General features: G+C 73.1%; 100 protein-coding genes and 5 pseudogenes (1 of these 105 only partly in view). 51 read left to right on the top strand and 54 right to left on the bottom strand.

Annotated features, from left to right (window positions below):
- Window positions 1–89 precede the first annotated feature (89 nt).
- From BCL76_RS12090 to BCL76_RS12100, 3 genes are all read right to left on the bottom strand, one after another.
- Entirely contained in the window at window positions 90–272 is a 183-nt protein-coding gene (locus BCL76_RS12090; RefSeq protein ID WP_109779494.1) for a hypothetical protein, read from the bottom strand.
- A 116-nt stretch (window positions 273–388) separates the two neighbouring features.
- The gene (locus BCL76_RS12095) at window positions 389–1,747 is read right to left on the bottom strand and encodes an RNA polymerase sigma factor (protein ID WP_258309566.1); all 1,359 of its coding nucleotides are present in this window, start codon (window positions 1,745–1,747) and stop codon (window positions 389–391) included.
- Window positions 1,741–2,160: a YciI family protein gene (locus BCL76_RS12100; protein ID WP_109779495.1), complete on the bottom strand. Its 420-nt coding sequence runs from the start codon at window positions 2,158–2,160 to the stop codon at window positions 1,741–1,743. The genes BCL76_RS12095 and BCL76_RS12100 overlap by 7 nt, the downstream gene beginning before the upstream one ends.
- A 166-nt stretch (window positions 2,161–2,326) precedes the next feature.
- On the opposite strand from BCL76_RS12100, the gene BCL76_RS12105 reads away from it, so the two are divergent.
- The 4 genes from BCL76_RS12105 (at window position 2,327) to BCL76_RS12120 (ending at window position 5,005) form a co-directional block, all read left to right on the top strand.
- Entirely contained in the window at window positions 2,327–2,758 is a 432-nt protein-coding gene (locus tag BCL76_RS12105) for a GNAT family N-acetyltransferase (protein ID WP_109779496.1), read from the top strand.
- 45 nt (window positions 2,759–2,803) lie between these two features.
- On the top strand, window positions 2,804–3,157 hold the full coding sequence (locus BCL76_RS12110) for a VOC family protein (RefSeq protein WP_109779497.1): 354 nt from the start codon (window positions 2,804–2,806) through the stop codon (window positions 3,155–3,157).
- Between the two features lie 127 nt (window positions 3,158–3,284).
- Window positions 3,285–4,196, top strand: coding sequence for a PhzF family phenazine biosynthesis protein (locus BCL76_RS12115; RefSeq protein WP_109779498.1), 912 nt, complete (start codon window positions 3,285–3,287; stop codon window positions 4,194–4,196).
- A 344-nt stretch (window positions 4,197–4,540) separates the two neighbouring features.
- The gene (locus BCL76_RS12120; RefSeq protein WP_146228358.1) at window positions 4,541–5,005 is read left to right on the top strand and encodes a hypothetical protein; all 465 of its coding nucleotides are present in this window, start codon (window positions 4,541–4,543) and stop codon (window positions 5,003–5,005) included.
- Between the two features lie 22 nt (window positions 5,006–5,027).
- Here BCL76_RS12120 and BCL76_RS12125 read toward each other — a convergent pair whose 3' ends face one another.
- The gene (locus BCL76_RS12125) at window positions 5,028–5,267 is read right to left on the bottom strand and encodes a hypothetical protein (RefSeq protein ID WP_109779500.1); all 240 of its coding nucleotides are present in this window, start codon (window positions 5,265–5,267) and stop codon (window positions 5,028–5,030) included.
- 117 nt (window positions 5,268–5,384) lie between these two features.
- A complete protein-coding gene (locus BCL76_RS12130) occupies window positions 5,385–6,047 on the bottom strand; it encodes a lysophospholipid acyltransferase family protein (protein ID WP_109779501.1) in 663 nt (220 codons plus the stop codon).
- A 230-nt stretch (window positions 6,048–6,277) separates the two neighbouring features.
- On the opposite strand from BCL76_RS12130, the gene BCL76_RS39690 reads away from it, so the two are divergent.
- Window positions 6,278–9,535 carry a D-alanyl-D-alanine carboxypeptidase gene (locus tag BCL76_RS39690; protein WP_258309567.1) on the top strand — a complete coding sequence of 1,086 codons (3,258 nt, stop codon included), beginning with the start codon at window positions 6,278–6,280 and terminating at the stop codon, window positions 9,533–9,535.
- Window positions 9,536–9,618: 83 nt separating this feature from the next.
- Here the strand turns inward: BCL76_RS39690 and BCL76_RS12140 are convergent, their stop codons facing one another.
- Together BCL76_RS12140 and BCL76_RS12145 are read right to left on the bottom strand one after the other, a co-directional pair.
- Window positions 9,619–10,434 carry a hypothetical protein gene (locus BCL76_RS12140; protein ID WP_109779502.1) on the bottom strand — a complete coding sequence of 272 codons (816 nt, stop codon included), beginning with the start codon at window positions 10,432–10,434 and terminating at the stop codon, window positions 9,619–9,621.
- Window positions 10,434–11,711: a VWA domain-containing protein gene (locus tag BCL76_RS12145; RefSeq protein WP_109779503.1), complete on the bottom strand. Its 1,278-nt coding sequence runs from the start codon at window positions 11,709–11,711 to the stop codon at window positions 10,434–10,436. The genes BCL76_RS12140 and BCL76_RS12145 overlap by 1 nt, the downstream gene beginning before the upstream one ends.
- Before the next feature lie 173 nt (window positions 11,712–11,884).
- Here BCL76_RS12145 and BCL76_RS12150 point away from each other — a divergent pair, with 173 nt between their 5' ends.
- Window positions 11,885–12,262: a DUF6204 family protein gene (locus tag BCL76_RS12150; RefSeq protein ID WP_109779504.1), complete on the top strand. Its 378-nt coding sequence runs from the start codon at window positions 11,885–11,887 to the stop codon at window positions 12,260–12,262.
- 101 nt (window positions 12,263–12,363) lie between these two features.
- Here the strand turns inward: BCL76_RS12150 and BCL76_RS12155 are convergent, their stop codons facing one another.
- Both BCL76_RS12155 and BCL76_RS12160 read right to left on the bottom strand, forming a co-directional pair.
- Window positions 12,364–14,043 (bottom strand): FAD-dependent monooxygenase, encoded by a 1,680-nt coding sequence (locus BCL76_RS12155; RefSeq protein ID WP_109779505.1) that lies wholly within the window; start codon window positions 14,041–14,043, stop codon window positions 12,364–12,366.
- Between the two features lie 76 nt (window positions 14,044–14,119).
- A complete protein-coding gene (locus BCL76_RS12160) occupies window positions 14,120–14,530 on the bottom strand; it encodes an organic hydroperoxide resistance protein (RefSeq protein WP_109779506.1) in 411 nt (136 codons plus the stop codon).
- A 128-nt stretch (window positions 14,531–14,658) separates the two neighbouring features.
- Here BCL76_RS12160 and BCL76_RS12165 point away from each other — a divergent pair, with 128 nt between their 5' ends.
- The 5 genes from BCL76_RS12165 (at window position 14,659) to BCL76_RS12185 (ending at window position 19,049) form a co-directional block, all read left to right on the top strand.
- Window positions 14,659–15,153 (top strand): MarR family winged helix-turn-helix transcriptional regulator, encoded by a 495-nt coding sequence (locus tag BCL76_RS12165; protein WP_109779507.1) that lies wholly within the window; start codon window positions 14,659–14,661, stop codon window positions 15,151–15,153.
- A gap of 100 nt (window positions 15,154–15,253) precedes the next feature.
- Window positions 15,254–16,288, top strand: coding sequence for a PHP domain-containing protein (locus BCL76_RS12170; RefSeq protein ID WP_109779508.1), 1,035 nt, complete (start codon window positions 15,254–15,256; stop codon window positions 16,286–16,288).
- Window positions 16,289–16,441: 153 nt separating this feature from the next.
- Entirely contained in the window at window positions 16,442–17,167 is a 726-nt protein-coding gene (locus BCL76_RS12175; RefSeq protein WP_109779509.1) for a VanZ family protein, read from the top strand.
- A 114-nt stretch (window positions 17,168–17,281) separates the two neighbouring features.
- Window positions 17,282–17,977 (top strand): response regulator transcription factor, encoded by a 696-nt coding sequence (locus BCL76_RS12180; RefSeq protein ID WP_109779510.1) that lies wholly within the window; start codon window positions 17,282–17,284, stop codon window positions 17,975–17,977.
- Window positions 17,970–19,049: a sensor histidine kinase gene (locus BCL76_RS12185; RefSeq protein ID WP_109779511.1), complete on the top strand. Its 1,080-nt coding sequence runs from the start codon at window positions 17,970–17,972 to the stop codon at window positions 19,047–19,049. The genes BCL76_RS12180 and BCL76_RS12185 overlap by 8 nt, the downstream gene beginning before the upstream one ends.
- Before the next feature lie 12 nt (window positions 19,050–19,061).
- On the opposite strand, the gene BCL76_RS12190 is transcribed toward BCL76_RS12185, so the two are convergent.
- A complete protein-coding gene (locus BCL76_RS12190) occupies window positions 19,062–19,742 on the bottom strand; it encodes a response regulator (protein ID WP_109779512.1) in 681 nt (226 codons plus the stop codon).
- The gene (locus tag BCL76_RS12195) at window positions 19,739–21,064 is read right to left on the bottom strand and encodes a sensor histidine kinase (protein WP_109779513.1); all 1,326 of its coding nucleotides are present in this window, start codon (window positions 21,062–21,064) and stop codon (window positions 19,739–19,741) included. The genes BCL76_RS12190 and BCL76_RS12195 overlap by 4 nt, the downstream gene beginning before the upstream one ends.
- 213 nt (window positions 21,065–21,277) lie before the next feature.
- Between BCL76_RS12195 and BCL76_RS12200 the strand changes: the two genes are divergently transcribed.
- Together BCL76_RS12200 and BCL76_RS12205 are read left to right on the top strand one after the other, a co-directional pair.
- Window positions 21,278–21,970 carry an ABC transporter ATP-binding protein gene (locus BCL76_RS12200; protein ID WP_109779898.1) on the top strand — a complete coding sequence of 231 codons (693 nt, stop codon included), beginning with the start codon at window positions 21,278–21,280 and terminating at the stop codon, window positions 21,968–21,970.
- Window positions 21,967–24,342 (top strand): ABC transporter permease, encoded by a 2,376-nt coding sequence (locus tag BCL76_RS12205; protein ID WP_258309569.1) that lies wholly within the window; start codon window positions 21,967–21,969, stop codon window positions 24,340–24,342. The genes BCL76_RS12200 and BCL76_RS12205 overlap by 4 nt, the downstream gene beginning before the upstream one ends.
- A 16-nt stretch (window positions 24,343–24,358) precedes the next feature.
- Here BCL76_RS12205 and BCL76_RS12210 read toward each other — a convergent pair whose 3' ends face one another.
- Window positions 24,359–25,234, bottom strand: a complete 876-nt coding sequence (locus BCL76_RS12210; protein WP_258309570.1) for a UbiA family prenyltransferase — start codon at window positions 25,232–25,234, stop codon at window positions 24,359–24,361.
- Between the two features lie 76 nt (window positions 25,235–25,310).
- Here BCL76_RS12210 and BCL76_RS12215 point away from each other — a divergent pair, with 76 nt between their 5' ends.
- The 3 genes from BCL76_RS12215 to BCL76_RS12225 are packed head-to-tail and all read left to right on the top strand — an operon-like array spanning window position 25,311 to window position 28,014.
- Window positions 25,311–26,372 (top strand): type III polyketide synthase, encoded by a 1,062-nt coding sequence (locus tag BCL76_RS12215; RefSeq protein WP_109779515.1) that lies wholly within the window; start codon window positions 25,311–25,313, stop codon window positions 26,370–26,372.
- A gap of 38 nt (window positions 26,373–26,410) precedes the next feature.
- Window positions 26,411–26,992, top strand: coding sequence for an isoprenylcysteine carboxyl methyltransferase family protein (locus BCL76_RS12220; protein ID WP_109779900.1), 582 nt, complete (start codon window positions 26,411–26,413; stop codon window positions 26,990–26,992).
- Window positions 26,989–28,014, top strand: a complete 1,026-nt coding sequence (locus tag BCL76_RS12225; RefSeq protein ID WP_109779516.1) for an NAD(P)/FAD-dependent oxidoreductase — start codon at window positions 26,989–26,991, stop codon at window positions 28,012–28,014. Before BCL76_RS12220 ends, BCL76_RS12225 begins: the two co-directional genes overlap by 4 nt.
- A 151-nt stretch (window positions 28,015–28,165) precedes the next feature.
- On the opposite strand, the gene BCL76_RS12230 is transcribed toward BCL76_RS12225, so the two are convergent.
- Entirely contained in the window at window positions 28,166–29,155 is a 990-nt protein-coding gene (locus BCL76_RS12230) for a hypothetical protein (protein WP_109779517.1), read from the bottom strand.
- Window positions 29,156–29,339: 184 nt separating this feature from the next.
- Between BCL76_RS12230 and BCL76_RS12235 the strand changes: the two genes are divergently transcribed.
- Window positions 29,340–30,953, top strand: coding sequence for a carboxylesterase/lipase family protein (locus BCL76_RS12235; protein WP_258309572.1), 1,614 nt, complete (start codon window positions 29,340–29,342; stop codon window positions 30,951–30,953).
- Here BCL76_RS12235 and BCL76_RS12240 read toward each other — a convergent pair.
- Complete coding sequence (locus tag BCL76_RS12240) at window positions 30,937–31,572, bottom strand: hypothetical protein (protein WP_146228359.1); 636 nt, start codon at window positions 31,570–31,572, stop codon at window positions 30,937–30,939. The genes BCL76_RS12235 and BCL76_RS12240 overlap by 17 nt on opposite strands.
- A 92-nt stretch (window positions 31,573–31,664) precedes the next feature.
- Window positions 31,665–32,393, bottom strand: coding sequence for an MOSC domain-containing protein (locus BCL76_RS12245; protein WP_109779520.1), 729 nt, complete (start codon window positions 32,391–32,393; stop codon window positions 31,665–31,667).
- A 59-nt stretch (window positions 32,394–32,452) separates the two neighbouring features.
- On the opposite strand from BCL76_RS12245, the gene BCL76_RS12250 reads away from it, so the two are divergent.
- Window positions 32,453–32,965: an HAD domain-containing protein gene (locus tag BCL76_RS12250; protein WP_109779521.1), complete on the top strand. Its 513-nt coding sequence runs from the start codon at window positions 32,453–32,455 to the stop codon at window positions 32,963–32,965.
- Between the two features lie 51 nt (window positions 32,966–33,016).
- Here the strand turns inward: BCL76_RS12250 and BCL76_RS12255 are convergent, their stop codons facing one another.
- Window positions 33,017–33,874, bottom strand: coding sequence for an alpha/beta fold hydrolase (locus tag BCL76_RS12255; protein WP_109779522.1), 858 nt, complete (start codon window positions 33,872–33,874; stop codon window positions 33,017–33,019).
- Window positions 33,875–33,987: 113 nt separating this feature from the next.
- Between BCL76_RS12255 and BCL76_RS12260 the strand changes: the two genes are divergently transcribed.
- On the top strand, window positions 33,988–34,443 hold the full coding sequence (locus BCL76_RS12260; RefSeq protein ID WP_109779523.1) for a MarR family transcriptional regulator: 456 nt from the start codon (window positions 33,988–33,990) through the stop codon (window positions 34,441–34,443).
- Here BCL76_RS12260 and BCL76_RS12265 read toward each other — a convergent pair.
- The 5 genes from BCL76_RS12265 to BCL76_RS12290 form a co-directional block, all read right to left on the bottom strand.
- Complete coding sequence (locus tag BCL76_RS12265; protein ID WP_109779524.1) at window positions 34,430–36,325, bottom strand: SWIM zinc finger family protein; 1,896 nt, start codon at window positions 36,323–36,325, stop codon at window positions 34,430–34,432. The genes BCL76_RS12260 and BCL76_RS12265 overlap by 14 nt on opposite strands.
- Window positions 36,322–40,821 (bottom strand): DUF5682 family protein, encoded by a 4,500-nt coding sequence (locus tag BCL76_RS39395; RefSeq protein WP_219933942.1) that lies wholly within the window; start codon window positions 40,819–40,821, stop codon window positions 36,322–36,324. Before BCL76_RS39395 ends, BCL76_RS12265 begins: the two co-directional genes overlap by 4 nt.
- Window positions 40,818–41,975, bottom strand: a complete 1,158-nt coding sequence (locus tag BCL76_RS12280; RefSeq protein WP_109779525.1) for an ATP-binding protein — start codon at window positions 41,973–41,975, stop codon at window positions 40,818–40,820. The genes BCL76_RS39395 and BCL76_RS12280 overlap by 4 nt, the downstream gene beginning before the upstream one ends.
- Before the next feature lie 164 nt (window positions 41,976–42,139).
- Entirely contained in the window at window positions 42,140–47,086 is a 4,947-nt protein-coding gene (locus BCL76_RS12285) for a DNA-binding protein (RefSeq protein ID WP_441350746.1), read from the bottom strand.
- Window positions 47,083–47,949, bottom strand: coding sequence for a DUF4132 domain-containing protein (locus BCL76_RS12290; RefSeq protein WP_109779526.1), 867 nt, complete (start codon window positions 47,947–47,949; stop codon window positions 47,083–47,085). Before BCL76_RS12290 ends, BCL76_RS12285 begins: the two co-directional genes overlap by 4 nt.
- 202 nt (window positions 47,950–48,151) lie before the next feature.
- Between BCL76_RS12290 and BCL76_RS12295 the strand changes: the two genes are divergently transcribed.
- Entirely contained in the window at window positions 48,152–48,898 is a 747-nt protein-coding gene (locus BCL76_RS12295; RefSeq protein WP_258309573.1) for an HNH endonuclease family protein, read from the top strand.
- Complete coding sequence (locus tag BCL76_RS12300) at window positions 48,895–49,176, top strand: hypothetical protein (RefSeq protein ID WP_109779527.1); 282 nt, start codon at window positions 48,895–48,897, stop codon at window positions 49,174–49,176. Before BCL76_RS12295 ends, BCL76_RS12300 begins: the two co-directional genes overlap by 4 nt.
- Window positions 49,177–49,234: 58 nt before the next feature.
- Here the strand turns inward: BCL76_RS12300 and BCL76_RS12305 are convergent, their stop codons facing one another.
- Together BCL76_RS12305 and BCL76_RS12310 are read right to left on the bottom strand one after the other, a co-directional pair.
- A complete protein-coding gene (locus BCL76_RS12305; protein ID WP_258309574.1) occupies window positions 49,235–50,395 on the bottom strand; it encodes a YncE family protein in 1,161 nt (386 codons plus the stop codon).
- The gene (locus BCL76_RS12310; RefSeq protein ID WP_109779528.1) at window positions 50,392–51,015 is read right to left on the bottom strand and encodes an ankyrin repeat domain-containing protein; all 624 of its coding nucleotides are present in this window, start codon (window positions 51,013–51,015) and stop codon (window positions 50,392–50,394) included. The genes BCL76_RS12305 and BCL76_RS12310 overlap by 4 nt, the downstream gene beginning before the upstream one ends.
- Window positions 51,016–51,332: 317 nt before the next feature.
- Here BCL76_RS12310 and BCL76_RS12315 point away from each other — a divergent pair, with 317 nt between their 5' ends.
- On the top strand, window positions 51,333–51,977 hold the full coding sequence (locus tag BCL76_RS12315; protein ID WP_109779529.1) for an SRPBCC family protein: 645 nt from the start codon (window positions 51,333–51,335) through the stop codon (window positions 51,975–51,977).
- A 52-nt stretch (window positions 51,978–52,029) separates the two neighbouring features.
- Here BCL76_RS12315 and BCL76_RS12320 read toward each other — a convergent pair whose 3' ends face one another.
- Window positions 52,030–52,707 carry a hypothetical protein gene (locus BCL76_RS12320; RefSeq protein ID WP_146228360.1) on the bottom strand — a complete coding sequence of 226 codons (678 nt, stop codon included), beginning with the start codon at window positions 52,705–52,707 and terminating at the stop codon, window positions 52,030–52,032.
- A 331-nt stretch (window positions 52,708–53,038) separates the two neighbouring features.
- Here BCL76_RS12320 and BCL76_RS12325 point away from each other — a divergent pair, with 331 nt between their 5' ends.
- Both BCL76_RS12325 and BCL76_RS12330 read left to right on the top strand, forming a co-directional pair.
- Complete coding sequence (locus tag BCL76_RS12325; protein ID WP_109779531.1) at window positions 53,039–53,989, top strand: SDR family NAD(P)-dependent oxidoreductase; 951 nt, start codon at window positions 53,039–53,041, stop codon at window positions 53,987–53,989.
- 129 nt (window positions 53,990–54,118) lie between these two features.
- Entirely contained in the window at window positions 54,119–55,012 is an 894-nt protein-coding gene (locus BCL76_RS12330; protein WP_109779532.1) for a hypothetical protein, read from the top strand.
- Between the two features lie 93 nt (window positions 55,013–55,105).
- Here the strand turns inward: BCL76_RS12330 and BCL76_RS12335 are convergent, their stop codons facing one another.
- The 3 genes from BCL76_RS12335 to BCL76_RS12345 all read right to left on the bottom strand — a co-directional run bounded on the left by BCL76_RS12335 (window position 55,106) and on the right by BCL76_RS12345 (window position 58,085).
- Entirely contained in the window at window positions 55,106–55,639 is a 534-nt protein-coding gene (locus tag BCL76_RS12335) for a GNAT family N-acetyltransferase (RefSeq protein ID WP_109779533.1), read from the bottom strand.
- 125 nt (window positions 55,640–55,764) lie between these two features.
- On the bottom strand, window positions 55,765–57,018 hold the full coding sequence (locus BCL76_RS12340; protein WP_258309575.1) for an alpha/beta hydrolase family protein: 1,254 nt from the start codon (window positions 57,016–57,018) through the stop codon (window positions 55,765–55,767).
- Window positions 57,019–57,107: 89 nt separating this feature from the next.
- A complete protein-coding gene (locus BCL76_RS12345) occupies window positions 57,108–58,085 on the bottom strand; it encodes an isopenicillin N synthase family dioxygenase (RefSeq protein WP_109779535.1) in 978 nt (325 codons plus the stop codon).
- 248 nt (window positions 58,086–58,333) lie between these two features.
- On the opposite strand from BCL76_RS12345, the gene BCL76_RS12350 reads away from it, so the two are divergent.
- From BCL76_RS12350 to BCL76_RS12360, 3 genes are all read left to right on the top strand, one after another.
- Complete coding sequence (locus BCL76_RS12350) at window positions 58,334–59,080, top strand: VOC family protein (RefSeq protein ID WP_109779536.1); 747 nt, start codon at window positions 58,334–58,336, stop codon at window positions 59,078–59,080.
- A 123-nt stretch (window positions 59,081–59,203) separates the two neighbouring features.
- A complete protein-coding gene (locus BCL76_RS12355; RefSeq protein WP_030718106.1) occupies window positions 59,204–59,392 on the top strand; it encodes a DUF6381 family protein in 189 nt (62 codons plus the stop codon).
- A gap of 221 nt (window positions 59,393–59,613) precedes the next feature.
- The gene (locus tag BCL76_RS12360; RefSeq protein WP_109779904.1) at window positions 59,614–59,967 is read left to right on the top strand and encodes a hypothetical protein; all 354 of its coding nucleotides are present in this window, start codon (window positions 59,614–59,616) and stop codon (window positions 59,965–59,967) included.
- 87 nt (window positions 59,968–60,054) lie between these two features.
- Here BCL76_RS12360 and BCL76_RS40610 read toward each other — a convergent pair.
- Both BCL76_RS40610 and BCL76_RS12365 read right to left on the bottom strand, forming a co-directional pair.
- Window positions 60,055–60,194, bottom strand: a pseudogene (locus BCL76_RS40610) (IS630 family transposase); the annotation flags it as partial.
- A gap of 271 nt (window positions 60,195–60,465) precedes the next feature.
- Entirely contained in the window at window positions 60,466–61,113 is a 648-nt protein-coding gene (locus tag BCL76_RS12365; protein ID WP_109779537.1) for a TetR/AcrR family transcriptional regulator, read from the bottom strand.
- A gap of 115 nt (window positions 61,114–61,228) precedes the next feature.
- Here BCL76_RS12365 and BCL76_RS12370 point away from each other — a divergent pair, with 115 nt between their 5' ends.
- Window positions 61,229–61,837 (top strand): O-methyltransferase, encoded by a 609-nt coding sequence (locus tag BCL76_RS12370; protein WP_258309576.1) that lies wholly within the window; start codon window positions 61,229–61,231, stop codon window positions 61,835–61,837.
- Window positions 61,838–62,375: 538 nt separating this feature from the next.
- On the opposite strand, the gene BCL76_RS12375 is transcribed toward BCL76_RS12370, so the two are convergent.
- Entirely contained in the window at window positions 62,376–62,855 is a 480-nt protein-coding gene (locus BCL76_RS12375) for a MarR family winged helix-turn-helix transcriptional regulator (RefSeq protein WP_109779539.1), read from the bottom strand.
- Between the two features lie 93 nt (window positions 62,856–62,948).
- Between BCL76_RS12375 and BCL76_RS12380 the strand changes: the two genes are divergently transcribed.
- Entirely contained in the window at window positions 62,949–64,169 is a 1,221-nt protein-coding gene (locus BCL76_RS12380) for an amidohydrolase family protein (RefSeq protein WP_109779540.1), read from the top strand.
- Between the two features lie 219 nt (window positions 64,170–64,388).
- On the opposite strand, the gene BCL76_RS12385 is transcribed toward BCL76_RS12380, so the two are convergent.
- Window positions 64,389–65,282, bottom strand: coding sequence for an NADP-dependent oxidoreductase (locus BCL76_RS12385; protein ID WP_109779541.1), 894 nt, complete (start codon window positions 65,280–65,282; stop codon window positions 64,389–64,391).
- Window positions 65,283–65,352: 70 nt separating this feature from the next.
- Between BCL76_RS12385 and BCL76_RS12390 the strand changes: the two genes are divergently transcribed.
- A complete protein-coding gene (locus tag BCL76_RS12390; protein ID WP_109779542.1) occupies window positions 65,353–65,928 on the top strand; it encodes a TetR/AcrR family transcriptional regulator in 576 nt (191 codons plus the stop codon).
- 198 nt (window positions 65,929–66,126) lie between these two features.
- On the opposite strand, the pseudogene BCL76_RS12400 reads toward BCL76_RS12390, so the two are convergent.
- Window positions 66,127–66,585, bottom strand: a pseudogene (locus tag BCL76_RS12400) (zinc-binding dehydrogenase); the annotation flags it as partial.
- Window positions 66,586–66,817: 232 nt separating this feature from the next.
- Window positions 66,818–67,876 (bottom strand): vWA domain-containing protein, encoded by a 1,059-nt coding sequence (locus BCL76_RS12405; protein ID WP_109779543.1) that lies wholly within the window; start codon window positions 67,874–67,876, stop codon window positions 66,818–66,820.
- Window positions 67,877–68,048: 172 nt separating this feature from the next.
- On the opposite strand from BCL76_RS12405, the gene BCL76_RS12410 reads away from it, so the two are divergent.
- On the top strand, window positions 68,049–68,258 hold the full coding sequence (locus BCL76_RS12410) for a hypothetical protein (RefSeq protein WP_258309577.1): 210 nt from the start codon (window positions 68,049–68,051) through the stop codon (window positions 68,256–68,258).
- A gap of 157 nt (window positions 68,259–68,415) precedes the next feature.
- Entirely contained in the window at window positions 68,416–68,592 is a 177-nt protein-coding gene (locus tag BCL76_RS38915; RefSeq protein ID WP_181382528.1) for a hypothetical protein, read from the top strand.
- A gap of 441 nt (window positions 68,593–69,033) precedes the next feature.
- Here the strand turns inward: BCL76_RS38915 and BCL76_RS12415 are convergent, their stop codons facing one another.
- Complete coding sequence (locus tag BCL76_RS12415) at window positions 69,034–70,407, bottom strand: M64 family metallopeptidase (RefSeq protein WP_109779545.1); 1,374 nt, start codon at window positions 70,405–70,407, stop codon at window positions 69,034–69,036.
- Window positions 70,408–70,545: 138 nt separating this feature from the next.
- Between BCL76_RS12415 and BCL76_RS12420 the strand changes: the two genes are divergently transcribed.
- A complete protein-coding gene (locus BCL76_RS12420; protein ID WP_109779546.1) occupies window positions 70,546–71,925 on the top strand; it encodes a helix-turn-helix transcriptional regulator in 1,380 nt (459 codons plus the stop codon).
- Here BCL76_RS12420 and BCL76_RS12425 read toward each other — a convergent pair.
- Both BCL76_RS12425 and BCL76_RS12430 read right to left on the bottom strand, forming a co-directional pair.
- Window positions 71,888–73,411 carry an MFS transporter gene (locus tag BCL76_RS12425; protein ID WP_109779547.1) on the bottom strand — a complete coding sequence of 508 codons (1,524 nt, stop codon included), beginning with the start codon at window positions 73,409–73,411 and terminating at the stop codon, window positions 71,888–71,890. The genes BCL76_RS12420 and BCL76_RS12425 overlap by 38 nt on opposite strands.
- A 47-nt stretch (window positions 73,412–73,458) precedes the next feature.
- On the bottom strand, window positions 73,459–74,037 hold the full coding sequence (locus tag BCL76_RS12430; RefSeq protein WP_181382529.1) for a TetR/AcrR family transcriptional regulator: 579 nt from the start codon (window positions 74,035–74,037) through the stop codon (window positions 73,459–73,461).
- Between the two features lie 118 nt (window positions 74,038–74,155).
- Here BCL76_RS12430 and rpmG point away from each other — a divergent pair, with 118 nt between their 5' ends.
- The 3 genes from rpmG to BCL76_RS12445 are packed head-to-tail and all read left to right on the top strand — an operon-like array spanning window position 74,156 to window position 75,763.
- Window positions 74,156–74,320 carry a 50S ribosomal protein L33 gene (gene rpmG, locus BCL76_RS12435; protein ID WP_109779549.1) on the top strand — a complete coding sequence of 55 codons (165 nt, stop codon included), beginning with the start codon at window positions 74,156–74,158 and terminating at the stop codon, window positions 74,318–74,320.
- 31 nt (window positions 74,321–74,351) lie between these two features.
- On the top strand, window positions 74,352–74,600 hold the full coding sequence (locus tag BCL76_RS12440; protein WP_109779550.1) for a type B 50S ribosomal protein L31: 249 nt from the start codon (window positions 74,352–74,354) through the stop codon (window positions 74,598–74,600).
- Entirely contained in the window at window positions 74,597–75,763 is a 1,167-nt protein-coding gene (locus BCL76_RS12445; protein ID WP_109779551.1) for a CobW family GTP-binding protein, read from the top strand. The genes BCL76_RS12440 and BCL76_RS12445 overlap by 4 nt, the downstream gene beginning before the upstream one ends.
- Before the next feature lie 192 nt (window positions 75,764–75,955).
- Here BCL76_RS12445 and BCL76_RS12450 read toward each other — a convergent pair whose 3' ends face one another.
- The 3 genes from BCL76_RS12450 to BCL76_RS12460 all read right to left on the bottom strand — a co-directional run bounded on the left by BCL76_RS12450 (window position 75,956) and on the right by BCL76_RS12460 (window position 78,651).
- Window positions 75,956–76,198: a DUF6158 family protein gene (locus BCL76_RS12450; RefSeq protein ID WP_030718072.1), complete on the bottom strand. Its 243-nt coding sequence runs from the start codon at window positions 76,196–76,198 to the stop codon at window positions 75,956–75,958.
- A gap of 128 nt (window positions 76,199–76,326) precedes the next feature.
- The gene (locus tag BCL76_RS12455) at window positions 76,327–77,568 is read right to left on the bottom strand and encodes an NAD(P)/FAD-dependent oxidoreductase (protein WP_109779552.1); all 1,242 of its coding nucleotides are present in this window, start codon (window positions 77,566–77,568) and stop codon (window positions 76,327–76,329) included.
- 240 nt (window positions 77,569–77,808) lie between these two features.
- Window positions 77,809–78,651 (bottom strand): bestrophin-like domain, encoded by an 843-nt coding sequence (locus BCL76_RS12460; protein ID WP_258309580.1) that lies wholly within the window; start codon window positions 78,649–78,651, stop codon window positions 77,809–77,811.
- A 458-nt stretch (window positions 78,652–79,109) separates the two neighbouring features.
- Between BCL76_RS12460 and BCL76_RS12465 the strand changes: the two genes are divergently transcribed.
- Window positions 79,110–79,778: a HalD/BesD family halogenase gene (locus BCL76_RS12465; protein ID WP_109779553.1), complete on the top strand. Its 669-nt coding sequence runs from the start codon at window positions 79,110–79,112 to the stop codon at window positions 79,776–79,778.
- Window positions 79,779–79,868: 90 nt separating this feature from the next.
- Here the strand turns inward: BCL76_RS12465 and BCL76_RS40615 are convergent.
- Window positions 79,869–80,132 (bottom strand): annotated as a pseudogene (locus tag BCL76_RS40615) (hypothetical protein); the annotation flags it as partial.
- Here BCL76_RS40615 and BCL76_RS12475 point away from each other — a divergent pair.
- Window positions 80,116–80,754, top strand: coding sequence for a ClpP family protease (locus BCL76_RS12475; RefSeq protein WP_109779554.1), 639 nt, complete (start codon window positions 80,116–80,118; stop codon window positions 80,752–80,754). The pseudogene BCL76_RS40615 and the gene BCL76_RS12475 overlap by 17 nt on opposite strands.
- Window position 80,755: 1 nt before the next feature.
- Window positions 80,756–81,358 carry a ClpP family protease gene (locus BCL76_RS12480; RefSeq protein ID WP_109779555.1) on the top strand — a complete coding sequence of 201 codons (603 nt, stop codon included), beginning with the start codon at window positions 80,756–80,758 and terminating at the stop codon, window positions 81,356–81,358.
- Between the two features lie 90 nt (window positions 81,359–81,448).
- Here BCL76_RS12480 and BCL76_RS12485 read toward each other — a convergent pair whose 3' ends face one another.
- The 3 genes from BCL76_RS12485 to BCL76_RS12495 form a co-directional block, all read right to left on the bottom strand.
- The gene (locus tag BCL76_RS12485) at window positions 81,449–81,904 is read right to left on the bottom strand and encodes a helix-turn-helix domain-containing protein (protein WP_109779556.1); all 456 of its coding nucleotides are present in this window, start codon (window positions 81,902–81,904) and stop codon (window positions 81,449–81,451) included.
- 310 nt (window positions 81,905–82,214) lie between these two features.
- Window positions 82,215–85,736, bottom strand: coding sequence for an NB-ARC domain-containing protein (locus tag BCL76_RS12490; protein WP_109779557.1), 3,522 nt, complete (start codon window positions 85,734–85,736; stop codon window positions 82,215–82,217).
- A 435-nt stretch (window positions 85,737–86,171) separates the two neighbouring features.
- Window positions 86,172–87,131: an alpha/beta hydrolase family protein gene (locus BCL76_RS12495; protein ID WP_109779558.1), complete on the bottom strand. Its 960-nt coding sequence runs from the start codon at window positions 87,129–87,131 to the stop codon at window positions 86,172–86,174.
- A 159-nt stretch (window positions 87,132–87,290) separates the two neighbouring features.
- Between BCL76_RS12495 and BCL76_RS12500 the strand changes: the two genes are divergently transcribed.
- The 3 genes and pseudogenes from BCL76_RS12500 to BCL76_RS12510 all read left to right on the top strand — a co-directional run.
- Window positions 87,291–87,944 carry a TetR/AcrR family transcriptional regulator gene (locus BCL76_RS12500; protein WP_109779559.1) on the top strand — a complete coding sequence of 218 codons (654 nt, stop codon included), beginning with the start codon at window positions 87,291–87,293 and terminating at the stop codon, window positions 87,942–87,944.
- 80 nt (window positions 87,945–88,024) lie between these two features.
- Window positions 88,025–88,624 (top strand): TetR/AcrR family transcriptional regulator, encoded by a 600-nt coding sequence (locus tag BCL76_RS12505; RefSeq protein ID WP_109779560.1) that lies wholly within the window; start codon window positions 88,025–88,027, stop codon window positions 88,622–88,624.
- A pseudogene (locus tag BCL76_RS12510) lies at window positions 88,621–89,925 on the top strand (MFS transporter); the annotation flags it as partial. The gene BCL76_RS12505 and the pseudogene BCL76_RS12510, both read left to right, overlap by 4 nt.
- Here BCL76_RS12510 and BCL76_RS12515 read toward each other — a convergent pair.
- Window positions 89,887–90,795 carry a LysR family transcriptional regulator gene (locus BCL76_RS12515; RefSeq protein WP_109779906.1) on the bottom strand — a complete coding sequence of 303 codons (909 nt, stop codon included), beginning with the start codon at window positions 90,793–90,795 and terminating at the stop codon, window positions 89,887–89,889. The pseudogene BCL76_RS12510 and the gene BCL76_RS12515 overlap by 39 nt on opposite strands.
- Before the next feature lie 201 nt (window positions 90,796–90,996).
- Between BCL76_RS12515 and BCL76_RS12520 the strand changes: the two genes are divergently transcribed.
- Window positions 90,997–91,536, top strand: coding sequence for a DUF6817 domain-containing protein (locus BCL76_RS12520; protein ID WP_109779561.1), 540 nt, complete (start codon window positions 90,997–90,999; stop codon window positions 91,534–91,536).
- Between the two features lie 5 nt (window positions 91,537–91,541).
- On the opposite strand, the gene BCL76_RS12525 is transcribed toward BCL76_RS12520, so the two are convergent.
- The gene (locus tag BCL76_RS12525; protein WP_109779562.1) at window positions 91,542–94,436 is read right to left on the bottom strand and encodes a TIM-barrel domain-containing protein; all 2,895 of its coding nucleotides are present in this window, start codon (window positions 94,434–94,436) and stop codon (window positions 91,542–91,544) included.
- Window positions 94,437–94,640: 204 nt separating this feature from the next.
- Between BCL76_RS12525 and BCL76_RS12530 the strand changes: the two genes are divergently transcribed.
- A complete protein-coding gene (locus BCL76_RS12530) occupies window positions 94,641–94,964 on the top strand; it encodes a hypothetical protein (RefSeq protein ID WP_146228361.1) in 324 nt (107 codons plus the stop codon).
- Window positions 94,965–95,069: 105 nt separating this feature from the next.
- Here the strand turns inward: BCL76_RS12530 and BCL76_RS12535 are convergent, their stop codons facing one another.
- Entirely contained in the window at window positions 95,070–96,152 is a 1,083-nt protein-coding gene (locus tag BCL76_RS12535) for a helix-turn-helix transcriptional regulator (protein WP_109779564.1), read from the bottom strand.
- Between the two features lie 158 nt (window positions 96,153–96,310).
- On the opposite strand from BCL76_RS12535, the gene BCL76_RS39695 reads away from it, so the two are divergent.
- Together BCL76_RS39695 and BCL76_RS39700 are read left to right on the top strand one after the other, a co-directional pair.
- Window positions 96,311–97,117: an MFS transporter gene (locus tag BCL76_RS39695; protein WP_258309581.1), complete on the top strand. Its 807-nt coding sequence runs from the start codon at window positions 96,311–96,313 to the stop codon at window positions 97,115–97,117.
- Entirely contained in the window at window positions 97,075–97,968 is an 894-nt protein-coding gene (locus tag BCL76_RS39700; RefSeq protein ID WP_258309659.1) for an MFS transporter, read from the top strand. Before BCL76_RS39695 ends, BCL76_RS39700 begins: the two co-directional genes overlap by 43 nt.
- A gap of 77 nt (window positions 97,969–98,045) precedes the next feature.
- On the opposite strand, the gene BCL76_RS12545 is transcribed toward BCL76_RS39700, so the two are convergent.
- The 3 genes from BCL76_RS12545 to BCL76_RS12555 all read right to left on the bottom strand — a co-directional run bounded on the left by BCL76_RS12545 (window position 98,046) and on the right by BCL76_RS12555 (window position 100,341).
- The gene (locus BCL76_RS12545) at window positions 98,046–98,273 is read right to left on the bottom strand and encodes a hypothetical protein (RefSeq protein ID WP_109779565.1); all 228 of its coding nucleotides are present in this window, start codon (window positions 98,271–98,273) and stop codon (window positions 98,046–98,048) included.
- A gap of 143 nt (window positions 98,274–98,416) precedes the next feature.
- The gene (locus tag BCL76_RS12550; protein ID WP_109779566.1) at window positions 98,417–99,085 is read right to left on the bottom strand and encodes a response regulator; all 669 of its coding nucleotides are present in this window, start codon (window positions 99,083–99,085) and stop codon (window positions 98,417–98,419) included.
- The gene (locus tag BCL76_RS12555; protein ID WP_109779907.1) at window positions 99,082–100,341 is read right to left on the bottom strand and encodes a sensor histidine kinase; all 1,260 of its coding nucleotides are present in this window, start codon (window positions 100,339–100,341) and stop codon (window positions 99,082–99,084) included. The genes BCL76_RS12550 and BCL76_RS12555 overlap by 4 nt, the downstream gene beginning before the upstream one ends.
- A gap of 297 nt (window positions 100,342–100,638) precedes the next feature.
- Here BCL76_RS12555 and BCL76_RS12560 point away from each other — a divergent pair, with 297 nt between their 5' ends.
- Complete coding sequence (locus BCL76_RS12560) at window positions 100,639–102,843, top strand: MMPL family transporter (RefSeq protein ID WP_109779567.1); 2,205 nt, start codon at window positions 100,639–100,641, stop codon at window positions 102,841–102,843.
- A 143-nt stretch (window positions 102,844–102,986) separates the two neighbouring features.
- Here BCL76_RS12560 and BCL76_RS12565 read toward each other — a convergent pair whose 3' ends face one another.
- From BCL76_RS12565 to BCL76_RS12585, 5 genes and pseudogenes are all read right to left on the bottom strand, one after another.
- Window positions 102,987–104,780, bottom strand: a complete 1,794-nt coding sequence (locus tag BCL76_RS12565) for an ABC transporter permease/substrate binding protein (RefSeq protein WP_109779568.1) — start codon at window positions 104,778–104,780, stop codon at window positions 102,987–102,989.
- Complete coding sequence (locus BCL76_RS12570; protein ID WP_109779569.1) at window positions 104,780–105,841, bottom strand: quaternary amine ABC transporter ATP-binding protein; 1,062 nt, start codon at window positions 105,839–105,841, stop codon at window positions 104,780–104,782. The genes BCL76_RS12565 and BCL76_RS12570 overlap by 1 nt, the downstream gene beginning before the upstream one ends.
- A gap of 375 nt (window positions 105,842–106,216) precedes the next feature.
- Window positions 106,217–107,041 (bottom strand): GntR family transcriptional regulator, encoded by an 825-nt coding sequence (locus tag BCL76_RS12575; RefSeq protein WP_109779570.1) that lies wholly within the window; start codon window positions 107,039–107,041, stop codon window positions 106,217–106,219.
- Window positions 107,042–107,862: 821 nt separating this feature from the next.
- Window positions 107,863–108,459 (bottom strand): annotated as a pseudogene (locus BCL76_RS39705) (sigma-70 family RNA polymerase sigma factor); the annotation flags it as partial.
- Between the two features lie 160 nt (window positions 108,460–108,619).
- Complete coding sequence (locus BCL76_RS12585) at window positions 108,620–109,027, bottom strand: hypothetical protein (protein ID WP_146228362.1); 408 nt, start codon at window positions 109,025–109,027, stop codon at window positions 108,620–108,622.
- A 390-nt stretch (window positions 109,028–109,417) separates the two neighbouring features.
- Here BCL76_RS12585 and BCL76_RS39710 point away from each other — a divergent pair, with 390 nt between their 5' ends.
- From BCL76_RS39710 to BCL76_RS12605, 4 genes are all read left to right on the top strand, one after another.
- Complete coding sequence (locus tag BCL76_RS39710) at window positions 109,418–109,618, top strand: NUDIX domain-containing protein (RefSeq protein WP_258309583.1); 201 nt, start codon at window positions 109,418–109,420, stop codon at window positions 109,616–109,618.
- A 141-nt stretch (window positions 109,619–109,759) separates the two neighbouring features.
- Window positions 109,760–110,278, top strand: coding sequence for a MarR family winged helix-turn-helix transcriptional regulator (locus tag BCL76_RS12595; protein WP_109779908.1), 519 nt, complete (start codon window positions 109,760–109,762; stop codon window positions 110,276–110,278).
- A gap of 119 nt (window positions 110,279–110,397) precedes the next feature.
- Complete coding sequence (locus tag BCL76_RS12600) at window positions 110,398–110,874, top strand: hypothetical protein (protein WP_109779573.1); 477 nt, start codon at window positions 110,398–110,400, stop codon at window positions 110,872–110,874.
- Window positions 110,875–110,932: 58 nt separating this feature from the next.
- On the top strand, window positions 110,933–111,582 hold the 5' portion of the coding sequence (locus BCL76_RS12605) for an SDR family oxidoreductase (protein ID WP_109779574.1). The gene runs 217 nt beyond the window's last position; 650 of the gene's 867 nt are visible here — the first part of the coding sequence; its start codon is at window positions 110,933–110,935; the stop codon falls past the right edge of the window.

Raw genomic sequence — 111,582 nt, forward strand, 5'->3', positions numbered from 1 at the left:
CCGTGAACGTCTCCACCCACACCGGCTCAGCCCTCAACACCCCACCCATACAGGCAAAATGCCCAAAACTGAGCCTTCTGCAACAACCTTTAGGCGGCCGGGACCACCGAGGCGCGTATCGCGGAGGCCCACTCGCCCAGCAGGGTGGCGTGACGGATCCGCTCCGCGTCGGAGAGGCGACCGTCGGCACGCGCGAAGAGGCAGCGGATGTCGGCGTTGATGTCGGCGAGGGTTCGTTCGGGGGCGAGGTGATCGTCAGAGGTCGGGCTCACGTGATCAAGAGTAGGCGGCGCCTCTGACATCGGTGGACCATGTCCGTCATGCGGACGCCCCGGAAGGGGGGCACCTCTCTCCTCATGTCCCTCTCGTGCCCCTCTCATGACCCTTCTCATTCCGCGAGCCGGGCGGCCCGGAGGCGGAGGTATCGGCGCTCCGAAACGCTGAGCGTGAGGCCGGCGGCCTTGGCGTAGGCCGCCCTCGCCGCCGCCCGCTCGCCCGCCGCCTCCAGCAGGTGGGCCCGTACGGCTTCGAGCCGGTGGTGGCCCGCCAGGCGCTCGTCCTCGTCGAGGTCGGCGAGCAGCGCCAGGGCCTGCCGCGGCCCGTGCACCATGGCCACCGCGACCGCGTGGCCCAGGCGCTCCACGGGGCCCGGGACCAGACGGATCAGTACCTCGTACAGGGCCAGGATCTCCACCCAGTCGGTGTCCTCGTCGCTCACCGCCTCGTCGTGCACGGCAGCGATCGCGGCGCGCAACTGGTACGGGCCCAGCGGCGCGTGGGTGAGGGCGTCGCTGACCAGCGCGACCCCTTCGGTGATGGCGGCGCGGTCCCAGCGCGTGCGGTCCTGCTCGGCGAGGGGGACCAGATCGCCGTCGGGCGTGGTGCGGGCGGTCCGGCGGGCGTCGGTGAGCAGCATCAGGGCCAGCAGGCCGGCCACCTCGCCGTCGGCCGGGAGCCGCGCGTGGACGGTGCGGGTCAGGCGGATCGCCTCGGCGGCGAGATCGGCGCGCTGCAGATCGCGGCCCGAGGTGGCGGTGTAACCCTCGTTGAAGATCAGGTAGAGCACGTGGAGCACATCGGCGAGCCGTTGCGTCTGATTCTCGGCCGCCCCCGGATCGGGTCCGCCGATCCCCTCGCTGCCGCCGCTGCCGCCGCTGCCGCCGGTGCCATCCGGGCCGTCCGCGCCGCCCCGCCTGATGCCGAACGGGGCCCCGGAGGCCTTGATGCGCCGTTTCGCCCGGGTGATCCGCTGGGCCATCGTGGCCTCGGGCACCAGGAGAGCACGGGCGATCTCCGCGGTGGTGAGGCCGCCGACCGCGCGCAGGGTGAGGGCGATCCGGCCGGCGGGAGGCAGTTCGGCCTGGCAGCACAGGAAGAGCAGGGCGAGGGTGTCGTCCTCGTCGGGGGCCCGCCCCTCCCCCGGTGGCGGTGCCACGAACTCGTCGCGCGGGGTCAGCGCTGCGGCCGTCTCCTCGCGGCGCCGCCGCGCGTCCTCGCTGCGCAACTGGTCGGTGAGCCGTCGGGAGGCGACGCGGATCAGCCAGCCGCGGGGATTGGCCGGGCGGCCCTCCTGCGGCCATTGCCGGGCGGCGGCGAGCAGGGCCTCCTGTACGGCGTCCTCGGCCGCGTCGAAGTGCCCGTAGCGGCGCACGAGCGCCCCGAGGACCTGCGGCGCCAGCCGGCGCAGCAGGTCCTCGCTGGCGGGGGTGGGACCCGGGCCGGGGTCGGGGTCGGGATCGGTCAGCACATCTCGGTCCCCGAGCGGCTGTCGACGGGGTGGACGACGACCGGGTAGTTGGGTGCGCCCTCCGGCACCGGGCAGGCGTAGGAGCGAGCGGCGATCTCGGCGGCGCGGTCGAAGTCCGCGACGTCGACGATCCAGTACCCGGCGAGCACCTCCTTGGCCTCCCCGTACGGTCCGTCCGAGACCACGGGGCTGCCGTCGGCGGCCGCGGTGACCAGACGGGCGTGGCGGGGGTCGGCCAGACCCTGTCCGTCGACCCATTCGCCCGACTCGGCGAGGTCGTCGTTGAGGGCGCCCATGTACTCGAACATCGCCTTGAGGTCGGCCTCGGACCATCCGGGGCCGTCACTGTTCGCGGCGCCACCCATGGCGTCGTAGTCGGACCGCTTCCCGAGAACCATCAGCATGTACTTCATGGGGTGCCACTCCTTCTGTTCTGCGCGGCGGCTCCGGGACCAGGAACGGGATCGGGAGCCTTTCGTAGGGGACGTCGGAGCCGTCCTTCCCATTTCGACACGTCGGCGGCGGCCGCGCGACGGTTTCGGCCGGAGGCTGCCCCGTACGGCCCAGTAGGCTCATCGCATGAAGATCATCGACCTGGAGCCCGGAGACCCCCGGCTCACGACGGACCTCCTCCCCGTGCTGCTCGAACTGCGCCCCCACCTCACGGAGGAACTGTTCCTCAGGATCCTCACGGAGGCGCACGGCCAAGGGCTGCGCTTCACCGCCGCCTACGACGCGGACGGTGGGTGCGTGGGCGCGGCCGGCTGGCGGATCGTCGTCAACACCGCGTCGGTCCGCTCGCTCTACGTCGACGACCTGGTCACTGCCGCCGCCGCCCGTTCCACCGGCGTGGGCCACGAACTGCTCGCACACCTGGAGCAGCACGCCCTGGCCGCCGGCTGCACCGCGCTCACGCTGGAGTCCGGCACCCAGCGGACCGACGCGCACCGCTTCTACTTCCGCGAGCGGATGGCCGTGACCGCCTTCAGCTTCGAGAAGCCGCTCGGCTGACGCGTCCACCCGCCCGTCCGGCCACCGTCCTGGCACCATGGCGGTATGGAACGTGTGCTGGGAATCGGTGGGTACTTCATGCGGGCGGCCGACCCGGCGGCCCTCGGTGCCTGGTACCGCGACTGCCTGGGCCTGGGCACCGACGAACACGGCCTGTGGCAGCAGGGCGCCGGGCCGACGGTGTTCGCGCCGTTCGAGTCCGGGACCGACTACTTCGGCTCCCGCGCCCAGCAGACCATGCTCAACTTCCGCGTCCGCGACCTCGACGCGATGCTCGCCCAACTGCGCGCCGCGGGGGCGGATGTGGACGACGAGACACAGGACATGGAAGGTGTCGGTCGTTTCGGCTGGGTCACCGACCCGGAGGGCAACCGGGTCGAACTGTGGCAGCCCGCCTGACCGCTTCCGCCCCCGCCTCCGCCTACGCTGCCGTGCGTGGCCGGTCGCACCACCCGTACGGGGCCACAGGCCACTCTCCCGTAATTGGCCTTGCCCCGAGGCTGATCGGCCTCGATACGTTCGCGGCATGCGCATCCGGATCGTTGACGCCTTCACCAGCCGCCCCTTCACCGGAAACCCCGCCGGTGTCTGCCTGCTCCCGGCCGGCCCCTGGCCGGACGACGGGTGGCTGGGGCGGCTCGCCGCCGAGTTGAACCATCCCGAGACGGCCTTCGCGCTGCCGCTCCCGGCCGGGTCCGAGGCCGACTGGGAGATCCGCTGGTTCACCCCCCTCGTCGAGGCCAACCTGTGCGGCCATGCCACCTTGGCCACCGTGCACACGCTGCGCCGGGAGGGGCTGATGGCCGGCGGCACGGTGCGGTTCCTGAGCCGGTCCGCCGGTCTGCTCACCGCGTGGGCCGAGGGTGACGAGGCGGACGAGGGTGACGAGGGCGAGGAAGGGAAGATCACCCTGGACTTCCCGGCAGCCCCCGCGACCGAGGTGCCGATACCCACGGGACTCGCCGATGCCCTGGGGGTCCGGCCCGAGGCCACCTTCCGCACGGGCGCGCTGGGCGATCTGCTCACCGTACTGCCGGACGAAGCCGCGGTACGGGCGCTGCGGCCCGACCTCACGGCGATCGCGGCCCTGTCCCTGCGCGAGGAGTTGCGCGGGGTCATCGTCACCGCGGCGGCGGCCGCCGGGGCGGAGTCCGAGGCGGAGTCCGAGGCGGAGTCCGGGTACGACTTCGTCTCCCGATTCTTCGCTCCGGCGCGGGGCATCCCCGAGGACCCGGTCACCGGCAGCGCCCACACCGCACTGGCCCCCTACTGGGCTGCGCGGTTGGGCCGCTTCGACGGCCTCACCGGCCTGCAGGTCTCGGGGCGTCCCGGGCTGGTCGAGGTCGCGCTTCGCGGGGACCGGGTCCTCCTCACCGGGCGCGCGGTCACCGTTCTGGAGGCCACGCTCCTCGTCCGACCCGTCCTCGGGGGACCGTGACCGAACCGTCGCCGCCTCGAAGCGTGATCGACCTCGTCGGCAGGGGCACCGCCTTGCTAGCTTCCTGCCGAAGCCGACCCTGGAGGACCGATCCCATGCCAATATCCCGAGGCCCCCGCAGCGCGCTCGGCGCGGCGGCCGTGGCCGCACTCCTGGTGGTGGGCGCCACCGGATGTGGGGAGAAGACCGGCACATCCCCGGCGGCGGCCTCCGTTTCGGCTTCCGCGGAAGTGTCGCCGTCGGCGTCCGACGCGGTGTCGGCTCCCGCGTCGCCGACCGCCCCGGCCGCCTCGGGGCCCGTATCCTCCGCGCCGGCGTCCCCGACCCCGTCCGTGCCTCGTACCGTGGCGCCTCCCCCGGCTCCGACCCGGCTCACGGTCGCGGTCGACACCCGCGGCGGCCGGCTCGCCCTCGTACGCGGCGGCGTCCCGCAGGAGTTCACCGTCACCCTGCGGAACGGCAACACCGCCGCGTACCGGCACGTGCTGGTCGCCTTCCAGATGGAGATGCTGGTCGGCGAACCCGGCGCCGGGGCGGGCGGCGGGCCGGGTTTCCTGCTGGAACGCTTCGACACAGCCTCGGGCAGTTGGCGCCCGGCCGACTTCCGCATCGCCAACGACACCAAACCGGCGGCGCTGTTCTCGGGCGGCAGCCCGCTCGCCCGCGACGCCGTGCGCACCGAGCGCTACCGGCTGAGGGCCACGACAGGCGGCCCCACCGGCAGCAGCCCGGTCATGGTGTCCTTCATCGACACGGACGCCGACGGTGAAGTCGCGGCCCATGTGCTCCTCGGGCACAGCACCCGCTGAGCGCACCGCCCGCCGTCATCGGCTACGGGTGGAGGGTCCAGGTGAACTTGCCGCCGCTGAGCCAGTGGATCACGTCCGGGTCGTCGAGATCGTGGACGACGATCCCCGCCTCGGCGGCGATCAGGAGCACGTCCGTCATGGAGGTTGCCCGGCCGACGAACTCGCCGTCGACCTCCACGATGCGAAAGGGCGGGTGTCCGGGTTGCACCCCCCGCACGATGATCCGTGCCGGGGACATGTGAGGTGTCGAGCCTTCGGTCATGCGGAGACGGTCGCACGCCGCGGCCGGTGACGGGCTCGGCGACACGTTCCGAGGGGCCGATCGATTGCCTCTGCGCCACGTCCGCGGGTGCGCCGAGCGCCTCCGAAGGGCAGGTGGTCAGGCCGTCTCCTTGCCCGCCTCGCCGAGGGCGGAAGCCGCGGTTCGCCAGGCGGCGGTGACGGCCTGACGGGCCCGGTCGGTGGCCTCCGGCGACCGGTCGGGCAGGTGCAGGGGCGAGCCGATGTGGACGTGGAAGCAGGGGCGGCGCAGCGGGGCGGTGAAGACGCCGGCGAGCTGCTTGGCGCCGCTGCCGGAGCAGAGACGGCGGGCGCCCGCCTGGCCGACGGGCACGACCGGGGCGCCGGTCGCGGCGGCGAGCCGGGCCAGGCCGCTGCGGAAGGGGCCGGGGGCCGTCTCCCCCGTGTCACGGCGTACGGGGAGGCCGCCTTCGCCGTAGAGCAGCACGCTGCGGCCCGAGGCGAGGGCGACGGCCGCGGCGTCGAGGCAGTCGGCGGCGCGGGAGGTGCCGCGGTGGACGGCGATATGGCCTTCGCGGCGGAGCGCGGAGCCGAGCAGGGGTACCCGCCAGAGGCCGCTGGTGGCCAGGATGACCGGCTCGATGCCGTATCGACGCAGGGCGGCGACCACGACGGCCGGGTCGGCGAGGGAGGTGTGGTTGGCGACCAGGATGGCGCCGGGGGCGGGGCGGTCCCCCGGGTCGGCGGTGACGGTCAGGCGCCCGAAGGCGGGCACGAGGGCGGCGGCGATTCGGCTGAGCATGGACGACCCCGTTCGACTGGTGCGGTGGGTGGTGCGGTGCGTTGTCGCTCCATGGTCGGGCGGTGGGCGAGTGGGGTCATGAGTAGGCGTACTCAGCGAATATGACCGAACGGTCACAAGATCCAGCGCGTGGAACGGGCGGGGCACCGGGGGTATCTAGCAGTGCGGCGAGGCCCCGCGGGGCCTCGCCGGTCGTATCGGCACGATGTGAGCAGCAAGGCGGGGCTGGAATGAAGGCGGTAACGGTGGCGGGCGGTCCCTCGGACGACCCGAAGATCGAGGCGGAGACCACCGTTTCGGAGGGGGAGCCCGAGGCGACGGCCGATTCCGGCGCCGGTGTGGGCACCGCCGGTGCGGACCGGGCGGAGCCGGGTGCGACGGCGGACGCCGTTGCGGTGGAGCCGTCTGCTGACGCCGAGTCCCGGCCGGTGGCCGAGGGCGCGACCGACGCCGACCTCCCGAGCGAAGCCCGCCCCGAGGCGGAGGCGGAGCCCGACGCCGGAGCCGGGGCGGACGCGGACGAGCCCGAGGCGGACGCGGACGGCAAGCCCGAGGCGGAGGCTGCGGCTGACACCGGAACCGAGACCGGGGCCAAGGCCGGGGCCGAACCCGAGACCGGGGCCGAGGCCGGGCCCGACGCCAACGCCGGAGCCGACGCCGGGACCGGGACCGGGGCCGGAGCCGGGGCCGGGGCCGGAGCCGGGGCCGGGGCCGGAGCCGGGGCCGGGGCCGGGGCCGGAGCCGAAGTCGAGGCCGGGACCGGGGCCGGAGCCGGGGCCGGGGCCGAAGTCGAGGCCGAGGTCGAGGCCGGGACCGGGGCCGGAGCCGGGGCCGGGGCCGAGGTCGAGGCCGGGACCGGGGCCGGAGCCGGGGTTGAGGCCGACGCCGACGCCAACGCCGACGCCAACGCCAACGCCGGAGCCGAGGCCAGCTCCGGAGCCGGGGCCGGAGCTGAGGTTGAGGCCAAGGCCAAGGCTGAGCCCGGAGCTGAGGTTGAGGCCGACGCCGAGGCCGGGACCGGGACCGGGGCTGAGACCGGAGCTGAGACTGACGCCGACGCCGACGCCGGGACCGGGACCGGGGCTGAGACCGGAGCTGAGACTGACGCCGACGCCGGGACCGCGGCCGGAGCCGGAGCCGGGACCGCGGCCGGAGCTAAGGCCGGGGCCGGGGCCGTTCCGCAGGCTGCGGCCGACCTCGCCCGTGGAGCCGAACCCGAGCTCGCAGGCCGCCCTGAGAAGGCCGCCCAGCGCAAGGGCGAGGCCGTCCCGCAGGCCGCACCGGCGTCCGAGCCGGAGCCCGCACCCGCAGGCGAGGCGGAACCCCTTCCCCAAGCCTCGACAGGCCCCGCCGCTGAGGCCGAACCCGACGTCGCGGACCGCCCTGAGAAGGACGCCGAGCCGGAAGGCGAAGCCCTCCCGCAGGCCGCTCCGGCCCCTGACCCCGCGGGCGAGGCGGACGCGGAGGCCAACGCCGTGCCCGAAACCGCCGCCAAGGGCACGGCCCCCTCCCGGGGTGACGACGAGCCCGTTGCGGAGGCCCTGGCCGACGGTGAGCCGGAGGCCGCGGCGGAGACCCAGGACGAGGACGACGCCGAACTCGCTGGCGAAGCCGACTCCGAGGTCGGCACCGCACCCGAGCCGCAGGCTTCGGGCAGGGACGCGTCCGGAGCCGAGGCCGAGGCGGTGGTCGAGGCACCGTCCGACCAGACGATGCTCATCACCCCGCCCAAGCCCGACACGTCCCGCGCCGACCCCCGGACCGCAGCCGAAGCACCGTCCGACCAGACCATGCTCATCGCCCGGCCCCAGCCCGACACCCCGGGCGGGGACGAGCCCGACACCGAGACCGCGGCCGAAGCACCGTCCGACCAGACCATGGTCATCACCCCGCCCAAGCCCAAGCCCACCCAGCCCGACGCCGAGGCCGCGGGCGAAGCGCCGTCCGACCAGACGATGCTCATCGCCCGGCCCGAGGAGAAGGCCACCGAGCCCGACGCCCCGCGGAAGGCTCCGTCCTGGGCGCGGAAGGCGGAGCCCGCCGCCGACGCGGACCCCGAGCGGACGAGCCAGTTCGTCGCGCTCAAGGACGTCGACCTGCCCGCGCCCGTCGCGCCGCGGGCTCAGCCGCGGCCCTCCGAGGCCCGGGTGGCCGCGCCGGCCCCCGCCGCACCGCTGCCCCCGCTGGATCTGCTGGCCGACCTCACCAACACCCCTCCCCCGGCGGAGACCCCGCGCCGGACCGCGGTGCGCCGCGTCAAGATATGGACACCGATCCTGCTCCTCGTGGTGGGAGCCGGTGTCGGCGCCCAGCTGCTGCGCCCGCTGCCCACCCCGCAGCTCGTCGCGTCCAAGACCGACGGCGCCATCACCGGGGAGTTCTCGATCCCCTGGCCGGCCGAGGGCCAAGGCGCCGTCCGCGTCTCCGGCTCCGGCTCCGGTGACCTCGGCACCTTCGGTGAGCAGAAGCCCGTCCCGACGGCCAGTGTCGCCAAGGTGATGACGGCCTACGTGATCCTCAAGGGCCACCCGCTACGCAAGTCCGACCCGGGTCCGGACATCACGGTCGACGCGAAGGCCGTGGCGGACGGCGGCTCGGAACACGAGTCCCGTATCCGGAGCCTGACCGTCGGGCAGAAGTTCAGCCAGCAGGACATGCTCAAGATGCTCATGATCCCCTCGGGGAACAACATCGGCCGCCTGCTGGCGCGTTGGGACTCCGGCACCGACTCCGAGGCCGCGTTCGTGGCGAAGATGAACGCCGCCGCCAAGGAACTCGGCATGGACAACACCACGTACACCGACCCCAGCGGTCTGGACTCGGCGACCGTCAGCACCGCCGAGGATCAGCTCAAGCTCGCCGAAGCCGTCATGAAGGACGAGGTGTTCCGCACGATCGTCGCGCTGCCGAACGCCACCATCAAGGGGTTGCCCGAGCGGCTCGAGAACAACAACATCCTGCTCAACAGCCAGGGCCTCAGCATCCGGGGTATCAAGACCGGTTCGAGCACTCCCGCCGGCGGAACCCTGATGTGGGCGGCGTACAAGTCGATCGGTGATGAGACCCCGTTGGTCCTGGGCACGTTGATGGATCAGCATGCGGACGGGCCGGACGTGGACGGCGCCGACAGCCTGAAGCTGGTGCTGGCGAACAGCAAGAAGATCATCGAGGCCGTACGGAACGCTCTCGCCGCGGCTCCGGTGATCCGCAAGGGCGACGTCGTCGGGCACCTGGACGACGGGCTCGGCGGCCGTACACCGCTGATGGCCACCAAGGACCTGAACGTGATCGGCGTGCCCGGCCAGCGGCTGGAACTGTCCCTCACGGCCCCTGCGGGCGCCGGACCGCTGCCGCACACCGCGAAGGCCGGTACCGAGGTGGCCGTACTGACGGTCGGCGACGGGGAGAGCGCGAAGAAGGTGCCCGTCGCGGTCAAGGGGGCCCTGGCCGAGCCCGGCTTCGGCACGCGGCTGACCCGCGGTCGCTGAGCGGACGAGAAGAGCGGCGCGGCCCCGTCGGGCCGAGGCGTTGTGAGGAGGCCGCGCCCGACGGGCGCGGCCTCCTCCGGTTCTCAGGCGCCCGGCGGGATCCTGGACGGGCGGCCCCTGCCGCGCGTCAGGGAGTGGCCGAGGATGCCCGCGAGGGCGGCGAGCACGCCGCCCGCGGCGGTCCAGATCCAGCGGTCCGACCACCAGCCGCCGGACCAGCCGTCCTCCGGCTCGCGCAAGGTCGCCGTCACGGTGCCGGCGACCAGCGGGGTGGAGAGCGTGCCGTCCACCGCGCTGACGCCGCCCATTTCCTTGACCTCGGCCTCGACGGCCGCGCGTACCGGCAGGCCCAGGTCCTCGTCCGGCGCGGCGACGACGGTCAGGCGTACGTAGTAGCTGCCGGGCAGCGGATCGTTGGCCCACGGCTCGGCGCCCGCTCGTACGGTGCGCAGGGTGCAGGACAGTTCGACCGTGGTGGCTTCCTTCGCCGCGGCGGCCGTCTGCGTGCCGTAGGCGCACGCCTGCCGGCGGCGCAGCCCGTCGTACACGTCGAGCTGCCAGGTCGAGGCGCCGTGCCGGGCCTTCGACTCGGGCAGGGTGACGGCGGCCTTCACCGTGGCGCGCTGCTGCGCGTCGATCGGCACCACCCAGTAGAGGTAGTCGCCGCTGGACGCGCCGGCCGTGGCCTTCTGGCCCGGGCGGAACGCGGCGGCGGTACGGAAGCTGGTGCCGGCCTCGGTCGGAGCGGACGGGGCGGCCTTGTCCCCGCCCGGGCTCGCGGAGGCGGTGGCGCTCGGCGAGGGCGTGTCCGCGACGGCCGTGCCCACGGCCGTACCCGCCACCGTGAGGGCGGCTGCCGCGGCCAGCAGTGACGCGATCGGTGTGCCTACTCTACGCATCAGTTGGTCCTCCAGACGGAGATGCGCCAGCGGGAGATCCATCCCCACACCAGACCGGCGAGCAGTCCGGCGAGCGCCAGCACGGCCAGCAGCCACCAGCCCCGCCCGAGGCCGAAGGCGGCGACGTCGGAGGCCTCGTCGGGGCCGTCCACCAGGTCGATGGTCAGCTCGACGGGCATGCCCGGGGTCGTCTTGACCGAGGCGGGAGCGGAGAAGGAGTTGCTGACCTGGAGGCAGACGGTCTCGGGCACGGGCTTGTCGTCCGAGTCCGCGCCGTCGATCTCGGCCTTCGGGTAGCGCAGGCCGGTGGAGAGGACGTCGGTGCGCCCGTCACCCGCCTCGGCGCCGCGCACGATCTCGCGCCCGTGGACGGTGGTGGCGCGCAGCAGGACGCCGTAGTCGTTGTTGACGGCGCGGTCGGCGCCGATGCTGACCGAGGCGCGCAGTTCCTGGCCGGGCAGGACGTCGACCCGGTACCAGCGGTGTTCACCGAAGGTCTCGCGGTCGCTGTAGAGGCCTGCCTTCAGCTGCGGGGCATTCGCGCACTGCTTCGCGCCCTCGGTCGCCACGGGGTTGACGACCGGGTCCGCGGCCCGGTCGACGAGTTGTTTCACTCGGCTGGAGAGGTCCGCCTTGTGCTGCACCGAGGTGTAGGTGCCGCCGGTGGCCTCGGCGATGCAGGTCAGCTGGGCTCGCGTCTTGGCGTCCGGGACCAGACCGAGGGTGTCGATGACCAGGTGGATGCCCTTGGCGGCGATGTCGCGCGCCACTTCGCAGGGGTCGAGCGGGGCGCAGGTGTCCTCGCCGTCCGTGATGAGCACGATCCGCTTGGAGCCGTTGCCGCCCTCCAGGTCCTGGGCCGCGCCGAGCAGGGCCGGTCCGATCGGCGTCCAGCCGGTGGGGGCGAGGGTCGCCACCGCGGTCTTGGCCTCGGTCCGGTCGAGGGGGCCGACCGCGTAGAGCTGCTTGGTGTCCTTGCAGCCGGTGGCCCGGTCCTCTCCTGGGTAGTTGGCCCCCAGGGTCCGTATGCCGAGGCGTACCTCGGCGGGGACCGCGTCGATGACCTCGTTGAAGGCCTGCTTGGCCGCGGCCATGCGGGTCTGGCCGTCGATGTCGTCGGCTCGCATGGAGCCGCTCACGTCGAGGACGAGGTCGACCTTGGGGGGTTCCTTCGCCGTCGGTTCGTCGGCGGCGGTGGCGCTCGCCGGGAAGAGCCCGACGGCCAGGGCGGCGAGCAGGCCGCACGCCCCGACCGCAAGCCGTTTTCTTGTGATCATCGCCGGATCGTATTGAGGATCGTCCGGCAATCCAAAACGGGCTCCCGGCCGGGGCTTTCGGGGCGTCCGTGCGGTGAACGCGGCCTTGCGCCGACCGTCCGGGAGGTGGCGGGCGGGGCGGACCGGCGGATATCCGGGTGCATGGGACGGAGCGTCCGATCTAGGCTCCGAGGATGAGCGCTACCCGTATCTTCCGTATCACCGTCCGCGGCTCCTTCGACGGTCTGACCGACGACCAGAGCGCCGAGCTGCTCGCCGCCGCGCCCGAGCACGACATGCTGCGCGCGGAGTTCACCGCCGAGGGGCACCTGTCGTACGACCTCGCGGCGCGCCCCTTCTTCACCTTCCGCTTCCTGGATTCGGGTGAGGCCGAGGAGGACATCCTCGACGCGACGGCCCGGGCGGAGCTGGCGGCGGAGAGCTGGCTCACCGAGCGCGGGTACGGCTTCAAGCAGCTGAAGTCGCAGGCCCAGGACATGTCGCTGGCCCCGCTGGGCAAGCGACAGCGTCGGGAGGCCGCCAGGTCCGACGGCGGCGGCGCTCAGGCCTGACGGGTCGGTTCGGCCCACCGCTCACGGCCCGCGACCCCAGGCGCGCTGGGCCGCGGCCCCCGGCCCCGGCCTCGATGTACCGGTGGTGTGGCCCTGAAGGATCAGTTCGGGGGGCTCGCGGCGAAGACCTTCGCGAGGTGTGCGGCCAGCTGCTGCGGGTCGGGTGGGGAGAGCCGGGCGCCGAGGTATCCGTCCGGGCGGATCACGAAGGCCGTGGGCTCCCGGGCCGCGTACAGGCGGGCGAACTCGCCCCGACTGTCGGTGTAGACCGGCAGCGTCGTCCCGTCGGCCTCGATGATGGCATGCGCGTCGGCGTCCGCGTCCGCCGCGAGCACGAGGCAGACCTCCGTCCGGCCGCCGGAGGACTCCCGGGCCGTCCGTACGAGTTCGTCGAGGGCCGCCCCGGTTTCGGAGCCCGGGCCGAACCTGGATCCGTAGAGCAGCAGTACGTGGTCCCGCTCGCGCAGGGCGTCGTACAGGCGCATCGGGTAGCCGGTGATGGGCGCGGTGAGGCCCGTGCAGTCGGGCGCCCGGTCGCCGGGCCTGGGGCCCCTGCCCTCGCCGGCCGGGTCCACGGACGGGCTTCCCCGGTAGCCGACGAGGAGCTGGGCCTCGCGCATCATCAGTGTCGCCGAGTCGTCGGGGTCGTTCTCCATGCCCTCGACGGCGTGCCGGACGGTGCGGCCGACGACTTCCTCGCCGACGGGCCGGCGCTCGGCGTCGTAGCCGGCGAGCAGGTCGGGGTGGGCGGCGCCCGCGCAGGCCAGGGCGAGTTTCCAGGCCAGGTTCCAGGCGTCCTGGATGCCGGTGTTCATGCCCTGGGCGCCGGTGGGCGGGTGGATGTGGGCCGCGTCCCCGGCGACGAAGACCCGGCCGTCGCCGTAGCGGTCCACGATCCGGTGGCTGATGCGGAACACCGAGGTCCAGCGGATGTCGAAGGCGGTGGTGGGCTTCGGTGAGAGCCGGTCCAGGACGGCCTGGATGTCGGGCAACGCGGGGCCGCGCCCGCTCTGCAGGCCGTGCGTGATGCCGTCGGAGCCGGCCCCGGCCTGTCCCGCGGTGGAGAGTTCGGGCGGCACCATCATCGACATGCGGTACCGGCCCCGGCCGGGCAGGGGGATGCAGACCAGCACGTCGTCGACCGCCCCGTCCTCGCCCAGGTGCATGGCGCGCATGGCGTAGCCGGGTGGCAGGTCCCAGTCGACGCGTACGTCGGCGAGCATGTACTCCTCGGCGAAGGCCCCGCCCTCGAAGCTGAGGCCGAGTCCCTTGCGGACGATGCTGTGGGCGCCGTCGCAGCCCACCAGGAAGCGGGTGCGTACCTCTTCCTCCGCTCCGGAGGCGGCCCGCAGCCGGCAGGTCACGCCGTCGGCGTCCTGGCCGAACGACACCAGTTCGGTGCCGCGTTCGACCTCGGTGCCGAAGCGGCCCAGGTACTCGTCGAGGATGCGCTCGGTCTCGTACTGGGGCAGCGCCGCGAATCCGTACGGGACTTCGGGCGGCACGGAGAGATCGATACGGGGCTGCTCGGCACCGTTGACGTAGAGGAACTGGCCCCGCATCGGGACGGCCGCTTCCAGGGCGGTGCGGGCCAGCCCCATGTGGTCCCACACCTCGAAGGTGCGCGGCTGGATTCCCACGGCCTTCGCGAACGGAAGCCGGGCGGGCAGTCGGTCGACGATCCGGCAGGAGACGCCCCGTCGGCGCAGTTCCGCGGCGGCGGTCAACCCGACCGGGCCGGCGCCGGCGACCAGTACGTCCGTTGCATGGGTGTGCGCCACCGGCGCCTCCTGGCGTGCGGCCCCCAGAGGGATGGATGCCCCTCCATGGTGGCCGCCCGCCAGGTGTCCGGCATCTTTACTCGATCACGAGGTCCACGTCGATGTTGCCGCGGGTGGCGCGGGAGTAGGGGCAGACCTCGTGCGCCTGCTTGACCAGCAGGGCGCCCGTCTCGCCGGCGAGGGACTCGGGGAGCTCGACGCGCAGGGTGACGGCGAGGCCGAAGCCGGCGCCGTCCTTGCCGATGGAGACCTCCGCGGTGACCGAGACCTCGCTGGTGTCGGCCTTGGCCTGGCGGCCGACCAGGCCGAGCGCGCTGGCGAAGCAGGCCGCGTAGCCGGCCGCGAAGAGCTGCTCGGGGTTGGTGCCCTGCCCGTTGCCACCGAGCGCCGGGGGCATGGCGAGGGCGAGGTCGAGCTGACCGTCGGAGCTGACGGTGCGGCCCTCGCGGCCGTTGGCGGTGGCGACAGCGGTGTAGAGCGCGTCCATGAGAGGTCCTCTCGCAGAAATGAACCGTGGTGGCGGCCGGTGGTCGGCCGCGCTCCACTACTAGAGCACACAATTCAGTTGTGCACAATTCAATGCCCCACAAGTCCTTCCCAGGTACACTGGGCGTCATGACCGAGCAGCCCACCGCGACCCATGCGACCCACGCCGATCAGGACTTCCTGCGCCTCGACGGACAGATCTGCTTCGCGCTGAACGCGGCGAGCCGTGCCTTCGGCGGCCTCTACCGCGTCGTGCTCAAGGATCTGGGGCTCACCTACCCCCAGTACCTGGTGATGCTCGTGCTGTGGGAGCACGGTGAGATGCCGGTCAAGGAGATCGGGCAGCACCTGCGACTGGACTCCGGAACGCTGTCGCCGCTGCTCAAGCGGCTGGAGGCGGCCGGACTGGTGCGCCGCGAGCGCAGCACCGAGGACGAGCGGTCCGTGCACGCCCACCTGACCGAGGAGGGCGCCGCACTGCGCGCGCGGGCGGTGGAGGTGCCTCGGCGGATCGCCGCCGCGACCGGCTTCGAGCTCACCGAGGTCCTCGACCTCCAGGCCCGACTGAACCGCCTGACGGCCGCGCTCGACGCCGCCGTGCCCCGGGAGGCCGGGGAGGCGTAGCCGCCGCCCGCGCCGGACACTGGGTCCGGGAAGCGGGAGGGGAATCGGGGCGGCGGGAAACGGGGCTGCGGGATGCGGAGCGGCGGGCAGGAGGCACGCGATGGACCCGGTGGCGGCACTGGATCGGATCGCCTTCCTGCTGGAGCGTGCCCAGGCTCCCACCTACCGGGTACGGGCCTTTCGGTCCGCGGCGGCCGCCATCACCCGGATGGGCGAGAGCGAGGTGGCCGAGCGGGTCGCGGAAGGTTCCCTGGAGGCCGTGAAGGGCATCGGCCCCAAAACGGCCCAGGTCGTCCGGGAGGCGCTCGGTGGGACCGTGCCGGCCTACCTGGAGACGCTGGAGGACGAGATCGCCGCGCTCCCCGAGGGGCCGCCGGCCACACCTGCCGCCACCGCGCTCCGGGAGGCTCTTCGCGGCGATTGCCACGTGCACTCCGACTGGTCCGACGGCGGCAGTCCGATCGAGGCGATGGGGCGGGCGGCGGCCGCGCTGGGCCATGAATGGGCCGTACTGACCGACCACTCGCCGCGCCTGACCGTCGCACGGGGGCTCTCCCCGGAGCGGCTGCGCGAGCAGCTGCGGGTGGTGGCCGAGCTCAACGACACCTGGGCACCGTTCCGGCTGCTCACCGGCATCGAGTGCGACATCCTCGACGACGGGGCGCTGGACCAGGAACCGGAGCTGCTGGAACAGCTCGACCTGGTGGTCGGCTCGGTGCACTCGAAGCTGCGGATGGACGCACCCGCGATGACCCGGCGGCTGCTGGCGGCCGTAGGGAACCCGCTGATGGACGTCCTGGGCCACTGCACGGGACGGCTGGTCACCGGCCGGACCCGGCCGGAGTCGCAGTTCGACGCGGAGGCGGTCTTCGCGGCCTGCGCGGAAAGCGGTACCGCCGTGGAGATCAACAGCCGCCCCGAGCGGTTGGACCCGCCCCGGCGGCTGCTGCGGCTCGCCGTGACGGCCGGCACCTTCTTCGCGGTCGACACGGACGCGCACGCCCCCGGCCAGCTCGACTGGCAGATCGTCGGCTGCGAGCGGGCGGTGGAGTGCGAGGTCCCGACCGCCCGCGTCATCAACACCTGGCCGGCTGACGTTCTCCTGACCTGGACCCGCACCCGAGAGATGCCCTGAGGGGCGCGCCGATGCCGTTGCCGGCGCCGATGCCGTCGCCCTCGGCCTCGGCCTCGGACCGGGTGAATCGCATGTTCCGCGCGGCCACCTGTATCGCGGGCGTATCGAAAATCGGATACGCCACCGCAACGGACCTCCGCGTGGAATGTCGGCATGAACCATGACGCACCCCTGCCCGCACCGCCACCGCCCCGTCGTACGCGCGCGATCGTGCTCCTGGGCCTGACGGTCCTCGGCCTGGCGGGCGCCGCCTACGTCGTGCGGCGCCCGCTCATGATGTCCGCTCCGATGTGCGCGGCAGGACGGTGGCACGGCTGCTTCGACACGTTCAACGGTGTGGTGCTCATGACGTTGGCCACGCTTCCGGTGGCCCTGCTGGTGGCGTGGGCCCTGGCGCGCCGTAGGCGTGCCGCCGGCCTCCCGTCGGCGTGGCGGCTGTCGCTCGCCGAGGTGGGCATGGTCCACGGGACGGTGCCGTTCGTGTGGATGACCATGATGCCGGGCGGCGGGGCCGGCGTCGTCCCCGCCCGGGTGAGCCTCGTACCGCTGCGGGACCTGGTCACGATGGGGTCGCTCGGGATCGCCGTCAACCTGCTGGTCCTGGCGGCGCTGGGCTTCTTCGCCCCGATGCGGTTCGCGGCGCTCGCCTCCCCGTCGCGGATCCTGGCGCTCGGAGCAGGCTGCTCGATCCTGATCGAGACCGCCCAGTACGTCCTGCGGCTGGACCGGGTGTCCTCCGTGGACGACGTACTGGTCAACACCGCCGGCGCCCTGCTGGCCGCCCTCGCGTCGCGTCGCTGGTGGCGCGTCGCCACGGGGGCGCCGTCCGACCCGCCCCCTCCCACCCCGGCACCCGCGGCGGCGGGCCGGATCGCGTGAGCGGCGGCCGGCGGCGGGTGGCGGGCAGCGGGTAGCGGGTAGCGGGTAGCGGGTAGCTGTGGGTACGCGTCGTCGCATACGTCGGCGATATGGCGCGCTGCTTAAGCTTCGGACATGCGCGTACTGATCGTCGAGGACGAGCCCTATCTGGCCGAGGCCGTCCGTGACGGTCTACGGCTGGAGGCGATCGCCGCCGACATCGCCGGTGACGGCGCCTCCGCCCTGGAACTGCTCAGCGTCCACTCCTACGACCTGGCCGTCCTCGACCGCGACATCCCCGCTCCCTCCGGCGACGAGGTCGCCCGGCGCATCGTCGCCTCCGGCAGCGGCATCCCGATCCTCATGCTCACGGCGGCCGACCGGATCGACGACAAGGCTTCCGGGTTCGGGCTGGGTGCCGACGACTACCTCACCAAGCCGTTCGAGCTGCGCGAGCTCGTCCTGCGGCTGAGGGCCCTCGACCGCAGACGCGGACACACCCGGCCCCCGGTCCGCGAGATCGCGGGGCTGCGGCTCGACCCCTTCCGCCGGGAGGTGTTCCGCGACGGGCGCTACGTGGCGCTCACCCGCAAACAGTTCGCCGTGCTGGACGTCCTCGTCGCCGCCGAGGGTGGGGTCGTCAGCGCCGAGGAGCTGCTGGAACGGGCCTGGGACGAGAACGCCGACCCCCTCACCAACGCCGTGCGGATCACCGTCTCGGCGCTGCGCAAACGGCTCGGCGAACCGTGGATCATCGCCACCGTGCCCGGCGTCGGCTACCGGATCGACACCGGCACGGGCCCCACCGCTCCCGGTAGTACGCGTGGCTAGACGCCCCGGGCTCAGCGCCCGCCTCAAACTCACCCTCAGCTACGTCGGCTTCCTGGCTCTGGCTGGCGCCCTGCTGCTGGCCGTGGTGTGGGTGTTCCTGCTGCGCTACGTCCCCGACAACTCCCAGGGCCTGCTCGGGATCTCACCCAACCGCTACCTCCTGGTGCACACCTTCGCCCCCGCCGCGGCCGTGGCGATGGCCTTCCTGCTCGTCTTCGGTCTCGTCGGGGGATGGATCCTCGCCGGCCGGATGCTCGCTCCGCTCACCCGGATCAGGGACGCGGCTCGGCAGGCCGGGAACGGATCGCTGTCCCACCGGATCCGGATGCGGGGTCGAAGGGACGAATTCCGGGAGCTGTCCGACGCGTTCGACTCGATGCTCGAACAACTGGAGTCGCACGTCGCGGAGCAGCGGCGGTTCGCCGCGAACGCCTCCCACGAACTGCGCACCCCGCTGGCGATCTCGCGGACCCTCCTCGACGTCGCCCGCAAGGACCCGACCCGGGACCGGAGCGAGCTGATCGAGCGCCTGTACGTGGTCAACACGCGGGCGATCGACCTCACCGAGGCCTTTCTGCTGCTCAGCCGCGGCGACCGGGGGCAGTTCACGCGGGAAGGCGTCGACCTCTCCCTCCTCGCCGAGGAGGCCGCCGAAACACTGCTCCCCCTCGCCGAACGGCGCGGGGTCACGCTCGAGGTCACCGGCGGGCCGGCCCGGACCGACGGTTCCGCGGAGCTGCTCCTGCGGATGGTGACGAACCTCGTCCAGAACGCCGTCGTCCACAACCTGCCCGCCGGGGGCACCGTGACGGTCCGCACCGAGGAGTACGGCGCCACGAGCGTGCTGCGGGTCGAGAACTCGGGCCCTCGCCTCGCGTCCGACCTGGTACCGACCCTGACCGAACCCTTCCGGCGGGGAGCGGACCGCGTGCGCACCGACGAGCACGCCGGCGTCGGCCTCGGCCTGGCCATCGTGCACAGCGTCGTCCACGCCCACGACGGAACCCTGGACCTGGACCCGCGCCCCGCCGGCGGTCTCCTCGTCACGGTCCGGCTTCCGGGCGTTGCGTAGGTCTTCGGGTGGTCAGCGGGTGCCCGGGGTGATCAGGCCCGTCTCGTACGCGGCGATCACAGCCTGGGCCCGGTCACGCAGGCCGAGCTTCGACAGGACCCGGGCCACGTGCGTCTTGACCGTGGCCTCGCTGAGCCGGAAGCGGGCGGCGAGTTCGGCATTGCTGAGACCCCGGGCCAGGGCTTCGAGGATCTCCAGCTCGCGCGGGGTCAGGGTGCCGAGGTCGCGGTGCAGGGGCGTCGTGCGCTCCCCGGCCGTGGCGAACCGCTCCACCAGCCGCCGGGTGATCGTCGGGGCGAGCAGCGCGTCTCCGGAGCGGACCATGCGGACCGCGGCCGTCAGGTGTTCCGGGGTGACGTCCTTGAGCAGGAAGCCGCTCGCGCCCGCGCTCAGGGCCGCGTACACGTATCGGTCGAGGTCGTAGGTGGTGAGGATGACGATGCGGGGCGGGGTCCCCTCGTCGGCGAGGATGCGGCGGGTCGCCTCCAGTCCGTCGGTGCCCGGCATGCGGATGTCCATCAGGACGACGTCGGGCCGGGTGCGCCGCACCGCGGCCACCGCCTGCTCCCCGTCGGCCGCGTCCGCGACCACGTCGATGCCGTCCGCCGTGAGGATCATGCGAAATCCGGTGCGTACCAGGGCCTGGTCGTCGACGATCACCACGCGGGGCGCCACCGGGTCCGCCTCGGTCACGTCTCCTCCACAGGGATCACGGCGCGGAGCCGGTATCCGCCGCGGGGGCCTCGGCCCGCCCGCAGCGTACCGCCGTACATCGCGAGCCGTTCGCGCAGGCCCACCAGGCCCCGGCCGCCGCCCGGGGTCGCGGGGGTGCGCGGCACACCGCCGGTGTCGGCCACCTCGACCCGCAGTTCGCCGGGTGCGTACTCCACCGTCACCGACACGCGTGCTCCGGCCGCGTGCCGGATCGCGTTGGTCAGACCCTCCTGCACGACGCGGTACGCGGCGAGGTCCGCACCCGGGGCCAGGTCGGGCCGGCTGCCGCGGATCGCCAGGTGGACGGGGACACCGGACTCCCGTACGCGACCGGCCAGTTCTTCCAGCCGGTCCAGGCCGGGCTGCGGAGCCAGGTCCACGTCGCGCGCCGGGTCCGAGCCGCCGTCGCCGGTGCCTCCTTCGGACATCGTCAACAGTCCCATCACGTGGCGCAGTTCCGACATAGCCGTACGTCCCGCCGCCTCGACCGCCCGCATCGCCTCGCGGGCCTGGTCGGGCGAGGCGTCGAGCACCTTGCGTGCCGCGCCCGCCTGGATCGTCATCATGCTCACATGGTGGGTCACCACGTCGTGCAGTTCCCGGGCGATGCGGGCGCGTTCCTGCTCCACCGCCCGCCGCAGCTGCTCGCGTTGCCCCTCGCGCAGGATGCGCAGGCGTTCGCGCCAACGGTGGAGGCCGTGGGCGGCGAACCCGGCTGGCAGGAGCACGAGTACCGGTACCACTCCCCCGTCCACCTTCGGAATCAGGGGGAAGGCGGCGGTGAGCACCATCCCGGCGAGCACCGACAGCACGGCCGCGATCCGGTGCGGGCTGTGCATCGCCGCGCTGTACGCCGCGACGAGCCCGGAGGCGAACACGACCGTCGTGGCGTCCTGTGCCACCTGCCCCTGATGGAAGAGCACCGTCGCGCCCATGACCGCCCAGTAGACCGTCAGCGGAAACCGTCGGCGCAGCAGCAGGGGCGCCGCGGTGAGCACGGCCGCCAACAGCTCCCATGGCTCCACCGGCGGCAGGGTGTGCTGCAGGAACGGCACGAACTGCGCGGAGTTCGGTACTCCGGCCGAGCCTACGGGCGGCGGGGGCGGCGGCAGCGGTATCCCGGTGCCGCCGGGCGGCGGTTCCCCGATGTCCACGTACGAGCGGTTCAGGTCGCCGGCGACCGTGGCGACGGCCAGCGCGAGCGCGAGGAGCGCGTCGAACACCCAGGCCCAGCGCGACAGGCGCGGCCGGAGCCAGGCGGCTCGCGCGGCGCGGGCCCGGCGGACGGCTGCTTCGATCATCCGGCCAGTCTGCCAAGGGGCAGGTCTGCGCGGGTCCGTCCGGGGGCGGAGGGCCACCGCCGACAGGCGTACATCGCAAGGATGATCGGCCGCCTGGTCCTCCGGGCACGGTACGGACTTTCCGCACTGCGGCCGACGTGGCGATGCGGGTCGTCTCCATAGCGTCGAGGGGTACCCCACACCCCGTCAGACGGAGGAACCGTGACCGACGCGATCACCGACCCGCTCATCGAACTGCGCGAGGTGACCAAGAGCTATGACGAGGGGCCGCCCGCCCTCGCCGGAATCAGCCTGCGGGTGTGCCGCGGTGAGGCCCTGGCCGTCCTCGGTCCGTCGGGCAGCGGCAAGTCCACGCTGCTCAACCTGATCGCCGGTCTCGACCGGCCCACCACGGGAGGTGTCACCGTCGACGGGGTACGCGTCGACGCACTGGACGAGACCGCCTCCGCACTGCACCGGCGCGCCCGGATCGGCATGATCTTCCAGTTCTTCAACCTCCTCGACGACCTCACCGTCGCGGACAACGTGCTGCTCCCGGCCCAGTTGGCCGGGGTCCCCCGGGCGCGGGCGGCGGACCGCGCCGCCGAGCTCCTCGCGCGCCTGGGCATCGATCGGCACGCCCGCGCCTACCCGGGCCGGCTCTCCGGCGGCGAGCGGCAACGCGTGGCGGTGGCACGGGCGTTGATGAATCGGCCACCGCTGCTGCTCGCGGACGAGCCCACCGGCGCGTTGGACAGCGCCTCCGGCGCCGACGTACGGAACCTGATGCGCGATCTCAACGCGGACGGGCAGACGATCGTGCTGGTCACTCACGACCTGGCGCTCGCCGAGTCCTGCGCGACACGGACGATCGAGGTCGTCGACGGCCGGATCACGCGCGACGTCGACCGGGCGGTGACCCGATGAGCCCGGGTCGCGCCCCACGGCCGGGCGGGCTCGGGCGGGTGATCCGGGCCGGCCTCGGCCGGCGCCGCCTGCAGACCGGCGTGATGGCCCTGACCACACTGATCGCGGTGGCGGCCGCGACGTTGGCTCTCGGCTTGCTCGTCAGCTCGCGTGGGCCTTTCGACCGGGCCTTCGAAGGCCAGGACGGGGCGCACCTCACGGTCCGGTTCGCCGGGTCCCTGGGCGTCACGCAGCAGCAGTTCGGGGACACGGCCCGCGCGGCCGGGGTGGCCGACGCCGCAGGGCCGTACCCCCTCGTGTCGGTCCGTCTGTGGCCCCTGCGGGAGACCCCGCCGGGCTACACGCCGCCGCCCACGACGGTGGTGGGTCGCGCCACCCCCGACGGTGCCGTCGACCGGGTCGCCCTGGTCGAGGGCCGATGGGCCGCGGCCTCCGGTGAGATCGTGCTGGAGCGGGCGATGCTGCCCCCGGGCATTCGGCAGGGCGGACGCGTGCGGGCCGGGCAGGTGGATCTCACCGTCGTCGGGATCGCCTCGTCGGCGGGGCGGAGCGCCGATGCCTGGGTCGTACCGGAGCAGGTGGCCCTGCTGACGACGGCGCGGCCCGACGTCCAGATGCTCTACCGGCTCGCATCGTCCGACACCGCCGAGGAGGTACGCGCCGGGCAGGAGGCGATCACCGCGGCCGTACCGGGTGGCGCCCTCACGGGAGCCCGGTCGTACCTCGACGTGCGCCAGGTCGCCCAGCAGAACACCGCCGCGTTCATTCCCTTCCTGACCGTCTTCGCCTTCCTGGGCCTGGCCATGTCGGTCCTGGTGATCGGCACGGTGGTGAGCGGGGCCGTGGCCACCGGAACCCGGAGGATCGGGATCCTCAAGTCCCTCGGCTTCACCCCGATCCAGGTGGGCCGCGCGTACATGGCGCAGGCGCTGCTGCCGGCGTCGGCGGGGGCGCTGCTCGGCGTCCTCCTCGGCAATGCGCTCGCCGTCCCGGTGATGGCGCAGGTCGCCGAGGTCTACGGAACGGCCTCGGCACTGGTCCCCGCGTGGGTGGACGTGCTGGTGCCCGCCGTGGCACTGCTGGTGGTCGCGGCGACGGCGTTCGTACCGGCGCTGCGCGCGGCGCGGCTGCCGGCCGCCCTGGTGATCAGCCGCGGCGCGGGGGTCACCGGGGCTCGGCGAGGCCTGCGGGCCCGGCACGCCCTGGGCCGGCTGCCGCTGCCGCGGTCGGTGATCCTGGGGCTCGCGGGTCCGCTCGCCCGGCCGGCCCGGTCGGCGACGACGGCCTCGGCGGTGGCGTTCGGGGCTCTCGCGGTGACGCTCGCCGTCGGACTGGGCGGCACCTTGGTGGCCGTCCGGACCGAGGGCGACCCGGACCGTTCCGGCGCCGTCACGGTACGCACCGTCCTTCCGCCCCAGGGCGGTCCCGAGGCGTCCTTCGCCGCCCGCCCGGCGGACCCGGCCGCCGTCGCACGCGTTCTGGAGGGGCACGACGGCACCCGATCGTTGCGGCGGACGTCCCGTACCGAGGTGGACGTGGCGGGGTTGACGGGCGGCGCGCCGCTCGTGGCGTACGAGGGGGAGGATGGAGGCGCCGGTACGGCGATGATCTCGGGGCGCTGGTTCGCCGCGCAGGGCGAGGCCGTCGTCGCGGGCCGGTTCCTCAAGGCCACCGGGCTGCGCGTCGGTGACGGCCTCGTCGTCTCCGAGCAGGGGCGCTCGGCCCGGCTGACGATCGTCGGCGAGGTCTTCGACCTGGGCGACGACGGGATGACGCTGCGCACCTCGCTGGAGTCCGTCGCGGCACTGGAATCCCCCTATCTGCCCGCCGTGTTCGGCGTCGAGCTCACGTCGGGGACCGACCGGGACCGCTACCTCGCGGAGCTGAACCAGGTCCTGGAGCCGTTGGGCGCGCAGGCCGCGGCCACCGAGAGCCCGTCGTCGAGCGTCCTCGCCGCGATGCAGGGGCTGATCGCGATGCTCACCCTGATGCTCGTCGCCGTGGCCGGGCTCGGCGTCCTCAACACGGTCGTCCTGGACACCCGCGACCGGGTCCGCGACCAGGGGGTCCTCAAGGCGTTGGGGATGACTCCGCAGCAGACGGTCGTCCAGGTCCTGACGGGGGTGGCCGCGATCGGCCTGGTGGCGGGGGCGGTCGGGGCGCCGCTGGGCGCCGCCCTGCACCGTGCGGTGATGCCGGCGATGGGCCGGGCGGCGGGGTTCACGATCCCGCAGGCGTTCATCGACGTGCACGGTGGGCTGCTGCCCGTGCTGATGGCCCTCGCCGGTGTGCCGATCGCCGTGGCCGGCGCCCTGGCTCCCGCGTTCTGGGCGGCGCGCACCCGTACGGCGCGGGCCCTGCGCGCGGAGTGAGCCCGCCGGCGGCGGCTCACGGGCGGAGTTCGACGACCAGCAGGATCACATCGGCTCCGGCCACCGCCATCGTGACCAGGAACGGGAGCCTTCCCGCGGGCCGGCGAGCCGCGAGGAGGAGTACGGTCGCGGTCGCGGCGAGCAGCATCCAGCCGTACGTCGTCACCCGCCCCGGTGGTCCCACGACCAGGGTGGTGGTCGAGCCGAGGACGAGCAGCCCGGCCAGGGCGGCCGAGACCCGGCGACCGAGCCGTTGCGGCAGCCCCTGCACACCGGTGGCCAGGTCGTCCTCGATGTCGGGCAGCACATTGGCGAAGTGCGCGCCCGCGCCGAGGAGGGCGGCGGCGGTCGTGAGCCACGGGGGCGGCCAAGGGGCTCCGGGCAGGCCCAGGGTGACGAAGGCGGGCAGCAGGCCGAAGGCCAGGGCGTACGGGAGCCAGGAGGCGGCCGTGCCCTTCAGCCTGAGGTTGTAGGCCCAGGCGGCGGCCACGCCGACGAGGTGCGCCGCCCCGGCGAGCAGCCCGCAGGCCAGTGACAGCGGGACGCAGAGCAGCAGCGCCCCGGCCGCCGCCCAGGTCACGGCCGCGGCCGGCACCGTACCGGCGACGAGCGGTTTGTCCGCTCGGCCCGTGGCCAGGTCGCGCCGCAGGTCGGCCCGGTCGTTGCACCAGCCCACCGACAGCTGTCCGGCGGCCACCGCGCCCACGGTGAGCGCCGCCTGCGCCGGGCCGTGCCCCGCGGCGGCCGTCAGGGCCGCGGCGAAGAGGGTGACGGCGGCCGCGGGCAGCGGGTGGCAGGCGGCGGCCAGGCCACGTACGAGGGCGGGGCCGGACGCCGCGCTCGCGGTGGCTGCGGCGTTCTCGTGGGTCTGCGTGGTTCGCGTCGCGGGCACGGCGACACGGTATGCGGCGCCGCGCCCGGTTCGCCTGATTCATTACGATGTGTCAGTTGTTTTCTATGGTGAACGAATGACACGTGTTCTGGCAGTGCGCAGCGTGTTCCCGCCTCATCGCCACCCCCAGGCCGAGATCACGGAGGCGCTCGCCCGCTTCCTGCCTCCGGGCTCCGACACCGCCCTGCTGCGCCGCGTCCACGGCTCGGTGCGCGTGGACGGCCGACATCTCGCGCTGCCGCTGGAGCGGTACGGTCCGGGGAACGACTTCGGCGCGACGAACGCCCTCTTCATCGAGACGGCCCTGGAGCTCGGCGCCCGGGCCCTCGAACTCGCCCTCTCCGACGCCGGTCTGGCGGCCGGTGAGGTCGATCTGGTCATGTCGACCACGGTGACCGGGCTCGCGACGCCCTCGCTGGAGGCCCGTCTCGCCTCCCGCGCGGGTCTACGTCCCGACGTACGGCGGGTGCCGCTCTTCGGCCTCGGCTGCGCGGCCGGCGCCGCCGGAGTGGGCCATGTCCACGACCATCTGACGGGCCGTTCCGGCCACGCGGCCCTCCTGCTGTCCACCGAGCTGTGCTCGCTCACCCTCCAGTCCACCGACGCCTCGATGGCGAATCTCGTGGCCGGGGCCCTGTTCGGCGACGGCGCCGGCGCCCTGGTGGCGGTGGGCCGCGACCACCCCCTGCACACCACCGGCACCGGACCCGAGGTGGTGGCCGCCCGTAGCCACCTCTACCCGGGCACCGAGCACCTCCTCGGCTGGGACATCGGCCACTGGGGGATGCGCATGGTGCTGGGCCGCGAACTCCCGGATCTGGTCAGGCTGCACGTGGCCGAGGAGGTCGAGTCCTTCCTCGCCGCGCACGACCTCAAGCCCTCTGACGTCGACGCCTGGATCTGCCATCCCGGCGGCCCGAAGATCCTCGACACCCTGTCGGACGCCCTCGCGCTGCCGGAGTCGGCCTTCGCCGCCAGCCGGCGCTCGCTCGCGGCCGTGGGCAACCTCTCCTCCGCCTCGGTCCTGCACATCCTGGACGGCGTCCAGAGCGCGGGCCCGCCCCGGCCCGGATCGGTCGGGCTGATGCTCGCCTTCGGTCCCGGCTTCGCGTCCGAACTCGTCCTCCTGCGCTGGTGACCCCGATGATCTCGATCCCCGCCATGACCTCCTCCGCCATGACCCCCTCCGCCATCTCCCCCTCCCTGGCCCCATATCTGCTGCTCATCGGTCTGGTCGCCGCCGAGCGGCTCGCCGAGCTGATCACGGCCCGCCGTCACACCGCGTGGAGCCTGGCCCGCGGCGGCCGCGAGTACGGCCGCGGTCACTACCCGGCCATGGTCGCCCTGCACACCGCGCTGCTCGTGGGATGCGTGGTGGAACCCTGGGCGACCGGGCGGCCGTTCGTCCCCCTGCTCGGCTGGTCGGCCCTCGCCGTCGCCGTGGCCGCACAGGCCCTTCGCTGGTGGTGCATCGCCACCCTCGGCAAGCGCTGGAACACCCGGGTGCTCGTCGTTCCCGGGCTGCCCCTGGTGGCGGCGGGGCCGTACCGGCTGCTGCGCCACCCCAACTACGTCGCGGTGGTCGCGGAAGGCGTCGCGCTGCCGCTGGTGCACACCGCCTGGATGACGGCGCTCGGCTTCACCGTGCTCAACCTGCTCCTGCTGCGCGTACGGATCGGCTGCGAGGACGCGGCCCTCACCGACGGCGGTCGGCTGCGGGCGCCCGCCTCCGTCCCCTCGGCCGGCGCCGCCTCGTGATCGACCTGCTGATCGCGGGCGGCGGCCCCGCCGGTCTGGCCACCGCCATCCACGGCGCGCTCGCCGGCCTCGAGGTGGTGGTCGTCGAGCCGAGGCCCACCCCCATCGACAAGGCCTGCGGGGAGGGCCTGATGCCGGGGGGCGTACGCCACCTCCGGGAGCTGGGTGTCGCCGTGGCCGGGCAGCCGTTCCACGGCATCCGCTACGTCGACGGCGTGAGCGGCCGGCACGCCGAGGGGCTGTTCCGGTCCGGCCCGGGCCTCGGCGCCAGGCGCACGGAACTCCAGGCCGCGCTGGCCGAACGCGCCGCGCAACTCGGCGTACGGGTGCTCCCCGGGCGCGTGGACCAGGTACGCCAGGACGTGCACCAGGTCGACGCGGCCGGACTCACCGCCCGCTATCTGGTCGCGGCGGACGGCCTGCACTCGCCCGTCCGGCGCGGGCTCGGCCTGTCGGCGCCGCGCGCGCCGCGCAGCCCGGCACGCTACGGGCTGCGCCGCCACTACGCCGTCGAGCCGTGGAGCGACCTCGTCGAGGTGCACTGGTCACAACGGTGCGAGGCCTATGTCACCCCGCTGGGGCCCGACCGGATCGGCGTGGCCGTGCTGACCTCCGATCAGGCCCCGTTCGACGTACAGCTGGCCCGCTTCCCGGCACTGTCGAAGCGCTTGGCCGCGGCGGCGGGTACGCCGGTGCGCGGTGCCGGACCGCTGCGCCAGGGGGCCCGCGTACGGGTGGCGGGGCGCGTGCTGTTCGTGGGGGACGCGGCCGGATACGTGGACGCGCTGACCGGCGAGGGGCTCACCCTGGCCGTGACCGCCGCGGGCGAACTGGTGCGGTGTGTGCGGGCGGGGCGCCCGCAGGCCTACGAGCAGGCCTGGCGGGACCTCTCGCGCAGCTACCGGGCACTCACCGCCTCCCTGTTGTGGGCCCGTCACCGGCCACGGCTCGCGCCACGGATCGTCCCGACCGCCGCTCGGCTCCCGCGCGTGTTCACCCGGGCGGTGAACCTCCTCGCGTGACCGCGCCCGGCGACCGAGATCGCGCCCGCGCCCGGGCCCGGACCCGCCCGACTCCGCGAGTCCGAGAGACCGCGAACCGAACGGCACCCCGCGCACGGGGCGCGGGGTGCCGTTCCGGTGGAGCTGGGGCGGGGAGGGGCCCCGGGGCCGGTCAGGCCGAGGGCTCCTGGCGGTTCCTCAGGGCCAGGCCAGCGAGGACCGCGCCGACCGCCGCGCACAGCACGACGGCGACTCCGGCCCAGGCCAGGGTGCCGCCCACCGCGCCTGCCAGCGGGTCGTACCGCAGCGACCCGCCCAGCACGTGCAGCGCGACCACGCCGAGAGCGGCGGCCGCGCCCGCCCGCCACACCGCCGTGGTGTCCCGGAGCGCCACCAGCGCGCCGCTCACCATGCAGAGCACGCTGACGAGGAGGGGCAGGTAGTCGACGGCGGACGCGAACGGCAGGGCCGTCAGGTCGTTCGGCAGGTGCAGGGCGCCGCTGACCAGCAGGGTGATCGCGACGGGCCAGCGCAGGACGCGCCGCAGCGCCCGGTCGCGGGAGGCCGCGGGCGGCTCGGCGGGTGCGGGGCGCCGGGGCGACTGCTGGTACGGGGCGTCGTACAGCTCCGGGTTCCGCGGCTCGTGCGGTGCCTCGTGCCTCTCCTCCGCGGGCCGGGCGGTGGGTTCCGCGCGCGGGCCTGACGGTCCGGACGGTCCGGTCCGGCCGGCGTTCGGCGCGGCCTGATCGGCCGGCCCGGCACGTCCTCGGCGCTCCGTCTCGGCCGCGTCCTCCTTGCCGAGGATGGTCACCAGCAGGGCGACGTCCTCGATGGACCGTCCGACGGCGGCGGCGCGCAGGGTGAGGTCCGCCTCGGCGACCTCCTGCGGCGACTCGCCCAGCAGGGCGACCATCCGTCGTACGTCCTGCACCGGTCGGGTCACGGCGGCCGTGCGCAGCGCGTCGTGCCCGGCGTCGGGCAGCGGGCCGCCCTCCTTGAGGAGGCTCACGAGTGCGGTGACCTCCTCGACCGGACGGCAGGTGGCCGCCGTCTCCAGCAGGGTCCGCACGGTCGGCGTGGTCGGCTCGTCCGGTGCGATGGGGTCGGGGGTCCCGTGGCGGTCTTCGTGCTGTTTCGCCGCGAGGGTGATGGGGTCATTCATGGAAAGCTCCGTTCGCCGACGCGCGGGTCTACGCAATCGCGCGCCGGTCATCGTGCGTCATGGGAAGCGCACGCTTTGTTACATTGAGTGCCACTTCCGCTCACTGCGCCATTCGGGGCGGGCAAACGGGGGTCCTCGCCCGGGCACTCGGCCCCGGGCCCCGAGGGGGAAGGGGCGTCCGGCCGTGACCGACTTTCGCCGGTTCACCCGCCGGTGGGCCCTCCTGGTCCCCGTGGTGTTGCTGTTGCTGGGCGCCGCACCCGGTCCGGACCGGCCCGTCGTGGACACCGATCGGGGGCGGGTACGGGGACTGGGGCACGGCACGTACGACACGTTCGAGGGGATCCCCTTCGCCGCTCCCCCGACCGGACCACTGCGCTGGCGACCGCCGGAGCCGGTGTCGGACTGGGAGGGCGTACGTGATGCCGGGGCGCCCGGTTCGCGCTGCGTGCAGCTGCCGGCGGTCGGGCCGGGTGGGCCGACCGGCTCGGAGGACTGCCTGTATCTCAACGTCACCGCTCCGGCGGGCCGGGCCGCCGCCGGGGGCCCGGGGCGCCCGGTCATGGTCTGGTTCCACGGCGGCGGCTTCTTCAGCGGCGCGGGCGACGCGTACCGGCCCGAGCGGCTCGTCGGGCAGGGCGGCGCGGTGGTCGTGACGGTGAACTACCGGCTGGGCGTCTTCGGTCTGTTCGGTCATCCGGAGCTCGGCGGGGCGCCCGTTTTCGCCCTCGCGGACCAGCGGGCGGCGCTGCGCTGGGTACGGGCGAACGCGGCGCGCTTCGGCGGCGACCCGGGCAACGTCACCGTGTTCGGCGAATCGGCGGGTGCCCTCAGCGTCTGCGCGCACCTCACCTCCCCCGCGTCGGCAGGTCTGTTCCACCGGGCGATCGTGCAGAGCGGCTCGTGCTCGACCACGGCGCCGCCGCGGTCCTTGCTGCCCGGCCTCGGCACGTACGAGCCCTTCGTGCCGGAGCCGCGCACCGTCGCGGACGGCGCCCTGGCGGCGGCCCGGCTCGGCTGCGACCGACCCGGTGAGGTGCTGGACTGCCTGCGTCGGCTGGACACCGATGCGCTGGCGACGGCCGAACTGATGCAGCGCTTCTCGCTCGTCTCCTACGGCAACAGCGTGCTGCCGCTGGAGCCGCGGCGGGCGCTGGAGGCGGGCCGGTTCCACCGGGTGCCGGTGGTCCAGGGCTTCGACCAGGACGAGATGCGCCTCTTCCTCGCGCAGACCCTGGCCGGGTATCCGATCCCCGACGCGGCCGCCTACCGGGCCCGGATGGAGCGGTCCTTCGACCCGCCGACCGCCCGCGCCGTGGAGGCCACCTATCCGGTCTCCGCCTTCGCGACCCCGGCGGTCGCGTGGGCCACCGTGCTGACGGACGCGTCGTTCGCCTGCCCGACGCTGCGGGACGGCGCGGCGCTGGGCCGGCACGTGCCGGTGTACACGTACCGGTTCAGCGACCGGGACGCGCCCGACTTCACGGGGCTACCGGCGCGGCCGGACTTGCCGTTCGGCGCGACGCACGGCTCCGAACTGCCCTACCTGTTCGCGATCGCGCCGCTGACCGAACCGCAGCGGCAGCTCGCGGACCGGATGGCCGGCTACTGGACCGGCTTCGCCCGCACGGGTGTTCCGGCCGCGCCCGGAGAGCCGCCGTGGCCGCGTGATCGGGCTTCGGCCTCGGTGCTGTCGCTGGCGCCGGGGGCGGGCGGGATCCGCACGGTGGACGCGCGGGAGGAGCACCACTGCGCGCTCTGGGACGCGCGGTGGCCCGGGATCACCAGGACTCGGTGATGTTCAGCCGCGGGCCCGAGGAGGTGTGGAGGGTCACCGTACCCGTGTCCCCGTAAACCTCGTGCCGCCAGGCGGCGAACACCTTGGCGATGCTGCGGGCGGCGTCGCCTCGGCCCTTGCCCACTTCCTCGGTGGTGAAGGTGATCCGCGCCTCGCCGACCGTGCGGACCTTGCGGACGCGGACCTCCTTGATCGCGACCTCGTCCGCGTATCCGTCGTCGGCCTCGTGCTTGAGGTGGTAGGCGGTGAAGTCGCGGGTCATGTCGAACCAGTCCGCCGGACCGCAGGGGCCACCGCCGTTGGCCATCTCACCGTCCGTCGGTGGGCCCACGTAGGCGCCGGTCTCCTGATCGGTGGGCGGACCCGCGTACCCGCCCGTCTCCTGATCGGTCGGCGGACCTGCGTACCCGCCCGTCTCCTGATCGGTGGGTGGACCGGCGTACGCGCCCGTGTCCTCATCCGTCGGCACGTCGAGATCGCACTCGGCCGTGGCGAGCGTGGGTACACCGGCGGGCGCCGCGACCGATCCCGCCCGTGTGGTTCCGCACGCCGCCAGGGCGGCGCACAGCAGCCCCGCCACCACCAGCCGCCCGGTCACGGACACCGCTGTCTTCGTCATGACCATCCCCCCTCGGCCATCAAGAGGCGATCTGGGCGGCCCGGGTTCCACCCCGCGCACCTCGGCCTCCCGTCACCCGGCGAGAACCCCCGTCAGCCCTCTCGCTCGAACACCAGGCGGTCCCCGACGTGGACCGTTCCCGGAGTGACGATCCTGGCGAGCGCGTCGAGCCGGTTGTCGTGCATGCGGGCGATCGCCCGCAGGATCAGCGGCGAGTGCGGCAGGTCCTGCTGGGCCTGGTTGGTCATCACGCACCGCTCGCTGGAGCGCAGGAACTCGATGCGAAGGGTGGCTCCCACCGTGGCCTCGCGCCCGATCCACTCGTCCTCGACGAAGGGCGGGGTGCCGGGCGGGGTACGCACGAGGATGTTCGGGCGGAACCGGCGCTCGTCCACCGGTACGCCCGGCACCTCGCGGCGCATCCGGTCGAGGGTGGCGGTCGTGAGCACGCTCAGCGGCAGTTGGTCGAAGTGCGAGATCTCCCCCTCGCGGGCCAGCTCCACATCCTCACGGCCGAGGTGGTCGCGCAGGTACGCCGTGGGGTCGGCCACCACGTTCCCGTGCGGGTCGAGCAGCTCGGGCGGTCCCGGTTCCGGGGCGTTGTTCGGGTAGCGGGAGCCCAGGTGGAGCAGGCCGTCCATGCGCCGGAAGCGCCGGGTGTTCTTGCCCGAGCCGAACTTGCCTTCAGCGTCCCGTACGGCGAACAGCCGGTCGCCCACCATGCCCCGCTCGTCGACGGCCACGCTCCGCAGCCGTTCGCCACCCGTCGACTTGATCGGGTACCGCCACAACCGCTCTATCACGCCCACGTGCGCCGCCACCGCTCCGACCTCCGCCCATCAAGATCATCACCTATGCACGGGAGGACTACGGTGGCCTCATGACCGGTTCCGCCTCCACCACCCCCGTACTGCTCTACCTCGATGTCGACGGACCCCTCATCCCGTTCGGGGCCGGCCCGTACCCCGCGGGCGACGACGAGGGGAATCCCCTGCTCGCGCGGGTCGATCCGACGCTCGGACCCGGGTTGGCGGCGCTGCCGTGCGAGCTGGTGTGGGCCACGACCTGGATGGCGGAAGCCAACGAGTGCGTCGCGCCCCGGCTCGGCCTGCCGGAACTGCCCGTGGTGGTCTGGCCGGAGCCCTCCGACGAGGACGGGCGGGGCGGGATCCACTGGAAGACCCCCACGCTCATCGACCATGCCGCCGGGCGGTCCTTCATCTGGGTCGACGACGAGATCACCGGCGCCGACCGGACCTACGTGGCCGCCCGCCATCCCGGCCGGGCCCTCCTGCACCGGGTCGATCCGGGACAGGGCCTGACCGAGGCCGACCTCGGCGTGCTGCGGGCCTGGCTGCGGACCGGGCTGCGGACCGGGCTGCGCGCGGGGTAGCCGCCGGGACTCGGCCCACCGCGTCGAGCCGTGCCATGCCACGCCGTCGGGTCAGCGGCCGAGGAGGGCCTTCAGCGTGCGCGCCGTCGCGCGGGGGAACGCGGTGTTCCCGTTGTGGCCGCCGGGGAACTCGACCGGCTCCGTGTCCAGTCGCGCCGCCAGCGCCAGTGCGCAGCGGTAGGTGTGGACCGTCGGCCGGGTGGTCCGCCCCGTCGCCGCGATGATCCTCGTACCGGCTCGCGCGGCGGCCCGCACCGCCTCCGCCGGGTCCAGATCGTCCGTGGTGACGGCCGTGAACTCCGTACCGATGAAGAAGCCGAAGTTGGCCTGTCGGCGCGGGGTCAGCGGTTGGGGGGTGAGGTCGTCCTCGGTCGCGTCGTGCGCCGGGTCGATGCCGAGGTGTAGGGCGATCGCCGGGAACGCGGCGGTCAGGCCCCCGGTGCTGTGGGCGTTCTGGATGGCGGACAGTTCGGCCAGGTGTTCCGCGCGGTCCGCCTCGGCCAGCAGGTTCGGCATCACGGGTTCGTGGGCGATCAGCGTGCTCAGCAGGCCGGGGTGGCGGGCCACGACCTGCAGGCCGATCGCGGCTCCCATGCTGAACCCGGCCATCGACGCCGGCCCGTCGGTGACCTCGGCCAGCAGGCGGGCGACGTCGTCCGCGTGCTCGGCCATCGTGACGGGCCGGGCGGGGTCGTGGAGGGTGCTGCGTGACAGGCCGCGGCGGTCGTAGGTGACGACCGTGAAGGTGTCGGTCAGGTGCGGGACGAGGTCGACCGTGCGGTCCGCATCGCCCTCGCCGCTCTGGGAGAGGAGGAGGACGGGGCCTCGGCCCACCACCTGGAAGTGCAGGGTGGCGCCCGGGACGGCCAGGGCGTGGGTGGCGATGGCGGAGGTGTCGGTCACGGGCATGGCGGGTCCCCCTACGGATGTGTCGTCGGAATCTCCGACTGACGACACGACACTAATCCATCTCAATAGATGCATCAAGATAGATGTATCTATTGAGATGTACTCTGCTGCTCATGAACGGAGTCGAAGCGTTCCTCCTGGGCCGCACCCTCATGAAGATCGGCGAACAGGCGATGCCCCAGCCGAAGTCGGGCCCGCCGGGATCGGTCCGCGCGGTGGTCGTCGTCCTCGGCGACCTCGTGTCCCACCCCGGGACCACGGTCGGCGAGATCGCCGCACGGACGGGTCTGCCGCAGAGTCAGGTCTCCACGGCCGTAGCCCGGTTGGAACAGGCGGGCTCCGTCGACACGGAGCCCGACCCCGCCGACCGGCGCCGCCGGCTCATCCGTCCCGCCGCCGAACCCTCCGCACGGGTCGCCGAGGTACGCGCCACCACCATCGACGACGCTCTCACCGCGGCGCTGACCGGTCCCGACGGAACACCCCCCGACCCGGACACCGTCCGGGAGGTCACAGCGGCCCTGGACCTCCTGGCCCGCAGACTGACCCCGTCCGTCACCGCCCGCTGACCGGGACGGCGCTCGGGCTCGCCGCCCAGGAAGCGGCGATCAAACAGCGTTCCGCCGCCGCCAGATGGGTGGCCGCGGCGAGCCAGGCCCAGGCGTAGCCGTCCGGAGAGGGGTCGGCCAGCCGGCCGAAGACGTCGCGGGGCCGGCGGTCGGCCTCGGCGGCCAGCGCGGCGGCCAGGTCCGCCGCCGCGGTGAGCCCGGCCCGGCGCAGCGGGCCGTACGAGGCCCCGACCAGGGACTCCGTACCGCGGGCGGCCTCGGCGACGGCCCGGCGGCCACCGGCGACCCCGGTCTCCAGCAGGCGACGTACCCGCCACAGCGGGGAGTCGGCCAGCGGGTCCGGGCCCTCGGCCGCCGGGACGGGTACGGGGGCTACGGTCCCCTGCGGGAAGTGCGCGCCCTGCAGGCGGTCGTAGCCGAGGTCGGCCCGGCCCAGCCACTCCTCGGGCAGTCGCAGCGTGTGCTCCGCGCCCGGCACCGGGCCCACGGCCAGGGGCCGCAGCGTGGCGGTGCGGTCCAGGTCGGGGCGGCCCAGCACGCGTAGCTGCAGCCCTGGGTAGGAGGCGATGCGGCGCAGGTTCTCCGTGTGCGCCAGCTCCGGGTGCGGATGCGCCGGCAGCAGCCGCAACAGCGGCGCGTCCGGGCGCGACTCGCGGACGAGGAGGTGCTCGCCGACCGCGCCGACGACCGTGACATCGCAGCCGAGCAGCGCGGACTCGGCCCCCTCGGGATCGGCGAGCAGCTCGGCGACGGCATCGGCGGCCGGTCGGGCGAAGAGCCGCGACGCGGGCTGTTCGGTCCAGGCGAGGCCGGGCAGCGGGGTCGCTCTGACCCCGCGTCCGGCGCCGAGGCGGCCGTCCGGGGAGACGGTCGCGCCGACGATACGTAGGCCACCGCGGGCGAGGCCGGCATGGTCGAGGGTGGCGCCGCCGAGGGCGACGGAGGCGGAACCGGCGCCGCGGGCGCGAGCCAGGCCGCCGGGGCGGACGTCGGAGACCGAGTACGGGGTGCCGTCCGGGGCCAGCAGGTGGGTGACCACTCCGCCGTATCCGGTGGCGGAAAGCACGGGTTCCCGGCACAGGCCGTACACCTGGAGGCTGCCGCCCGACGCGTAGGCGCGGCGGGCGGTGCCGGTCAGTGCGGGGTCGGCGGCGCCGGAGGCAAGCAGTCCGGCGAGGTGGAGGAGCTCGCGGAAGGCTCCGGTGAGGTCGCCGAGCCGCTGGCCCGCGCGGTGTTCGCGGGCGGCGCGCAGGCCGCGTACGACCCGTAGGGCGGCCGCTTCGGCCCGGACCAGCCCGGCCAGGCGGGCGGTGTGGGCGGCGCGCAGCAGCTCGGCCTGGACCACCGCGCCCCCGGCGGTGACCCCGGCGGAGAGGGCTTCGGCGGCCACGTGCCAGAGGGCGCCGGCGGCGCGCAGCTGGGCCGCGGTGAGGGCCGGCGCGGGCCCGGTGGTCCCGACGGACGCGGCGGAGGCGGCGGTTTCCGTGGATCCGGTGGGAGCGGCGGCAGCGACGGAAGGGGCGGCGGGATCGTCCGGCCCGGTCGCCGTGGCCCGCGCCGGCTCAGGTTCGGCCGCCGGCTCGGGCGTGGAGTCCGCGAGTGGGGCCGCGCCCAGGGCGGCGGCCCGGTGCAGGCAGCGGGGTGCCAGCAGGCAGCTGCACGTGGCCTGGTCGGCCGTGGTGATCGTGCCCGCCGGACCGGGGCGCAGGGTGACGAGGGCGTCCTCGCCGAAGCGGAGGGTGACGGTCCCGTCGGCCTCGAGGACGGCGCCCGCCGCGCAGCCCTCGGTGGCGGCGTCCAGCTTCTTGCGCAGGCGGGCGGTGAGGTTCTCGACGGCTTCGGCGAGCACCTCGGGGGCGACGGGCGGCAGTTCGGTGCTCAACGGGACTCTCCACGGAGGCGGTCGCCCACCCAGCGGGCGAGGGCGAGGGGACTGAGGGCGGCCACGGGCATACCGGCCGCCACGAGTTGCCGCGCGACCGGGACCGAGTACCGGGGCGTCCCCTCGTCGTCGAGCGCGGCGCAGCCCAGCAGGTGGGCGCCCGAGGCGGCCAGCGCACGGACCTCGCCGAGGAGCCCACCGATGGGCGCGCCCTCCTCGAAGTCGCTGACCACGACGACGAGGGTGCGGCTCGGAACGGTGATCAGGGAGCGGGCGTGCGCGAGACCGGCGGCGATGTGCGTGCCACCGCCGACCCGGACCTCCAGCAACAGGGAGAGCGGGTCCTCGACCCGGTCGGTGAGGTCGACGACCTGGGTGGAGAAGGCGAGGAAGTGGGTGGACAGGGTCGGTACGCCGCCCAGCACCGCCGCGGTCAGCGCCGACCAGATGACGGACGCCTCCATCGATCCGGAGACGTCGACGACCAGGATCAGCCGCCAGTCCGCCTCACGGCTCGCCCGCGTACTGAAGACGGGCCGCTCGGGGACGACGACCACGCTGCCGTCGGGCCGGCGCCGGGTGTGCGCGAGGTTGGCGCGCAGGGTGCGGGCCAGGTCGAGCTTGCCGCCGGGCCTCCGGGTGGGGCGCGGGGTGGCGAGGCCGGAGAGGGCCGGGCGCAGCCGGGTGGCGAGCTCCTTGGCGAGTTCGTCGACGAGCCTGCGCACCAGCGGGCGCAACGTGGCGAGTTGGGCTTCCGGCATGCCCCCGGCGAGGGACAGCACGGAGCTCAGCAGTTCCACCGAGGGCCGTACGGCCGCCGGATCGAGCTGGGTGAGCACGTCGGTACGGCCTGCTTCGGCCGCTCCCGCCAGCACCTCCTCCCGGACGTCCGCGCCGAACAGCGCCTCCAGTTCCTGCGACCACTCCCGGGCGGTGGGGAAGGAGGCCTCCTGGCCGCCCCCGTGTCCCCCGCCCTGGCCGCGGTCGAGGTCGGCGGCGCCTTCGCCGCGCCCGGCGCCGTACAGCTCGTCCAGCGCGTGGGCGTAGCGGCGGGCGCCGGCCGGGAGCCGGTCGCGTTCGCGGCCGAGCAGCAGCCGCCAGCGGTCGGCGGGGGCGAGCCGCGGGTTGTCGGCCTTGGGGGGCCGTGCGGCCCGAGGGGCCTGCTCGGGTGGGGCTTCCGAGGCCTCCAGGGTCTCAGGGGCCTTGGGGGTCTCGGCGGCCTCGGTGGCCTCGGCGGCCTCAGGGGCCGGAACCGGTGTCGCCCCTTCCGTCCCGGGCAGAGGAAGGCCCTTGAGGGCGGCCAGTCCGGCCGCGTCGGCCGCGGCCCACAGGGCGAGCAGGGCGGGTGACGCGTCGAGCGCGAGGTCGATGCGGTCGCCGAGCCGCTCGGTGACGGTGTGGAGCAGCCGGTCGCGGGCGGCGGGCGACAGGGCGTCGAAGCCACCGCGCAGGGCCGGGAGCCGGTCCAGGAAGTCCTGGTCGGCGAGGTGCTCGACGCGGTCGAGGAGCGGGGTGAGAGCCGCCGGGGACGACTGCAGGAGGGGGCCGGCGGCGGTGAGGAGTCCGCCGAGCCGCCGGGTCAGGGCGCGCCGACCGTCCGCGGTGCCCGCGCCGTCGACCCATCCGGCGGCGCGGCCGCCGAGCTCGGCGGCCGGGTCGAGGTCGAGCAGGACCCGTACCGCGAGGGCCGCGCCCTGCATCAGCGGGGACGCGGAGGCGGACAGGGCGGCCAGGGCGTCGTCCGTGCGCAGACCCAGGTGATGGGCGGCGGCCCGGTCGGCGAGGGCCACGAGGGCGGCCGCGTCGGCGGGGTCCTCGCTCCCGGCGAGGCCGGGCAGACAGCGCACGGCCGCTTCGAGGAGGTCGCCTGCCAGGTCCGCGGCGGCCTCCCTGGAGGCGTCGGAGGTGCCGGGCAGGTGGCCGCGGTGCAGTGCCTCCAGAAGGTCCAGGGCGTCGAGGAGTTCGGGCAGGGTCGCGGTCTGCGGCAGGGCGGTGGCCGCCTCGTGGAGGCGTACGTCGACCAGCTCGGGCAGATCGCACCGCGCAGCGGCGGCCAGCCCGGCGAGGATCTGCGCCGGGGTCGGCCCGCCCTCGGCGGCGGCACGGCGGGCGGTGTCGCGCAGCGTGCCGGCGGCCGCCTGGGCGACGGTGACGCCGCGGACCCCGGCGAGATCCAGCCGGGCGGGAACGGAAGGCGTCCAGGACAGCCGCCACTTGGTGCCGAGGGCGGTCCCGTCGCCGGTGGCGGCGACGGTGAGCGGCTCCCCGTAGGAGGCTCCGCACACGAGGAGCCGTTGCAGCAGGACCTCGCGACGGCCGTCGAGGGCGGAGCGGAGCGGGTCGAGGCGGATCTCGCGGGGCGCGGGATCCTCGGGGGACGGCAACCGCAGCGCGGCCAGTTCGGCCTCGACGGAGGGGCCGAGACCGGAGCGGGGGGCGTGCGGGGTGATCCGACCGCGGGCGGTGCCGACGAGCACGGCCTCGAGGGCGCGGGCCAGCGCCCGGCCCCGGCCGAGCGGTTCGCCTTGGCCGAGGACGGTGGTGACGGCTTCGAGCAGCTCGCCCCGGCCGGGCGCGGGGAGCGCGCGCAGCGTGGCGAGGTCGCAGGCGAGCCGCAGGGTCTCGGCGGCCTCGCCGGTGCCCGCGGTGTGCCCGGCGCGGCGCAGCTCGCGGCAGAGCCCGGTGACGGCGACCGAGGCGGCCTCGCGAACCCGGTCGGGGTCACCGCCGGCTTCGAGGACGGCCTGCTGCCAGCGGGGGTCGCGGATCCCGGCGGGGTACCCGGAGCGGGAGTCGAGCAGGTCGAAGGAGTACGGCACGAAGGAGGTGACGGCCGGCGCGGCATCCGCGGCGGGCGCCCCAGAAGCAGCGGCGGCCCTGCCGTGCCCGGGTCCCGGGACGACCGGGTTCGACCCGACGACCGTGACCGTGACCGCGTCGGCATCGGGACCGAAGCCGTTCCCGTTCCCGTTGCCGTTGCCGGAAGCCGAGCCAGAGCCAGGTGCGAAACCGGAACCGGAAGCGGAACCCGATCCGGAACCGCAAACGGCATCGGAGCCGCCGCCCAGGGCGGAGGCCGACTGGGAACCGAGGCCGGAGGCGGAGCCGGAACCAGCGCCAGGTTCGGAGGCGGTGCCAGCACCCGAGTCGGAACCGCGAACGGCATCGGAGCCGCCGCCAGTGGCCGAGGCCGAGTGGGAACCGAAGCCGGAGCCGGAGAGGGAGTCGGCACCCGGTGCGCAATCGTGGGTCGAGCCAAGGCCGGGACCCTCGCCTTGGGCAGAGTCGAGGCCAGAGCCGGAATCGGCACCACGGTCGTGGGCGGAGCCTGTGCCGGTGCCCCGACCGTCGGCGGCCGTGCTCGGGAGGACCGGGGCGTGGAACGCCCCGATCACCGCGGCCACGCGGTGGCCCCCGGCGACGGCGGCCGCGATCACGCTCCGCATGTGTGCCTCGCGGGCCAGGTCGGTCGCCGGCACGGCGCCCGTGTCCGCGCGCAGCGCCCAGCCGACGCCGAGGGCCGCACGACGTACGGACTCCGGGGAGCATCCCGGGGCGAGGACCTCGACGGCCCGGTCCCACAGGTCGTCACCGTCGCGACCCGTACCGGCGGCTGTCAGAGCGTCCGCGAAGGACCTACCGGCAGCAGGAGTGCTCCGGTCCACAGCCGTGGCCGAGCCCTGGTCCGAGAGGGCGGCCCGGGCCCAGTCGGAGCCCGTAGCCTGGGGCGAACCGAGGTCCGGGACCGGGTCCGTGCCAGGCCCCGACCCCGAAACCGAGCCCCCGACCAGCGCCGAGCCCCGTGCCATGCCCGAGCCCGGAGCCGCGGCGGGGACCGAAGCCGTACCCGAGACCGGAGCCGGAGCTGTGCCCGAGCCCGGAGCCTTGCCCGAGCCCGAAGGCGTACCCGAGACCGGAGCCGTGCCCGAGGCCGAGTCCCGTGCCGTGCCCTGGTCCGGAGCCGGAGCCGTGGCGGGGACCGGGGTCTGCTCCGAGACCGGAGGCGTGGCGGGGACCGGGATGCGGGCCGAGACCGCATCCGGGGCCGGGATCCGGTCCGAGGCCGGGTGCAGGGCGACGGCCGATGCCACGTCCGCGTCCGGCGCTGCGGCAGGGCTCGACGCCGTGCCCGGCTCGGTCCAGCCGCGGTCCGCCAGCGCGAGGTCGCAGCAGATGACGGACGCTCCGCTCCGGCGGGCCCAGCGGATCGCGGCCAGTTCCGGGGAGAAGTCCGCGAACGGGTAGAACGCCAGGCGGCCGTCCTCCCCCGTGCCCGCGAGGGCGACCGGGGCGACGGTCTCCGGGTCGGCGAGGTGCTCCAACCACGGCTGGAACTCCGCCGGGAGCTCGACACAGACCACGTCGGCTCCCGAGGCGTCGAGCAGGGCCGGTACCACCGCGGCCAGCGCGGGGCTGTGGTGGCGTACTCCGATGAGGTACGGCTCGCGGGCCGCGGCGAGGGCGTCGACCGCGGCGCGCGGATCGGTGTGCGTCAACGCAGGCTCCCGCGCAGGTCCCAGAGGCGGCGCCACATCGGCGACCCGTCCTCGGCGCGGCGCCGGACAGGCCCGTCCCAGTACCCCAGCAGCCGTCCGTGGTCGGCCGGGTCGTCCTTGCGTACGACTCCGAGCAGGTGCCCCGGCAGCAGGTCCAGCACGTCCCCGCCCGGCAGGTACGCGGCGGCGACCCCCAGCGAGGCCGCCACCTGGACGGCTTCGGCGGTGGACATGACCGTACCGGGGCGCTCCACGTCCCAGCCCTCGGCGGAGCGGCCGGAGCGCAGGTCGCGGAAGACGGTGACGAGCGCGTCGAGCACGGCGTCGTCGACCCCGAAGGCGGCGCCGGCCCGCTGGACGGCGGCCACCGCCTGGCGGCGGATCAAGGTGGCCTCGGCGTCCGCGTCGGCGATCGGGGCGACGGTCTCGAAGTTGAAGCGCCGCTTGAGGGCGGCGGACATCTCGGAGACGCCGCGGTCGCGCAGGTTGGCGGTGGCGATGACGGTGAAGCCCGGGGCGGCGGAGACCACCGCGTCCTCGGTGGCGGTCAGTTCGGGCACGCTCAGTCGCCGGTCGGACAGGATCGACACGAGCGCGTCCTGCACCTCGGGCAGGCAGCGGGTGATCTCCTCGACGCGGACGACGCGTCCGGTGCGCATGGCGGAGAGCACCGGCGAGTCGACCAGGGCCTGCGAGGTGGGGCCCTGCGCGAGCAGCAGGGCGTAGTTCCAGCCGTAGCGGAAGGCGTCCTCGGTGGTGCCGGCCGTGCCCTGGACGGTGAGCGCGCTGGTGCCACTGACCGCGGCGGCGAGCAGCTCGGACAGCATCGACTTGGCGGTACCGGGCTCGCCGGTGAGGAGCAGGCCGCGCTCGCCGGCGAGGGTGACGACGCAACGCTCCACGAGGGCGCGTTCGCCGACGAACTTGGGGGTGATGGCCAGCTTGGCGGGGATTCCGGCGCGGCGCTTGGGCAGGGCCAGTTCGGCTCCGTCGCTGCCGCAGACGAAGGTGACGACGGCGCGCGGGGTCAGGGCCCAGCCGGGCGGGCGGGGGCCGGGGTCCTGGGCGGCGAGGAAGGCGAGTTCGGCGGCGTGGCGCTCCTCGGCGGGCAGTACCTGCCGCGCGGCGGGGGCGGTTTCTTCGGTGACGGTCATCTGGGTTCTCCGGAATGTGTACGGGGTCTGGTCCGGGGCGCGGCGCACCTGCGGGCAGGTGCGCCGCGCCGGACAGGGGTACGGCAGCGGCCGGTTCAGCGGCGGCGGGCGCGGGTGCGCTTCACCTCACGGGGTGCGCTTCACCTCACGCGGTGCGCTTCGCCTCAGCGGCGGCGGGCGCGCGTGCGCTTCACCTTGAGCTCCTCGAAGCGCGGCAGGTCGCCGTCCTGGATCCGCTGCCAGGCCCGGCGGTAGAGCTCCGCGGCCGGTTCTCCCGGCACCAGTACGCCCAGCGCGGGCCGCTGACCGGCGCTCAGGCCGTACATCGGGAGCTTCCACTGCTCCACCGGCAGCGTCGGGGAGGGCATGTCGGCCCACCCGCCGGGCAGGAACAGCGAGCGTCCGGCCCTGCTGCGGCCGGCCGTCACCACCAGGTCGGTGGCGCCCAGTTCGGCGCGGGCGGCCTTGAGCCGGGCCGGCTTCCAACCGGTCCACCGTGCCGTGTTGCGGTCGGTGGGGTCGGGCATGGCGAGCAGCATGAGGTAGAGGGTGGCCGCGTCGGCGCCCAGCCCGTACCGGGTGCTCGCCTCCTCGACCACCTCGGGGACGGAGCGGCTCGGGTCCTGCGGCCACCAGGTGCCGTCCGCGGCCACGGCGCCGGACGCGGGGGCGCCGGGGTCGGCGAGCAGCTCGGCGAAGCGCGGGTCGTGGGTGGTGCGCAGCGCCGCCTCGGCGGCGGAGGGCCGCTGGTCGTCGCCGCGCAGCACCGGCAGGTACGGGTCGGAGCCGGTGGAGTCCAGCAGTGCCGGGCGCAGTGCGGGCTTGGGCTGGTCGTCGTGCGTGGCCATGACGACCGCGCCGTAGCGCTCGTAGCCCTCGCCCGTCTCGGTGGGGGTGCCCGCCGCCTTCCGGAAGTCGGGCAGGCTGGTGTAGTGCCCGATCTCCAGGAGCAGTTCGGGCCCGGCGAGCCGCTGTCGTACGGCGGTCAGTACGGGCGGCAGGGCCGCTCGTACGGCATCACCCGCGGGCAGGCGGTGGGCCAGCCAGGAGGCCATGGCCACCGTCCCGGTCAGGACGGACACGGTGAAGAGGTCGGTGGACGGTTCGGCGGGCTCCACGTGGTCGCCCTTGACCGTCCAGGGCACGTCGATCGAGAGCTCGCGTGAGGCGGCCGGGTCGAGCAGTGCGGCCAGAGCGCGGTGCGCGGGCCAGGAGCCGCCCACGGCGCGCGCGGCCTCCGTGGCCAGCCAGTCGGGGACGGGAGTACGGCGGCCCACGCGCCGGTTCCAGAGCTCCGCGGCGGCGGCGACATCGGGACCCTCGCTCCACAGCTTCGCCGGATCGGCGGGCAGCAGAGCCGCGACCAAGGCGCGCCGCAGCTCGATGTCGAGAGCCCTGAGTTCGTCGCGGGCGTACGCGGCGTCGGTGGCCTTGACCCCGAGGGTGGTGCGCAGTTCGGAGGTGAGGAAGTTGCGTTCGTGGCTGTCGACGCCCGGGAGCCCGGCGATCACCAGGCGGGCGAGGGCGCCGGAGACTCCGGTGAGCTCGGCGAACTCCTCCGCGGCTTCCGGGCGGAAGGGCGCGGGGCCCTGCTCGGCGGCCGCGCCGAGGAACGCGGTGAGCCAGCCGGCGCCGCGTTCGCGGTCGCCGAGCGGAGCGTCGCCGCGCACGGTGTAGGGGCCGGGGACGGCGAAGGAGCCGGTGGGGTCGTACAGCAGGGCGCCGAACTCGTGGCCTTCGGGCACGGATTCGCTGTGCTCGGTGAGCGCGAGGACCGCTCCCCCGCCCAGCGGCAGCAGGCTGCGGTGGTGGACGTTGCGTTCGCCGTCCGGGGTGAGCAGGTGCTGCTTGTCGAGGCGCAGCAGGACCCGGCGCCAACGGTCGGCGGAGCCTTCGGCCGAGTCCAGACCGAGGGCGTCGACGGCGGTGAGCAGGGTGAGCAGCCCCTCCCGCTGCTCGTCGGTGGGTGTGACGGTGGCGGCTCGGTAGGCGACGGCCGCGGGCTGGTCCAGCAGTGGGGTCCAGGTGAAGGACCAGTACGGGAGCGCGGGCGTGTCGAAGTGCAGTCGGCCGGGCACGGCTGTGTCGTCGGTGCGCGTGCGGGCGGCGGCGAGTTCGCTCAGCGTGTAGTGGGCGGCGTCGCTCTCGCCGCCCCAGCGGTAGTAGCCGGAGCCGACGAGGCCGTCGAGGCCGTCGGCGATCAGCCGGTCGCCGGGACCCTGCTCGCGTTCCGGTTCGGGGGCGTTGTCGGGGTGGAGCCGGGCCGCGATGTCGTCCAGGGCCTTCTGCTGGACGAGGGTGAAGCGCAGGACCTCCACGATGCCGGCGACGATCTCGGGGGCGGTGATCTGCGGCAGGGCCGCGCTCACCAGGTCGGGCAGGTCGGCGGCCTTGTCCGCCGCGGCGGCCGTCTTGAGCAGTGCGGCCACGGTCTCCCGGTCGGCGGCGCGCAGGACGGCCGAGCCTTCGGTGTCGCGGGGGCGCAGGGCGTACCAGTGCGTGAGCGGCGGAAGGTCCACGCCGGCGGTGCCGGAGGTGGAGCGGCGGTTGTGGGCGTCGCGCGCCTGGGCGGTGACGACACCGTCCGGGTCGGTGATGCTGAGCTCCCGCCACTGCTGGGACAGCGCGCGGGGACGGTCGTCGCCGGGGAAGGCGAGGGCGGCGACGGGCATGTCGTGGCCCTCGGGCACGGTGACGGTGCGGCCGGCGGTGTCGGTGCCCTCCCAGCCGTGGCCGGGGACGCTCACGGTGCACCAGCCGAGCAGGCCGTCGGTGGGCTCGCCGAGCACCGAGCCGGCCACGGTGGGCGTCGGGCGCAGCCGTTGGGTGTATCCGCCGCGGCGGCCGGTCCCGGCGTCGGCGCGCAGCGCGTCGGTGAAGAACGCGGGCAGCGAGGGCCGCCCGTAGGTTCCGCCGACCGGGTCGTACTCCAGCCAGCCGGTGTCTTCGTGCTGGTCACGGCGTTGCCACACCCAGTACGAGGTGCCGTCGGACAGCAGGGGTCGCTCGTCCGGCAGCTTCGTGTCGCCGCGGTACAGGACCCCGCCGCCGGTGGTGCGCCCGCCGCCGGGGAGCGGCAGGGAGATGTTGTCGCTGCGCAGCGACCAGTGGTTGCGGTCGGTGTCCAGGGTGAGGACGTCGCCGGGCGCGTCGTGCCAGTAGCCCTGCGTCCCGTTGGTGTTCCAGGAGGACCAGAAGACGAGCAGTGCACCGTCGACGTAGTGGAAGCCGTAGTTGTGGGAGTTACCGTTCGGCACCCGCAGGTCGTGCGTGAGGACGGTGGACTCGGCGTCGATGACCCGAACCTGGGTCCGGTTGGCGACGATCAGGTACGGCCAGGCCTCCACCACGTGCAGGCCTTCCCGGCCTTGGCCGGGCGACAGTTCGACGAGGGCCTCCTCCCAGGAGGGCCAGGCCAGCTCTTCGAAGAGGCCGCCGCGCAGGGTACGGGCGAGGGTTTCGGCGAGGTCCGCGGCCGCCGCTGCGGCCACTTCCTCGGGGGCGAGTTCCAGGGCTTCGGTGGGCAGCCACCGCAGGCGTGCGATGGCGTCGGGGACTCCGGGCAGACCGGCGGCGGTGGAGGCGAGGGCGATGTCGCGCATCCACGCGGCCAGCAACGGGCGGCCACCGGGCGAGGCGGCGACGCGCCGGACGATGTCGGCGCAGCCGTCGCCCAGGTTGCTCAGCGCGCGGCGGAAGGCGGGGTGGAACCGCTGGTCGGCGGCGAGGGCGAGCAGGTCGCGGCGCCGGTCGCCGTCGGCCCACTCGGACAGGTTGAAGTGGTCGTAGCGGTGGCGCCGGCCCTCGGCCCCGGCCTCGGGGTCGATGACGGGGACGTCCAGGGCGAGGAGCAGGTCGATGAGGTCGGTGTCCTCGACGCCGACCCGCAGGCCCGTCTCCCTCTCGGGCCGGTCGAGTTCGGTGCGCAGCCGGTCGGCGCAGCGCTCGACGAGGTCGAGGAGGAGCGGGAGCGTGGGGCGCCGGCCCCAGCCGGAGTGGCGGGCGGTGTGGAAGCGCTCCAGCCAGCCGGCCGTGCCGTCGGCGCAACGCTCCTCGGCGGGCAGTTCCCCGTCGGCGAGGCCGGCCGAGGCGCCGGACTCGTCCAGGATCTCCAGCCACAGGGCGGTGAACTCGCCGCCGTCGCCGCTGGGCGGGGTCAGTCCGAGGAGGGTGCCACGGACGGCGGGAACGCGGCGGGCGAGCGCCACGAGGGCGCCGCGGTGGGCCTTCCACCAGCCGAGCGCGGCACGCAGGGTGGCGGGCAGGGGCAGCAGTTCGGCGAGGTAGTCCTGCTCGGGTTCGGTGCCGGTCAGGCCTGCGGCGCGGGCCAGCCGGCGCAGTTCGGTGGCGGCCTGGGCGGAGGGCGCCAGCCCACCGGCGGTGCGGCGTACGCACAGGCGGCGGAAGCGGTCGTAGGCCTCGGTGGGGGTGACGCGGGCGGCGAGGGCCTTGCCGTAGCCGGTGAGGACCTTCACCGGCAGGGCGCCGACGAGGGCGAATTCGAGGAAGACGGCGTCGAGGCGGTCCTCGTCGATGTCCAGACCGTACTGGGCCTCGGCGTCACGGGCCCGGCCGAACAGCTGAGCGGCGTAGGTCGTGTTCTCGACGGCGAGGAAGAGCCGCGCGGCCTGCTCGTGGAAGAGGGGCAGGAAGTGCGGGACGGACGCGGCGAGCCGGCCGGCCAGTTCGAGGCAGGCGTCGAGGGCGGCCTTGGGCTTGGTCTTGGCCTGCCGGGCGATCCGGTCCAGTTCGGGGACGACGGCCAGGGCGTGGTGGCCGTCCTCGGGGTGGTGCACGAGGACCCATTCGGGGAAGCCGAGCGCCTGGCGCCGGCTCAGGCCGACGACGGGCGCCTCGCCCTCGTACCGTACGAGTCCCAGGAATCCGGCGGCGAGGTCCTCGGCGGCGCCCAGTTCGGCGGGTGCGAGCCGGACGACGACGCGGTCCTCGCCGAGGCCGGGGTGGCGGTAGGAGCGCGCGGTCAGGTCCACGGCGTCCGGGCCGGCGCCGGTGGTGCCGGGCGGCAGTACCGCGCCGGCCTTGAGCAGCAGTTCGGCCTCGAGCAACGGTTCGGCCTGGTTCATCTCGATGTCTTCCTGGTTGGTGCTCACGCGTCCCCGCCCTTCTCGATCGTGCGCCCGGCGTACAGTGCCGCGGCCATCCGCATGCCTTCGGACCAGGCCACCGGTCCGACCTGGGTCAGGCGTACCGCCCGGCCGTCCTCGTCGTGCCAGCTCAGCGCGCCGGTGGTCGTCTCGTCCTCGTAGTAGGGTTCGCCGATCCATACGGCGGCCTCGGCGGCGGACCCGGAGTCCCGGACCTTGCAGGTGGCGTAGCCGCCGGAGACCCGGTAGCCGAGGCTCGTGGCCCGGGCGGCGAGGCTGAAGCGGGTGGGGAAGGACCCGCCCGCGTAGTCGCGTACCTCGGTGGCGGTGGCGACGACATCGGCCGGCTTGTGCCAGGTGGCCCGGTGGATCTGCTCGACCCGCTGCACGATGCCCAGTTCTGCCGCGAAGTCCCGTACGTCGTCCAGGTCGGGCAGCAGCACCGGGTGCGGCAGGGTCACCGTGCGCGGGGAGAGCCGTACGGTCTCTCCGTCGAGGTTGACCACCTTCAGCTCACCGGAGGCGGTGGCGTCCCGCAGGAAGCCCACCTCGTCCGGGTCGTCGCCGACGACGGCCACGTCACGCAGGGCGCTCTGCCAGGCCTCGTCCGGCCAGACCCGGGCGAGCAGTTCGGTCGGCACGGGCAGGGAGGAGACCATCCAGCTGTCGACCTGCGCGGCGCAGGCCGCCTCGTGCCGGTCGAGCCAGGCGGCGAGCCTGCGCAGCCGGTCCACCTCGGGATGGTCCTTCAGGGCCTTGGGCAGTGTCTTCAACTGCCGTCCCGCCGTCCGCCCGGTGGCGGACCTCGCCGCCACCCGTCCCTCCACCAGGGCGATCTCGTACCCCTCGCCCGCCGCCAGCCATGCCATCAGCCGTGCCCCTCCGCCTGTACCGTTCCGGTTCCGCGCAGCCTTGACAGGGGGGAGCCGACCCCCCTGAGCTGCGGTATGTCGGGAGACTAGCGAGAGCCACTGACAACGCCCGCCGGAGGGGCCTCCGTAGGTTGATTGTCCGGTTCTGGGTAGTGTTTCCGGGACAGCGTGCGGAGCGGTACCGGCTCGGGGTGGGGTTATGGGACATCAGATACGTGTGTCGGGTGCGGTGCTGGTGGCGCTGCTGCTGGCCGCCGCCACCGGGTGCTCCGATCCGGCCGCGCCGGGCGGCGGGGACCCGAAGGCGTCCGCGCCTGCGGGATCGCCGTCCACCGCTGCGTCGAGGGGCTCGAACCCACCGGGCGACGACGCCAAACCGACCGCCGGGGACGTACTGCCCGGTATGGTCAGCGCCGCTGTGGCGCGCACCCAGTTGGCGGCGCTCAAGGTCGCTCCGGTCGGCACGATGGCGGGCTACAGTCGGGAGAAGTTCACGCACTGGGCGCAGCAGGGCAACAAGTGCGACACCCGTGAGGTGGTCCTCAAGCGCGACGGCACCGACGTCACCCAGGACGCCGAGTGCAAGGCGGTCTCCGGCAACTGGAAGAGCCTCTACGACGGGGCGGTCGTCACCGAGGCGGGGAAGATGGACATCGACCACATGGTGCCGCTGGCCGAGGGCTGGCGCTCGGGCGCGGCAGGCTGGGACTCCGCGCGACGCAAGGCCTTCGCCAACGATCTGACCCATCCCCAGTTGCTGGCCGTGACCGCTGCTTCGAACCGTTCCAAGGGTGACCAGAGCCCCGACCTGTGGCAGCCGCCGGACAAGGCGAGCTGGTGCCAGTACGGGCGGGCCTGGACCACCGTGAAATCCACGTACGGACTGACCGTCACCGAACCGGAGAAGAAGATGCTCACCACGATGCTGGACACCTGCGCCTCATGACGGAACCGCACCGGTGGCAGGACGATGTGCTCGCCGGGCCGGGCGGCGCGATGACCGACGAGGTCGGCGTGATCACCGGCCCGTTGACGCTGCGCACGACGGTGGTGGCCGGGGGCCTGGTCCGGTTCGACGTCCAGTATCAGGACGCCGACGAGTGGTGCGTGCTCACCGGCAGCCCCCGGGCCCACCACGGCGCCCCGGCCGCCCTGCACGCCGCCGCCCTCGCGGCGGTCCGCGCGGGCGGCGGGGCCGAAGCTCCGGGTGGCCGGGCCGGCTGAGGCATGGGCGGTGGGGCCGGCCGAAGCGGCGGGCGACGGGCCGGCCGAGGCGGCGGGCTCAGAGCACGGCGATGCCCAGGGGCCGGGTGCCCGCCGCGAGTCGGCGGGTGGCCCCGGCGTCGAGGTCGACGACCGTGATGCCGTTCCAGTAGCCGTCCCGGGTGAAACCGCCCGAGACGTAGGCGGTCCGGCCGTCCCGGGAGACGGCCACGTCCTCGTGCGGGCCCTGGAGCGGATGCACCCGCTCGGCGCCGTCCGGGGAACGGACCGTCAGTGAGGGCCCCTTGCCGTCGCCCGGCCGCACGGCGCCCGTGCCGACCACCAGGAGCCGTCCGTCGGCCGTGACGGCGGCGCCGTGCTGGTGGGTGTCCGCAGTCATCGGTTCGATCCGGGTCCGCCCGGTCCGCGGGTCGACGACCGCCAGCCGCTCGCCCTCGAAGGGGAGCAGCAGTTGCCCGTCGGAGGGGCGTACGACGGCGTAGTGCGGCTTCAGCCAGGAGGCGAGCCCGCCCTCGGTGCCGTAGGGGGCCACCTCGATCCGGCGGGGGCGGAGCGAGCCGGTCGCGACGGCGGTGACGTCGAAGGAGTCGTGCCCGGTGACGTAGACCTCGGCGCCGTCCGCCGACACGTCCACGTCGAAGGGGCGCCGGCCCACCGGCACGACGCCGGTGATCTCGCCGCCGGCCGTGTCGAGGACCTCCAGGACCCCGGTGGTGCCGGGGACGTTGACCCCGACGTAGGCGTGCGCGCCGTCGGGCGACAGCGCGATGCCCATCCCGCCGCCCCGGTACTCGCCGTCGGTCACGGGCCCGGTGTCGGTCCGGTACGGGATCCGCGCCACCCGTACCCGGGTGCGCGTGTCGACGACGGCCACGCCCTCGGCGGTGGCGACCCACGCCCGGCCGTCCGCGCCCACGGCCAGCCCGTACGGGGCCCTACCCACGGTGACCGAGGCGACCGTGCCGCGCTCCGGGTCCACGAAGGACACGGTGTCGGCCCCGAAGTCGGCGGTCAGCAGCAGTCCTTGTGGGGTGGGGGCGGTGTCCGGCAGCGGGGAGGCGGCGGAGGGTGCCGGGGCGGGCGGCGCGGCCGGCGCGTTCCCGGCGCAGCCGCCGAGCAGCAGGGCCGTGGCCGTCGCCGCGAGAGCGCCGCGGATACCGGTCCCCGTACGGGTACGGGTACCAGGGCCGGTACGAGCGCGCTGCGTGCGGCCGTTCATCGGCCGGACCCGGCTTCCGCGGCATCGGCCGCCGTCTTCAGGGTCCGCGCCATGCCGTCGAAGCCCCGGCGGGCGGCATGCTCGTACGCGGTCACCCCCTCGCGGTCGGGCAGCAGCGGATCGGCGCCCGCCGCGAGCAGGACGGTGACGACGTCCTCGTGGCGGGGGCCGCCGTCGCCGAGGATCACCGCCTCCAGCAGGGCCGTCCAGCCGAGCCGGTTGACGTGGTCGACGGCGATGTCCGTCGCCTCGAGCACGGCGCGCACGTACGCGGTGTGCCCGCGCTCGGCGGCCGGGATGAGGGAGATCCCGCCGAAGCGGTTGCGCTGCTTCAGGTCGGGTCCGGCGGGCAGCAGCAGCCGCATCATGCGCACGCTGCCGGTGACGCCGGTGACCAGCCAGGGGCTGTCTTCCCGGGAGTCCGGGACGTTCGGGTCGGCTCCGGCGGCGACCAGCAGTTCGGCCACCGCCACATGGTCGCCGAGCGCGGCGAGCAGGAGCGGCGTGCGCAGATCCTCGTCGCGGGCCTCCACGGCGGCGCCCGCGGCGAGCGCCGCGCCCACCGCCGCCGCGTCGCCGCGGCGGGCCCCGTCGAGGAGGAGTCGGTCGTGCGCGTTCATGGTGTCCCTCTCGGCTCCGGGGCGGGGAGGGCCGGGTGCGTCCTCCCGCTCCCCCGGTCCATGCTCGCCGGGCCGCCCCCACCGAAGGGTCCGACCGGTGGCCGGAGCCCGCGAGCGGTCCGGTCGACCCGGGGGTCGACCGATCGGTTGATGCGGGCCGCCCGGCTCACCGTTCACCTCCCGACCCAGGATGGTGACAGGGTCTCACGCACACTATTGCTTCTCACCCTATGCAGTTATAGCCTCTAACAATCGATTGAATGCCTACCGCTCGGCCGGCTCGGCCCTGCCCGACCACGGAACGCAAGGGGAACCCCATGCCCGGCACCCACCGCACCGGCATTCGCACCACCCTGGCAACCCTCCCGCTCGTCGTCGGCCTCCTTGCCGCCAACGCGGCCCCCGCCGGGGCAAGCGTCGCCCCTCACCCCCACACCTCCCTCACCTGCCGCGGGGCCGGCGTCGACCCGAACGCCCGCGTACGACACCGGGCCGAGATCGTCATCGACGCACCACTGCGTACGGTCTGGAACCTGCAGACGGACATCGAGCGCTGGCCGTCGTGGCAGGCTCCCGTGACGACCGCGGAACGCCTCGACGGTGGCCCGCTCCGCCCGGGTTCCGCCTTCCGGTGGACCACCCCCGTACCGCCGAACCCGACTCCGGCCACCAGCCTGGAGATCACCTCGACCGTCGAACAGCTCGCGCACCACACCTGCATCCGCTGGACGGGTCCCGCGACGGGCGAGGGCCTGCACATCGACGGCGTCCACGTGTGGACCTTCACCAGGACCCGCACCGGCGGCGTCCGGGTGAGCACCGAGGAGACTCACACCGGCCCTCAGGTCGACGCCGATGTCCCCACCGCGACGGCCATCCTCCGCCAGGGACTCGAAGGTTGGCTGAGCGATCTCAAGGCCACCGCCGAGGCCCGCACCCACCAACCGCACCAACCGCACTGACCCGCGGAGCCGATGCCGTCGCCGTCGCGGTCGCGGGGTCAGGTGGACGAGGTCACCGGGGCGGTTCGCACCGCTGGGGAAGCGTCACGGTCCCGGGCCGGTGCTCGAAGGTGTCCATGACCAGCCACTCGTCCAGCTCGGGGTCGTAGAGGTTCTGGACACCGAACTGCAGCACCTGCCAGAAGGTGCCCCGGTTGTTCTCGTCGACGTAGATGTCGCCCAGCGCGAGCGGCAGCCGCGGGTGGTTCCCAGGAGGCAGCTCCGGGAAGACCACGCCCACCCTCCAGTGGTTCACGTGCCGGTCCGGGGTGCGCCGCAGGGTCTCCCGACCGACGAACCGGGCGCCCTCGAACCCCTCGTTCAGCGCTTCCAGGTTGAAGCCGGGGATGCGTGAGCAGGGATGCTCGTCCAGACCGGGCCATTTGTACGTCAGCGTGTAGAGCGTGTCGTGGTAGATCAGGTTGGTGAACCAGATCGGATACTGCGGGCCCCCCGCGGTCATCTGGCTGTCACCACCGCGCCCCTCCCAGGTGAACGGCACCGTGATGTCCAGGTCCCGGACGATCCACTTGCCCTTGCCACGGAAGTCGCGGGGAAGCCGGGGCGGAGGGGGAGTCGGAGTCGGGGAGGCGTTCGGCCCCGCGGCCACGACCCCGAACGGCGGCACGGTCCCCGTCCGGGGCTGGGCGCCGACCGGGGTCCCGGCCGCCGCCAGGACGAGGGCCACCACTCCGGCGAGAGCAGCCGATGTGGCCTTCCGACGTGCGCCTTTCCAACCCATGATCTCCCTCGGATGTCGCGTCGGGTGCCGTCACGACGCGGGGGCCATCACGGCGATGCGGGGACACCCGTCCCCGGAATCACAGATTCCGAAACCGTCGGCTCCTGCGCTCGCGACAGCGGTACCGTCCGGCGGGCAGGCCTCGCGTGGGCGGGATGTCGGCCACCCGGCGCAAGTGTCGGAGATCCGTCGGCGATCTGCCGGTGGCCGCTGGAACCGTAGGTGTCGAGTGGCCGGCGAAACGTCCCGGCCGCATTCACCCACGAGGAGTCCCGCCCCCATGTCGTCCATATCCCCCGCCTCGCCGTGGAACGTCCGTCGGCTGCCGCGCGCCGACGGCCACGTCTTCCTGGTCACCGGCGGCAACGCCGGCATCGGGTACTTCGTCGCGGAGCAGTTGTCGGCCACCGGAGCCACCGTCGTACTCGGCAGCCGGGATCCCGCCAAGGCAGAGGCCGCCTCGGCCTCGATCCGTGCGTGCGTGGCCGGGGCGCGGGTGCGGGCCGTACGGCTCGACCTCGCCGACCTCCGCTCGCTCGAAACGGTGGCGGAAGCGCTGCAGGTGGAGCACCTCGACGCGGTGGTCCACAACGCCGGCGTCGCGCTCGACGACCCGCCGCGCAGGGAGACGGAGCACGGTCACGAGCTCATGTTCGGCACGAACCACCTCGGCCACTTCGCCTTGACCCGGTGGCTCCTGCCCCTGCTGTCGGCCGCGCCGGCGGCCCGTGTCGTGACCATGGGCAGCTTCGCGGCGAAGTCCGAGCGGCTCGACCTGGACGACCTGCAGTCCCGCGACGACTACCGTGCCAAGCGCACCTACGGACGCTCCAAGTTGGCGCAGATGTGCTTCGGCGTCGAACTCGACCGCCTGCTGCGTACCGCCGGCAGCACGGTGGCGAGCGTGGTGGTCCATCCCGGCGGCGCGCTGGACTCCCTCACCCCGTCACGGCCACCGCTCCATGTGCGAACGGTCGGGGCTCGGCTGGGCGCGGCCCCGGCGGCTCTCCTCCTGCAGGGCAAGCACGCCGGCGCATGGCCGGCGGTGCGCGCCGTGCTCGATCCGGCCGTGCGAGGGGACCTGCTGTGGGGACCACGCGTCTTCGGCCTGCGCGGCGAGCCCCGCGGCGAACCGATGTGGGATCACCTCGCCGACCGGTCCGTCGCGGCGCGGTTGTGGGAGGCGAGCTGTGACCTGACGGGAGTCGACCCCGGCGCCGCCCTCGGATGAGTGCCCAGGTCCGCCCGGCCGTGGCCTCGGAAAACCGGGTTGCCGCGTGGTCGGAAGCTGCGGTGGAATCCCGGAAGCCCACCTGGTGGAAGGCTGGGCCGCCGATACGGGGAGGGGAGGGATCGTCTCGTGGACGTGACGACGGCACTGGACCGTGTGCTCCGCCATGCTCTGGTGGTCCGAGTGGGCTCGGTGGGTGGATTCGGGGTGGACGGGGAGATACGGGTGGATCTCGCCGATCCGGCGGAATCGGCGACGCTCAGGACGGCCATGGCCGTGAACGAGCTACCGGGGGGCCACTGCATGTGCGGTGGTGACGTCCGCTTCGAGTTCTACGACGGGGACGACGGGGACGCCGGGGACGCCGTGCGACTCGCGGTCGTCGTCCTGCACCACGGGGCGGCATTGAGGTGGGATCAGTGGGAGGGTGACGCCGTCCTCACCGACGGACACCTGCTGCTGGAGTGGCTCGACGGGCACGGAATGCCCGGCCCGCTGCACGAGTTCGAGGCCGCCCGACAGCAGGCGACGCGGGAAGCCTCAAGGCAGCGCGCGTGGGTGGCCGCGGTACCCGCCGGACTGGAGGGGGCCGTCGACCGGATCCTCGATCTCTCCTGGAGCGGCCGGACGGCCTCCCCCGAACTGCTCGAGGAACTCACCGATCGGCTACGGCTGACGCTGCCCGACCCGGTGGAACGGGTGTTGGCCCTCCTCGCCTGGTACGGCTCCGGCAGTGGGCGGTGTTCCGGTCAGCCCCTCCATGAGGACGTGCCCGGTCAGCTGCTGGGCCGGGTGCCGATGGCTGACCTGATCGCCGCATTGGCCGACGCCCGGGCCGGCGCCCGGCACGACGACGGGGCCGTGCGGCATCTGGTGGGCCACAGGACTCGACCGCGCCAGAAACGGGACGTCGCCCGCCTGCCCGACCAGCTGCGTGCCCGCCTGCTGACGCACGCCCGCGGTTCCTGGGACTCCGACAAGCGAGGCCGCGCGGAACGGCGCCTGGCACCCCCGCGCGCGTGAGCCTCGCGTGCGCACGCGGCCGGGCCCACCCGTACACCGCGACCTCGACCGCAGCCGCGACCGCAACCGCGACCGCGACCGCGACCGGCAGGCTCAGGCCTCGTACTCCGTGAGGTCGATGCCGTGGACCTGCAGGAGGTGCCCGTACCGGGGGTCCGTGGTGTCGCGCTCCAGAACCATGCCGAGCTTGCGGATCACGTTCTCGGAGTCCTCGTTGCCGGCCCGGTTGATCGCGACGACCCGGTCCAGACCTCGGTCCTGGAGGGCGAATTCCAACGTGGCCTGGGCGGCCTCGGAGGCATAGCCCTGACCCCAGTACTGGCGGCCGAGCCGCCAGGTGATCTCGGCGTGCGGCAGTACCTCGGGCAGGTACTCGGGGATCGAGAGGCCGACGGCGCCGATCAGCTCCCCGGAGCCCAGGAGCTCGACGGCGAAGATCCCGAAGCCCTCCTCGTCCCACTCCTCCTCCCAGCGCTCGATGTCCTCGGCGGTACCGTCCAGGTCGAGGGTCTCGCCCTCGCCGATCCAGCGCATCACCTCCGGGTCGGCGTTGATCTCCGAAAGCGGGACGAGGTCGTCGTCGGACCAGCGGCGGAGGAGAAGTCGGGGGGTACGGATCTCGGTCATGCCCACATCCTGCCGAAATTCCGCCGACCAGCGGTAATCGGCTGTTGCAGGGCTCTCACGGGTGCGGGGCAGGCACCGGGGGCCGGGCCCGGTGCCTGCCTCGACCCGGCCCCGGCCGTCGAGGGTCAGGGGGTGTGGAAGCGGACCTCCGGCGCGTCGGGGGACGGGCCGTCCAGCGCGGGCTGCGGGCTGCCCCGTAGGTGCTGGTCGAAGAAGGCGGCGACGTAGCGTCGGGTCAGTTCGACGGAGCGGGCGCCGGGCAGCGGGGCCTCGTCGTCGGGCAGGCCCAGTTGTTCGGCGATCGCCGGGAAGTCGGTGAAGGTGAAGTGGCCGGAGTCGGCGAAGGTGATCCAGCGCTTCCAGCCGTCGAGCAGCGGCCAGTCACGGTCCCAGCTCGCGTTGCCGCCGGGGCCGCGCTGCTGTGCGCCGAGCAACATGAAGGGGCGCCCGTCGAGCCCGGCCGCGGGGACCGGTGTGGAGAAGCCGCCGTCCATGTTGATCCCGGCCCGGATCCTATGGTCGGCAGCCATCGCGGCGGCGGTCGAGGCGCCGCCGATCGAATGACCGGCCATCGCGATCCGGCTCTTGTCGATGAGTCCGGCGTGGCGCCAGGCGGGGCTGCGTCCGGTGAGGCGGTCGAGGAGGAAGGAGACGTCACGGGAGCGGGTGTCGCTCACGGTCCGGTAGCCCTCCTCGCCCTGGACCTTCTCGCAGGCCAGGCATCGCAGTACGCGGCCTCCGGGGAAGGCGGTGCCCACGCTCTCGTAGGCGTGGTCCACCGCGGCGACGACGTAGCCGCGGGACGCCAGGTCCTCGGCGAGCGCGGTGAGGGTGGCCCGGTGGACGGTGAACCCCGGGGAGAGCACGATCAGCGGATACCGTCCGGCGACCGGGCGGGCGCCCGTCCGGTCGCCGGTCAGGGTTCCGGTCAGGGTCTCGACCGGGATCACCTGGTCCAGCCCGCGGTCGACGAGCAGCAGGCGGGCCTCCTCGGAGGTGAGGTAGCGGGTGGTGCGGCCGGTGTCGTGCCGCGCCGGGTAGCGCATGGTGACCATGAGCTCGCGCGGACCGGAACCGGCCCAGGGGTCCGTGCGGCTACGGTCCACCAGGTGCAGGTCCTCCCGGCCGACCGCGAAGCGGCCGGTGGGGCGCGGGAGTTCCACCGTCGTGCGGTGGCTCTCGGGGCCGGCCGCCGAAGGTCCGGCGGCGGCGACGGAGGGGGCCGCGGAGGGGGCCGCGGCGAACGAGGTGCCGGCGGCGGCGAGCGGGAGCGGCAGGAGGAGGGCGAGAAGAGCCGCGGAGGCCACGGTTCTGCGGCTCGGCACGAGGGTCATGGGCTTCATCGACTTCATTGACGTCATCGACTTCATCGACTTCATGAACTTCACGCTATGCGGCGGATCTTGGCGGATCGTCAGCTACGAGAGCGATCCGCCGTCCGACCCGGGGAGGACGAGGGGGCTCCCGGTCACTCCTGAGTATGATCCACGCTGATCGAGTCGAGTTTGCCCCGCAGGTACGTGTGGGAGTCGACCGGCTCGTGCACCCGCCGGCCGACGGGGGCGGGCAAGGACTCCACCCGGGTGTGCGGATCGCATTCGTAGAAGTAGACGAGGGAGATCAGTTCCTCCGTGGGTGTGTCGATGGGCGGCGGCAGCACGCGGTGGCGGCCCGCGCGCCAGCGGTCGCCCGTCCAACGGGCCATCAGATCACCGATGTTGACGGTGAGCGCCCCGGGGTCGAAGGGTGCGTCCTGCCAGCCGTCGGCGTCGGTGTGGACCTGGAGCCCGCCCGCGCCCAGCTGCCGGTCGAGGACCGTGACCGTACCGAAGTCGGTGTGCGCGCCGATACGGAACTGGCCGGGCAGCGGCGGCCCGACGAGCTCGGTTCCCGGGTACCAGTTAAGATTGAACCCCCAGGTGGGGTGCGAGGTGTGGCGGGTGAAGTGGTCCTCGCCCAGGCCCAGGGCGCAGGCCAGGAGTTCCAGCAGTTCGTCGGAGAGGTTCCGCATCAGCCTCAGGTACTCCGTCACCAACGGTCGTAGGTGGGGTACTTCGGCCGGCCAGACGTTGGGGATGAACCATTCGGCGTCCACGGAAGGGTCGCCGGTGGGCTCCTCGGCCGCGAACGACCAGGACTCCTTGAGATCGGGCGGCGAGGCCGTCCCCTCGGCGTAGCTGTTGGCCTCCGCCCCAGGGCCGAGCCAGCCCCGGCCGCCGACCGTGACGGCGTACGGTGTCTTCGCGCTCACCGGCAGCCGGAAGAACTCACCCGCCGCCTCCCGGATCCGCGCGGGCAGCGAGGGGTCCACTCCGTGCCCGGTCACCAGGAGGAAGCCGGCCGCGCGCAGGGCCTCGTCCACGCGGGCGGCCGTACGGGCGCGGGCCTCGGGTCCGCCGGACCGCCACGGCCCGAGATCGATCACGGGAATCTGGGATCCGGCCATGGGAGACCTGCCTTCCGGGGCTGGGCTGCGGGGCGTCCGGGACCGAGGTTATCGCCGCGCGCCACCGGACAGGATCAACACGGAGCGTGATTCTCGGACACCTTCTGTACGCATTCACCCTTGTCATTCGCGAGGATCATCCCGAGAAGGACCAGAATGAGACGGAGGCGAGCGGCTCGTCAGGGACGGAGCGAGTGGTGGAGATTTCGACGAGGGAAGTCTTCGGGGCACCGTGCTGGGTGAGCCTGATGACGCGCGACCTCGGCACGGCCCAGCACTTCTACGGTGCGGTCGTGGGCTGGCGGTTCCGCCCGACCCGCCTCGGCGAGGCGTTCTCGGTGGCCTTCCAGGGCCGTGTCCCGGTGGCGGGCATCGGGGCACTGGCCGCGGACCTGGGCGTCGCGGCGGCCTGGACCCCGTACTTCGCCGTCGACGACGCCGATGTGGCGGTGGACCGGATCCGGGAGCGGACGGGCACGATCGCGGTCGGTCCGGTCTCCTTCGAGTCGGGCGGCCGCGCCGCGCTCGTGGCCGACCCGGACGGCGCCGTCTTCGGGATCTGGGAGGGCAATGTGGAGGCGGGCTGGCGGGTGGGCAAGGGCCCGTCACCCGCCTGGCTGGAACTGCGCACCAGGAACGCGCTGGACGCGGCGATGTTCTACGGCGCGGTGCTGGAGTGGGCCACGGGCCGAGCCGGCTGCTGCGAGGTCTCGTACGAGGAGGACCAGGTCGTACTGCGGCAGGACGGCGAGCCCGTCGCCCGCCTGAACAGCGGTCCCGTGGAGATCGCCTCCTACTCCCCCCACACCCGGCCCCGCTGGCACGTCCACTTCCGGGTGCCGAAGCTCCGGCCGGCGATGGAGGCGGCCGTCTCGCTGGGCGGCCGGCCCGTCTCGGACATCACTTCGAACGCGGCGGAGCGGTGGGTGACGCTGCGCGACCCGGACGGGGCCCTGTTCACCCTCACCACGGCCCTGGGGTCGGACACGGACTGACCGCCCCCTGTCGGTCGTCGGCGTGGGGGGCGCCTCACACTCGGGGACGCTTCGAGATGCGGGCGCACGGCAGTCCTGGTTCGCTGAATCCGCCCGCTCTCCCCCACAGATCCAGGAGCGAACATGAGCGTTTCAGGTGAGTCCCGCGGCCGGTCCCAGCAGATGCGCGCCAAGGCCAAGGAGCTGAACGACGCGGCCGAGCGGTCCACCGACCCGGAGGAGCGCCGTCGGCTGAAGGAGAAGGCCCGCCGCCTCCAGGAGCAGAGCGAGCAGGAGGGCCGTATGGACGACCGGGGCATGGACCCCATGTAGCCCGTCCCCTCCCTCACACACCCCGCACACCCGCACACCCGCACCGGCCGGTGGCCGCCGCGACCCCCGTCGCCGCGGCCACCGGCCGGTGCTCGGTCAACAGTGGCGGCCGTACTCATCGTCGGCCGGCCCGCCCTCTCGTGGATCCTGCCGGGCCCGGCAGGATCCACGAGGGACCGCATATGCTGCTGCCCCGGATCGCCTTCCTCCAGGAGTCACCCGTGGCACGCTCGCTCGACGGCCTCGTCTTCGCCCCGGTGGCCGACCAGGCCCCCGGCCAGGTCGGCCGGCAGACCCGGTTCGAGTACCACGAGCAGGACGACCGGGTCTGGGCCGAATACCGGGGCGGGGACGTGGCCATGGGCTGTCTCGTCGGCACCCGGGCAGGGAGCACCCTCGACTTCCGCTACGTCCAGCTCCGCCTCGACGGGACGACCGCGTCCGGGCACTGCACCTCACTCCTGACGGAACTCCCGGACGGTCGCTTGCGCCTGGAGGAGACCTGGACCTGGGAGTCCCAGGAGGGCAGCGGCACGAGCGTGGTCGAGCAGCTGCCCGGCCGAGCGACGATCTGACGGAGCAGCCGGCCGAGGAGATCGAGGCCCTCGGCAGCCGTTGGACGACCCACTCGCTCGGGAAGAGCTGACGACAGTTGCGCAGGTGAGAGGCCGCGGGGACAGCCGGCACCGGGACCCGCTCAGACCCCGCGGGGCCAGGGCCTCCACACCACCACACCACCACCCCGCCACAACTGGTAACACTGATGGGCTGGCTTCAGGCTCAGTCGCAGCCTGCGCCCGACGGCCGTACGTCCCGCTGCGGCGCCCTCGTTGCGGCCGGCGCCTTGGTCGCGGTCGACGACCCCCGCCCCAGGACACCGCGTGCGCCCATCACCACCAGGGCCTCGCACGTCGTCGGCCGGGCCGTCACTCGCCCCGCTGATCCGGCGACCGCATACCGCCTCGTCCGGGCAAGTCCAGCTCCGAAGCCATCACCGCGGACGCTACGAACAAGGTCGCCACGTCCTGGCGCCTTCGCCGGCGTCGGTTGCGCCCTCGCCTGTCGCTGCCGGCTTACCGAATGAGATGACGCCGTAGGAAGTTGTCGACGAGCAGGTCGGTGAAGGCTCGGTCGACGTGGTCCCCGGTGACCAGGACGCGGTGGTAGATCGGCCCCACGAGTTGGTCGACTTCGGCCACCATGTCGATGTCTGCCGGGAGTTCACCGCGTCGTACCGCGTTTTCCAGGGGGAGCCGGTCGCGGCGGCGCTGCTCGTCGAGATACCGGGCGCGCAAGACGGTGGCGAACGCGGGATCGTGCTGTGCGTGGCCGAGCAGTGCGGTGAAAACGGCGCCCGCGTCGGACCGGGTGAGGAACTGGGCCAGCTGGTGCAGGTGGGCGCCCAGGTCGCCGGCCAGGTCGCCGTGATCGGGTGGGGTGAGCGCCTCCGTCGCGTCCAGGAGGAAGGCGTCCAGGAGGATGTCGGTCTTGGTTTTCCACCAGCGGTAGATGGTTTGCTTGGCGACCCCGGCGCCGGCGGCGATGCCCTCGATGGTGACGCCGGAGAAGCCCTTTTCCACCAAGAGGCCGTCAGCGGCCTCCAATACGGCCTGCCGCGCCTGCTCGCTCCGCCCGTGCCGGTTGCCGTGGTGCTGCCGCGCCGTCCGGTCCGCGCCGGCACCTTCGGCGACCGTGTTTCCTCGATCCGTCTCTGCCTTCACGGGCCAAGGGTAAGTCACCACCTTCTAGACGCAACGCAACGGTACGTCTAGTCTAGGTCGCATGACACAGACCAGCACGCTCCATGACCCCCGCGTTCTATCTGCTCTCGACGCGATGTTCTCCCGAGCGGCGAAGGACGAAGCCACCAGCGAACGGATCAGGGCCGCGCGGCCCGACGGATTCACCTGGGCCACCCCGCAGGAGATGGCAGACGCCAACGCGGAGGTGTACATGCCGATCTCGGCCGAGGGCGGGAAGCTTCTCTACAACCTGGTCCGGGCCGCCCGCCCGGCTACCGTGGTCGAGTTCGGCACGTCCTTCGGGATCTCCACGCTCCACCTGGCCGCAGCGGTACGCGACAACGGCAAAGGCCGGGTGATCAGTTCGGAGCTGAGCGCGGACAAGGTCGCCGCCGCGCGCCGCACCTTCGCCGAGACCGGTCTGGACGACCTCATCACCGTCCTCCAAGGCGACGCCCGTGACACGCTCGCCGGAGTGGACGGCACGGTGGACTTCCTGCTGCTCGACGGGTGGAAGGACCTGTGCCTGCCCGTGCTGCGCCTGCTCGAGCCACGCCTCGCACCGGGCACCCTCGTCGTGACCGACGATGTGGACCTCCCGGCCCTGGCCCCGTGTCTCGACTACGTGCGCGACCCGCGGAACGGGTACCAGAGCGTCACCTTCCCGGTCGAGGACGGCATGGAGATCAGCTGCCGCCTTTGAGGGGGTGACAGACGGAGGGCCGGACGCGCGAGGGACCGGTATGGATCACCTGGGAGGACAACGCCTCACCCGTCACCGATCGCGCCCGAGGCGAGGGCCGGCCCGGTGGGGGTGAGGACCGGCGCCTGCACCACAAGCCGTCGCGGAGCGGAGCGAAGCCGCCACCGCCGCCGTCGGAATGGCCCTCACCCACTCACAACGCCTGCGGGCCCGGACACGACGAAGTCGGTCCGCACCGCCTCGCATCCAGATCGGACACCGCACCCCCTGCGAGAATCATGTCCACGCGCGATGGTTGTGGCCCTTGCCTCCGCGGCGTCCGCGCCCGTACCGGGTTCGGCCGACGGCTCCCGGTCGGTCCTTCGCACTGATCGCCCTGCAGACACGACATCATGACGCGGGCCGGGCGGGGCAGCGGTCGCGCCGGGCCCCAGCTTGGGCTCAGTTCGGGCGCCACCGTTCAGGGCAGAGCCGTTCGCGCGCATCAGCCGCCGCGAGCCGACCCAGCAGAGAGCAGGGCCGCCGTTGAACGGTCGGTTCAGCCCTCCGACCCGCTGCCGTTGGACCCGCCGCGCGCTGTCCAGGCCCTCGCGTCCTGGCCGTAGCGGGTGAGGAACCGCGCGAACTGCAAGCGGTCCGCTCCGTCCCAGTGCGCGGTGATCTCCTCGAAGGCACGACGTTGCTCAGCGGCGTATCCCTTGCGCGCCGCCTCTCCCGCGCCGGTGAGTTCGAGCAGGCTGCTGCGGCCGTCCTGCTGGGAGGCGGCGCGGCGCAGCAGGCCCTCCGCGATGCACGCGGCGATGGCACGGCTGGCGACGGGCTGGGCGACGCCCATCTCCTCGGCCACTCCGCCCACGGTGATCTTCCCCGCCGCGTCGCCGATCACGTTCAGGACGATGTTGCGGGTCAGGTCCCCACGGCCGCCGCCGACGCGCCGACGCAGTCGAGACAGCGCCGGCCCCACGTTGTCCAAGACCGAGCCGTCATCGGCGGGCGCGGGTTGTCCTTGGCTGGTCATGTCCCAAATCTACGACATGTTATTGACATGCATATCGCATACATATGACTTACGGTATGGATCTAGTCGGTCCACCGGAAGCGAGGCACGACCATGAGCACCACCGCCATCACCGGCGCACGCATCTTCGACGGGGAAAAGCCGCTCGGCATCACCACCGTCGTCATCGAAGGAGGCAAGATCGTCCAGCTCGGGGGCCACGCGCCGGCCGGGGCCGAGGTCGTCGACGGGACGGGGGCGACGCTGCTGCCCGGTCTCATAGACGCGCACGTCCACACGTACCGCGGCGGCCTCGCTCTGGCGCTCAAGTTCGGCGTCACCACCGAACTTGAGATGCAGGGCACCCACACCCGCGACCGCCGCGGTGAGATCAGCGAGGACGACTCCGTCGCCGACGTGCGCTCCTGCGGCTTCGCACTGACCCCGCCCGGCGGGCACCCCAGCGAGCTGTTCCCCGAGGGGTTCAACCCTGGCAAGCAGGCCGGCCGGCACCGCGGCGAACCGCCTTACCACCCCGACGCCACCAGTCCCGAGGCTGCGGCGGCCTCCATCCCGCAGCTGATCGCGCGCGGCTCGGACTACATCAAATTCATGATCGACGACGGCAGCGTCGAGGGGCACCCGGGCCTGCCCATGCTCGACCAGGCCACCTTGAACGCCGGGGTGACCGAGGCGAAGAAGCACGGCGCGCTGACCGTCGCCCATGCGCTGACCATCGACGCCACCCGCATGGCGATCGAGGCGGGGATCGAGGGACTGGTCCACCTGTTCGTCGAACCCCCCACCGACGAGATCATCACGCTGATCAAGGACGCGGGCATGTTCGTCGTGCCTTGCGCCGTGCTGAACGCTTCCCTGATGGGCATCACCGGCGGTGAGCTCGCCGACGACCCGCGGGTGGCCTCGCGCCTGGACACCGACTGGGACGCCACCTTGCGCTCCTGCTTCGGCCACTACCCCCAAGGCAAGCTCCAGGACGTGCTGGACAGCATCAAGGCCCTCGCCGACGCAGGGGTGGACCTGCTGGTGGGCACCGACGTCTCCCAGCCGCTGCCGTTCCTGGGCGGTCTCGCCCACGGCGCCAGCGTCCACCAGGAACTGCAGCACCTCGTGGCGGCCGGCCTCACCCCCGCCGCGGCACTGCGTGCGGCCACCGCCACAACTGCCCGCCGCTTCCACCTCTCCGACCGCGGCCGGATCGCCGAGGGCCTGCGCGCCGACCTGCTCCTGGTCGACGGCGACCCCACCGTCACCATCACCGACACCCTCAACACTCGCGCGGTGTGGCGCCGCGGCACCCGCCTGGCCGCCTGAAACCCGCCGGACATGGGCCGGGCCCGAAGGGCCCGGCCCATGTCCGTTCTCTTGCCCTTGGGATCGTGCAGGCCACCAGGACGATGGCGACGACACGACGAAGGAGGAAGAAACAGGAGACATGGGTGTCGCTCTCTCAAGAACCGCACCTCACCGGCCGAAACAGGCCGGTGGAGGCACTCGCGGGCCGGCCCGGAGCCGTCCGGCGCGGGCCACGGCTCAAACGACCAGGACCCGGCGCCCCCGGGTATGGCCCGTGCGGCTGTCGGTGTGCGCCGCTGCTGCCTCGGTGAGCGGGTACCGCTTCTCGACCGGGATGTGGAGCCTGCCCGTGGAGATGAGGGCGACCGCCTCGGCCAGTGCGTCCGGCACGCTCCCGGCCACGCCGGAGAACCGTACGCCCAACTGCGGCGCACCGAGGTCGGCGATGGAGACGACCTTGCGCGGGTCCCCGGTCAGCTCGACGAGTTCGCGGATCACGCCCGTGCCGGCCAGGTCGAGGGCCGCGTCGACCCGGCCCAGGTGCCGGACCCGTTCGACCCAGCCCTCGTCGTAGGTCGTGGCGAGGGCGCCGAGCCCGCGCAGGTAGTCCTGGTTCGCAGCCCCGGCCGTGCCGATCACCGTGATGCCGCGCGCGCGGGCGATCTGCAGCACCGCCGACCCGACGCCGCCGGACGCGCCGCTGACCAGCAGCGTCTGCCCGGGCCGCGCGCCGACCTCTCGGATGATGCGCAGCGCGGTCTCCACCACCGACGGGTACCCGGCCGCCTCCTCGAAGGTCAGCTTCTCGGGCATCCGGGCCCAGGCCGACAGCACAGCGAACTCGGCGTACGTGTCGGCGCCTTCGCCGAACACGCGGTCGCCGACCTCGACCCCCTCGACGCCCTCGCCGACCTCATCCACCACCCCGGCGGCGTCCAGTCCCACCCCGGAGGGCAGTTCGACCGGATGAGCTCCCAGGACCTGCCCCTCCCGGATCCTCCAGTCGACGGGGTTGACGCCCGCCGCCCGTACGGCGATGCGTATCCGACCAGGGCTCGCGTGGGGTTCCTCGACTTCCACCAGTCGCAGGACCTCGGGACCGCCGAACTCGGCGAAGCTGATTTTCTTCATGAGACCGACGGTAGGCCTAACCGTTAGGGTTTCACAACTGATAGCTATTCATATCTGGTAGCGTTAGGGCATGATCGAGCCGTCCGGACGTCGCGAACGCAAGAAGGCCGCAACCCGTCAGAAGATCGCTGACAGCGCGCTGCGGCTCTTCCTGGAGCGTGGGTACGAGGCCGTGGGCATCCGTGACGTGGCGGCCGATGCCGACGTGGCCGTCACCACTGTCTTCGCCCACTTCGCCTCGAAGGAGGCCCTGGTCTTCGAACGCGACCAGGACTTCGAGCAGCGCCTCACGCGGGCGGTGACCGACCGGTCTCCGCACGAGCCGCTCATCCCGGCCCTGCACCGCGAGGTCCAGGCTCTGGTGCGGCACTGCACGGCGGAGGGCAGTGCACCCGTCCGACGCATGATCGAGGGGTCTCCCGCCCTACGGGAATACGAGGAGTCGATGAGCCTGCGTCACGCGCAGGCGCTGGCAGCGGCGCTGGCCGCCGACCCCGACCTGTCCCGGAGTGCGACAGCCTGCCGGGCGATCGCGCGGTTCGCCATCGATGCCTTCGCCCTGGCCTGCCGGGCGGACGATCCCGAGGCGACCGTGGACGAGGTCTTCCGGATGATCAAGGCGGCTTGGGAAGCCACCGCGCCCTGAGTCGGGGACAGCGTCGATGGGAGCTGGTGCCGCATCAGGCAACGTTCACCTCTCTCATGCCACAGCGCTTGGTGATCGTCCCCATGGTGGAGGATGCCGGTTTCCATGACGCTGTGCGCAAGCACATGCGTCGGTCCAGGGCGCTGGTCGCTGTTTCCTCGGAGGCGGATCTCCCCGGCAGGCTGCTGTTCGGAGCGCCCCGACCTGGAGCTTGCCCTGATCGAACGGTCGCCCGATCTGGGCGAGCTGGGGGCCGTTGGAACGTACCTGGATGGTCGAGACCGTGATGCCCAGACGCGCCGTCTCTTGTGGGTAGTACCGGGCGAAGAGCACCGGCAGCATGGTGCCTCCGTGCTTGAGCACGGTCAACAAGCGTGAGCTGTCCGGGCCGCCGACGGTGTCGATCGCGTCCGTGGCCCGCGTCGTGGTGTGGTCGATGAACTCGTCGGCGCCGAGCTTGCGCAGGAACTACTCGTGCCGGCCCGAGGCCACCGCAATGACATGCGCGCCCTTCCACTTCGCCGGCTGCACCGCGAAGTGGCCCACTCCACCGGCGGCCCCGTTGACCAGCACGGTCATCCCCGGCGTGATCGGGACCGGCCGGTGCGCCTGGCTGGGTAAAGGGGACGGCGTCCACACAAGGAGAACCGTAAGTGGCCGCGCGCGCTCGCCCTCCGGGACCCCGAACTGCCCGCCGAGCTCGTCGAACGCCTCGCCCGCGACGAGGAGGCCCGGGGCCGCCGCAAGGCAGCGGCCCACCCGAACCTGCCCGTCCCGGAGCTTCTCCTGCTCCTCGGTCACACCGACGTACGAACGGCCAAGGCCTAGCCCGCTCTCCCCACCTCCGCGATCCTCGCCGTCGCGGAGCTGTGAGCCGTGCGGAACGTGTTCAGAGCATGATGAGCAGGCGCGTCCTGGCCTTGAGCTTCCGGTTCACCGAGCGGCTCTGCACGTACACCTCCAGCTTGGGATTGCGCCCCGCCTTCACGGAGACGGTCCCCTGGATGCCCGTGCCGAACAGAAGACTGCGTGCCGCATCTCCCGTGTACGCGCGATCGGTGTCCTTCTCGACCACGATGACTTCCTTGTCGGGCTGTACCTGGACCCGGGTGCCCAGCTGGTAGTAGCAGGAACCGCGTTCGTAGGTCACGCCCGGGTGCGAGTCGACGAAGGACCGGATCTCGATCTCCTCGTCGACCTTCAGGAGCCGGTACTTGTCGGCCGGGACCGGTTCGAGGTTCGCCCGTACGTCGTCGACCGAGATGTCCTGGCCGACCGCGAACAGGTTCTTCGTCCCGCGCACCCCCTTCTCGCGGCCGCGCAGGAAGCTGGTGGCGGCGGCACGGACGGTACCGATCGCCTCCTCGACGCCTTCCTGGGAATCCGCGTCCCAGATGGCGATGTTGCCGGCCGGGAAACCGTAGTTCTGGGCGGTCCGCTTGGCCAGGGAGTTCGGGACGAGGATCGCTGACGTCCAGTGCCCCGGAAGCGCACCCATCTTCGCCGCGATCCGGTCGAGCCAGGGGCCGAGGATGGTCATGTCGCCGTCGTGCCGCCGGTCCCCGCCGGAGGCGTTCTCCTCGCCGTCCGTCACCACGATCTGGAGGAAGCTGTGCTCGCCGTACTCCTCCCAGATGTGACCCAGGTCGTCCAGCGACTTCAGCGAGGCTTCGATGAGGGCGGTCGCACCGTTGTTGACCTTGTACAGCCCCCGCATGGACGGAAGGTGCTTCACGTCCATGTCCCAGACCAGGTTCTCCACCTTGTGGTCGAAGGAGTAGAGACTGATCCGGGTCTCGTGCCCGAGGCTGTCCGACTCCGCCTTCAGGCCCGCCACGAACTCGTCGACGACACGGATCAGTTGGCCCTGGTGTGGACGCATGGAACCCGAACAGTCCACTACCAGCGCGACGTGGTTCACCTTGTGCTGGATCTTGTTGGCGGACATGATTCTGCTCCTTCTCCGAAGCTCCCCGAGTGATGTCTCCACACTAGGAGGGGCCACTGACAACGAAGCCTGACGAATGATCAGCCCAAGTCGTGGGCGGCCGCCGCCGGTGTAGCCTGCAGACTGTTCGATTTCAGGCAGGGGTGGGGATGCCATGGACGTGGTGCGGGTCATGGAGTCACTGGCAGAGCAGGGTGTGACGGTGTTGTTCAAGGTCGACGCCGAGCGCATGCGCGACGGGACGCGGCCCTGGACCTTCGTCGCGAGCGGGGGTCCGTTCCGGGACGATCTCCTGGTTCGCACGGACGCCGTCTCCTTGGAGGCATGCCTGGAGGTCTGTCTTCCGCGACTGCGTGGGCTCGGCTTGGTGATTCCCCGATGACGACTCCGTCCAGGGCGGCGGGGCGGGCGGGGCCTCTCCTCCGACTCGATCGGCCCCGGGCGCGCTGATCCCGCGCCTCCCGGCAGGCACACGTCGACGTTCCCTGAACGAAGAGGGGTACGAGACCGCCCTCCGGTGGGAGTACAACCACCTCGGCATGAGGACGGCGGCCTGGCAGGACGCCCGGAGGGGTGGCTGGTACTTCGAATGGATCGGTGAGCACGTGTCGAAACCGTGCCGGGACCTGATCCACACCGATGGCAGTGTGGGCACCGACATGGACGGCGGCAGCCCCTACCTCCCCGTCGCCCCTTCCGTCCCGCACCTGATCTAATCGCATGCGCTCACCGACAGCGTCGCGACGTGGAGGCCTTGGCCCATGGCCGGTCCGTCCGCCCCGTCCGCCCAAGCCGTCGCGCTCCTCGACGGCTTGGTGGACGTGCCCGAAGCCTCATGGGGTTCTTCGCGGTGGCGGCTGTCGGACCGTGTCGCCGTCATGGATCAGGATGTATGGGATCGCCGGGGGCGCGACACCAGTTGCTGCGTCCTGGGTTTCGTGGCCGGCCGCGGTCGAGGTGCCTCCACCGGCTTCTTCTGCGGTGGAGGCGACTTCGGCGGATAGCTCGGTGGCAGCCTGGGTCCCTTGGCCTGCGGACCGGTCAACTCGTCCTCCTCGCAGCGCGGAACAGCCGGCTTCACCATGGTGGCAGGCTCCCCATACCTTCGTGGGTGAATCCGCCGGGCCGGGCCACCCGGCGGTGCGCAGGGGCAGGGGTCAGAGTCGGACGTTCCAGTCGACCGAAGAGCGCAGGGTGCGCTTCACCTTCGGGTCGCGCACCGACGGGGTGCGGTCCTCGGCCGTGACCGTCAGGCGGTGCGTGCGGAAGTCGAAGAGCCACAGTTCCGCCACCGACACCTCGGTGCGTCCCTCGAAGCGCCTCAGCTCCCGGCCGTCGAGGTACCAGCGGACCACGGGCTGGCGGCCGTCCGCTCCGGCCAGCTTCGGCACGGAGGCCTTGGCCGTGTGTCGGAGCCTCAGCGTGCGGTCGGTCGGGGTGAGCGGGGTGACGATCCGGGCGTGCTGGTAGAAACCGGCGATCATCGACTCGACACCGGGCAGGTTGAAGGGCTTGCCCAGGACCCGCATGAGGGAGTTGTCGGTGGGCCGGTACAGCCCGGTCACGAAGTAGTTGCCGCCCTCGTACGCGCCGACCGTGCCGCCGTCCGGTGATTCCTCGCCGAGCCAGCGGTACCACTTGGCCCGCTGTGCGGCCATGCGGTCGGCCGGCAGGGCCGAGCTGTTGGATTCGCCGGGCTCGGGGCCGGTGTACTTCTCGTACTCCGGGACGCCCGGGTAGAAGTACTCGTCGGCGAGCTTGCCGAGTGAGTGTCCGGTCTCGTGGATGGCGACCTGGCCGGACTTCGGGTGGCCGGCGGAGGCCGTCGATATCCCCTCGTACCCGAGGGTGGCGCTGCGCTCGTTGTAGCCCGCCCCGCCGTACTTGGCGCTGTTGGCCAGGACGATGACGAGGTCGGCGGCGGGCGCCTTCGCCACGTAGGTGTCCACCTTGGGCTGGTCGACGCAGAGCAGCCGCTCGATGTCCTCGCACCAGAAGTAGGAGCCGAGGGCGGTGTCACGGACGGTGGCCGGGTCGGGGTCGCCGGAGACTCCCGAGTCGTGGGAGACGGCGTCGACCGTCCAGACGTTGAAGAGGTTCCGGTAGGTGGTGTAGGGCTCGACGGCGGTGACCTCGGCCCATTTCTGCTCGGCGTCGGTGTGGAACCGGTCCAGCTCTGCGGCGGTGTACCCGTCGCCGATGACCACGACGTCGAGGCGGTCGCCGGTGGAGCCGTTGTCGATCATCTTGGTGACCTGGCCGTCGGCCGATCGCTCGGCCGGGGACAGTCGGCCCGTGGCTTTGGCGGGGCTGCCGGCGGCCGGTACCCGGGCGTGGCCCGAGCCGGCGTCGCCGCCGTGCTCCGGCCCGGGTATCTCGACCTCCACCCGGGGTCCCGTCCCGGCTCCTGCGGAGCCGGCGGCATCGGCCACGCCCACGGGGCCGGCGGCCACCAGCGCGGCGGTCGCGCAGATCGCCGCTACGGCCCCGCGCAGCGCCGCTCGTCTCGCGGAGCGTCTGACCGGATTCATGAAGTCCTCCCCGGGGAACGGAAGTTAAGCCGTTTGTTAAGTCCAGTGAACTGGTTGCTTAAACTAGGTGGCGCGCGGGGCGTGCGCAATGCCTGCTCCCCCTGAATACTGGGGAGTTCGAGCGACCAGGGGGAATCCATGGACGAACCGGCCCGGATCGGCCGCAGGGTGCAGCGCATGCGCGGTGAACTCGGCCTGACGCAGCGGCAGTTGGCTGAGCCTTCCTACACCTCCGCCTACATCTCCACCCTGGAGTCGGGCAAGGTCCGGCCGTCCGAGACCGCGCTGCGCTTCCTCGCCGCCCGCCTCGGCACCTCGTACGAGGAGCTCGCCACCGGCCGCCCCGCCCACCTGGCCACCGAACTGCGGCTCGCCCTCACCGACGCCCAGCAGACGCTCGCCACCGGCGCGGCCGACGAGGCCGCCGCGCGCTACCGGCGACTGTTCGCCGAGGCCGAGGAGCTCGCGCTGGTCCCCGAGCAGGCGGAGGCCCGGCTCGGGCTCGGGGAGTGCGCGCTGGAGTCCGGTGAACTGCCTGACGCGATCGGCCACTTCGAGGCCGCGGAGCGCCTGCTCGCGGACGAGCCACTCCCCCGCCGGGCCCGCCCGATCCGCGGCCGGGCCGTCGCGCACCTGCTCGCCGGTGAGCTGCGCTACGCCTGCTACCTGCTCGAATCCACCATCGACGAGCTGGGTGCGAGCGGGCTGGCCGACCCCGAGGCGTTGGTACTGCTCAACGCCGCGATCATCGGGCCGTACCTGGACATGGGCGCCCATGCCCGGGCCGCCCGCGCCGCCGAACTCGCCCTCGCGCTGGCTCCGCAGGTCAGCGACCCGGCGCTGGTGGCGGGCATGCACCGGCAGGTGGCTCGGACCTTCCTGGCCGGCGGGCGGGTGGCCGACGCCGACGCCTCACTGGCGAAGGCCCAGGAGATCTACGGGCAGTTGCGGCTGCGCACGGATCTGGCGCACTGTCACTGGATGCGTGGCTACGTACTGGCGCAGAACGGCGACCTCGCCTCGGCGGAGCGGGAGTTGCGTATCGCCCGGGACATGCTGTCGGCTCGCCGCGCCGGGCTCTACACGGCGCAGGTGGAGGTCGAGCTGGCCGACGTACTGCGCCAGCTCGGCCGGTACGAGGAGGCAGCCGGGCTGCTGTCGGCGCTGCTGGAGCTGGGGGACAGTCATGGCGCCGTGCACGCGGGCGGCGCGCACCGGCTCCTCGGCCTGATGGCCGAGGAGCGCGGCGAGTCGGAGTCCGCGGAGGAGCACTACGTCCAGGCGCTGGCGCTGCTGGAACGCAGTGGGGCGACCGGTGATCTCGCGGACCTGTGCCGGCTGTTGGGCGATCTGCTGCGGCGTACGGGCCGGGTCGAGGCGGCCATGGACGCGTACCGCACGGGCCTGGGGCACCGGGCGGCGCCCGGCACCACCACCCTGGGCCCGGCGCCCGCCGCCCCCGCGCCGCGGCCGACCCGGGTCAGTGGTTCTCGGTGGGCTGCAGGTCCCGCGGAATGAGGGTCCAGGTCGTCGCCGCCGCGGCGACCGCGAGGACGGCGGCCAGCAGGAACGCCGGGGTGATCGCCAGGGTGTAGGCGTGCGAGGCGGTGTCGAGCAAGGCCTGGCCGACCGCGCCGCCGATGCGTTCGGCGGTGTGCGCGGCCTCGCCGACGGAGCCCTGCACGGCGGCGGTGCTGGGGCCGTCCAGCTCCAGGGCGGGCAGGTTGCCCCGGTAGAGGGCGGCCGCGGTGGAGCCCAGGACGGCGACGCCCATGGCCGAGCCGAGTTCGTAGCAGGTCTCCTCGATGGCGGCGGCGCTGGAGACCTCGGCGGCGGGCGCGGCGGAGACCAGGGTCACCGAGGCCACGGTGGTGGCGAGGCCGGCGCCCAGGCCCATCACGGTCAGGGCCGCGGCGAAGGCCGGGTAGCCGAGGTCCGTGAACTGCTGGAAGGTCCAGGGCAGGGCCATGCCGACGGCCAGGACGACCAGCCCGGCGCCGAGCACGTGGCGGATGGCGAAGCGGTGCATGAGCAAGGGCGCCACCATCGAGGCGACGATCAGCGCGAGCGGGGCCGGCAGCAGGCGCAGCCCGGCCTCCAACGGGGTGTAGCCCTCGCCGTACTGGAACCACTGGGTGACGAGGAAGAGGATCGCGCCCATGCCCACCATGGGCAGGAAGATCGCGGTGGCCGCGACACTGAAGGCCGGCTTGGCGAACAGCCGTACCTGCAGCAGCGGGTTGTCCAGGCGCAGCTGGCGGCGTACGAAGACGGTCAGCAGGACGGCGGCCATCAGGAGCAGGGCCCAGGGCAGCGGGTCGGCGACTCCGCTCTTGCCGAGCTGCTTGATTCCGCCCGCGAGGGCGAGCATGCCGACGAGCGACTGGCCGACGCCCCACCAGTCCCAGGTGCCACCGGCGCGCGGTGAACGCGATTCGGGCAGGTAGCGCAGACCGGCCGCGACGATGACGGCGGCGACGGGCAGGTTGAGGAGGAAGGCGGAGTGCCAGCCGTAGTCCTGGACCAGGAGTCCGCCGACGACCGGCCCGAAGGCCATGCCGCCGCCGAAGACGGCCGCCCACACGGCGAGCGCGAAGGCGCGCTCCTTGGCGTCGGTGAAGACGGTGCGCAGGATCGACACGGTGGAGGGCATGATGGCCGCGCCGCCGATGCCGAGCAGGGCGCGGGCCGCTATCACGTGCCAGGCCTCGGTGGAGAACACGGCGATGAGCGAGGCGAGCGAGAAGATGCCGAAGCCCGCCATGAGCAGCCGCTTGCGGCCCCAACGGTCACCGAGCGCTCCCGCGGTGACCAGCAGCCCGGACAGGGCGAGTGCGTAGACGTCGATGATCCACAGCTGCTGTACGGCGCCCGGCCGGAGGTCGCCGACGAGCGAGGGGAAGGCCACGTTGAGGATCGTGGTGTCCATGGAGATGAGCAGGAGACTGCCGGAGAGGATCGCCAGGACGATCCACCGGTGGGGGGCCTGCGCGGGGGTGTGCATGAGGTTCCGTTCAGAGGTGCGCCATGTGCGCACGGTGGAGGGGAGTTTCAGGGCGCGGGATCGCCGGCGGGGGGCTGCGCGGGCGGCCGCGTCCCGCTGAGGAAGGAGGTCAGCACCAGGTGGCCGATCTGGCGCGGGGCGAAGTGGCCGTCGCGCACGCCCTCGGCGGCGGCGTCGAGCAGACCCCAGAGCGAGTACCAGATCCAGTACGGCGGCAGGTCCGCGCGCAGTCGGCCCAGCCGTTGGCCGAGGGCGAGGAAGGCCACGGCCTGCCGGTCCTGCCGGTCCACGCCGGCCCGGAACTCCGGATCCGCGAGGACGGTGGCGTCGCGCGAGGTGAAGCCGTAGAGGTGGGCCGCGGGCATCAGGGCGACGACCAGTTCCTCGATGGCGATGTCGAAGGCGGCGGCGTCGGCGCTCGCCGTCAGGTCGAGCGGGGCCAGGCACCCGTCGACCACGTCGATCGCCCGGACGGCGACGGCCTTGAGCAGGGCCTCGCGGGTCGCGTAGCGGCGGCTCAGCGTGGCGCGGCTGGTGCCGATGCCGGCGGCGATCTGCACCATCGAGGCGCTGTGGTCGCCGGCGAGGACGCGGGCGGCGCCGTCCAGCAGTTCTTCGTTCACCATGAGCGAGCCTCCTGAGTCTCCTTCGCCTCGGACGATACAAGATTGCCTCATTCGAAGCAAAGAGCACTCATTCGCGAGCCTTTATTGAACATGGCAATCATTTCCGTATACTGCTTGCATGGCACGCAACGAAGTACGCCCGATCGTCAAGCTCCGCTCCACCGCGGGAACCGGCCACACCTACGTCACCCGCAAGAACCGGCGCAACGACCCCGACCGCATGATGCTGCGCAAGTTCGACCCGGTCGTCCGCCGGCACGTCGACTTCCGCGAAGAGCGCTGACCCTGCCCGCCCCCTCCCGAAGGAGCGCACCGTGAAGCCTGGAATCCACCCCGCCTACGGCCCCCTCGTCTTCCGCGACAAGGCCGCCGGCTTCGCCTTCCTCACCCGGTCGACCACCACCGGCAACGGCACGGTCGAGTGGGAGGACGGCCGCACCTACCCCGTCGTGGGCGTCGAGATCTCCTCGCGGAGCCACCCCTTCTACACCGGCACCGCCCGCGTCCTGGACACCGCCGGCCGTGTCGAGCGCTTCCAGCGCCGCTACGGGAGCGCGCGGTGACCCTGCCGGTCGTCCTCGTCGGCGGCCTCCACGCCGACGCCCGCCGCAGCGCGGTGCGGGAGCTGCTGGCCGCCGTACCGGGCAGCGTCGCCCTCCACCACGACCTGACCACGGCGACCGAAGGGACCGTAGGACGCCTGATGTCCGACGCCTCGGGAGAACTCTCCCGGGGCGAGGCCCCGCTCGTGAACGACTGCGCGTGCTGCGCGCTGCGGGCGGACCTGCTCCCGGAGCTGTGGCGCCTCGCCTCGGACGGGTCGACGCGGCTCGCCGTCGTCGAGCTGTGGGATTCGGTGGAACCGCGCGCCATGGCCGAGGTCGTGGCCGCGCACGGCGGCGAAGCCCTCGACCTCACCAATGTGATCACCGCCGTCGACCCCGCCCTCGTCCTGCCGTACCTGGCCAACGGGGACGACCTGGCGCAGGCAGGACTCGCGGCGGCCCCCACCGACCGGCGGACCGTCGGGGACACCTGGGCCCGGCAGCTGGAGTACGCCCCCGTCCTCGCGCTCGTCACCGGCCCTGGTGCCGGCACCCGCGGTGACGGTGCGGCGGACGAGGAGAACCGCGCCCTGCTGGCCCAGCTGCACCCGACCGCCCGCACGGTGGCGACCGGGTCCGGTGAGCTGGCGCGGGTGGCCTTCGCCGGCTTCGACACCGCCGCGGCGGCCGCCGCCCAGCATCCGGCCTGCGCGCGGTTGCCGCAGGACGCGGACGAGGCCGGGGTGGCCACACTCGTCTGGCACCGCCACCGCCCCTTCCACCCGGAACGGCTCTACGAAGCCTTGGAGGACCTCGCTTCCTCGGCCGTCCGGAGCCGCGGCCGCTTCTGGCTCGCCGACCGCCCCGACACCCTGCTGGCCTGGGACGCCGCGGGCGGTGCGCTCTGCGTGGAGAACAGCGGCCCGTGGCTGGCCTCGCTGCCGGACGCCGCGTGGGAGTTGGTGCCTCCCGCACGCAGGGCGGCCGCCGCGCTGGGCTGGCATCCTGAGCACGGCGACTGCTGCCAGTACCTGGTCTTCACCTCACCCGGCCTCGACCGGGAAAGCCTGGTGCGGCTCCTGGACTCGTGTCTGCTGACCGACGCCGAGTTCGCCGCCGGGCGGGAGGCCTGGAAGCACCTACCGACCGCCTTCGGCGCCCTCCTCGACCCCGTCTCCTGACCGCAGCCTCGGGCCGGCCGGTCCCGCCCTAGGCCGTCTCTTCCGGTTCTTGTCGGGTGAGCCCGGGTCGTCCGGTGCGGTGCATCGCAAGGCGGAGGGGCGCCCGTGTACTGGACGTACTCGGGCGCCCCGACAACGCGGCGAGGTGCCGTGCCGGGCGGGCCGGGCCCGACAAGAACCGGAAGAGACGGCCTAGTCCCCGGTGCCGCGGGCGCGGGCTCCTGAGCGGGTGCGGCCCGCGGTCTGGGCTCGCTGCGGGTGGCGGCGTACGTACTCGTGCTCCAGCTCGTTCATCCGCTTCGTATGGGTGACCAGGGCGTCGTCGGACCCGTGCAACAGGGTCTCGTGGCGCGTGCGGTGGATGGCCTCCAGCTCCTTGAGCAGCCGGCCCTCCTCCAGCTTCTGCGCCGACGGGCCGCCGTCGTGCTCCGTCATGGCACGTGCACCTCCTCCACCGGGCCGCGGGATCACGCTTGGCCTACCTCCCCGGCCACTCCATCATGCCCCGCACCACGGGAGGGGGCCTCCGGGGCCGGACCTGCCGGCCGAACCCCGGACCGCCCTCAGCGCCGCAGGTCGCCCAGTACCTCGCGGGCGGCCCGCGCACCCGAGGCCATGGCGCCCTGCACGGATCCGGTGGCGCGGTGGTCGCCGCACACGTACCGGCCCGGCGCCACCCGTGTGGTGCGGGTCAGCGGATGCGGCGGTGGCATGACGGGCAGCGCGTCCTCGATGGTGCGGGCGGTGAGAAGGTCCCAGCCGTCCGTGCCCGTGCCGTACGCCTCTGCGAGCGCCGCCCGAAGCTCGCGCTCGCGGGCCTGCCCGCCCCGGCCGATGACCGATGTGGCGATGAGGGCCCGGCCGGGCGGGGCGTAGGAAGGCACGACGTCGCTGAGGACGCAGGTGTTGAGGAAGCGGCGGCCGACGTCCACGAGCAGCGTGGGCTCGCCCAAGGGTGAACGGGCAGCGACGTGGTAGTACGTCGTCACGGTCCGGTAGTCGGGCAGGACAACTTCAGGCAGCAGTGCCGCGGCGGGCCCCGGGTCGGTGGCGACCACGACGGCGCGGGCAGGGATCTCCACTCCCCCGGCGGTCAGTACGCCGTGGTCCGTGAGGCCGGCCACCGGGGTTTCGAGCCGTAGGGCGCCCGCGGGCAGGCCGGCCGCCAGAGCCCGCGGCACCGACCCGATGCCGCCGGTGGGCAAGCAGATGGTTCCGCGCAGCATGCTCCGCCAGACCAGGTGGAACACCCGGGAGGAGGTCTCCAGTTCGTCCTCCAGGAACACCCCGGCCACGAAGGGGCGGAAGAGCCTCTCGACGAACTCTTCGGAGATCCCCGCGTCGGCGAACGCGGTACGGGCGGTGGTGTCCGGGCGCCGTTTGAGGCGGCCGGGGGGCAGCAGCATGTCGCGGGCGGACAGCAGGCCGAGGGCGGCCAGGTCACGCGGTCCGGCGAGGCGGCCCGACAGCAGGTCGGGCAGCGTACGCGGCCGGCGGGTGGGATCGCAGAAGGTGAGCCTGCCGTTCGGTGTGTGGACGAGGAAGCCCGGTGTGAAGGGCCGCAGTCGGAGTTCCTTCAGGTCGAACCTGCGCCGTACCTGGGGGTAGGCGGTGTTGAACACCTGGAACCCGCGGTCCACGACGAAGCCGTCGATCCGGTCCGAACGCATCCGGCCGCCGACGGCGTCACTCGCCTCCACGACCCGTACGCTCACGCCGGCCGCGGCCAGATCCCGGGCGCACGCAAGCCCGGCGACTCCGGCCCCGACGACCAGCACGTCCGTCGCATCCAGGGCTGAGGACATTTGACCACCTCTCACGTGTCGCTTCGAGCGGCCCGAGCCGCTCGTTCACTGTGTTCCGCGTATCGCTCGGACACGGATGCGACACCGCCCCGCGGCCCGACCACCCCCCGTCCGGCCCCTTGCGTGCCTCTGCGTGCGTCGGCCCTGGGCCACCCGCGGGATCGGTTCTTCGACCGTGCGAAGGCGGGCCCTGCCGAACGGGCCGTTGACGCGCCGCTACGGGTGCGCCCCGCCCCGCGTTCAGACGAGGCGGCGGCGGTCGCCCTTCTCGTCGCAGGGGATCTGGGTGGCGGGGTGGTGAGCGAGGAAATCGCGGGTGGCCTGCCGTTCCACTTCGCTGATGGCCGTCGGTTCGACGTCGATGATGCCGCCGAAGGGCCGGTCGACGTCCCGGATGATGATCAGCATCGTCGTCAGGAGGGCCGTGATCACGGTCAGGGTGATCAGCTGGCCGCGGTTGTTCTTGCGGGGTAGGCAGATGCCCAGGGCCACCACGGTGATGAAGAGAGTGGCGAGCAGGAACCAGAAGATGGCGCTGGGAATGCTCGCACTCGCCTGCGTGAGGCGTTCCTCGCGTTCCTCGGAGCGCTTGTTGTCGGCGGCGATCAGCATGCCGAAGACCGGCTTGCCCTCCAGCGTGCGGAAGGTCTGCCGGAAGTCGGTGGACCACACGCTGGGCGCCGGTGAGCCGTTGCCGACCGACATGGCCGGCCACTCGTGGGCCTGTACGGCGCGGGCGTAGCAGACCGCGGCGGCCTGGATCCGGGCCCGCTGGGCGTCGGGGGCGTATTCGGCGGTCTCCACGAGCTGGTCGAGGGCCCGGGCCTCGCCGCGCGAGGCGACCTCGGCCTTGCCGTAGGAGCCGTTGGCCGTGACCAGCACGAACGCGAGGAGCAGGACGGTCAGGGTGAGGAGGGGCCCGACGAGGTCCTTGACGGCCATGCCTGTGTCGTCGTCCTCGCTGAGGAGTCGGGGCCGCAGCCAACGGTTGGCCGCGAGACCGGCGAACAGGGCGATAACGGCGACGACGATGACCAGGGCCACGAGCAGCCACTTCCGGGAGAGGGCAGGCGGTACGCCCACGCCGCGGGGTGCGGACAGGACGGCGTGATCATGTCGCGATCGTCGCCACGGCTCGAACGCAAAAACGATCATCCACCTTCGAACGGAGGACGCCCCTTGCGCCAGAAGGCCGCTGCCCGTACGTACGCGGGCCCTCGTTCGCTCCGCGGTCGTACCGCGGCGGCCGGGCGCCGCTCGGTGACTCCGGGCGAAGCCCTCGACCTCGTACCCCTGCGGTGGCAGCACCCTCGAGAACCGGGTGGTGCCGGGCGGCACGCCTGCCGTACGCGATGACGGGGCCGCAGGGTCTGGACGGGACCTCGGCATCACCCTCAGGTCGTGCGCGGGAGGCGGATGTGAGCGCAGGGGGCCGACCGGAGCAGCGGAGTCGACACGGGCGTAGGGCGCGTGTTCGCTGAGGCAGAGGTCGTTGCTCGTTGCCTCGCTCCGGCTCGCCGGCGCTCAAGGAAGAGGACCCCGTGTTCAACGTTCCGAAAGATGCGGACCAGGCACCGGCCAGGTTGGAGCGGACCGGCTACGTGCCACTCACCGGCCTCCTCACCGCCGAGGGGCTGGCGCTCCTGCGCCGGGAGGCGGCGCGGCTCGAGGGGATCGCTCTGCGCCGTGACTTCTCCATGGCCTGCATGGACAACTCGCCACGCCATATGACCACCCTGGGCGGCCAGGTGATCGCCGAGGAGTCGGAACTGCTCCCCCGCCTGTACGCCGACGAGGACCTGCTTTCGCTGTTGGGCCGTCTCACCGGGCAGGCCGTGACTTCCGTGCCGGACCCGGTGGAGCGTCACGTCCTCAACATCCTCCACCAGGAGGGTGACACCCATGGCGGCCACACCGACGACCACCCCTACGCCCTCGTCCTCTTCCTGGAGGCGCCGGGCAGACCGGAGGACGGCGGCCTGCTCGAATACACCCCCGGCACCCCGCGCCTGGACGCCCTGGGAACACCGGCGGCCGTGACCGGCCACCACCACGCCGGCGATGCCTACCTGCTCCGCAGCGACACCACCGCCCACCGCGTCACCCCCCTGACCCGCCCCGGAGTACGTCGCACCGTCCTCAACTTCGCCTACACCCTCCCCGGCCACCCCACACACCGGACCGACTCCGCCCACCAGCTCTACCGATGACCCCGACCGACGACCACGATCGCCGACGGTGGCCACCAGGGCACCGGCCTGGTGGTCCGGCATCGCCGCGAGGTCCTGGCCCCGGTCGGCGTACAGGCGTCGGAGCTTGCGGAGCCCCAGGATCGGTGGGATGGCGTCGAGCAGCTGCAGCAGCTGGGTGACCTCGTGCCGGTCGTCGTCGGTGAGGGTGACGGCGAGCGGGTTCCGCGTTCGACCACCGGTGCCGTGACGTCGTGTCCGCCCGTGGCGGATCTGCCGGGGGCAGAGGAACGGCGTTCGGGGGGCTCCCGGGGTCAAGAGTGGAGTCGACGGCATCCCGCCTCGACAAGGAGAAACGATGACTTCCCTCACCATGCTCGCGCCTCGCGCGGAGGAGGGCGACACCCCGCCCGGTCACTTCGACGACCACCTCGCGGCACGGTTGCTCGACCAGCGGATCGTCCTCCTCGGCACCCAGGTCGACGAGGTGTCGGCCAACCGGGTGTGCGCGCAGCTGCTGCTGCTGTCGGCGCAGGACCCGCGCTCCGACATCAGCCTGTACATCAACAGCCCGGGTGGGTCGGTCACCGCGGGTCTCGCCATCTACGACACGATGCGGCTCATCCCGAACGACGTCTCGACGCTGGCGATGGGCTTCGCCGCCAGCATGGGCCAGTTCCTGCTCACCGTGGGGACGCCCGGCAAACGGCTCGCGCTGCCGAACGCGCGGATCATGATGCACCAGCCCTCGGCGGGCATCGGCGGCACCGCCGCGGACATCGAGATCCAGGCGGAGAACCTCGAGTTCACCAAGAAGGCCGTCGAGCGGATCACCGCCCAGCACACCGGGCAGAGCGAGGAGACGATCGCGCGGGACGGCGACCGGGACCGCTGGTTCACGGCCGAACAGGCCAGGGAGTACGGGATGGTGGACCGGGTGGTGGAGTCGCTCGCCGACATCCGCCCGGCCACGCCGCGCCGACGGACGGGGCTGTGACATGGGGTCGTACACGGTTCCCTACGTGATCGAGCGGACCGCGCAGGGCGAGCGGTCCTACGACGTCTTCAGCCGGCTGCTGAACGAGCGGATCATCTTCCTCGGCACCGAGATCGACGACGGGGTTGCCAACGTGGTCATCGCGCAGCTCCTGCACCTGGAGTCGGAGAACCCGGAGCAGGAGATCTCGATCTATCTCAACTCGCCCGGCGGATCGTTCACTTCGCTGATGGCGATCTACGACACGATGACGTTCGTGCAGGCGCCGATCTCCACCTTCTGTGTCGGTCAGGCGTCGTCGACGGCGGCGGTGCTGCTGGCGGGCGGAGACCCCGGGCGACGGTTCGTGCTCCGGCACGCACGGGTGCTGCTCGGCCAGCCGGCCAGCGGCGGCCGGCAGGGGACGGTCTCCGACCTCAGCCTCGCGGCCAAGGAGATGGTCCGTATCCGCTCGCAGGTGGAGGAGGTCCTGTCCCTGCACACGCACCACGACGTGGCGACGCTGCGCGCGGACATGGACCGGGAGAAGGTGTTCACCGCCGAGGAGGCCGTCGCCTACGGGCTCGCCGACGAGGTGCTGAGCCGACGGTTCGCGTTCGCCTGAGCCCGGGCGGCCGCGGCCGAGGGCCGCCGAGGCGGCCGGTACGGCGGGGGCCCGCCCCGCTGTACCGGCCGTCGGCCCGGTCCGGTCCGGTCAGGCGGCGAGGCAGAGGCCGTCGTACCGGGCGGTGCGCGGCGTGGCTGACGTGCGGCCCCGGACCACCCGGCCCCGGACCACCCGGCTCCGGGCGTGCCGGGCGAGCTCGTCACCGGCGAGCAGCAGCAGGTCGGCGAGGCCGAGCCCGAGGGCTTGGGCGGCGGCCGCGAGCACCTCGGAGGATGCCTCCTTGCGTCCGCGCTCCACCTCCGACAGGTACGGCATCGAGATCCGGGCCGCCTCCGACACGTCCTTCAGCGTGCGTTCCTGGGCGAGCCGCTCGCGCCGCAGCACGTCGCCGACGAGGTCACGCCACAGCGGCTCCCTCGGCGCGCGTGGCTGGGGACCGGCCACGGGTCGCCGCGGGGCGGCGGCCGTCCCGTCGGGTCCGGGCGACGGGGCTTGCGGGCGCGGGGAGATGGCGCGGGACTCGTTCGGCGCATGAGTGGTCACCCCCCTCACCCTAGGGATCCGGGGCGCGGGGGGAAGGGAGTGGCCTTCTGCCCTGGGTGAAGCCGCGCCGGAGCCTGGGGCGACGCGGGTCCGGCGGCGGAACGTGTCCGCCACGCCCGGAAGGAAGCGGACGGCCGAGCGGACATACGGCTGCTTCCCGGGCGTGGCGCCGGTCAGCCCTCGTCCAGGCCGACAGCACGGTCAGGGCGGCCGGAGCCGTGGGACGGTGCGCCGGAGGCGGTGAGGCCGCCTCGGCATCGAGGTCTCCGACCGCGGCGCCGGCCCGGGCGGTCCCCTCGGGGTTGTCGCCTCAGGGCCGGAACTCGTGGGAGTACAGGCCGCGTTCGCCGACGGCGACGAGCCCGCGGCCGTCGGGCAGCCAGGCGCAGGAAGTCAGCGGCGTCTCGGCGCGGACGCCGGCGACGGTCCGGCCGGTGGCGGCGTCCCAGACGCGGAGCAGGGAGCCGGCGGTGGCGATCCACTTGCCGTCGGGGGAAACAGCCAGGCCGTTGACGGGGCCGTCGGGGTCGGTGAGGGTGCTCAGGAGGACGCCGGTGAGCGGGTCCCACCGGCTCACCTCTCCGCTCGGGGACGTGGTGAGCAGGCGGGTGCCGTCGGGGGTGACGGCGAGGCCGGTGAGTTTCTCGCCGCGGTGGATCTGGACCTGGCTGCCGGCGACGGCGCGGCCTCCCGCGAGGCGGACCACCTGCACCAGGGACTCGGCACCGGTCCGGACGGGCCGCGGCCGGTGGCGTAGCACGGCCAGCCAGGTCCCGTCGGGGGCGACGGCGACGGTGTGCGCTCGGGCGTCGGCACCCCAAGGGCCCGGCACAGTGGCGGTCCGGGCCTCTTGGACACGGTTCCACAACTGGAGCGCTCCCGCCGAGTCCGCGACGGCGAGCCACCTGCCGTCGGGGGCGACAGCGAGGGCCTGGGCGGTGGTGGAGGGACCCAGCGGGAGGACGACGGGGTCCACGGCCTCGGGCTGATCGATGTTCTTGATCTCGACGCCGTGCAGCCGGCCCGCCGCGTACCAACTGCCGCACTCCGCGAAGGCGACCGGCCCTCGGTAGTCCCCGTGACGCGACGACAGGGGGCTGCTCCAGGTGTCACCGTAGGGGTCGCAGAGTCGGGTGCTGCCGTCACGGTGGACCACGGCCAGCCCCTGCGTGTGGCCGACGACGGTGACCGTCCGCATTCCCTCGCCGTCGCCGGAGCGGATCCGCTCGGGCCCCCCGCTGTCCCAGACCCGTACCGCTCCGTCGGCTCCGGTACTGATCACCCGGCCGCCGTCCGGTGTGACCGCGACGGAGTGGACCCGCCCGGTATGGGCGGTGAAGCGGGCCCGGCACTCCCGTGTCCGCCGGTCCCAGACCGCGACGGTGCCGTCCACGCCGCCGCTGGCCAGCCAGGTGCCGTCCGGTGAGACGGCCACCGCGGTGGCCGGGCCTCTGTGCGCGGAGATCTGCCACGTGCGGTGGGGCGGCGTCTCGTCCCAGATCTGCAGCACGCCGTTCGCCTCGGCGGAGACGATCCAGCTGCCGTCGCACGCGATGGCGATGGCGTTCACCGGAGCGCCGGCGGTCGAACCGCGGTCCTGCATCTGGGCGAGGTCCGCGGACATCAACCGGACTTGTCGGCGGCCGCCGACGGCCAGCCACACACCGTTGGAGGAGAACGCCACGCAGGTGTGATCGTCACCCTGCTGGGAGTGCTGGGCGAGGTGGTTCCCGCTCCAGTCCCAGACCTCCAGGGTGCCGTCCGTGGCCACGGTCGCGATCCGGCACCCGGAGGCCGCCAGGGCCCGCACCGACGCTCCGCGGCCCCCGACCGGCCCCAGGGGTCGCGTCGGCGGGGTGGCCCGGTCGAGGGTCCAGGCGTGGAAGGTACGGCCCGGCCCGCCGGTCACCAGCCCGGTGCCGTACGGGGCGACCGCGAGGACCCGGAAGCGTCCGGGGCCTCGGACGTCCACGGTGAACTCGCCGCCTCTCTCCGGGTCGAGTCCGCGGGCCATCCCATCGGCTCCGACGGTCACGAGCGACGCACCGTCGGACGGGATCCCGACGGACAGCACGGGTCCGGTATGGCCGAGAAAGGTGCGCAGCAGCGCCGTTTCGGGTAGGTCCGGCGGGGTGCCGCGGTTGCGCAGCAGCGGTCGGGCCATGATCTCGGGGGCGGCCTGCCGGCTCGCGATCCGGTCGCGCCACAGCGGCAGTGACTCCAGGCGGCTGTGCAGGACGTTCGTCAGGAGCTCGGGCGGGTCGGTCGGGGTGAGGAGGTGGGCGGCTCGGGTGAGGTCGTCGGCGAGCCGGGCCGCGTGCCGCCTGGGGACGTCGAACAGGTCGGCCCAGGCCGCCATGGGGCCGCGTTGATGAAGCCTGGTCTCGATCCAGCGCAGGTCGCTCGCGACGCGCTCCGCGTCATACGTCCGTCCTGCGGCGAGCAGGTGCTCGATCGCGTGGTCGAGGACGTATCCCTCGGACGACTCCCAGGGACGAGGACCGAAGGCGTCGGCGAGCGTACCGTGCAGGGCGGTCACGGCCGGTTCGCCCAACTCCTTGTGCAGATAGTCGCGGAGCACGTCGTGGATCGCGACGCGGCCGCCGTGGTCGGGGGTGAGCGAGACCAGGGAGAGCCGGTCGAACGCGGCGCAGAGCGTACGGCTCTCGTCCTCCGTCAGACCGCCGGTCGCCGTCCACAGGCGGGCGATCAGCGGGACGGGGATCGACTCGTCCTCCGCGAAGACGGACAGCTCCGCGAGACGTCGGCCGCCACCGGTCGGCAGCAGGGCCCGGGCCGCCTCCACCGTCGCCCGGACGGCCTGGGCGCGGCGGGCGGGATCGTCCAGGTCGAGCGTGACCGGGTCGGAGTCGACCACGGCGGGGCCGTGCGCGACGAGCCCCCGCAGCGTCTGCGCCGCGGCGTGCTCCGGCTCGCTGCCGGTGGCGATGCGGCGGCTGATCAGCCGGTTGATGAGGCGCAGGAGCAGGGCCCAACGTCCACTGGCCTCCAGGAGGTCACGGACGAGGGGTTCCGGGAGAGCGGGCAGTTCCCAGGTGAGGACCGCGCGCGCCTGCGCGGGGGACATCTGGTCGACGCGGACGCGTTCGGTGCCGCGCGGCAGGGCGCCGGGGACACGGGTGGTGACGAGGCGGACGCAGCGGGCGCCGCCGCGCAGGAAGGGGTCGATCTGCTCGGCGTCCCAGACGTCGTCGAGGAGAAACAGGGTGCGGGGGCGGCGGTCGAGGAGCCGGCCGAGGTGGTCGCCCGCCAGGCCCGGGTCGTCGAAGGCCGTCGTGTCGCCGGTGACGAACCGGGTGGCCTCGGCCACCTTCGCGGCGATCGCCGCCCGGCCGCGGACGTCCCGGCCGATCGTGATGACGTAGATCCGGCCGCGGAAGTGCCGCCGTACGCGCGGACTCGCGGCCACCGCCCGGGCGAGGACCGTCTTGCCGAAGCCGCCGGCGCCTTCGAGGGAGGTCGTGATGGCGACGGTACGGCTGCCGCGCCGGGTACGGCACACCGCCTTGACGGTGCGGGCCCGTTCGGTGCGGTCGATCACCCAGTCCGGAACGGTCTGCGCGGATGGGACGGGAGGATCGCCGGCGACCGCAGCGGGCCGCTCCTGCCGCCAGGCCAGGATCACGGCCGCGAGGATCGCGGCGGCAGCGAGTCCGGCGACCCACCACCACGGCTGCTGCCGGATGTGGTCGAGCGCGCCGGGCCATCGGTTCTCGGACGTGGCGGCGTTGGCCGCGAGCGAGGCCAGTACGGCCACGGCCGCCGCGATTGCGGCGAGCGATGCACCCTTGACGGCACCGCGCACGGTCACCTCCCCCCTCCCGACTGCCCTGACGATAACCAGGGGGCGGGCCGGGTGTCAGCCGAGGGCGGCAAGTACCGGCCGGTCCGGCTGTGTCGGAGCCTGGTCGTGGCGGTGCGGGATCAGCCGGTCGAGGGGCGGGCGAGGGCCGAGGGGGTCGACCGCCGGCGCCCGCCCGCCCGTCGCCGAACCGGTGCACCGCCCGCCCGTCGCCGAACCAGTTGCACCGCCTGCTCGAACCGACCGGCGCACTGCCGCTGTGCCGGATGCACGACGACAGCGCGCAGGCCGGCCGACCGCAGCGCGTCAACGGGAGCCCGATGCCCCGGCGGTGAGGGTGGCGGTGACGGTCCTGCCGCCGTGACCGCGGCGCAGACGCTTCAGGTGCCCCGTGCGGGACTGCGCCGATGCCCGATGCCCGGTGTCGCGGGCCCTCGCGCTCGGCTACTTGGCTTCGACCCGGCCGAGTGGGTCGGCTCCGGCGGTCAGCGCGTCACGCGCGGCCTGCCAGGCGGGGTCCCCGGGGTAGAGCTCGCTGCGCAGGTAGGCCCAGGTGAGCCGCGCGACCGCGGCGACCCGCTCGGGGTTCTCGTCCGTGGTCTCGGCGACGTCGTATCCGGAGACCCCGCCGAGCCCGTGCTCCGCGTCGAACAGCGTGAGCAGGGACTTGGGGCCGGTGGAGAGCGCGTAAGGATCGGCGTGCCAGGCCGGGCCGGCGACCGTGAGGAAGGCGGAGTGGTCCTTGTCACCGGCGACCACGAGCGTGGGCGTCGTCATCGTGGAAAAGTCCGTGGTCAGGAAGAACGAGTAGTTCTCGACGGTGAACTCGGTGAGCGCGTCACCGCCTCGGCCGGGCGCGGCGAGCAGCACACCTGCCTTGATCCGGGGCTCGGCCAGGTCGACCTCGGTCCCGTTGTGCGGATCGGTGAGCCGGGCGCCCAGCAGCAGGCTCGCGGTGTGCCCGCCCATCGAGTGCCCGGCCACGGCGACCCGGCTCCGGTCGAGGCGCCCGAGCAGTTGCGGGACCGCGGCCTCGATCACGTCGAGTTGGTCGAGGATGCGCTTCATGTCCTCGGCCCGGGTACGCCAGTGCGCCGCAGCCTCGGGCGTTCCGGGACGCGGGCTCAGCGTCCTGGAGTCCAGATGGGTCGGCTGGATCACGACGAAGCCGTGTGCGGCCCAGAAGTTCGCGAGAGGGGCGTAGCCGTTCAGCGAGGAGAGGTGGTTCGAGAAGCCGAGACCGTGCGAGAGGAGGATGATCGGCAGCTCGCTCCCGGTCATCGGAGCGGAGACTCGCACCTGCAGGTCCACAGCGCGGCCGGGAGCCGGCAGCACCAACGGGCTGACCGAGAGCACGGGCGCGGGCGAGCCGAGGATGTCGGCCGCGTGGGCGGGATTACTCATGATGAGCGTGCCTTTCGATGGCCCTGCCACCGGTCGCATGTGGCCGGCGGCGGGTAAGGCGGAGCGCCCGCCTTCAGCTAACCTGAAAGCGGATCGTTGTTCCATTTAAAATACGGAACATCGATCCGTTTCGTCAACGACCACCGGAAGGAGAGCGCGGTGTCCACTGCAGACCGGCCCAGAGGGGCGTCCGCCCGAAGCAAGAGGGCGGACGCGGTGCGCAACCAGCAGACGCTGCTCGACGCCGCCGCGGAGGTGTTCGTGACCTCGGGGATCGATGCGCCGATCCGTGAGATCGCGGCCCGGGCGGGCGTCGGGCTCGGGACGCTCTACCGCCACTTCCCGACCCGGGCGGACCTCGTCACCGCCGTCTACCGCCACCAGATCGAGGCATGCGCCGAGGCCGGACCGAAGCTCCTGGCCGACGCCGCCTCCCCGTTCGACGCACTGCGCCGGTGGATCGACCTGTTCGTCGACTTCCTGGTCACCAAGCACGGACTCGCGGACGCCCTGCAATCCGAGGGCGACCGCTTCGCCGCGCTGCACACCGACTTCCTCGACCGCCTGCTGCCCGTCTGCGCCCAACTGCTCGACGCCGCAGCCGACGCCGGTGACATCGAGCCCGGCATCCAGCCCTACGAGCTCATGCGCGGCATCGGCAACCTCTGCATCGGGCGGGACGGCGACCCCCGCTACGACCCCCGCCGGCTGATCGAACTGCTCCTCCAGGGGCTGCGTCGACCGCACTCACCGGATCAGCGGACCGCCGGCGGGGATGTCCAGGCGGCTTCGGCCTCCGGGACGGTGGAGTAGGTCGCCGGGCGCCTACCCGGCTCCCGCACCGCACCAGGGGTGAGTAGACACTGTCTACTCGCTCCTGGTAGACAGTGTCCATGGACCAGGAGAGACCGCTCCGGGAGCGGCTGATCGACGTAGGGGTGGAACTCGTCATGAGCGAGGGCGCCGGCGCTCTCGGGTTGCGGGAGATCGCCCGCCGGGCGGGCGTCTCGCACGGGGCGCCGCGCCGGTACTTCCCCACCCACCAGTCCTTGCTGTCGGCGATCGCCCGGCGCGGCTTCGAGGATCTCGGGGTGCGCGTCGCGGCGGTGGCCGGCGCGCCGGAGCTCTCCCCCCGCGCGCGGGTGCGGACGATCGGGGTCGCCTACGTCGGCTACGCACTGGAGCACGCCGGCATGTTCGCCCTGATGTTCCGGCACGACCTGCTGGACGGTACGGGCCAGGGGCCCGCCGAGGGGCCGCGGCTGCGGGAGTCGACGCTGCCGATGTTCGACCTCCTCGTCACGCTCGTCCGCCGGTGCGGGGCGGCCGAACCCTCCGTCACCGCGGCCGCGTTGTGGGCCAACCTGCACGGCGTGGCGCAGTTGTGGCGCTGGGGCAGCCTGCAGCTGGCCCTCGGGGGCGCGCCCGTGGACGGCGTGGAACGGCTCGTCGCTGCCGCCGTCGACGCGCACCTCGGTCCGGAGCCCGTATGAGGCCGCGGATCTCACTGCTCGTCAGCGTGGCGGGCGCCATGCTCGTCGCGCTGGACGGCACCGTCCTGACCGTGGCCCAGCCGAGCCTGCGGCGCGATCTGGGGGCGAGTGTGGCGCAGGTCCAGTGGACCAGCACCGCCTATCTGCTGGCCGTGGCCGCGTTCCTCGTGGTGGCCGGGCGCCTCGGCGACCGGTACGGGCATCCCCGGCTGCTGTTCGTCGGTGTCCTCGGCTTCGCCGCCGCCTCGGCCGGCATCGTGTTCGCGCCCTCTGTGGGGTGGGTCATCGCGTTGCGGGCCGCGCAGGGCGTGTTCGGCGCGCTGCTGCAGCCCGCGACGCTGGCGCTGCTGCGGCTCGCGTACCCGCCCGAGCGGCTCGCGACGCCGGTCGCCGTGCGGACCGGTGCGATCGGTTTGGCCGCCGCGGCCGGTCCGCTGCTCGGGGGCCTGCTGGTCGCTCGGTGGGACTGGCGGGCGGTGTTCGTGATCAATGTGCCGGTGGCCCTGGTGATCGCCGCGCTGACGCTCGCCGTACGGGCCCCCGCGCCGCCGCGCGCGGAGGTCGGGCGACCGGCGCTCGGCGGTGCCGCCCTGCTGGCCACCGCCCTCGCGGTGTTCGTGCACGCGCTGGTCGGCGTACCCGCGTACGGGTGGACGGCCACGCCCACCGTCATCGGCTTCGGCGGTGCCGTCGGGCTCGCGGCCCTGTTCGTACGTCGCGAGCGCCGGGCCGCGCAACCGTTGGTGCCGCGCGCCGTGGCCCGGTCCAGGGCGGTAACCGCTTCGCTGGGGCTGCTGCTCGTCGTCTCCGGGGGCATGTTCGGGGCGCTGTTCACGGCCACGTTCCACCTCCAGGACGTCGAGGGGCTGGACCCGCTCGCGACCGGCGTGCGGGTGCTGCCGCTGACCGCGCTGATGGTCGCGGGGGCACCGGTGGCGGGCCTGGCGTTGCGCCGGTTCGGGGCGCGCCGGACCGCGCTGGTGGGTACGGGGCTGGCCGTCGCCGGGATCGCCGGGCTGGGCTCCGCGTCCCCGGTGGCCTTCGGGATGCTCGGCGCCGGATTCACCACGGTCATGGTCACGGCCACCGGGTCGGTGGTCGGCGAGGCCCCGGCCGGATACGCCGGGGTGGTCGGGGGGCTCAAGCAGACGGCCATGAACGTCGGCCCGGCCCTCGGGATCGCGGTCGCCGCGAGCACCGGAGCGCACGGCTCGTCGCTGGTGGCGCCGGCCGCGCTGACGGCCGTAGGACTGGTGGCGGCCTCAACTCTGCCCGGCGGCGCGCGCCCGGCAGCTGCGGGCGACCTCGTCGGCGAAGACGAGCGCGGGCGGGGCGAGGGCGGCCCAGCGGCGGACGGCCCAGCCGACCGTGAGCGGCGGCAGCGCGGGGATCGGCACGAGGCGCAGCGGGCCGTCCGAGCCGGGGACCTGCCAGCCGGGCAGCGCGGGCACGACGGCGTGTCCGAGGCCTAGTTCGGCGAGCAGCAGGGCGGTGTCCCAGTCGGCCACGCCGGTGTCGGAGGTGACCCGGATCCCCGCTTCGGCGAAGGCGGCGTCCAGGTGGGCGCGGGAGGCGGAGTTCTCGGGCAGCCGGATGTGCCGGATGCCGGCGAGGTCGGCGGGGTCGAGGTGGGTGTGGCCGGCGAGGGGGTCGTCGACTCCGACGGCGAGCACCCAGGGCAGCTGCATGACGGGGCGCAGCTCGATGCCGCGGACCGGGCCGCCGATGGTGATCCAGGCGAGGTCGAGGTCGGCGGCGGCGAGGGCGTCGAAGCAGCTGCGGCTGGAGTTCTCGGTCTGGAACTCCAGGCTCACCTCGGGGTGGCTGCGGCGGAAGGTCACGACGGCCTCGGACATGAAGTGCCGCACCGTCGTCGCTCCGGTGGTGACGCGGACCGTGCCACCACCTCCGCGGACGAGGTCGTCGACGCGGCGCAGGGCACCGTCGAGTCCGGCGATGCCGTCGGCGGCGGCCGCCTGGAGGATGCGGCCGGCCTCGGTGGGCACGACGCCACGGGCGTGGCGCTCCAGGAGTCCGGCGCCGGTCTGCTTCTCCAGGCGGCGGACGTGCTGGCTGACGGCCGACTGGGTGCAGCCGAGGTCGCGTGCCACCGCGCTGAGGCTGCCGGCGCGGCAGACGGCCACGAACACACGAAGATCATCGAGGGTCACGAGACCCAAGGTATCTCTTGGAAGTGAGGAGCAAATCGGAGGATTGACTTGGGGATCGGGTGGGATCAAGATCGATACAGGCCCGGGCGGCAACCCGGTCCCCGCCGCCGCCACGGGGTCCGGAACCCAGGCTCGCGGGGGACCGGGTGTCGACCCGTCCGGCCCGCCGGACCCACCGTCACCGACCGGAGGGACACGCCGATGTCGGAGCACGCCGTCGTATGGCTGCGGGAGCTCGGTGCGCGGGAGATCGCCCACCCGGGTGGGACCCTCCTCGCGCATCTCGAACGGGTGGCGGACCTCCTCGCCTCCTGGGGGGCGCGCCCCGCGCTCCGACAGGCCGGGATGTGCCACGCGTTCTACGGGACGGACGGTTTTCCCACCGCCCTGCTGCCGCTCACCCGGCGGGCCGAACTGGCCGCGGTGATCGGCGACGAGGCCGAGGAGATCGTGTACGCGTACGCCGCCTGCGACCGCGCGGCTTCGTACCCGACGCTCGCCTGCGAGGAGTCGGCCTTCCGTGACCGGTTCACCGGGCGCGTCCACTCCCCCGCCCCGCGGCTGCGGCGGGACCTCGCCGAGCTGTCGGCGGCCAACGAGCTCGACCTCGCGCGGATCGATCCCGTCTTCCGTGACGCGTGGGGGGACGAACTGCGCGTGCTGTTCACGCGGTTGGGCGGACTGCTGAGCGAGCCGGCCCGGCGGGACTGCCGGACCGTACTCGGCGACGGGGAGGGTTGAGGCGGTCAGGGGGCCGGTCGGCCGGTGAGGGTGATCTCGGCGGCGCTGGTCCAGGGGCCACGGCCGCCGGCCTCGCTCAGCGCTCTCAGGCGGAGGTAGCGGCCGTTCTTCGGGGCGAGGGCCGTGCTCTTGGCGGTCGCGGTGTCGGCGAAGGTGCCGGTCGCCACGGGAGGCCCCCAGTCGGTGGTGCTGTCGGAGACGTAGACCTCGTAGCCGCCGATCCGGCCGTTGACGCCGCCGTCCTGGCGGGGCAGGTAGCCGAGGCCGTCGACCGCGTAGCGGGCGCCGAGGTCGATCCGGATCTCGTGCGGGAGCGCGGCGGGCGTGCCGGAGGACCAGGCGGTGTGCCAGATCGTGGCCGGGTTTCCGTCGAAGGTGTGCGTGGCCGCCCTGTTCTCGGCGGCGGTCTCCTGGCTGTCGGCGTGGACCAGGGACCATGCCGAGCGGTCGATCGGGGTGACCGCGGGCAGGGGTTCGGTCGCGGGGAGGCCGACGCCGGTGGCCGCGACGGTGAAGGCGCCCGACTTCGTTCCGGTTTTGATCCGGAGGACTCCGGAGCGGTCCGCCGGGTCGAAGTACCAGCCGGTCGGGGCCGCGTCGTAGGCGGCCTTGGAGGGTAGGCCCGGCACGGGGGCGCCGTCGACCGTGACGGTGCTGGGCCCGGTGGCGACGTGCAGGGTGAACTCGTAGCCACGGGAGGCCGGTTTGCCGGTGTAGCTGCCGGTGGGGGCGCCCACCGAGACGGTGACCGCGCCGGAGCCGGCCGTCGGGGCGGTGACGTCGACCCGCTGGCGGGCGTAGGCACCCGAGGTGTACGCGCGGGTGAGGCCGTCGTCCTCGTAGAGGTCGAAGGAGGACGTGCCGCGCGGGTGGATGTCGTAGGTGAGGGTGGAGACGGGCTTCTCGCCGGTGTGGTTCATCTGCGGCCACATCGGCACGACGGCGCCGCCCTTGACGAAGAGCGGCAGGGTGTCGAGGGGTGCTCGGTATCCGTTGAGCCACCCCGGACCCGCGTACGTCCGGCCCGTCCAGTAGTCGGTCCAGGTCCCGGCCGGGAGGTAGATGCCGTCGCGCACCTCGGTGTCGGAGACGACGGGCGCGACGAGGAAGGAGTCCCCGGCCATGAACTGGCCGCTGGTGAGGTTGCCGCGGGCCACCGGGTCGTCGGGGTACTCCAGGACCATGGCGCGGGTGCTGGGGACGCCGCTCTCGTGGGCGACGCGACTCATCGTGTACAGGTAGGGCATCAGTCGCATCTTGAGCTGCAGGTACGTGCGGTTGATGGACAGGTAGGGCTCGGCGAAGCGCCAGGGCTGCTTGTCGTGGTAGCCGGCGGACGGGTTGGTCGCACCCCAGCCGGACATGGTCATGAAGGCCGGGGTGAAGGCCTTCCACTGGAGGTCCCGGGTGTACGTCTGGGGGCTGCCGCCGAAGATGCCGTCGATGTCGCCGGCCGCGTAGTTGAGGCCGGAGAGACCGGCTCCGGTGATGGCGGGGACGTGCCAGCGCATGTCGTCCCAGGTGCCGTACGTGTCGCCGGTCCAGACGACGGCGTTGCGCTGGGTGCCCGCCCAGCCGTCGACGGTCCAGACGTAGCGGCGGGCGTCGGAGTTCTTCTCGATCCCGTCCACGGCCTGCCGGACCCCGTCGAAGGCGTACTTGTAGCCGCTGCCGATCCAGGCCACGTCGGTCTTCACGCCCCGACTGCCGGCCGTGCCCACCTCGTCGGCGATGGAGCCGAGGCCGGTGGAGGTCCACAGGCCCGCCCAAAAGCCCTTGGCCTTCAGGGCGTCCACCGTCGACTTCAGGGGCGCGGTGTAGCCGCAGCCGTAGCCGTCGTTGGGCAGGAACCAGCCCGAGGGCATGTCGGCGGCCCGGGCGTCGGCCGCGTAGCCGACCACGTCGGGCGTGTTCTGGTGGCGCGGCCGGTTGTGGTCGCCCTGGTAGTCGGGGTTGGAGGCGTTGAAGCAGTCGGCGTTGCCGAGTTCGAAGCCCCACATCGGCGCCATGAACGGCTTTCCGCTGACGTCGGTGTACGCGTCGAGCACGGACTTGAGCGAGTCGCCGGTGAAGTACCAGGCGTCGAAGCGCTTCTCGTCGTGGGTGAGGGTGGTCGGCGCGTCGAAGCCGTAGGAGCCAGGGGCCCAGGTGTTGCGCATGACGCCGTAGCCGTTGGTGGACATGTAGAACGGGGCGGGGCTGGCGTTGTCGTTCTCGCGCCACTTGTTGTCGACGGCGATCGGGACGGTCTTGCCGCGCAGCGCCCACTCGCCCAGGCGTAGACCGGTGCCGTAGAACTGCTCGTCCGCGCCCCGGGTCAGGTACTGGGTGGTCCGGCCGCCGGTCCAACTGGTGGGCTTGGTCTCCTGCCAGACGGGGGTGGTGTCGTCGGCGCGGAAGACGGAGAAGCGCAGGGGCTTCTTGTTCACCCGGATGGACAGCGATCCGGTGGTGATCCGGTAGTGGCTGCCGGCGTCCGAGTAGCCGGTGGTCACGGGCCCGAAGTCGGTGGTGGGGGCGAGGTCGGCGCCGGCCGGGTCGTCCTGGAAGGATCCGTCGGGCGAGAGCCAGAGGCGGAAGATGTCGGCGCGCGCGACGACCACGCGGGCCTTGGCCCCGCTGGAGGCGGTGATGGTGAACGTGTTACCGGAGCGGGAGAATCCGGTGACGTCGCCCGCCGTCGCCGTGGGGCCGGCGGGGGCGGCAGCCCCGGCGGGGGCCGCCGAGGCGGGTAAGGCGGCCGGTCCGGCGGCGGCCAGACCCGCCACCGTGAGCGCCGCGGCGAGCAGGGCGGCGGCTGCCGGGGTGCGTCGCCTGCGGCGGCGCCACCGCACCGCTTGAACTCGGCTGCCTGACGGGCCTTGCCGACCCTGGCTCCTGCGGATGCTTGGCAGTCTCATGGGGCAGCTCCTCGTGCGGTCCGGACACGGACACAGCTCCTTGGCATGCTCCCGGCAAGATAGCGCTCGCACCGGCCTGGATGAAAGATGATGCTCGAAATCGACTTCTCCCACGCATCTTTGAGCATGCATCAGCGAGGGATACGGCCTGGATCGAGTGCGGGCACGGGGGACGACGAGGGCGTCGTGGCGGCGGTGGGGACGGTGGGGGGCGGACCCCGTCGGGCTGAGCGCCGCGCCGCCGCTCGCCCGCGCCGGACCCGGGCGTGGCGGTGCTGCCCGCCGCCGCCCGCCGTCACCGCCCGCGGAGGCGGGCGGTCGGACGAGGGGCTCGCGGCCTGGCGTCGCACCCGCCGCGCCGACGCGTTGGGCGTCTTCGCCCGCACCGACCTCGCCGCCCGCGCAGGGACCTTGCGTTCGGCGCCCGCCCGGGGCCGTACGGGACACGGTGTGGTGCGCGGCGCCCTCACCACCACGACCGGCCGACGTCTGCTCGCCGAGGCGGTCGCCGGCCCCCGGCCGGCCTGATCGGTGTGCCCGGCCTCCCCGACCCGGAAGTCCTCTGTGGTCATCCAATGGTCGCGCTCCACGGGCGCCGGGCGCTCCATCGGGCCATGCGTACGGGGGCTTTCCTCAAGCCTGCGATGCTCGTCCGCGGCTCCGTTCCCCCTGCAGCCCCGCCCGGTTGACCCCGTGCCCACCGGTCGGTGGACACGCACCCCGCGGGGCCGCGGCCCGCGCGTCGGCCCGGGGGATGTCGACATCGATGCGGCCCATCACACGGCGGGCCGCCTCGGCGAGTTCGGGCGGGCTCTCGACGGTGAACCGGCAGTCGAAGGTGACCAGGAAGCCGATGAGCGCCGACCACGACCAGGCGCCCATCCGTATCCGGGTGTTGTGCTCGTCGATCGGCTCGAAACTCGCCGCGCCCGGAGCCCACTTGGCCACCAGCGCCGCTGGGCACTCCGTCAGGACGGTGCCCCAGCAGGGCCAGGTGTCCGGGGTGTCGCCGCGGTCGGTCTGGCTCTGGACGAAGCGGGGCATGTCCGTCTCGGGAACCTCGCGCCGGGTGAAGCGCCAGCCGGTGGGGGCCGGCCGTTGGATCCGGTCGAGCCGGTAGGCGCGCCAGGAGCGCCCGTGCTGGTCGTAGGCGACCAGGTACCAGCGTCCCGACCAGACGACGAGCCGGTGGGGTTCGGCGAGGACCTCGCTGCCGGCCACCTCGTCGACCTCGATGGACCGGTAGGTGAACCGTACGAGTTCCCGCTCCTGCGCGGCGGCGCTCAGCTGTGCCACCAGCCCGGGATCGACCCGGGGTGGGGCCAACTCCCACGCGTTCTCGATCTGTTCGACGGAGAAGGTCGCGAGGCGGCGGGAGAGATGGGGCGGCAGGAGTTCCTTGATGGAGTTCAGCGCGCGCTTGGTGGCGTCACCCATGCCGGCCACGGAGGCGGGCGCCGTCTGGAGGGACAGCGCGATGGCGACGGCCTGCTCGTCGTCGACCACCAGCGGAGGGAGCCGCGCCCCGCGCGACAGCCGGTAGGAGCCGGAGGCGCCTTTCGTCGCCGTGACGGGGTAGCCCAGTTCGCGGAGCCGGTTGATGTCGCGGCGCACGGTTCGCGGGGACACCCCCAGGCGCTCGGCCAGCCCGTCGCCGGTCCACTCCTTCTGCGCCTGAAGCAGGCTGAGGAGCTCCAGTGTGCGGTTGGCGATCAAGAATTGCCCTCCGATGGCGATCGGTAGAGGTCAGCACGCGTCCTCTTCTCCTGCGACGGTGCCTTTGCTCCGGAGGCGGCACACGTCCCCCTCCCGCTCCAGTATTTCGCCCCGGCGTTCCACCGGGTGCGTCTCGTCGAGAAGATCGGAAGCACGCAGTGTCCGAAAACCCAACGCGGTCCCCATCGGCCGATCGGGAAGCTTGGCTGGGTCTGGTCGCGATCTCCCTCGGTGTGTCGCTGGTGGTCGTGGACTTCACCATCGTCAACGTCGTGATGCCTCCCATCATCGAGGACCTGAAGGTCTCCGCGTTCGGCGCCCAGTGGATCCAGGAGTCCTACGCGATCATCCTGGCGGCCCTGCTGCTGCTGATGGGGCGCCTGTCGGACATCGTGGGGGCACGCCGTCTGTTCGTCGTCGGCACCGTGGTCTTCGGGCTGGCGAGCATCGCCGCCGCGGTGGCGCCCTCCGGGGAACTCCTGATCGCCGGCCGGTTCGCCCAAGGCGTCGGCGGCGCGATCGTCATGCCGACGTCGCTGGCGCTGCTCCACATGACCTTCCGGGAACGCGACCGCGGCAAGGCCTTCGCCGTCTGGGGGTCCACGATCGGTGCGGCCGCGGCGGTCGGCCCCCTGCTGGGTGGCCGGCTCGCCGAGTACTCCTGGCGGTGGGCCTTCGGTATCAACATCTTCGTCGTGGCGCTGATCCTCGCGGGCATCATGCGGTTCATCCGGCCGTCACCCCGGCAGTCGGGCAAGGTCGACGTCGGCGGCGCGATGCTGTCGGTACTGGGCCTCGGTCTCCTCGCCTTCGGCCTGATCGAGGGGCGCAACTACGGTTGGTGGGAGGCCCGCAAGAGCTTCGGCCCCTTCGGTGACGGGGGGGGAACCTGTCGGTCGTCCCGGTCGCCTTGGCCGTCTCCGTGGCCTGCCTCGCCCTCTTCCTCCGGCGACAGGCCCGGCTGACGCGCGCGAACGGCACGGCACCACTGATGGACACCTCTCTGTTCGGCATCAGGTCCTTCAGCACGGGCAACATCGCGACGCTGATCATCGCGCTGGCGGAGTTCGGCATCCTCGCCGTACTGCCCCTGTGGCTCCAGTACACGTTGGGGTACTCCGTGCTCCGGACCGGCCTGATGATCTTCGTCGTCGCGGTCGGCAGCTTCTTCGCGAGCGGTGCCGGCTTCGGCATGGCCGAGAAGGCGGGCCCCGTCGGCCTCGTCCGCATCGGCCTGGTGCTCGAAGCGCTCGGCCTGCTGATGTTCGGCATGACGGCGAGCAGCGACTCGCCCTGGTGGGTCATCGGCATCGCCCTGTTCCTCTACGGCACGGGGGTCGGCTTCGCCACCGCGCAGGTCACCAACGTCGTCCTGGCGGACGTACCGCCGCGGCGGGCCGGCCTGGGTTCCGGGATCCAGAGCGCCGCGCGTCAGCTCGGCTCCGCGCTCGGCATCGCGATCCTGACGTCGACGTTCTTCACGGCGTTGGACTCCGACCTGTCCGAGCGGCTCACCCAGCAGGGAAGGCCCGACGCGCACGAGCTCTCCTCGGCGGTCTCCGACAGCGCAGGCGCGATGATCTCCGGGCTGAGCCGGACCCCCGAGACGGCCTCCGCCGCCGACGCCGCCCGGGACGCCATGTCCTACGGGGTCCAGATCAACGGCTACACCTGCGCCGCACTGTTGGTACTCGGCATGCTCGCGACCTTCCTCATCCCCCGGCGCGAGCCGGCCGCCGGCCAAGGGGGCGGCCCGGACGCTCCCGGCGGTGTGCAGGAAGCCGGCGCCCACGTCCGGCAGATGCCCGCCTCCTGAGGCCTGGCCGGTAGTCGCTCCGGCGGCGGGTCGGGGCGAGCAGGTTCGACGAGCTCGCCGACGCCACCGCGCCGCGGTCAGCTGCCCGGTGCCGGGGGCGGTGGGGTGACCGCCAGGATCGGTGGGGCCGGGGAGGACCAGCGGTGGCCGCAGGGGTCGAAGACCAGGGTCACCGGCCGCCCCGGACGCTGGCGCCAGGAGATGCGTTCGGGTGTGTCCGCGCACACCGGGCAGCAGGGCAACGGGCGGGGATCCGGCAGGCAGTCGGGGGCGGCCGTGAGCGGCGTGGTGTGCGGATCGCGCATGGAGGCTCCCTGGTCGTGCGGTCGGGCTGATCGCACTGTGCCATGGACGGGCTCCCGTGCGCATGGGCGGATCGTCCAGTGTTCCGGCTGGTCACAGGTGCGGTCAGCAGGGGGAATCCGGTTCTCTTACGGGCACTTGGTGATCAACCGCTCCCGCTGCCGGCCTCCACCAGGCCCGATTCGTACGCCGCGATCACCGCTTGCGCGCGGTCGCGGACGCCCAGCTTGCCGAAGATGCCGGTGATGTGGTTCTTGACCGTGGAGACGCTGATGTCCAGTTCCGCGGCGATCTCGGCGTTGCCCCGCCCGGTGGCCATGAGCCGCCAGATCTCCAGCTCGCGCGGGGTGAGTTCGGCGGGGGTCTCAGGCGCCCACGACCGCGGCCGCTCGGGGGTCCGTACGTAGGCGGAGAGGAGCCGGCTGAGCAGCCGCGGCGCGACGGCCGCCTCGCCGGTGTGGACGATGCGGACCGCGGCGATCAGCTCCTCCGGGGAGATGTCCTTGGGCAGGAAGCCGTACGCGCCCGCACGCAGAGCGGCGACCACGTACTCGTCCATGTCGAAGGTGCTGAGAGCCAGGACACGCGTGTCGGGGAGCGTGCGCGCGAGTTCCTCGGTGGCCTTGACGCCGTCCATGACCGGCATGCGGATGTCCATGACGACCACGTCGGGCCGTAGCTCATGCGCGAGGGCCACGGCCCGGGCTCCGTCCTCGGCCTCGCCCACGACCTGGAACTCCGGGTCGGGGCCCAGGATCAGGGCCAGGCCGCGCCGGACCAGCGGCTGGTCGTCGGCGATGAGTACACGGATCATGCGTGCGGAACCTCTCTGTGGAAAGCGTCCTGGACCGGGAGAGGGATCCGGGCGGCCACCCGGAATCCGCCACCGGCGACCGCGGCGGCCTCCAGGGTGCCGCCCTGCAGGGCGACCCGCTCGTGCATGCCGATCAGACCGTATCCGGAGCGTGCGGTGGGGCGTGCGGGCGGTGTCTGCGCTCCCGCTCCGTCGTCGCGCACCTCCACTCCCACCTCGTCGGCGTGGTACGTGAGCCGTACGTGGGCCCGCGCCCGGCCGGCGTGCTTGCGGGTGTTGGTCAGGGCCTCCTGGACGATCCGGAAGACGGTGAGGCCCACGGTGGGCGGGAGCGGGCGGACCGGCCCGCTCACGGTGAACTCGGTCTCCGTACCGGCGAGCCGGGACTCGGTGATGATCCGGCCGAGGTCGTCCGTACCGGGCTGCGGCGCCGGCGGGGACTGTTCCGGCTCCTCCCCGGCCCTGAGCACGTCGAGGAGTTGGCGCATCTCGCGCAGAGCCATCCGTCCGGAGTCCTCCAGGGTGACCAGCGCCTCCCGGGACACCTCGGGGTCGTGCGCCAGGTTCGCCCGCGCCCCGCCGGCCATCAGCTGCATGGTGGTGATGTGGTGGGCGACGATGTCGTGCAGTTCGCGCGCGATCCGGCGGCGCTCCTCGGCCACCGCCCGGTCGGCGAGCCGGGTCCGGTGGGCGGCGGCCTCCCGCTGCCGGTGTGCGACCCCCCAGGCCGCCGCGACGGTGATGAAGGCCGCGGTGGCGCTTCCGGCCAGTCCCCACCAGCCGAAGGGCAGCGGCCATCCGCCCTGCCCGGCGGAGGCGAGCACCGCCGACGCGGCCGCGGCCGTCGCGACGACGGCGGGTCGGTGCGTCCGGGCCACCGTGTAGAGGGCGATCGTCAGGCCGAGGGTGAAGTGCGGGGACTGCGGTGCCGCCAGGTTCACCAGGACCCCTACGGCCAGGATCGCGGCGAGTACGAGCACCGGGCGGACGCGCCGGGCCAGCAGGGTCATCGCCGAGACCACCAGCAGGACCACCGCGGTGACGCTGAGGGTGCCGCCCTCGGTGAGCGTGCTCAACGAGAAGCCGACGAGGTCCGCGGCGGCCGCCGCCACCGCGACGAGCGCGTCGTTGCGCGTCCAGCGCCCCTGGTCCTCTTCGCTCTCCGCGCCCTCGACCGAGCGAGCGGCCGCATGCTCGTCCGGGCCCGCGGCCGTACCCGCACGCGTAGGTATGCCCCCGCCGCTGCCCCTGCCCATGCCTTTGCCCTTGCTTTCGCCCGCACCCATGCCGCACCCATGCCGCGTCCGTGCCCGCCCCCGTGCCGCCGGTCCCGTTCCCCGGTGGTCGAGACCCATTCTGGCATCGGCGGGCCTCCTTGCCGCCCGACCCCGGTCGGGCGTCGGACCAGGACCTGAGTCCTGGTCGGCGGGGACGTCCGGACCCTGGTCCCGGGGTGCGGATCCTCCCCCGACCTGACGTTTCGCCCGCTCGCTGCTGATGGTCTGGAGTCAGGCCGGGAACTCCTGGCCGGCACCGCACAGACCGGAGGAAATGTGATCCGCGCCCTGACCGGATTCTCGACGAGAAGTCCGTGGAAGGTCATCGCCCTGTGGGCGGTCCTGGGACTGGCCGCCGCCGTCCTGGGCCAGGCGTTCGTCTTCCGCGCCGTCCAGACCGGCAACGCCGGGTTCCTGCCCGCGCAGTACGACTCGGCTGCCGCTCTGAAGATCGCCGAGGAGCGGTTCGGGGCGAAGCCGGACGCCAACCTCCTGACCGTACTGGTGGCCCGCTCGGACGAGGCTCCGCTCAGCGCCGCCGACGAGCGGCGCATCGACGCGCAGGCCGCGCGGTTGTCCGAGAAGCGCGTCGTCATGCCCAGGACCGAGGAGACGATGCCGCTCGCCCAGGACCACTCCCAGGTCCCCCGGGTCGCCCCGGCCATGACGGCGCCCGACCGCTCCTTCCGGCTGCTGTCCGTCGAACTGACCGGCAACCCGGCCGATCCCGGGGTGCAGGACACCTACCGGGCCTTCCGGGACTCGACCCGGGAGGCCTTGGCGGAGGAGGGCCTGCGTACCGGCTTCACCGGCGGGATCGCCGATCGCGTGGACGCGACGGAAGCCGAGAAGACCCGCTCGACGATCGTCGGCGTCGCCATGCTCGCGGTCATCGTCCTGTTGCACGTGTTCGTCTTCCGCAGCGTGGCGGCCGCCTTGCTGCCGCTGCTGGCGGTCACCGTCATCGGGGGCGCCGCGGCGGGCGCGGTGGTCGGCGCCGCGCTGCTGACCGACATCGGACTGTCCGAGTCCACACCGAGCCTGATCAGTGTGGTGCTGATGGGTATCGGTATCGACTACTTCCTTTTCCTCCTCTTCCGCTTCCGGGAACAACTGCGTGAACACCCCGAGCAGTCCGGGCGCGAGGCGGCCGCCGAGGTCGCCGGGCGGGTGGGTACGGCCATCACCTCCGCGGCCCTGACCATCGTCGCCGCGTTCGCCACGCTCGGGGTCGCCTCCTTCGGCCAGTTCCGGGTCCTCGGGCCGGCCATCGCGCTGTCCGTGCTGGTGATGCTGCTGGGCAGCCTGACCTTGATGCCGGCCCTGCTGGCGGTCACCGGCCGCAAGATGTTCTGGCCGTCCCGGGCGCTGCGGTACGAGCCCCGTGCGGGGTCCGCCGCGCGGATGGGCGACCGGGTGGCGCGCCGGCCGTTCACGCTGGTCCTGGCCTCGGTGGCCCTGCTCGGCACACTGGCCGCCGGGGTCGTGGGGATGCACATGGACTACGGGCAGAGCGGTGGGAGCGGCGAGCGGACCCCCGCCGTGACCACCGCTGCCGAGATCTCCCGCGCCCTGCCGGCCGGCGTCTCGGACCCGACCAGCGTCTTCGTCACCGCTTCCGACGGCGTCGCCCTGACCGCCGAACGCCTCGGCGGACTGTCCAAGGCGCTCGCCGGGGTCGGCGGCGTGGGCCAGGTCGCCGAGACGGTACTGACCGAGGATCGCCGGGCGGCCCGGATCGACCTGTTCCTGACCGCCGACCCGCATCGGCAGGAGGCCCGCGATCTGGTGACCGGTCCGGTCCGGGCCACGGTCCTGGCACACACCCCCGCCGGTACGGAGGCACATGTGGGCGGCACGGCGGCGGTGTTCGCCGATATCGCCACCGCGGTGGACAAGGACCTGCGGGTGGTGTTCCCGGTGGCGGCCGCGCTCATCGCGCTGATCCTCATCGCCCTGCTGCGCAGTCTGCTGGCGCCGGTGATCCTGCTGGCGTCGGTCGGGCTCGGCTTCGCCGCCACCCTCGGCGCCTCGACCCTGGTGTTCCAGCACGCGCTGGACCGCCCCGGGGTGGACTTCACGCTGCCGCTGGTGTTGTTCCTGTTCGTGGTCGCGCTGGGCACCGACTACAACATCCTGATGAGCGACCGGATCCGGGAGGAGATGGCCCGGCCGGGCCCCGCCCGGGCCGCGGTGGGCCGCGCCGTCCGGCACACGGCTCCCGCCATCGCCACGGCCGGCCTGGTGCTGGCCGCCTCCTTCGGCAGCCTGGCCGTGACCCCCGCCCCGTCCACCCAGCAGATCGGTTTCGCGACGGCCCTCGGGATCATGCTCTCCGCCTTCGTCCTGTCGATCGTGCTGGTGCCCGCGCTGTCCACCCTCCTGGGTCGGTCCCTGTGGTGGCCGGTGCGCCCGCGCCGCCGCACGGAGGAGACCGGCACGCAGGAGCGGCGGACCCCGGACCGGGTGCCGGTCGGCTGAGCCGCCCGGACCTGACGAAGGCGCCGCCGCGCGGAGGACCGTACGACGCTACGTACGGGTCCTGCGTGCGGCGGCGCCTTCGGCCGTCCGGGAGGTCGGATGCCCGGGAGCCCGGAAGCCCGGGAGCCCGACTTCCCGCGGTGTTACGCGAGCTTGTCGATCTCGGGGTGGTCCTGGAGCCAGGCGCGGACCGCCTGCTGCTCCTTGCCCTTCCCGGTCTCCTGGATCTTCGCTTCCAGGCCGGTCAGCTGCTCCTCGGTGAGCTTGAAGGACTTCAGCCACTCGGCGACCTTCGGCTCGTCCTGCGCGAAGCCCTTGCGGGCCAGGCTGTGGATCCCGTCGCCCTTGCCCCAGGCGCCCTTGGGGTCCTCGAGCTTGGTCAGCTCGTAGGAGGAGTACGCCCAGTGCGGGGACCACAGCACGGCCGCGACCGGCTCCTTCTTCTCGTAGGACCGCTTCAGCTCGGCGAGCATGCCGGGCGTGGAGCCGTCGACGACCTTGTACTCGCCGTCGAGACCGTAGTCCTTGAGGACCTTGTCCTTGAGGATCGACATCTCACCGGCGCTCGGCTCGATACCGATGATCCTGCCCTTGAACTGATCGCCCTTGCCCTTGAGGTCGGCGAGCGAGCGCACGTCCTTCATGTACGAGGGCACGGACAGCTCCAGCGAGGTGGGGCCGTACCAGGAGCCGAGGTCCTCCAGCTTGCTCCCGTACTTCTCCCAGTACTTGGCGTGGGTGACGGGCAGCCAGGAGTCGGTCTGGAAGTCGAGCTGGCCGCCGGCCAGGCCGGTGTACAGCGCGCCGGCCTCCAGCTGGCGGGCGTCGACCTTGTAACCGCGGCGCTCCAGGAGCTCCTTCCACAGGAAGGTGGAGGCGATGCCCTCGTCCCACGGGATGTAGCCGACGGAGAGGGTGCGGCCCTTGCCGATGTTCGCGGCCCCGGTCGGACCGTCCTCGGCGGTGGAGCCGCCGAAGGTGTTCAGGCCGCCCGCGACGAGCGCGAGCACCACGGCGCCGCTGATCGCGTACGCGGGCTGGGGGCGGTGGTTCCACAGCTTGGCGGCGCCGGTGGCGGCGGCCCGCGCCTTGGCGAGCGTACGACGGCCGATCGGGGAGACGTGCCGGCCGAGCGCCCCGGTCATCCGGTCCAGGTACATGGCGAGGATGACGATGGAGACGCCCGCCTCGAACCCGAGGCCGATGTCGACGTTGCCGATGGCCTTGTAGACGGCGCCGCCGAGTCCGCCGCCGCCGACCATGCCGGCGATGACGACCATGGACAGGCCCAGCATGATGACCTGGTTGACGCCCGCCATGACGGTGGGCAGGGCCAGCGGCAGCTGGACGCGTACGAGGGTGTCGCGCGGGCTGGTGCCGAAGGCCTCGGCGGCCTCGACCAGTTCCCCGTCGACCTGGCGGATGCCGAGCTCGGTCATCCGTACGCCCGGCGGCAGCGAGAAGATGATGGTCGCGATGATGCCGGGCACCACGCCCACCCCGAAGAAGATGATGCCGGGGATCAGGTAGACCATGGCCGGCATGGTCTGCATGAAGTCCAGGACCGGCCGCAGGAGGGCGCTGACGCGGTCTGATCTGGACGCCCAGATGCCGAGCGGGATCGCGAACGCCAGGGTGACGAGCGTGGCGACCAGGACCAGGGACAGGGTGGACATGGCGTCCTCCCACAGGCCGAGGGAGTCGACCAGCGCGAAGCCCGCGAAGGCGAGCAGGCCCGCCAGCAGACCGCGCAGCCACCAGGCGCCGACCGCGAGGATGCCCGCGAAGAGCAGCGGGGCGGGGGCGGAGAGGACGGCGTCGATGCCGTCGTAGAGGCCGTTGACCAGCGAGCTGATGGCCTCGAACAGCCAGGAGAGGTGGCTCTGGAGGAAATCGACTCCGCTGTCGACCCAGTTGCCGAGATGGAGGCGGGGCATCAGGCTGCCACCTCCGCGCAGTACATCGGGGGCCGTTGTTCGTCGCCGATGAAGGCGATGAGGCGGTCCTGGGGTACGGAGCCGATGACGGCGCCGTCCGCGCCGGTGACGGCGACCGCGTGCGGGACCCGGGCGCTGACGGCGCACAGGTCGGCGAGCGGGGTCCCGGCGGTGACGGTGGGGCAGTCGCAGGTGTCGGCAGCCGGTTCCGGATCGTCCATGACGGCGTCGGCCGTCAGGACCCGGGAGCGGTCCACGTCCTGGATGAAGGAGGCGACGTAGTCGTCGGCGGGGCGCGTGAGGATGTCCTCGGCGGTGCCCTGCTGGACGATGCGGCCGTCGCGCATGACGGCGATGCCGTCGCCGAGGCGCATGGCCTCGTTGAGGTCGTGGGTGATGAAGACGATGGTCTTCTTCAGGCGCTTCTGGAGCTCCAGCAGCTGGTCCTGCATATCGCGGCGGATCAGCGGGTCGAGCGCGCTGAAGGACTCGTCCATCAGCAGCAGGTCCGCGTCGGTGGCCAGGGCGCGCGCGAGGCCGACCCGCTGCTGCATGCCGCCGGAGAGCTCGTCGGGCCAGGACTTCTCCCAGCCTTCGAGCCCGCACAGGGCCAGGGCCTCGGCGGCGCGCCGCTCGCGCTCGGCGCGGGGCACGCCCTGCACCTCCAGGCCGTAGCCGGCGTTCTCCAGCACGTTTCGGTGCGGGAACAGTGCGAAGTGCTGGAAGACCATGGAGATCTTGGTGGACCGTACGCGGCGCAGTTCGGCCGCGCTCAGCGCGGTGAGGTCCTGGCCGCCGAAGAGGATGCGTCCCGAGGTGGGTTCGAGCAGTCCGTTCAGCATGCGCAGCAGAGTGGACTTGCCCGATCCCGAGAGGCCCATGACCACGAAGATCTGGCCGGGCTGGACGTCGAAGGAGGCGTCGATCACGGCGGCCGTCGTCCCGTCCGCGCGCAACTCGTCACGGTCGGCGCCGTTCTGGAGCGCGCGGACGGCGGCTGCGCTGTCGGCGGGGCGCCTCCCGAACACCTTGTAGACGTGCTCGGCCTGGAGCGTGGACACATACACCTCACGGGTCGTACCAAGTACGGCGCGCGCCGGCGGACCGGCGGGGCCGGGAGCGGGACGGGATCGGCCCGTGTGCGCCATGTCCTTCGGCACGAACGGCCGGAGGACATGGTTCCGCTCCAGCAGCGCCGATTCCCGGCATTCACCTGAGCAAACGCCGGGGTGATCCTCCTCACTTACGGGATACGTACGCCCCGTACGCGGATCCGCGCGCCGGATCGGGAGCCCGTGGGCGGCCCGGGCCCGGTATACCCCTACGCCGGGGCGGAGTTGGGGCCGCGGCCCGGCGGCCGGACCGGCCGCCGGGCCCGACGCGCCGCCGCGCGCGGTGTGGCCGAGGCCACAGCGCGGTTCCGGCCGCTCCGGCCGTCACGTGATGCGGAAACCGGTGGTCGCGTGGTCGCGGCGGTCGCGGTGGAAGGTGAGGCGGTCCCAGGTGGGGAAGGCCAGGTCGGTGACGGTCAGCAGCCTGCCGGAGCTGTCGTGCAGGGTGCGGCGCACGGTCAGGCCACAGGTCGCGGTGGTGGTCTGCGGGTGGGTGACGCGGGTCATGGTGAGGGTCTCGGCGACCCGGCCGCCCGCGGCGGCGCGGTCGAGCCAGCGATGCAGTGCGAGCAGGTCCTGCTCGCGGGCGCCGGTCGTCGCCGCCCGGTTGCGCAGGGCCGCAAGCTCCGGACTCCGCGCGACGGCCCCGGGGCCGAAGTAGGTGACGGCGTCCCGGAGGGTCTCGCCGGCCGGTCCGCGTTCGCGGTGGTGATGGACCAGGGTGCGGTCTCCCCCGGCCATGCCGAGGAGCGCGCCGAGGGAGGGCGGGACGGTGACGTAGGCGGACCAGCTCCGCGCCGCCGCGGGCCCGGCGGGGGGCGTGGCGGAGGACCTGGCGGAGGGCCCGGCGGCGGATCCGGCGGCCGGGACACCGGATACGGCCGCGGCAAGGGTCGGGACGGCGGCGACCGGGACGACAGGGCGGGTGCCGCGGCGGCCCGTGACGACGAGTCCGTCCTCGCGCAGGTACTGGAGGGCCGCCCGGATGGTCTGCCGGTTGACCTGGTAGCGGGCGGCGAGGCTGCGTTCGGACGGCAGTCTGCCGCCGGGGGCGTGTGCGGCGCGGTCGAGATCGCTGCGCAGCGCTGCGGCGATCCGCTGGTACTTGGGCATGGCGGCCTGGCCGCCGCCCCGCGAAGGGGAGGGCATGGCTTCTCCTCTGACGGGTGGTCAAGGACTGCGCGGTCTGCCCGACCAACCTAGCATTGGTCTATACCTTTCGGAGGGGTAGATCCCGGCGGTCGCCCCGACTTGGCCGATTCCCCACCCACACCCGGGCACGCCCGAGGCGCCGACACGACGCGGAGCGGCCACGTCGCGGGCGATGACACCCGACCACCGACGGATCGACGCCCTGGGGAGCTGGGCAAGTTGCCCATAAGTGAGTGGCCTCGCCGGCCGCTTCACCGTGCTGACTCAGCTCACGCCCACCTTCGACCAGGCCGCCGCAAGCGCCGGACCCCTGCCGGGTGGCCGGCCGCAACCGAGATCACCGCAGTGGCTCACACCGCCTACGACGCGAAGAACCTGGAAGCCCTGGACGACGGGTCGACGACCGGGCGACCTCAGGCCGATCCGGCAGCCGCGGGCCCCGTCATCGCCTACGAGGGCTGCTCCGAGTCACCTGACGACTCGGCAACAGCGCGTAGTTGATTGAGCAGCCTGGTCTGGAACACGGCGGCAGAACGAAATCTTGTACCGATCTCTCCGAGGTGATGCGCAAGATCAAGCAGTTCAGTATCGGACGCGGCTGTCGGCGTCGGACTTGTGGTCTCTTCGGTTTCGGCCAAGACCTGTGCGAACGCGTCCGCCCGGCGTCGGGTTCTCACCGTGCCGGTGGACGAGCTTCCCGGCGAACCCCATGGATCACTTCGGTCGGGCGCCGCAGGCGGTAGCTCGCCTGCCGAATCCGGAGTACTCCGGTCAGGGTGACCCGATACATGCGGGGCTGACGGCTCCGCCGGACGGGTGGGAAGCAGCCGGGTGAGGGTGCGCACGGCCCGGTACTGAAGGGTCTTGATGGCGACCTCGTTCTTGCCCATCACGCGGGCCGTCTCGGCGACGGAGAGGCCGAGGAGGAATCGCAAGGTCACGCACTCCTGCTGCTGCGGGTTGAGGCGGCGTACGGCCTCGATCAGCGCGGCGTTCGACCGTGATCCTTGGAGGGACTCCTCGGGGGAGTTCTCGCCGTCACCGACGCCAGGCGTGTCGCGGGTGGCTCCCTCGAGGCGGAAGCGGCTCGACTTCAAGTGGTCCGCGACGAGGTTGCGGGCGATGGTGACCAGCCAGGCGCCGAGGTCACGTTCCGACCAGGTGAAGGCATACAAACGCTGCTGGGCTTTCAAGAACGTTCCCACGGTGAGCGCTTCGGCTGTGGGGGCGGTTCCTACACGGAAGTACACATAGCAGTACACCGTATCCACGAATCGACTTCCGACGTGGGCGATGGCCGCGACGTCACCGATGCGTACCCGCCCCAGCGGGCCCGGCGCGAGTGAGGATCCGCTCCTCCCTTCCGGAAGGCCGGTCGGGTCTACGGCCGTGATCGGCAGAGCAGAGCCGTCGGCATCAGTGAGACCGTCGCTCTCAGCGTGGATGGCGCGGAAGGCCAGAGCGGCCCGGACCCAGTGCCAGAAGTCGGATTTTGGGGACAGAGGGCTGTGGTTACGAGGCGGGGTGGCGGCAAGCTGGGCGCGCACGGCGTGCAGGAAGGAGTTGACGTGGGCGTTAGCGGCCATCACGGCTCCCATGGTCTGCGGTAGGGGAAGACGGTGGCTGCTGCGCCCTGGGCTGCTCCTCCCTGGGAGGAATCTCGTTCCCGGCCGAGACTCTGGCTGTGGTCCCTGAGGGAGCGTCCGCTATCTGTTGAATGATCAAGGGGGCAGTGATACCGAGTGTGACGGCAGCGAGCGAGCCGCCGACTTGATCCGCCGCCGCGTAGGTGCCGCTGATGCCGGCAGCCATGAAAAAGCGCACGCCGAGAGCGGCCACATAGGGCTTGACCTGCGCAACGCCGTTCCTGGTCCAGGGGAAGCTGTCGGTGAGGTGATAGAGCCGCCACATCTCCTTGGCTTCGATCAGGCCGGCACCGAGCATGCCCCATAGGCACGCATGCCACCATGTCATTGAGCTCACCCCCCAAGGCTCACAGCATTCCGTTGCCTGCTGCGTACCCTCCGTCGCTTCATGTAGCAGCGAAGGTATCGTCAGGGTGGCCCAGCAGGCAGCGTTTCCCTGACATGGAGGCCCTGCCGCGTCCTGTTGGGCGCCGACCGATCCTGCGGGTCGTTCGCGCCTCCCCGGTCGTCGAGCGGATGCACGAACCGGAAGCGGGTCGGGTCACCTCAACGCCTGCACTCAGGCCATCGCCGCAGCTCAGCACCCTGGGGAATGGCGTGGCTCCAAAGCAGCCCGCCGCCGCCGGCCAGAAGGAAGGCCGGGCGCTCGGTGGGGAGCTCGGTCCAGCCTGGACAGGTGAAGATCAGCCGTGCGCCGGCACCGGTCCACGGACGGCCGAAATGATCAATGGCCACGGTCCCTGTCCACGTCGTCCGCGACGGACGCCTGCCGACGTTCCGCCACACCGACCACTCCTCCGAGCAGGTCGTCGGCATCCAGGTGCCGCAGGCAGCCCGCCCCGGTGAAACCCCGGAAGTCGCCGCTCTGCGCGAGACCCGCGAGGAGACCGGCCTGTGGGACTTCAAGATTTGTCCGCAAGCTCGGTGAGGCCGAATACGACATCAGCCCGCACCGGTTCGAGACCCAGCACCGGCACGTCTTCCACCTGGAGTTGACCGAGCCCAAGAGCCCGGACAACGTGACTTCGGGACCTTGACACGCCAGATGATTAGCCACCATATTACTTTCATGACGAGGGACGGCATCGACGACGAGGCACCCACACCCGATCAGGCAAGGCGGCAGGTCGAGCATTACGGGCTGACGGTCGACCCCCAGGCGGTGCTGGTCGCCGTTCGGCTGATCTCGGCGGGTGCGAGGGTCGGCCGGGCGGCCGAGGCGCACTTCGCCCGGTTCGGCCTGTCCACGGGGCGCTACCGCCTGCTCGCCGACCTCGAGGACCACGGCGGGGAGAAGTCCCCCTCGCGCCTCGCGGAAGACCTCGGCGTGTCGAGGGCCACGGTCACCGGCCTGCTGGACGGCCTCGAACGCGAGGGCCTGATCGCCCGCCGCCCGTCCACGGAGGACGGCCGGGGCACGGTGGCCGTCCTCACGGCGCGCGGGTCGCAGCGCCTGCGCGACATGGCGCCCGAGCATTTCGGGCGGCTCGAATCCATGGTGGCCGGGCTTTCAGTAGAGGAGCGCGCGGTGTTCCTGGACCTGCTCGCCCGCGTGGTGCGCGGCAGCGCGGCCCTGACCGCGGACTGATCCGACCCACCCCTCGGCCGATTTCGGCCCCGCCCCTACGGGCAGGGCCGCCTTTCGCGACGTAATAGTTAGCCACCTAATTACCTACCTGCCTCCCCCACCCCGAGAGAGAGACCGGCATGCCCGCAACGAAGCACAGAACCGGCCGCCGCGACCGAGCCGGCACCCGGACGCCCCGGCCGTTCACCCTTTGGCGGGAGGTGCTGACCGCCTACGCCGCGCCCGCACTGATGGCCGGCACGGCCGGACTCGTCACCGGGCAACGTGACCTGGTCGTGGCCGCCTGCACCTCCATCGCCGGCACCTCCGCCGTGGTGGCGTTCCTCGTCGGCTGCTGGCTGCGGCACGGCGGACGGCCCCGACGGTGGACCCTCACCGCACCGCGCGGCGTCCTGGCCGCCGTGCTCCTCGTCGCCACGGTCGGCGCGGGGGCCCTGCTGGGATGGTTCGCCGCCCGGTGGCTGCCCGGCCACACCCCGCTGCCGGCCGCCCCGTGGTTGGAGCGCCTACGCGTGGACCTGCCCGTCTCCGCGGCCCTCGCCACCACCATCGTCACCCTGCGCTGGCGCGGCACCACCACGGCATCCCCCGCGTAGGCCCACCGGCGACACCCGTCGCCGGCACGTCACCACATCACCAAGGAGTGAGCACACGATGATCGTTGTCATGGGAGCGACCGGAGCGACCGGAAACGCCCTGCTCCACAGCCTGCGCACGCTCGACGTACCCGTCCGCGCGCTGACCCGCACCCCGCACACCCCGATCCCCGGCACGACCGGTGCGCACCGACCGCCCGTCGAGGTCCGGTACGCCGACGCCACCGACCCGCATTCCCTGCGCGCCGCCTTCAAGGGCACCGACCAGCTCTTCCTCGCCATGGCCAACGGCCCCGCACAGGTCGAACTCGAAACCGCTGTCATCGACATGGCCACCGACGCCGGCATCGGACACATCGTCAAGATCTCCGCACCCGCCGCCGAGCCCGACTCCCCCGTCGCCGTCTCCCGCGGGCACCACGCCGTCGAGGAACACCTGCGGGCCTCCGGCCTCGCCCACACCATCCTGCGCCCCTACGCGTTCACTCAGAACCTGCTGCGCCTGACTCCCGCCGTCGCTCAGGGCGTCATCCTCGGCACCACGGGCGACGCGCCCTGCAACTACGTCGACTGCCGAGACATCGGCGACGTCGCCGCCGCAGCCCTCACCAGGCCGGAGATCGCCGGCCACACGTACACGCTGACCGGCCCCGAAGCCCTCTCCTCCCCCGAAATCGCCGCGCGCCTGTCCGCCGTGACCGGCCGTCC

The organism is Streptomyces sp. CG 926 (genome assembly GCF_003148825.1).
Lineage (GTDB): Bacteria > Actinomycetota > Actinomycetes > Streptomycetales > Streptomycetaceae > Streptomyces.

Excerpts from the sequence above, each read along its gene's own strand:
- BCL76_RS12100 (WP_109779495.1), bottom strand. The coding sequence starts at position 2,160 with ATGAAGTACATGCTGATGGTTCTCGGGAAGCGGTCCGACTACGACGCC.
- BCL76_RS12105 (WP_109779496.1), top strand. The coding sequence starts at position 2,327 with ATGAAGATCATCGACCTGGAGCCCGGAGACCCCCGGCTCACGACGGAC.
- BCL76_RS12110 (WP_109779497.1), top strand. The coding sequence starts at position 2,804 with ATGGAACGTGTGCTGGGAATCGGTGGGTACTTCATGCGGGCGGCCGAC.
- BCL76_RS12115 (WP_109779498.1), top strand. The coding sequence starts at position 3,285 with ATGCGCATCCGGATCGTTGACGCCTTCACCAGCCGCCCCTTCACCGGA.
- BCL76_RS12125 (WP_109779500.1), bottom strand. The coding sequence starts at position 5,267 with ATGACCGAAGGCTCGACACCTCACATGTCCCCGGCACGGATCATCGTG.
- BCL76_RS12130 (WP_109779501.1), bottom strand. The coding sequence starts at position 6,047 with ATGCTCAGCCGAATCGCCGCCGCCCTCGTGCCCGCCTTCGGGCGCCTG.
- BCL76_RS39690 (WP_258309567.1), top strand. The coding sequence starts at position 6,278 with ATGAAGGCGGTAACGGTGGCGGGCGGTCCCTCGGACGACCCGAAGATC.
- BCL76_RS12140 (WP_109779502.1), bottom strand. The coding sequence starts at position 10,434 with ATGCGTAGAGTAGGCACACCGATCGCGTCACTGCTGGCCGCGGCAGCC.
- BCL76_RS12145 (WP_109779503.1), bottom strand. The coding sequence starts at position 11,711 with ATGATCACAAGAAAACGGCTTGCGGTCGGGGCGTGCGGCCTGCTCGCC.
- BCL76_RS12150 (WP_109779504.1), top strand. The coding sequence starts at position 11,885 with ATGAGCGCTACCCGTATCTTCCGTATCACCGTCCGCGGCTCCTTCGAC.
- BCL76_RS12160 (WP_109779506.1), bottom strand. The coding sequence starts at position 14,530 with ATGGACGCGCTCTACACCGCTGTCGCCACCGCCAACGGCCGCGAGGGC.
- BCL76_RS12165 (WP_109779507.1), top strand. The coding sequence starts at position 14,659 with ATGACCGAGCAGCCCACCGCGACCCATGCGACCCACGCCGATCAGGAC.
- BCL76_RS12170 (WP_109779508.1), top strand. The coding sequence starts at position 15,254 with ATGGACCCGGTGGCGGCACTGGATCGGATCGCCTTCCTGCTGGAGCGT.
- BCL76_RS12175 (WP_109779509.1), top strand. The coding sequence starts at position 16,442 with ATGAACCATGACGCACCCCTGCCCGCACCGCCACCGCCCCGTCGTACG.
- BCL76_RS12180 (WP_109779510.1), top strand. The coding sequence starts at position 17,282 with ATGCGCGTACTGATCGTCGAGGACGAGCCCTATCTGGCCGAGGCCGTC.
- BCL76_RS12195 (WP_109779513.1), bottom strand. The coding sequence starts at position 21,064 with ATGATCGAAGCAGCCGTCCGCCGGGCCCGCGCCGCGCGAGCCGCCTGG.
- BCL76_RS12205 (WP_258309569.1), top strand. The coding sequence starts at position 21,967 with ATGAGCCCGGGTCGCGCCCCACGGCCGGGCGGGCTCGGGCGGGTGATC.
- BCL76_RS12215 (WP_109779515.1), top strand. The coding sequence starts at position 25,311 with ATGACACGTGTTCTGGCAGTGCGCAGCGTGTTCCCGCCTCATCGCCAC.
- BCL76_RS12220 (WP_109779900.1), top strand. The coding sequence starts at position 26,411 with ATGACCCCCTCCGCCATCTCCCCCTCCCTGGCCCCATATCTGCTGCTC.
- BCL76_RS12230 (WP_109779517.1), bottom strand. The coding sequence starts at position 29,155 with ATGAATGACCCCATCACCCTCGCGGCGAAACAGCACGAAGACCGCCAC.
- BCL76_RS12240 (WP_146228359.1), bottom strand. The coding sequence starts at position 31,572 with ATGACGAAGACAGCGGTGTCCGTGACCGGGCGGCTGGTGGTGGCGGGG.
- BCL76_RS12250 (WP_109779521.1), top strand. The coding sequence starts at position 32,453 with ATGACCGGTTCCGCCTCCACCACCCCCGTACTGCTCTACCTCGATGTC.
- BCL76_RS12255 (WP_109779522.1), bottom strand. The coding sequence starts at position 33,874 with ATGCCCGTGACCGACACCTCCGCCATCGCCACCCACGCCCTGGCCGTC.
- BCL76_RS12260 (WP_109779523.1), top strand. The coding sequence starts at position 33,988 with ATGAACGGAGTCGAAGCGTTCCTCCTGGGCCGCACCCTCATGAAGATC.
- BCL76_RS12280 (WP_109779525.1), bottom strand. The coding sequence starts at position 41,975 with ATGACCGTCACCGAAGAAACCGCCCCCGCCGCGCGGCAGGTACTGCCC.
- BCL76_RS12290 (WP_109779526.1), bottom strand. The coding sequence starts at position 47,949 with ATGGCATGGCTGGCGGCGGGCGAGGGGTACGAGATCGCCCTGGTGGAG.
- BCL76_RS12295 (WP_258309573.1), top strand. The coding sequence starts at position 48,152 with ATGGGACATCAGATACGTGTGTCGGGTGCGGTGCTGGTGGCGCTGCTG.
- BCL76_RS12300 (WP_109779527.1), top strand. The coding sequence starts at position 48,895 with ATGACGGAACCGCACCGGTGGCAGGACGATGTGCTCGCCGGGCCGGGC.
- BCL76_RS12305 (WP_258309574.1), bottom strand. The coding sequence starts at position 50,395 with ATGAACGGCCGCACGCAGCGCGCTCGTACCGGCCCTGGTACCCGTACC.
- BCL76_RS12310 (WP_109779528.1), bottom strand. The coding sequence starts at position 51,015 with ATGAACGCGCACGACCGACTCCTCCTCGACGGGGCCCGCCGCGGCGAC.
- BCL76_RS12315 (WP_109779529.1), top strand. The coding sequence starts at position 51,333 with ATGCCCGGCACCCACCGCACCGGCATTCGCACCACCCTGGCAACCCTC.
- BCL76_RS12325 (WP_109779531.1), top strand. The coding sequence starts at position 53,039 with ATGTCGTCCATATCCCCCGCCTCGCCGTGGAACGTCCGTCGGCTGCCG.
- BCL76_RS12335 (WP_109779533.1), bottom strand. The coding sequence starts at position 55,639 with ATGACCGAGATCCGTACCCCCCGACTTCTCCTCCGCCGCTGGTCCGAC.
- BCL76_RS12340 (WP_258309575.1), bottom strand. The coding sequence starts at position 57,018 with ATGAAGTCGATGAAGTCGATGACGTCAATGAAGTCGATGAAGCCCATG.
- BCL76_RS12345 (WP_109779535.1), bottom strand. The coding sequence starts at position 58,085 with ATGGCCGGATCCCAGATTCCCGTGATCGATCTCGGGCCGTGGCGGTCC.
- BCL76_RS12350 (WP_109779536.1), top strand. The coding sequence starts at position 58,334 with ATGACGCGCGACCTCGGCACGGCCCAGCACTTCTACGGTGCGGTCGTG.
- BCL76_RS12355 (WP_030718106.1), top strand. The coding sequence starts at position 59,204 with ATGAGCGTTTCAGGTGAGTCCCGCGGCCGGTCCCAGCAGATGCGCGCC.
- BCL76_RS12370 (WP_258309576.1), top strand. The coding sequence starts at position 61,229 with ATGTTCTCCCGAGCGGCGAAGGACGAAGCCACCAGCGAACGGATCAGG.
- BCL76_RS12375 (WP_109779539.1), bottom strand. The coding sequence starts at position 62,855 with ATGACCAGCCAAGGACAACCCGCGCCCGCCGATGACGGCTCGGTCTTG.
- BCL76_RS12380 (WP_109779540.1), top strand. The coding sequence starts at position 62,949 with ATGAGCACCACCGCCATCACCGGCGCACGCATCTTCGACGGGGAAAAG.
- BCL76_RS12385 (WP_109779541.1), bottom strand. The coding sequence starts at position 65,282 with ATGAAGAAAATCAGCTTCGCCGAGTTCGGCGGTCCCGAGGTCCTGCGA.
- BCL76_RS12390 (WP_109779542.1), top strand. The coding sequence starts at position 65,353 with ATGATCGAGCCGTCCGGACGTCGCGAACGCAAGAAGGCCGCAACCCGT.
- BCL76_RS12405 (WP_109779543.1), bottom strand. The coding sequence starts at position 67,876 with ATGTCCGCCAACAAGATCCAGCACAAGGTGAACCACGTCGCGCTGGTA.
- BCL76_RS12410 (WP_258309577.1), top strand. The coding sequence starts at position 68,049 with ATGGAGTCACTGGCAGAGCAGGGTGTGACGGTGTTGTTCAAGGTCGAC.
- BCL76_RS38915 (WP_181382528.1), top strand. The coding sequence starts at position 68,416 with ATGAGGACGGCGGCCTGGCAGGACGCCCGGAGGGGTGGCTGGTACTTC.
- BCL76_RS12415 (WP_109779545.1), bottom strand. The coding sequence starts at position 70,407 with ATGAATCCGGTCAGACGCTCCGCGAGACGAGCGGCGCTGCGCGGGGCC.
- BCL76_RS12420 (WP_109779546.1), top strand. The coding sequence starts at position 70,546 with ATGGACGAACCGGCCCGGATCGGCCGCAGGGTGCAGCGCATGCGCGGT.
- BCL76_RS12425 (WP_109779547.1), bottom strand. The coding sequence starts at position 73,411 with ATGCACACCCCCGCGCAGGCCCCCCACCGGTGGATCGTCCTGGCGATC.
- BCL76_RS12430 (WP_181382529.1), bottom strand. The coding sequence starts at position 74,037 with ATGGTGAACGAAGAACTGCTGGACGGCGCCGCCCGCGTCCTCGCCGGC.
- rpmG (WP_109779549.1), top strand. The coding sequence starts at position 74,156 with ATGGCACGCAACGAAGTACGCCCGATCGTCAAGCTCCGCTCCACCGCG.
- BCL76_RS12450 (WP_030718072.1), bottom strand. The coding sequence starts at position 76,198 with ATGACGGAGCACGACGGCGGCCCGTCGGCGCAGAAGCTGGAGGAGGGC.
- BCL76_RS12455 (WP_109779552.1), bottom strand. The coding sequence starts at position 77,568 with ATGTCCTCAGCCCTGGATGCGACGGACGTGCTGGTCGTCGGGGCCGGA.
- BCL76_RS12475 (WP_109779554.1), top strand. The coding sequence starts at position 80,116 with ATGACTTCCCTCACCATGCTCGCGCCTCGCGCGGAGGAGGGCGACACC.
- BCL76_RS12480 (WP_109779555.1), top strand. The coding sequence starts at position 80,756 with ATGGGGTCGTACACGGTTCCCTACGTGATCGAGCGGACCGCGCAGGGC.
- BCL76_RS12495 (WP_109779558.1), bottom strand. The coding sequence starts at position 87,131 with ATGAGTAATCCCGCCCACGCGGCCGACATCCTCGGCTCGCCCGCGCCC.
- BCL76_RS12505 (WP_109779560.1), top strand. The coding sequence starts at position 88,025 with ATGGACCAGGAGAGACCGCTCCGGGAGCGGCTGATCGACGTAGGGGTG.
- BCL76_RS12520 (WP_109779561.1), top strand. The coding sequence starts at position 90,997 with ATGTCGGAGCACGCCGTCGTATGGCTGCGGGAGCTCGGTGCGCGGGAG.
- BCL76_RS12525 (WP_109779562.1), bottom strand. The coding sequence starts at position 94,436 with ATGAGACTGCCAAGCATCCGCAGGAGCCAGGGTCGGCAAGGCCCGTCA.
- BCL76_RS12545 (WP_109779565.1), bottom strand. The coding sequence starts at position 98,273 with ATGCGCGATCCGCACACCACGCCGCTCACGGCCGCCCCCGACTGCCTG.
- BCL76_RS12550 (WP_109779566.1), bottom strand. The coding sequence starts at position 99,085 with ATGATCCGTGTACTCATCGCCGACGACCAGCCGCTGGTCCGGCGCGGC.
- BCL76_RS12555 (WP_109779907.1), bottom strand. The coding sequence starts at position 100,341 with ATGGGCAGGGGCAGCGGCGGGGGCATACCTACGCGTGCGGGTACGGCC.
- BCL76_RS12565 (WP_109779568.1), bottom strand. The coding sequence starts at position 104,780 with ATGCCCCGCCTCCATCTCGGCAACTGGGTCGACAGCGGAGTCGATTTC.
- BCL76_RS12575 (WP_109779570.1), bottom strand. The coding sequence starts at position 107,041 with ATGCCCTCCCCTTCGCGGGGCGGCGGCCAGGCCGCCATGCCCAAGTAC.
- BCL76_RS39710 (WP_258309583.1), top strand. The coding sequence starts at position 109,418 with ATGGCCACGGTCCCTGTCCACGTCGTCCGCGACGGACGCCTGCCGACG.
- BCL76_RS12595 (WP_109779908.1), top strand. The coding sequence starts at position 109,760 with ATGACGAGGGACGGCATCGACGACGAGGCACCCACACCCGATCAGGCA.
- BCL76_RS12600 (WP_109779573.1), top strand. The coding sequence starts at position 110,398 with ATGCCCGCAACGAAGCACAGAACCGGCCGCCGCGACCGAGCCGGCACC.